We start from the raw sequence: 115,343 nt of genomic DNA on the forward strand, positions 1-115,343 counted from the left end.
CCGCATTCGGACAGGATGTCCGACTAAGGGGCGGAGCAATCCCCGGCCCGGCGGACGACGCCCCTCCGCAGACGCAAACCCAAAACGCAGAAGCACCAACAGCTCACTGCCTTCGGGACGACAAGCAAGCGGGAGAGAGCACCTCAACGTGGAGGTCCGCCTCAGCGCATCTTCGCGGCCACCCTCGCCGCACTGCGCCCGACCAGCGCATAGAACGGGATGCTCACCACCAGCACGATAAACGCATTGCGATCCAGTTCGGCCGACTGGCCAAGGATCACGCCGCCGCAATACACGCAGGCCAGCAGCCCTACCGCGATCAGCAGGCCGCGACGCGCCGCCGGCATCTCCAGGGTGGCATTGAGGCGCCACATCGCCACCACCGAATAGACGTAGGGGATCACCATCAGCACCACCGTGGCATTGGTGATACGGGTGAACTGGTCGGCGACCGTCGGCGAGACGGTGAGCACCAGCAGCGCAGTCATCAGCACGCCGGTGATGACCAGGTTGCGCGCCGGCATGCCGCGCGCATTCTTGACCGCGAACACCCGCGCGAACATCCCATCCTCGGCCGCAGCCTGCGCCGACTGCGCCACGATCAGGATCCAGCCGGTCAGCGCGCCGGCGGCTTTCGCGATCGCTGCCAGAGAAATGACGATCGCCCCCCACGGACCGAGCATGACCCGCGCCGCATCGGCGAACGGCGCACCCGACGCCTTCAGTTCGGCATTGCTGAGCAGCCCCATGATCACCGTGCAGCACACCACATAGATAAGCGTCGACACGACCAGCCCGATGATCGTGGCCAGCGGCACGTTGCGCTTCGGGTTCTCGATGACGCCGGCCGACACCGCCGCGCTCTCGACGCCGAGGAACGCCCACAGCGCGATCGACGCGCTATGCGTGATCGCCGAAGGCGCCGGCAGTGCACCGGGATTCCAGCCGGCCATGAACACCTCGGGACGGAACCAGAACCAGCCGAGCAATCCGATCACCGCGATCGGCAGGATGCCGGCGACGGTGGTGATCGCGGTGAACTGGCCGACGGCGTTGGCGCCGCGCAGGTTGAGCCAGATGAAGGTCCAGATCACCAGCGCCGTGCACGCACACGCCAGCCACGGATGGACCAGGAGCGGGAAGAACACCGCCAGATAGCCGGTGACCGAAACCGCGATGGCGATGTTGCCGATGACATTGGCCACCCAGTACAGGAAGTTGGTCTGGAACGCGGCGAACGGCCCCAGGTGATCGCGGGCATAGGCATACGGGCCGCCGGCCTTGGGGTCGACCATGCCCAGGTGGGCAAACACCAGACCGAGCGCGGAGGCACCGATCGCCGCCGCGATCCAACCGTAGATCGAGATGCTGCCGATCGAGGCCAGACTGGCCGGCAACAGGAAGATCCCGGTGCCGACCATGTTCGCCACCACCAGCGACGAGGCCCCGAGCAGCCCCATCTTGCCGCTGCCACCATGCGTCGCCATGGCCTCAGCCCTTCGTCAGGCACTGCACGTAGTACTCGCCGTCTTCCACTTCGACGCCGTGCGTGTCGTGGCCGAAGCCCGGGAACGCGGCGTCCCAGCCCTGCAGCGACTTCAGGTAACCGATGTGCGGGCCGTTGGCCGCACCGGCGGACTCGCCTGGCATGACCATCGGAATTCCCGGCGGATACGGCACGATGCTGGTGGCGACGGTGCGGCCGGCGAGCTTCGGCAACGGCACCCGCTCGACACGCCCGAGGATCAGCTCCTGATACGCATCGGCCGGCGTCAGCTTGATGTCCGGCATGTTCGAGTAGGCCTTCTGCAAGTGCGCCGTCTGCCCGCCCTTGCGCAGTTCGGCGAACATCTGGTCACCCAGTCCTCGCAGTCCCAGTCCCTCGTAGCGTTCCGGGTAGTCCTTCACCAGGTTCGGCATGACCCGGCCCAGCGACTGGTCGATGTCGTAGTCGCGCTTGAAGTCGAGCATCGCCGCCAGCAGCGTGCTCCACTTGGCCTTGGTGATGCCGATCGAGAACAGGAACAGCACGGCGAAGTCGCTGGTCTTCTCCACTTCGATGCCGCGCGCGTCCAGGTAGGCCGTCAGCAGCGAGGCCGGGAAGCCCTGCTTCTCCAGCTCGCCGTCATCGCCCATGCCCGGCGTCAGCACCGACACCTTGATCGGGTCGAGCATGCAGTAATCGTCTTCGAGCTTGTCGAAACCGTGCCAGCCATCGCCCGGATGCAGCACCCAGCACGACGGATCGGTGGCCAGCACTTCCGGCGGCGCGTCCTCGAAGGCGACGCGCTTGCCGCCGACCTTGACCTTGTCGGCGTTCCAGGTGCGGAAGAACCATTCCTTCTTTTTGGCGAATCCGGCGTTGATGCGGCCGACGGTCTGGCGGAAGCTGACCGCCTCGTCGATGCTCTCGCGCGTCAAGGCCAGGCCGCCGGCGCCGTCCATCATCGACGCGGCGATCTCGTTGGAGGCGATGATCGGATAGAACGGCGATGTCGAGCCGTGCATCATGAACGATTCGTTGAATCGCGCATGCGGAATCGGATCGCGACCATCGCGCACGTGGATGTAGGACGCCTGCGAGAACGCCGCCAGCAGCTTGTGGGTCGAGTGCGTGGTGAAGACCGTCGGTCCCTTGCGGTCGTGGTCGGCGGCCTTGCCGTGCATGCCAAGGCGTCCGGCATACAGCGGGTTGAAGCGCGCATAGCCGTACCAGGCCTCGTCGAAGTGGACGCGATCCACCCAGCCGCCGAGCTGCTCGAGCACGCGCGTGGCGTTGTAGCACAGGCCGTCATAGGTCGAGTTGGTCACCACCGCGAATACCGGCTGCTTGTCCTTGAGCCCCTTGCTGATCGGCGTGGAGGCGATGGCCTTGGTCAGATAGGCCTTGGCCAGGCGCTCCGGGTAGATCGGCCCGATCAGGCCGTAGCGGTTGCGCGACGGAACCAGGTACTGCGGCACGCCACCGGTCATGGTCAGTCCGTGCTCGATCGACTTGTGGCAGTTGCGGTCGCACAGCACGACCTTGTCGCGCGCGACGCAGGCCATGAAGATGATGCGATTGGAGGTCGACGAGCCATTGGTGACCGTGTAGCTGCGGTCGGAGCCGAACACGGTGGAGATGTACTTCTCGCTGGCGCCGATCGGACCGGTGTGGTCGAGCAACGAGCCCAGTTCGCCGACGCTGATCGACAGGTCGGTCTGGAATACGTGCTCGCCGTAGAAATCGTGGAATGCGCGCCCGGCCGGGTGCTTGAGGAACGCGGTGCCGCCGGTATGACCCGGCGTGTGCCACGAATACTCATGGACCTGGTTGAAGTTGTAGAGCGCACTGACCAGCGGTCCGAACAGGCCGCCTACATACTTTCCCACCGCCGCCATCACCCGGCCGCAGACGAAGGTGGATGCGTCCTCGAGCAACCAGACCAGTTCGTCGATGGCTTGCACCAGCTCGATCGTCAGCGACCGCGCCTTCTCGCGCTCGGTCAGCAGGAAGATCGGCACGAACTCGTTGCGTGCGCGGATCGTGGTAATCAGGTCAATGGCAGCGGAATTGCCGCGCTCCTTGCCATCCTCGTCGGGCAGCGACCAGTCGATCAGCATGGCCTGGATCGATGTGTCGGAAATGATCGTGGCGCGTGCATCCTCGACGTGGGTCGCGGTCACGGTCTCGACATTGCGGTCGTGGAATTCGTCGACCAGCATCTTGCAGGCGCGACCGCCGGCCGTGTCCGTGCCGATCTTCGCGTGGACGATGAGGACGCGGAACTTCTGACGCTGGGCACGGCGCTGAAGCATGACGATGCACTCCTGGCTCACGGATAGGACGCGACCTGCCCGCGTCCGGCGAATGTCGGGGTCCTGTCGCGCCGTCAGGTCAGCAGGCGTGCGCGCTCCTCAGGGGTTGAGGTCGTAACGGATCGTTGCCTGCAGGCGTTGCGCTTCGCCGTCGTTGTCGGCCAGGTCGGTGTTCTTGCCCCACAGGTACTCGACGCCGAGCATGGCGCGTTCGGAGAACTGCCAGGCCAGGTTGAGCGAGGCGAAGCGGGTGCTCTTGGGCAGGGTCGGATCGATCAGCATGTCCGCATCCGGACTGATGCGCAGGTAGCCGTACGAAGCACTGGAACTGACGTTGTCCGCCCAGCCGTGGGTGTAGCCCAGGCCCCAGCCGCGTGCCTCGATGGCCTCGAGCTCGGCCTGCGAATTGAAGGCCGCATCCAGTCCGAAACCGGAAATGTCCTGCAGGAAGTTCGCATAGCCCTCGCCATAACTGGCCCAGGCCTGGACGCTGTCGTTGTCGAACACGCCGCTGGCGAAGCTGAGCTGGGTGGCATAGGCGTTGGTGTTGCGCTGGTGGTCGTCGATCGCGGTCTGCACGCCCAAGTCGCGGAACAGGTTGGCCCACTGGATATGCCAGTCTGGCGTTTCCCAACGCAATCCCAGGGTCAGGTCCGGAACGCGCGAATACGTCTCGAAGTCGCCGATGAGGGCGATGTCGGCATTGGGCTTCTCCACCGACATCGGGATCGTCAGCTTGCCCTCGCCCGAGCGATACACGATCGGCGAGTAGCGCACCTGCGGCGTGTACTTGAAGGTGAAGGAGTTCGGACCCTCGTAGTCGAGGGTGTTCGGGAAGGCGTCGATGTCGGTGAATGCGGACAGGTAGTAGCCGGCGATCAGCGAGTAGTTCTTCGCTTCCAGTTCGCCGTACAGGTACTGCATGTTGTACGGCATGTCGCCGCTGCCGCTGCCGAAGAAGTTGTTCTTGTAGACCACCTTCATCAGGCCATAGTCGGTCTGGCGGCGGAAATCGAGGCGGAACACGCTCTGCCTGGCGCTCAGGTTGCTACGCGAATCGGAATCGTGGAATGGTTGACCCTGCACCGGTATGGACGAAGGCACGAACAGGTCCTTGGCGCCCATGAACTTGTTGTCGAACATCATGTCGAACTGCGCGACGACGTCGATCTTGATCAGGTTGCCGGTATCGCCGAGCTGGACATAACCCTCCGGAAGCGGCTCGGCCGTTGCCGGCAATGCCGACGGTGGGCGCGGCACGCGGGACACTTCGGTAGGTGGCAACGTCGCCGAGGAAATCAGCGGTGCCGGCACGGCCGTTGGGGCAGCCGGCGGTGGCGCGGCCTTGGCCTGCGCGGCCTCCTTCGATTCCAGTTCGTCCAGGCGCTGTTGCATCTTCTGCATCATCTGCTGCTGCTGTTGCAGCTGCTGGCGCATCTGCGAGATCTCTGCCTTCAACTGCTCGGACGAGGCCGTTGACTGGGCTTGCACAGGCAGCGCGCAGACTGCAGCACAAGCTGCAACTGCTACGGCCAGCGAGGAAGCTGCGAAATCATGTCGCATGATGCTTCTCCTCCCACAGGGTTCGCGTGGCACGGCGGCGCGAGGGCACAACTTAATGCGCCTTAACGTGAAGCGCCCGTGATTTCCCGATGGGCGGTTGTGCACTCTGAATTCACATTTGACGACGCGATCATCTCGCCGTCACAGAGTTGACAAGCGACGATCACATCCGGGGCATTACATCCGGGGCATTACATCCAGTGCATCACATCCAGTGCATCACATCCAGTGCATCACATCCAAGATCGGTCGCCGGTGAACTCGATCGTCAGCCAGAACTGCGGTGCGTTGGCGCCAAGGCGCGCGGCAATGTCCCTGCGGATCGCGTCGACGCGCGCGATCGGCCCGATCTCGTGATCGGCCGGCACCAGGATCAGGATCTCCACGAACCTGCCCCGCCCCACCTTCGCCACGTGGCTGGAGTACTCGAGGAAGCCGTGCTCGGCGACGACTTCGTCCATGACCTGCTTGACCTCGCGATCCAGGTCGCCAGGCGCAACCTGCAGGACTTCACGGATTGCGCGCCAGGTCGAGCGCATCGGCACAGCCAGCATCGCCAGCGCGATGCACAGGAGGATCGCCGGGTCGATGAAGGGCACCCAGCCCTCATGGCTTGTGCCTTTCATCGACACTGCGACGCCAAACCCCAGCAACAGGGCCAGGCTGAGTGAACCACTGACGAGCCAGGCGCGGGCATCGAGCGCCAGCAGATTCGACCCGAGCCGACGCGCGTGGCCGCGCATGTAAGCCGACATGCCCATGCCGACGATGCAGAGCACGCCAGCCCAGATCGCACCCAGGCCGTACGACACCTCGTTGCCGCCTGAGGTCAGCCCGATGATCGCGGTGAAGGCCGCATAGAGGCACGACAACGCGAGCGTGGCGCCGCCGAATGCCTCGACCATCGGCTCCAGGTGCCAGTAACCGAACTGGAAGCGACGACTGCCCTCAAAGGCCACCAGTCGCGACACGCTCAGCGAGGCCACGGTCAGCACCACGTCGACCAGGCTGTACATGCCGTCGAAGATGATCGCGTCGGAATTGACCAGCAGGCCGCTGGCGATACCGACGACGCCGACGACTATAGTGATTGCAATGGAAAGCTTGAGGAGACGCTGCTCGGGTCGGGTGTCCATCGAATCTCCGTGGTCGGGCGGAGTCGGATCATGGGAAGTGCCCGGATTGTGTTGCACCCGGCCGTGACGCCAGTGTCGGTGCCGGTGACGCTCTGCCCTGATCAGTCGCCCGCAGAGCGGACGACGAACTCGCCGAGCAGCTTGCCATCGTCCTTCAGGGCGAACTCGACCGCCACCTTGCTGCCCGGCTTGAGCGCCGCGCCCGGCTGCATCAGCATCAGGTGCATGCCACCGGGCTTGAGCACGGCGGACTCACCTGCGCCGATGCGCAACTCCGGCAGCGCGCGCATCCGGCTGACGCCGTCGACCACGCGGGTCTCGTGCAGCGACACATCGCCGAAGGCGACGCTGCTGACGGCGACGATCGTCACCGGCCTTGCGCACGGATTCTCGATGCGAGCGAAGCCGGCCATCATCGGCATCGCCACCGGCGGCATGCGCACCCAGCCATCACGCACGACGGGCGTGCACTCGCCTGCGCAGGCAGAGGAGGACAAGGCTGCGAGCAGGGCCAGCAACCCGGGGCGGATGCGCGATGCGTTCATGGGTCTATGATACTAGGGCAGCGCCGATCAACGCTCGTCCTGTCGTCCCGAGCGTAGCGAGGGATCTGCTTTATGCGGCGAGACAACAGGTCCCTCGCTGCGCTCGGGACGACATTGGACACTGATTCCATGAGCACCATTCAATGAGCGACCCCACCCGCATGATCCAGACCCATTCCGCCGACGGCATCGTCGAGATCCAGCTGGCGCGCGCGCCGGTCAATGCGCTCAACCCGGAGCTGTGCAATCAGCTGACCGCCGCGATCGGCAGCGCCGTCGCCGGCGGCGCGCAGGGACTCATCCTCAGCGGCAGCCCCAAGGTGTTCTCGGCCGGGCTCGACGTGCCCTACCTGGTCTCGCTGGGCAACGATCGCGATGCGCTGATGTCGGCCTGGGAGTCGTTTTTCCTCGCCGCGCGCACCTTGGCCGAATGCCCGGTGCCGATCGTGGCCGCGATCGGCGGCCATGCGCCTGCCGGCGGCTGTGTGCTGGCACTGTGCTGCGACTACCGGGTGATGGCGCGCAGCGAGGATCCGGCCAAGCCGTTCCGCATCGGCCTCAACGAAACCCAGGTCGGACTGGTCGTGCCGGTCGGCATCCTGCGCCTGATGCAGCGCGTGGTCGGCATCTACCAGGCTGAGCGCCTGGTCGTGGCCGGCGAGATGGTCGCTGCCGATCGGGCCGAGCGCCTCGGCCTTGTCGACGAGCTGGTCGACGCCGATCAGGTGGTCACACGTTCACGCCAGTGGCTCGGATCGCTGCTGGCATTGCCGCAGCCGGTGATGCGCCAGACCCGCGCCATCGCCCGCGCCGACCTGGTCGCCGCGCTGCAACCGGAACAGATCCAGCTGCCACGCTTCATCGATGCCTGGGGCGATCCGGCCACGCAGGCAGCGCTGCAGGCGCTGGTGGCGCGCCTGGGCAAGTAACGCGGCGAGGTGGCGAGCCAGCGCCGCCACCCTCACCTCGCAACACCTACAGCAGCCAGATCTCCACGCGCTCGTTGCGCAAGCGCGCGCGCGCATCCGCCGGCGCCTTCAACGGCACCTGTGCGCCCATTCCACGCGCATGCAGCACCGGCAGCCCCAGCGCCATCAACTCGTGCGCCACCAGGTCGGCGCGGTCGTTGCTCATCATCATGGTCGCCGCCACCGACGTGCTGGTGCCGACATCGGCGAAGCCCACCACCAGCAGCTGCCGCCCCTGGTTCACGGGCAGTTTCATGAAGGCAGCCAGGCGCTCGATGTCGCGCACCGAGCGGCTGTCGTACACGCTGCTGGCCACGCCGCTGTCGTTGTTGCCGGTGAAGTTGAAGCGCAGGCTGAGCGGAAGCCGCATGGCATTGCCGATCAGCGCCTTGTATTCGGCCGGACCGAACAGCGACGGCGGCTTGTAGCCCGGCCGCAATGTCACGCCCAGGTGACCTGCCGAGGCGACTGCGTCCTGGCCGTGCTGGCCCATCGCATACAGCGCGAAGCTGCGGCTCAGTGCGCCCATCATCTGGCTGCCGTACATGTACAGGCGACGCGTCAGCGGATAGTCCTCGCTGAGCACGTTCAAGCGCGTCGGCGCGACGGCACGACCGCCTTCGGCGATGGCCAATGGTTTGACGCCGGCGCCCCAGCGCTGGCGCAGCGTGATGAAGCCGATCGCCTGCGGGTCGGCCGCAACCGCGTCCAGCAGCGCCGGCCCGTCCGGATGCTGGCGGCTCATGCCGTAGGCGCTGCCTGCCATCACCTGCTCATCGACGAGGTCGCGCGCGGAGTTCGCACCCTTCACCAACTGCAGGCGCACCGGCCCCGGACGCCCACCGACCTCGCGCCAGTCGCGCACCTGTCCGGAGAACAGCCTGCGCAGCTGCGCGATGTCCAGGCGCGCGACCGGATTGTCGCGATTGACCACGACCGCGACGCCGTCGAGCGCCAGCACGAATTCCTGATCGTGCGAGGCGAGGTCGCCGAGCTGCCAACCCTCGTCGAGTTCGGCGGCGGTCGGCCGCCGCGTCATCATCGCAATCTGCGCTTCACCGGCGACCAGATCGGCGTAGCCCTGCTTCGTACTGCTGCCGGCGATCTCGACGATCAGCGGGAGGCCGTCGCGGACGGCGTGGATCTCGGTCGTCGCCGGCGCCGCCTGCACGCGACGGATGTCCTGATAGCCGATGTCGCGCAACCAGGCCTCGGCCACTGTCGGCACCAGTCGCGCACCCAGCGTCTGCGAACCGTGGATGCGCACCCGCTCGGCATCCACCTGCGCGTGCGCCATCGCGCACGTCCCGAGAATCAGCAAACCCCACACAAACCGTGCGATACGTGACATCGCGCACGCCCCCGATGCGAAAAACCGCAAGCATCGGGAGGTTTGATGACGTTCTTGTTACCGCGTGCGAATTCTTGTTACAGCTGGCTATTCGCCTGTCGCTTCGCCTGTCTCAATTTGGCGTGTCGGATCGCCGATCCATCCGCTCCATGATCCCTTGAACAACCGTGCACCCTTCAGGCCGGCATGCTCCATCGCCAGCAGCAGGTGGCAGGCGGTGACGCCAGAGCCGCACATCACCGCAACGTCGCTGGCCGGGCGACCGGCAAGCAGGGCCGACAGCTCGTCGGCAAGCTCATCGGCCGGTCGGAAGCGGCCATCGCGCATGCTCAGTGCATAGGGTCGGTTGCGCGCCCCGGGCACGTGGCCGGCGACGCGGTCGATCGGTTCGATGTCGCCGCGGAACCGCTCGTGCGCCCTGGCATCGAGCAACAGTCCGCCTGCGTCGAGGTGCGCCTGCACTGCGGCCGCATCGAGCAACCGGGATTCGTCGAACGTGCCGACGTAGCGGGTCGGCGTCGGCTGCGGCACGTCGGAGTCGACGGGCAGCCCCTGGGACTGCCAGTGCTCCCAGCCGCCGTCGAGCACGGCGACGCACTCGTGGCCAAGCATCCGCAACAGGAACCACACGCGTGCGGCCGCAAGGGCGCCGTCACCGGCGTCGTAGGCCACGACCTGGGTCTGCGGCGTGATGCCCCAGCGACCGAGTGCGGCGAGGAAGTCGTCGAGTTGCGGCCAGGGGTGGCGGCCGGCGTCGATCTGCAGCGCCGGCGCAGTGCCCTGCGGCGCGGAAAGGTCGCGCTCGAGATGCGCGTAGCGCGCCCCAGGAATGTGCGCCTCCCGGTACGCCGCTTCAGCGGTGGCGGGGGCACCCAGCCTGGAACGCGCATCGATCACGACCAGGTCGTTGCGGCCCAGCGCGGACGCCAGCTCCGCTGCGGAGATCAACGTGCCCCAGGATTGCGTCGTGCTCATGCGATGGCCTCAAGTCGTTGCCGCAGGTTCAACAGCATCGACGCGGTCGCGCCCCAGATGCGTTGCGCGGGATAGCGGTACTCCAGCACTTCGCGCGGGCGACCACGGAAGTCGAGCGTGTGCGTGGCCAGGTTGGCCGGATCGAGCAGGAACGACAGCGGCACCTCGAACACGTCGGCGACTTCGTTCGGGTCGGGACGGGCGACGTAGTCGTCGTCGAGCAGCGCGACCACCGGCTGCACGCGGAAGCCGGTGATGGTGGCCAGTGGATCGAGGAAACCCAATGGTGCGATCTGCGCCGAGGCCAGGCCGATCTCCTCGCAGGTTTCGCGCAAGGCCGTGGCGACGGCATCGGCGTCGTCGCGTTCGACGCGGCCACCGGGAAAGCTGACCTGCCCGGCGTGCTGACGCAGTGCATCGGTGCGACGGGTCAACAGCACCTGCGTGCCGCCGCTGCGGGGAACGAGTCCGACCAGTACTGCCGCCGGAACCGACACCGTTCCGTCCGGAACCAGGTCGTGCAGCTCGGCGAGATTCCAGCCCGGCCCTGGCGGCGGCGACAGCAATGGATACAGCGCGGCCATCAGGCCGGGACAGTCAGGCAGAACCGGTCCGGCTGGCACGGGCTTCACCCTCGTCTGTGCTCCCGTTCGGGCAAGGTGGTTTCCATCATGCGCAGGCGCTCGTCGTCGTTCATCTGCGGCCAGCGCGCGATCTCGGCACTGGTGCGATGGCAGCCGCTGCACAGGCCTTCATCGTCGAGTGCGCAGACGCCGATGCACGGACTGAGCACGGCGCGGAAGAGATTATTCATCAACTGACAACCGTAAGGCGGGAGAGCATGGGATACAACTGCCTTGGCAGTGGTTGCCCATAAAGACATTGAGCCGGCGTGGAGGCCGGCTCAATGGGTGGTGCGTTTGTCGCTGCGTCGTTCGCGCTTCGCGCGAAACTGGATCCCGGCTTTCGCCGGGATGACGAGCAGAAGCCTCAACAGCAAAAGCTGGATCCCGGCTTTCGCCGGGATGACGATTTGACAAAGCCGTGGCCGCGAAGCGGCCACGGGTCAAATCGTCACTTCACGCTGACCAGCTTCACTTCGAACTGGACGGCGACGTTCGGCGGGAACGGGGTGCGCGGGTCGGCGCCGTACGCCTTCTCCGGCGGCAGGGTGACTTCCCACTTCGAACCGGCCGGCATCTGCAGCAGTGCTTCGCGCATCGCCGCCATCTCGATCTCGCTGACCTTGATCGCCGGGATCGCCTGCGCCGGACGCGGCTGCTGCGGACGCTCGCCCCATGCGTAGGGACCTGCGACTTCCAGCTGCACCGTGTTGGCCTGGGTCGGCTTGGCGCCGGTGCCGGTCTCGATGACGCGGTACTGCACGCCGCTCGGAAGCGACTTCACGCCAGCCTTGGCCTTGTTGGCGGCGATGAAGCCGTCGCTCTTGGTCTTGTTGGTCGCCGCCGCCTTGTCCCACTCGGCCTTGGCCTTGGTCTGCTGGCGCTGCTGCATGTTCTGCACGGCGGTGCGCAGCTGGTCGACCGGAACGGTCGGCTGCTTCTTGCCGTAGCCGTCCTGCAGGCCCTTGATGATGGTGTTCACATCGACCTGCTCGCCGCTTTCAACAGCGTTGCGACCGAGGTCATAGCCGAGGGCATAGCTGAGCTTGCCTTTCTCGGTCGAAGTGTCCTGCGCGACGGCGTTGCCGGCGGTCAGTGCCAGGGCCGCAACGGCGGCAGCAATCAAACGCAACTTCATTCGGTGGAATCTCCGTAATGGATCGAGGGGCGGGTTGGCCGCACCGTCTGTGTAAAGCCTGATGTGTGAAGCCCGCACCGGTCGAATCGGCCCGGATGGACGCGCTAGGATAACGGCGCCAAGGCTTAATCGCCACTGATGCCGCCCTGCTCTGACAGCGCTCCTTGCCGGGAGTTCCGTAGAAGTCATCGGCGGCCCGGAACCGACTCCAGATCCGCCTCAGAATCCTCTCAGCGAACCCCACCGACATGTCTGAAACGCCCGTCCTGATTGCCGATCGTGGCCCCGTACGCCTGATCACCGTGAACCGCCCGGACAAGCTGAATGCGCTCAACGCGCAGACCCTGGACGCCCTGCTGGCCGCCTTCGAGGCCGCCGAGGCCGAGCCGGAGGTCCGTTGCGTCGTCCTGACCGGGGCCGGATCCAAGGCCTTCGTGGCCGGCGCCGATATCTCCCAGATGAATACCCTGACGCCGGTCCAGGGTCGGGACTTCTCCCTGCGCGGCCAGAAGCTGATGCGCCGGATCGAGAAAATGCCCAAGCCGGTCATCGGCATGATCAATGGCTTCGCCCTGGGGGGCGGGCTCGAGCTGGCCATGTCCTGCCACCTGCGGATCGCCGCCGACAACGCCAAGGTCGGCCAGCCCGAGGTCAACCTGGGGCTGATCCCCGGCTTCGGCGGCACCCAGCGCCTGCTGCGCCTGGCCGGCCGTGCCGCGACCCTCGAGCTTTGCCTGGCCGGCGCGCCGATCGATGCAGCGCGTGCGCGCGAGCTGGGCATCGTCAATCGCGTGGTCGCCGCTGCCGAGCTGGAAACGGAAACGATGAAGCTCGCCGACCAGTTGGCGGCTTCCGCGCCGCTGGCGCTGCGCGGCGTGCTCGACTGCGTCAACGTCGGCGGCGAATGCGGCATCGAGGAAGGCCTCGAGTACGAAACCGCGCAGTTCGGCCTGATGTTCTCCACCGCCGACATGCGCGAAGGCACTGCCGCTTTCCTGGAGCGGCGCAAGCCGAGCTTCAGCGGTCAGTGATGGCAACCGCCTTCAACGATGCCTGCGTTTGCGGTTGCCGCGATGGCGCAGGCACAGGCACAGCGGTGCATGCGATTGCCGCTGCGCTCGCCGAGGATGACCTCGATCGCGCAATCACGCTCGGCCTGATTGCAGTCGATCCCCTCGCGTGCGCCAGCTGCAGCGGCGACTGCCGCGCACGCCTGCAAGCTGTGCGCAGCGAACGGATGCAGGCACTGGCCGCACGCGAGCGCTACCGCGCCCGCAACGCACGCCTTGAGCGACGCGCCCGTGAGCGCGCCGAGCATCGAGCCGCGGCGGTGCCTGCGGCTGCTGGCTTCTCCACCGATGCACCGACACCGGCTGCAACCTCCCTGCCCTCGGCCGCCGCTGCCGCGCTGGCGCGTGCGCGCGCCAAGGCCGCCGCGCGTCACAAGCCCTGACCAGACCCCGCCCACCGCATGCCAGTCGCCAAAGCGAAAAAAGCCGCTTCGACACGAACCCGTCGCAGCAGCCGCCTGCGTGCCGCGGAAATCGAAACGATGTTCGCCCGCCTCAAGGCGCTCGATCCCAGCCCGAAGACCGAGCTGGAATTCACCACGCCCTACGAACTGCTGGTGGCCGTGACCCTGTCGGCGCAGGCGACCGATGTCGGCGTCAACAAGGCCACCCGCAAACTGTTCCCGGTGGCGAACACCCCCCAGGCCATCGCCGCCCTCGGGGTCGAGGGCCTCAAGCCGTACATCGCCACCATCGGCCTGTTCAATACCAAGGCCGCCAACGTGGTGGCCATGGCCCGGCAGTTGCTGGACCACCACGGTGGCGAAGTCCCGCGCGACCGGGCTGCCCTCGAAGCCCTGCCCGGGGTCGGCCGCAAGACCGCCAACGTGGTGATGAACACCGCCTTCGGCGAACCGACCATGGCCGTGGACACCCATATCTTCCGCGTCGCCAACCGCACCGGCCTGGCCCCGGGCAAGACCGTGCGGGCGGTCGAGGACGGCCTGCTCAAGGTCGTGCCGGCGCAGTACCTGCATGACGCCCACCACTGGCTGATCCTGCACGGCCGCTATGTCTGCAAGGCGCGCAAACCGGACTGCCCGCACTGCGTCCTGCGCGATCTGTGTCGTTTCAAGGAAAAGACAGCCGGGGAACCCGACCGTCTGTCGGAATGACCGTCAGGCCTCGCTGGGCCCGATAACGACTGGTCACGGCCATGGCTGCCGGCTGGCGGCGGTAATGCCAACGTCATCCCGACGAAATAAGTCAGGACTGTCATATTTACGCAACTTTCACACCCTAGCCTGCGCAGCGTCTTCCAACGCCCCAAGGGCTACGTCCATGAAACTGTCTCGCAGCACCCTTTCCGTCGCGCTGCTCGCCGTCCTCGCCGCTCCTGCCGCCCACGCCGAAATCGCTTTCGACGTCATCGGTGGTTCCGAGATCTCGTTCGAGGGCCTGGTCCAGGCCGACTACAACTACTTCGACAACGATTTCGCCAACCTCAACGGCGATGCCCCGGACGGCAAGGACAGCGACAACGAAATGCGTCGCGCCGAACTCGTGCTCAAGGGCAAGGGCCCGGGCAACATCGACTGGGTCGTCGGCTACGACGCCAAGGCCGACAAGTGGCTGGACGTCAACGCCAAGTACAAGCTCGGCGGCGATGCCAACCACTGGTTCCAGGCCGGTCAGTTCAAGCAGCCCAACAGCCTGGAAGAACTGTCGTCGACCAAGAACAACGACTTCATCTCCAAGTCGCTGGTCACCAACACCTTCGGCATCGCCCGTCGCCTCGGCGCCGCTTACCACTACGGCACCAACGACTGGGGCCTCACCGCCAGCTACTTCACCCGTGAGCTGACCGAGCATCCGGCTCCGACGCCGCACGGCCCGGGCTTCGGCTTCCGCGGCAACTGGGCGCCGATCAACGAGAAGGGCAACATCTTCCACCTCGGCCTGTCCTACATCGATTACGACACCTTCACCGACACGGTCCGCATCCGCGCCCGTCCGGACGCCGACCTGGCCGGCCAGCGCATCGTCGACTCCGGCAACCTGACCAATGCCGACCGCCAGTCGACCATCGGTGCCGAGGCGATGTGGGTGACCGGTCCGTTCAAGCTGCAGGGTGAGTACATGCAGTCGACGGTCGACCGTTACAACAACGGCAACGCCCGCCAGTCGAACGACTTCGACAGCAACAGCTGGTACATCAGCGGCCTGTGGAACATCACCGGCGAGACCTGGGGCTACAAGGACGGCGTGCCGACCACCCCGCTGCCCGACAGCCCGGCTTCGGGCATGTGGCAGGTTGGCGCCCGCTTCGACACGATCGACCTGGACGACGGCACCGCCATCGCCGGCGCCACCCCGACCGACTCTTCGATCATCGACGGCGTGCTCGGTGGCCAGATGGACACCTGGACCGTTGGCGTCAACTGGTACTGGCGCTCGAACTTCAAGTTCATGCTGAACTACGTGATGGTCGACAGCTCGCGCTACTTCGTCCGCACGCCGGCCGCTCCGTACGCCGACAACCCGGCCAACAACAACGTGCTGGTCAACCGCAAGGTCGACGACAACCCGAACATCCTCGAAGCCCGCGTCCAGCTGTACTGGTAAGCATCACGGGGGCCCGCTCTTCCGGGCCCCCTGTTTTTCCCGGCTTCCGACAATCTGCTGCCTCTTTCCTCCCCCTCGGGCGCGGCTCAGCCGTGCCCATTTTTTTTGGGGGTTTCTGTTTCACCTGTCACGCCGGTGTCACATAGCCGTCCCGGCACTGTCATCGAACCGTTATCAAATGCGCCCCGTACGGGTACGGCCAAAGTCAAACCCGTTGTCGTCACTCCAGGAGACCACTGTGTTCAAATCCATCCAGTTCCGCCTCGCCGCCCTCGCGCTGGCGACGGCATTCGTAGCCAACGCGCAGGCCGCCGACGTCACCGGTGCCGGCGCGTCGTTCGTGTATCCCGTGATGTCGAAGTGGTCGGCCGACTACGCCAAGGCCAACGGCAAGCGCGTCAACTACCAGTCGATCGGTTCCGGCGGCGGCATCGCCCAGATCAAGGCCGCGACGGTCGATTTCGGCTCCTCCGATGCTCCGCTCAAGCCCGAAGAGCTGGCCCAGCATGGTCTGGCGCAGTTCCCGTCGGTGATCGGCGGCGTGGTGCCGGTGGTCAACCTGCCGGGTGTCACCTCCGGTGCGCTCAAGCTCGACGGCGAGACCCTCGCCAACATCTTCCTGGGCAAGATCAAGACGTGGAATGACCCGGCGATCGTCGCCCTCAACGGCGGCGTGCAGCTGCCGTCGAAGAAGATCACCGTCGTGCATCGTTCGGACGGTTCGGGCACCACCTTCAACTTCGTCAACTACCTGTCCAAGGTCAGCCCGCAGTGGAAGAGCGGCGTCGGTGAAGGCACCGCCGTCAAGTGGCCGGTCGGCATCGGTGGCAAGGGCAACGAAGGCGTCGCCGCCTACGTCAAGCAGATCTCCGGTGGCATCGGCTACGTCGAGCTGTCCTACGCGCTGCAGAACAAGATGGCCTATTCGCGCCTGAAGAATCCGGCCGGCAACTTCGTCCTGCCGTCGGACGAGACCTTCCAGGCCGCCGCCGCCAGCGCTGACTGGGCCAGCGCCAAGGACTTCTACCTGGTCATGACCAACGCTCCGGGCGAGAACTCCTGGCCGATCACCGCCACCAACTTCATCCTGATGTACAAGCAGCCCAAGAACGCCGCCGGCGCCAAGAACGCCAAGGAATTCTTCCGCTGGGTCTACACCAATGGCGATGCCCAGGCCAAGGCACTCGACTACGTGCCGCTGCCGGACGCGCTGGTGCAGCAGATCGAGCAGTACTGGTCGACGAACATGAGTTACTGAGCCTTCCAGCTCGGGCAATATCCAAAAAGCGGGCCTTCGGGCCCGCTTTTTTGGTTCCTCTTCCGTTTTGTGAAAGTTGGCGTTGCTTGTCGTCCCGAACGCAGGGACCTGCTGTTGCTGTTGTGTGTTGGGCTTGCGTCTGCGGACGACGCTTTGGGTATTTCGTTGCCCGGTCTTCGGCGGCCCTCACCCCAACCCCTCTCCCGCAAGCGGGAGAGGGGCTTAACACCGTCATCCCCGCGAAGGCGGGGACCCAGCGTCGTTGCTCGATGCCCGTCATTCCCGCGAAGGCGGGAACCCATGGACGTAGCTCCCCCGCGCTTCGCGAGCCCCCCCTACAGTGCTGCTCCGGGGCCTCCCGGCTTGGCTACAGAAATGTGACGGTTCCATGTCATCGGGGTGTAACAAAAAGATCATCAAATGGCGCAGCCCGGGGCGAGAGCCTTGGATTCCCGATTCATATCTCCCTCCCCATACGGAGTTGCGCATGAACACGACGACGGCCCGCGTTGCCGCCCTCGCCCTCGCCTTCGCCATTGCCCTGACCGCGACCGCCTGCAAGCCGGCCGGCGAGGCACAGGCACCTGCTGGCGATACCAGCACGTCAGCCGCAGCTCCCGCTGGCGACAAGGTCGCCGCGCAGATCACCGGCGCCGGCGCGACGTTCATCTACCCGCTGATTTCGAAGTGGTCGGACGACTACAACAAGACCACCGGCGCCAAGGTCAATTACCAGTCGATCGGCTCCGGCGGCGGTATCGCCCAGATCAAGGCCGGCACCGTCGACTTCGGGTCCTCCGACAAGCCGCTGACGACCGAAGACCTGGCCGCGGCCGGTCTTGGACAGTTCCCCTCCGCCATCGGCGGCGTGGTGCCGGTGGTCAACATCGAAGGCATGGAGCCGGGCAAGCTGCGCCTGACCGGCGCGCTGCTGGCCGACATCTTCCAGGGCAAGGTCACCACCTGGAACGACCCGGCGGTCGCCGCGGTCAACCCGGGCGTCACCCTGCCCTCGACCAAGATCAACATCGTCCACCGCTCCGACGGTTCGGGCACCACCTTCAACTTCACCAACTACCTGTCCAAGGTCAGCCCGACCTGGAAGAGCGGGATTGGCGAGGGCACCACGGTGAAGTGGCCTGGTGGCGTCGGCGGCAAGGGCAACGAAGGCGTGGCCTCGTACGTGCAGCAGATCAAGGGTTCGGTCGGCTATGTCGAACTGGCCTACGCCGTGCAGAACAAGATGACCTACACCTCGCTGCAGAACGCCGCCGGCAACTGGGTGCAGCCCAATGCCGAAAGCTTCCAGGCTGCCGCTGCCGGTGCCGACTGGGCCAACGCCAAGGACTTCAACCTGGTGATCACCAACGCCAGTGGCGCACAGGCCTGGCCGATCACCGCGACCAATTTCATCCTGATGTACAAGCAGCCCAAGGACGCCAAGCGCAGCGCCGACACGCTCGCCTTCTTCAAGTGGGCCTTCGAGAACGGCCAGACGCAGGCGCAGTCGCTGGACTACGTGCCGCTGCCGCCGGCGCTGGTACAGCAGGTGGAAGCGTACTGGGCCGCGGAATTCAAGTGACGAACTGGCCCGTGTCCGCAACGCGGACACGGCTTTGCCAGTTCGTCATCCCCGCGAAGGCGGGGATCCAAGGACCTGGAAGGTGCTCTTGCGTCATCCCCGCGAAGGCGGGGATCCATGGACGTAGCTGTTGCGCTTGCGTTTTCCTGCCGACCCGCCCGCACGATCAAGGCCCCGCCTCTCCCCGATGAACGCAACCACCATTCCCGCGGCAGTGCCCGGTTCGCGCGATCACTACGACGCTCGCAACGACAAGCTGTTCCGCTACATCCTGACCGGCACCGTGGTATTCGTGCTGATCGCCCTGGCCGGCGCCGCATTGTCGATGCTGTGGGGCGGTCGCCACGTGCTGGCCGCGTCGGGACTGGATTTCTTCATCACCTCCGAATGGAATCCGGTCGAAGACAAGTACGGTGCGCTGGTGCCGATCTACGGCACCATCGTCACCGCGATCATCGCCATGCTGATCGCGGTACCGGTCAGCTTCGGCATCGCCTTCTTCCTGACCGAGGTCGCCCCGCGCTGGGCGCGCGGCCCGATCGGCACCGCAATCGAGTTGCTCGCCGGCATCCCGTCGATCATCTACGGCATGTGGGGCCTGTTCGTGCTGGTCCCTGTCATGACCGAGTACGTCACGCCCTGGCTCAACGACAACGTCGGCACCTGGCCGGTGATCGGCCAGTTCTTCCAGGGCCCGCCGCTGGGCATCGGCATGCTCACCGCCGGCATCGTGCTGGCGATCATGGTGATCCCGTTCATCTCCTCGGTGATGCGCGAGGTCTTCCTGACCGTGCCGACACGACTGAAGGAATCGGCTTACGCGCTGGGCTCGACCAAGTGGGAAGTGAGCTGGGACATCGTCCTGCCGTACACCCGTTCGGCGGTGATCGGCGGCGTCTTCCTCGGCCTTGGCCGCGCGCTCGGCGAGACCATGGCCGTCGCCTTCGTCATCGGCAACAGCGTCAACTTCTCGGCCTCCCTGCTCGAGCCGGGCACCACCATTGCCGCGCTGATCGCCAACGACTTCGGCGAAGCCACCGAAACCTACCGTTCCGCACTGCTGCTGCTCGGCTTCGTGCTGTTCATCGTCACCTTCGTCGTGCTGGCCGTTGCCCGCCTGATGCTGATGCAGCTGTCGCGCAAGGAGGGCAACTGATGGCCACCACCGCCAAGGCACTGAAGGCCACCGACCACCGCGTCGCCGATGGCCTCTACCGCAAGCGTCGCATCGTCAATGCCGTGTCCATCGTGCTGGCCTGCGCGGCGGCCGTGTTCGGTCTGTTCTTCCTCGGCTGGATCCTGTGGACGCTGGTCGCCAAGGGCATCGGCGGCGTCAACCTGGCGCTGTTCACCCAGAACACGCCGCCGCCGATGCAGGAAGGCGGCCTGATGAACGCCTTCTTCGGCAGCGCGGTGATGTGCGCGATCGCGATCCTGATCGGCACGCCGCTCGGCATTGCCGCCGGCACCTGGCTGGCCGAGTACGGCAACGCACGCAAGATCGGCACCGTGGTCCGCTTCGTCAACGACATCCTGCTGTCGGCGCCCTCCATCGTGCTCGGCCTGTTCGTCTACACCCTGGTGGTGATGCAGTCCGGCGGCAACTTCTCGGCGCTCGCCGGCGCGATCTCGCTGGCCTTCATCGTGCTGCCGGTGGTGGTACGCACCACCGACGAAATGCTGCGGCTGGTGCCGGCGCAGATGCGCGAAGCCGCCCTCTCGCTGGGAGTTCCGCAATGGAAAGTGATCGTCCAGGTGCTGTACCGCAGCGCCTCGGCCGGCATCGTCACCGGCGTGCTGCTGGCACTGGCGCGAATCTCGGGTGAGACCGCGCCGCTGCTGTTCACCGCCTTCGGCAACCAGTACTGGAGCACCAATGTCCTCCAACCGATGGCCAGCGTGCCGGTGGTGATGAACCAGTTCGCCGGCAGTCCCTACGAATCGTGGCAGGTGCTGGCGTGGGCTGGCGCGCTGGTCCTCACGGTGTTCGTCCTCCTCATCAGCCTGGTGGCCCGCGCCATCGTGCTTCGAAACAAGATCAGCCATGACTGACCTCACGCCCTCCCGAATCGCCCGGACTCCGGCCATGAACGACTCCCGCCTTACGGTCGCCACGCCCGAGCGCGCCAGCGCCGCAGCGGCACCGGTGAAGCTCGCCGCGCGCGGACTGAACTTCTACTACGACAAGTTCCATGCGCTGAAGGAAATCAACCTGGAGATCCCGGAGAAGCGTGTCACCGCGCTGATCGGGCCCTCGGGCTGCGGCAAGTCGACCCTGCTGCGCATCTTCAACCGCATCTATGCGCTGTACCCCAAGCTGGAAGCCAAGGGCGAGGTGCTGCTCGATGGCGACAACATCCTCGACCCGCGCTACCCGATGAACCGGCTGCGCAGCAAGGTCGGCATGGTGTTCCAGAAGCCGGTGCCGTTCCCGATGACGATCTTCGAGAACGTCGCCTACGGCATCCGCCACCACGAGAAGCTGTCCAGGGCCGACATGAACGACCGCGTCGAGCATGCCCTGCGCCAGGGCGCGCTGTGGGACGAGGTCAAGGACAAGATGGGCCAGAGCGCGCTGGGCCTGTCGGGCGGCCAGCAGCAGCGTCTGTGCATCGCCCGCGCCGTGGCCCTGCGCCCGGACGTGCTGCTGCTCGACGAGCCGACCTCGGCACTGGACCCGATCTCCACCAGCCGCATCGAGCAGCTGGTCGAAGAGCTCAAGAAGGACTACACGATCGCGATCGTGACCCACAACATGCAGCAGGCCGCGCGTGTGTCGGACTTCACCGCCTTCATGTACCTGGGCGACCTGATCGAACACGGCAACACCGAAACGATCTTCTCCAACCCGAGCAAGCAGCAGACCGAGGACTACATCACCGGCCGCTTCGGTTGATGCATTTTCTTAGCCCCTCTCCCGCTCGCGGGAGAGGGGTCGCCAGGACACCCAGATGAGCACCCAAATGCACGACCATATCGTCAAGAGCTACGACGAAGAGCAGCGCCGGCTGCTCAACGAAACCCTGCGCATGGGCGAGATGGCCGCCGCGCAACTCGAGGCAGCACTCGACGTCGTGCAGCGTCGCGACGACAAGGCCGCCGAACGCATCATCGCCAACGACGAAGCCATCGACGCGCTGGAGCAGGAAATCAGCCACGACGTGATGAAGCTCGCGCTTCGCGGCCCGATGGCGCGCGACCTTCGCGAGATCCTGTCGGCGATCCGGATCGCGGCGGACATCGAGCGCATCGGCGACTACGCCGCCAATGTCGCCAAGCGTTCCACCGCGCTGAACCTGTCGCCGCCGCTGCCGCACATCAGCGGACTGCACGCGATCGGCACGCTGGCGGTGCAGCAGGTGCGCGACGTGCTGGCCGCGTACCGCGACAACAACATCGAACTGGCCCAGCGCGTGCGCGCCCGCGATGCCGAGATCGACATCGCCTACACCGCGCTGTTCCGCGAGCTGCTGACCTACATGATGGAAGACGCGCGCAGCATCACCGCCTGCACGCACCTGCTGTTCATGGCCAAGAACATCGAGCGCATCGGCGACCACGCCACGAACATCGCCGAGAACGTCTGGTTCCTGGTCAGGGGCGAGGAACTGTTGCCGCCGCGCGAGAAGCGCGACGACAGCAGCACCACCGGCGCGGTCTGATCGCCCAGGCTCCACCGTAGGAGCGAGCTTGCTCGCGATCAGCCCCGTAACGGGCAATCGCGAGCAAGCTCGCTCCTACGGCTGTTTTTGCAAGTCGTCAGGTCCGCGGCCGTGGCTTTTCCGGCCACCTGCACGCACGTAACCCGTGCTTGAACGGATAGCTGCCGGCCAGGACGCTGGCTACCATGCTCCGTCGACTTGGGGCCAGCGAGCAAATCGCTCCGACTGGGGCGGCGGAACTGAACGGACTCTAAATAACCGCGCGGATTGAAGTTCCGCGCCGAATCATTCCGCCCTCTCCCCAACTCATGGCTTATGCGCCGGCCTTCACCCGGCCCCATGCTCTGACAGGAGAATCCCGCGGCATGAAGCAACTTATGGCCAATGGCGATCTGCAAGCGGCGCACATGGGCGATTGCCTCGCACTGGAGCGGGTGCTGTGCCGTTCGCGCCAGGACCTGCGCCGCTATGCCGAATTCCACTGCGTCATCAACGACGTCGAGGACGCCGTACAGGAAAGCCTGATAACGGTTTCACGCAAACTCTGCGACCTGCGCACGCTCGAATGCTTCACCTCGTGGTTGTTCCGCATCGTCAAGCGCGAGTGCAACCGGCTCAAGCGCGGCCGGCGCTGGCTGACCGGCGATGCAGTCACCGACGAGATCATGCCGGTGGTCACCCCGGAACCGGCCGAATGGCGCCACGATGTCGCCGCCGCGCTGGAATCACTGCCCGCCCACTACAGGGAAGTGGTACTACTGCGCGACCTGGAAGGACTGACCATCGCCGAAATCGCCGACCACCTCACGCTAACAAGCGAAGCGGTCAAATCTCGACTGCATCGCGCGCGGGCACTGGCACGCGAGTACCTCAGCCAGTGAATCGTTTTGCCCTGACGGTGCCTCTTGTTGGCACCGGAACCGGCTAGCGACGAGTTCGAACCGGACCGTTTCCCATGGCGGATCCCCCGCCACCACCCGCAGGAGAGAACACATGTCGAAGCAAACCAACAAGCCCATCGCCCTCGCCCTCGGCGCCATTGTCGGCGGCCTTGCCCTGTCGGGCTCGGCGTTCGCAATGAGCGACCTGGCTTCGGGCTACATGCTCGGCACCGGCGCGGCCGCGTCCGACAACAAGGCCGCCGAAGGCAGCTGCGGCGTCGACAAGATGGACACCGACAAGGACGGCAAGGTTTCCAAGGCCGAGTTCGGCGCCGCCCACAAGGGCGACACCAGCAAGTTCGCTGCCCACGACGCCAACAACGATGGCTTCATCACGGCCGACGAGGCCAAGGCCACCGGCGAAGGCAAGTGCGGCGCCGACAAGGACAAGAAGAAGGCCGGTGAAGGCAAGTGCGGCGAAGGCAAGTGCGGTGGCATGGCCTGAGCCATGACCGCGGACGGCATCGGCCAGCTTGATCCTGGTGCCGCCGGCCTCGGCTTGCGGCGGGCCCTTCTGGGCCCGCTGCAGTCGGCGCCTCCCGGCGACTTCGACTTCCTCGAATGCGCGCCGGAAAACTGGATCGGTGTCGGCGGCAAGTTCGGCGAGGCACTCCAGGAGCTGACATCGCGCCATGCGCTGGTCTGCCACGGCCTGTCGCTGTCGCTGGGCGGCGTGGCACCGCTCGACGAGACCTTCCTGCATCGCGTCCGCCGTTTCCTCGACCAGCATCGCGTACCGATCTACAGCGAGCACCTGAGCTACTGCAGCGATGACGGCCACCTCTACGACCTGCTGCCGATTCCGTTCACCGAGGAAGCGGTGCACCACGTCGCCGCGCGCATCCGCCAGACCCAGGACATCGTCGGCCGCCGCATCGCGGTCGAGAACGTCTCCTACTACGCCCCGGCACCGCCCGACCGCGACCAGGCGGCGCTGAGCGAGATCGACTTCATCAATGCCGTCCTGGTCGAGGCCGATTGCGACCTCCTCCTCGACGTCAACAACATCTACGTCAACGCGATCAACCACCGCTACGACGCCAGCGCATTCCTGGCCGCGCTGCCGAGCGAGCGCATCGCCTACATCCACGTGGCCGGCCACTTTGATGAAGCCGACGACCTCAAGGTCGACACCCACGGTGCCGCGGTCAAGGACGCAGTGTGGTCCCTGCTCGGCGAGGCTTATCGGGTCCATGGCCTGCGCCCGACGCTGCTCGAGCGCGACTTCAACTTTCCGCCCTATGCCGAACTGGTCGGCGAACTGGCGACCATCCGCAAGGTGATGGACGAGGTGTCGCCACGGCACGCCAGGCGTGCGCATGGCTGAGGCTCCCGATCGCCTGCGCGCGCAGCAGTTCGCGCTGACGAGGCACCTGCGCGACCCGCAGGCCAGCCCGGCGCCGGAAGGCTTCGAGGATCGCCGCCTGGCGATCTATCGCGAGCTGCTGTTCAACAACATCGAAGGCCTGTTGTCGGGCAACTTCCCGGTCATCGGCAAGCTGCTCGGCGAGGACGCGTGGAAGACGCTGGTGCGCGATTTCTACCGCGACTACCGCTGCCACACGCCGCTGTTTCCGGAGATCGCACGCGAGTTCCTGCGCTATCTGGAAGTCCGCGCGGAGGTCGACCGGGCCGACGACCCGCCGTTCCTGCAGGAACTGGCGCATTACGAGTGGGTCGAACTGGCGTTGCAGATCGCCGAAGTCGACGACGACATCGGCGCCGACCCGGCCGGCGACCTGCTTGACGGCGCGCCGGCACTGTCGCCCCTGGCCTGGCCTCTGGCCTACGCCTGGCCGGTGCACCGCATCGGTCCGGAATTCCAGCCCGACCATCCTCCGGCGGCACTCACGCTGCTGTTGCTTCGTCGCGACGACGACGGCACCGTGCGGTTCTCCGAACTCAGCCCGCTGGCGTTCCGCCTGGTGCAGCGACTGGGCGAGTCACCGCAGCTCACTGGACGCGAACAGCTGCAGGCATTGGCGGCCGAAGCCGGCAGCAGCGACATCACTGCGTTCGTCGAACAGGGCGCCGCGTTGCTGGAGCAGATGCGCGGCAGCGGTGTCGTGCTTGGCGTCCACCGCGCAGATCCATCGGCCTGATCGGCGTCTCCTGCAAGGACTGACGTCATGCCTGGGGGCATTGCCTGTTGCCGCTGCCGGCCCGGCGCGGGCAACGCTGATATGCGCGTCTGCTAGGCTTTTGCCCATGACCGATGCTGGCTTCTCCCCCAAGACCCCCGCCGCCCCCGCCCACCCGACGCTCGCGAACCGCTTCCGCGGATTCCTGCCGGTCGTCGTGGATGTCGAGACCGGCGGCTTCGACTGGAACCGGCATGCGCTGCTCGAGATCGCGGTGGCGCCGATCGACCTCGATGCCAATGGCCTGCTGGTGGTCGGCGAAATCACCAGCAGCCACGTCGTGCCGGCGGCCGGGACCGAGATCGATCCGAAGTCGCTGGAGATCACCGGCATCGACATCGACCATCCGTTCCGCAACGCCCTGCCCGAGCGCGCCGCGCTCGAGACCGTGTTCGCGCCGGTGCGGGCGGCGGCGAAGAAACACGGCTGCCAGCGCGCGATTCTGGTCGGACACAACGCCCATTTCGACCTCAACTTCCTCAATGCCGCGGTCGCGCGCAGTGGGCACAAGCGCAACCCGTTCCATCCCTTCAGCGTGTTCGACACGGTGACGCTGGCTGGCGTCGCCTACGGCCAGACCGTGCTGGCACGCGCCGTGCAGGCCGCCGGCTTCGACTGGAACGGCGAAGAGGCGCACTCGGCGGTGTACGACACCGAGCGCACCGCGCAACTGTTCTGCAAGATCGTCAATGCGTGGCCGAAGCCGCTGCCGGTGGTGGCGCCAGCTGCGCCTGCGTCCGGCTGAGAACTCCCCGCGCCCTCAGGGCGAGGCAAGCTTCAGCCCGACCAGTCCGGCGATGATCAAGCCGACGCTGATCATCCGCAGCGCGTTCACCGGTTCGTTGAACAACACGATGCCCAGTATCACGGTGCCGACCGCGCCGACGCCGACCCAAATTGCATAAGCGGTACCGACCGGCAGCGACTTCATCGCGATCCCTAGCAGGCCCAGGCTGATCGCCATTGCCGCCACCGTGCCGACCGTGGGCCACAGCTTGCTGAAGCCATCGGTGTACTTCAGGCCGATCGCCCAGCCCACTTCGAACAGGCCGGCGAGTACGAGAATGATCCAGGGCATGACAGCGTCTCCAATCGAAGGTGGGGCCGTCCCCTTGCGATGATGGAGCGGCGGGGTCGTCCCCGCTTCCTTGTGCTGGCGAAACGGTAGCACACCAGGGAACGTCATCCCGGCGAACGCCTACGGGCACGTCATCCCGGCCAACGCCGGGATGACGGTGAGGGGACTGCGATGTTACGGGCCTGGATCCCGGCTTTCGCCGGGATGACGGTGAGTGGGATGACGGGACTGCCGGGGCGTGCGCCCGCAGCGTTGCGCGGTTACTTCGCCACGCCGCGCTGGCGCACGACTTCGAACAGCGTCACGCCCGTGGCCACCGACACGTTGAGGCTCTCCACGCCGAGGCTGCCGGCACCCGGCATCGGGATCTTCACCAACTGATCGCAGTTCTCGCGCGTGAGGCGGCGCAGGCCGTCGGCTTCGCCACCCAGCACCAGGCCGACATTGCCGCGCAGGTCGAGCGAGTACAGCGACGTGTCGGCTTCGCCGGCCAGGCCATACAGCCAGACGCCGAGCTTCTGCAGGTCGCGCATGGTGCGGGCGAGATTGGTCACCGGGATCACCGCGACGCTGTCGGCGGCACCGGCGGAGGTCTTGCGCACGGTCGCATTGACCTGCACCGACTTGTCCTTGGGAATGATCACCGCGGTGATGCCGGCCGCGGCGGCGCTGCGCAGGCAGGCGCCGAGGTTGTGCGGGTCCTGCACGCCGTCGAGGATCAACAGCAGCGCGCGGCCCTCGGCGGCTTCGACCAGGGCTTCGAGTTCGTTCTCGTTCCAGGTCTTGGCGGCGGCATAGCGCGCGACCACGCCCTGGTGGCGCAGGTTGCCGACGACGCCGTCGAGCGCCTGCGTGGCGACGCGGCGCACGTCGATGTCCATGCGGCGCGCATTGGCTTCGATCTCGACGATGCGCGGGTTCTTGGCGCCGGCCTCGATCAGCACCTCACGGACATGCTCGGCATCGTGCTCGAGCGCAGCCGCGACCGCGTTGATGCCGGCAATCCACTGCTTCTGACTCATTGCTTTCTCTCATGGCCCGGCGGGCCGATGCCGCGCCGGCAGGACGTTAAACAGGATGTGACGTTCAGTAGGGTTTCTTCGCCCGCTTGGCCGGCTGCCCGCGCGGCGGCAACGGCTTGGCGCCGCGCTCCTCGACCAGGCGGAAGTCGATCTTGCGATCCTCGACGCTGGCCTTCATCACCACGATGCTGACGCGGTCGCCCAGGCGGAATTCGCGACCGGTGCGCTCGCCCGCGAGGGTCTTGCGGATCGGGTCGAAATGATAATAGTCGTGCGGCAGCTGGGTCACGTGGATCAGGCCGTTGACCTTGGAGTTGTCGAGCTCGACGAACAGGCCGAAGCTGGTGACGCCACTGATCACGCCGTCGAACTCACCGCCGACGTGCTGCTCCATCCACGCGGCACGGTAGCGCTCGTCGACTTCGCGCTCGGCCTCGTCGGCACGGCGCTCGCGCTCGGAGCACTGCAGGGTCAGTGCCGCCATCTCGCTGGGCGAGTAGCGGTACTTTTCCGGACGACCGCCGGTCAGCGCGAACTTGATCGCGCGGTGCACCAGCAGATCGGGGTAGCGTCGGATCGGCGAAGTGAAGTGCGCATACGCCTCCAGCGCCAGGCCGAAGTGGCCGACGTTGTCGGGCGAGTACACCGCCAGCGACTGGCTGCGCAGCAGCACCGACTCGATCAGCGCGGCATCGGCGCGCTCGCGCACCTTCTTCAGCAGGATGGTGAAGTCGCGCGGTTCGACCTTCGCCCACGGCGGCATGCGCAACTTGAATTCCTTGAGGAACTCCTGCAGGTCGGCGTACTTCTGCTCCGGCGGGCGCTCGTGGATGCGATACGGCGCCGGCACGTGATGGGCCAGCAGGTACTTGGCCGCTTCGACATTCGCCGCGATCATGCATTCCTCGATCAGCTTGTGCGCGTCGTTACGCTGCAGCATGCCGGCCTGGACGACCTCGCCCTTGGGGCCGAGGACGAAACGCACTTCGCTGGACTCGAACTCGATCGCGCCGCGGCGCTCGCGCGCCTTCGACAGGATCTGGTAGAGCTGGTGCAGGCGCTGGATGTTGGGCAGCAGCGAGCCGATCTGGCCGAGCGCTTCCTCGCGCGCATCGTCGGCGATGCCCTCGCCCACCGCATTCCAGACCTGGGTGTAGGTCAGGCGCTCATGCGAGTTCATCACCGCTTCGTAGAACTTCGACTCGCCGACTTCACCGTTCCTGTCGACCTGCATGTCGCAGACGAAGCACAGGCGGTCGACCTTCGGATTGAGCGAGCAGATGCCGTTGGACAGCGTCTCCGGCAGCATCGGCACGACGAAGCCGGGGAAGTAGACAGAGGTCGCGCGCTTCTGCGCTTCGTCGTCCAGCGGCGTACCAGGGCGCACGTAGCTGGAAACATCGGCGATCGCAACGATCAGGCGGAAGCCGTCGCGGTTGGGCTCGCAATAGACCGCGTCGTCGAAGTCCTTAGCGTCCTCGCCGTCGATGGTGACCAGCTGCAGTGCGCGCAGATCGACGCGTTGCGCCGCCGTGGCAGCATCGACAGTCAGCGGCACGGCCGCGGCTTCGTCCAGCACTTCCTGCGGGAACTCGTGCGGAATCTCGTGACCGTGGATCGCCGCCTGCACCGCCAGTGAGGCCGTGAGGCGATCGCCGAGCACGGCCAGGATGCGGCCGATCGGCGGTCGTTGCGGATCGGGCGCCTGCAGCAGCTCGCAGACCACCAGCTGGCCGTTCTGCGCGCCCAGGCGCTCGTCCGGCGGGATCTGCACGTTGCGCTGGATGCGGCGGTCGTCCGGCACGACATAGCTGATGCCGGCCTCGAGCACGAAGCGGCCGATCAGGCGGTTGAGGCGACGCTCCAGCACGCGCGTGATCGCGCCTTCGCGGCGGCCGCGGCGATCGACGCCGGTGACGCTGGCGAGCACGCGATCGCCATGCATGGCCTTGCGCATCTCCATCGGCGGCAGGAACAAGTCGTCACCGCCGCCTTCCAGGCGCAGGAAACCGAAGCCATCCGGGTTTGCGATCACCACGCCCGGCACCAGCGCGAGCTGCTGCGCCGGCAGGAATTCGCCCATGCGGTTGCGCAGCAGCTGGCCGTCGCGAACCATCGCGCCCAGGCGCTTGCCGAGCGCGTCGAATCGTTCCGGTGCGGCCAGGCCCAGGCGCTCGGCCAGTTCCTCGGCCGGCATCGGGCCATCGCCATCGGCCAGCATCTGCAGGATCACTTCGCGGCTGGCGATCGGCTCGGCGTAACGGGCGGCCTCGCGTTCGGCGTAGGGGTCGTGGAAGCCACTTGGACCACTGCCGCTGGCTCCGCTGCGGGCAGGCAAATGCGGCGGCGGTTCAGGCAGCCAGCCTGGGCGTTTGGCGGGCTTCTTCGCCCCGCCGGCTTTGCCCGACCTGGCGGGAGCGCCAGACGTCTTGCGCGAGGGGGACTTGGGGCCGGACTTGCCGCGACTCGGGGGTTTCTTGCTCATTCAGCCATGGTCGCACATCGCCATGAATACGGTGTCGCCGGAGATGCGTGAAGGCATAGGTGCGGCCCGTGCCGCAGAAACGAAAAACCCGCCTGTCGGCGGGTCATCGATCCGGTCGCGATGCATTTCGACCGTCTTGCAAGTGGTGCCCAGGAGAGGACTCGAACCTCCACGGTTTTACCCGCTAGTACCTGAAACTAGTGCGTCTACCAATTCCGCCACCTGGGCTCTCTGCAACGGTTTGTGCCGTGCGAGGCCGCGTATGTTGCGTTGCGGCGGGCACCTTGTCAACGGCTTGTGAGCAAATTTTTCTGATTGCGTGTTTCGCGGCTCGACGGACGTGGCCCGTCGCGCTGATCGTCATCCCGGCGAACGCCGGGATCCAGCGACGAAGCCGGCGAAGTGAACGGCTTGGGCGCCGGACGGAAAATCAGGAGGCCCGTCCGCCGCCGTCAGCCTGGGTCCCGGCGTTCGCCGGGACGACGATCTCTTGGGGCCCGGACTCGCTGGATCGTCGATGAATCCGGCCGGGAGCCGCCTGTTGCCGCCTCCCGGATTCGGGGCTATGGTCGCCGTACATCACTAACTGGCGGGCGACGCACCCGGTGCGTCGCCCGCGCTGCTATTGGAGACCCATCCATGAACCACCCCACTCCCCCGCCCCTGCTGATGTCGCGCCTGGACGTGGAGCGCATCGAGGCCCTGCTCGAGCTGCCGATCGCCGAGGGCATCGACACCTCGGCGCTGGAGGCGGAGCTGGAACGGGCCGAGATCGTCGAGCCCGGGCAGATGCCCACCGACGTGATCACCATGAACACGACCGCGCGCTTCCTCGACGAGACCAACGGCGAAGAGCACGAGCTGACCCTGGTCTACCCGCGCGATGCCGATGGCAGCCCGGACAAGGTCTCGATCCTGGCGCCGGTCGGCAGCGCCCTGCTCGGCCTGCACGTGGGCGATGCGATCGAATGGCCGCTGCCCGGCGGCCGCACCATCCGCCTGAAGGTGCTGTCGATCCGCTCCCAGCCCGAAGCCAACGGCGAAGCGCATCCCCGCTGATCGCAGCACGCATCGCCCCTTTGCGTCGCCCGCAGTGCGACGGCGCAGGCAGAACATGCGACCCGGCCAACAGCCGCGCCAACGTGCGCGGCTAGAACGTGCAACGTTAAAATCCGCCCAACGACTCATTCCAGGTTCGTATCGCCATCCCCATGAACGAAACCGTCCGTCCGGCCTTCCACGGCTTCGAGCAGATCCCCCTGCGCGAGTACGCCGAGCGCGCCTACCTCGATTACTCGATGTATGTGGTCCTCGACCGCGCCCTGCCCTTCCTCGGCGACGGCCTCAAGCCGGTGCAGCGCCGCATCATCTATTCGATGAGCGAACTGGGCCTCAATGCCGGCGCCAAGCCGAAGAAGTCCGCGCGCACCGTCGGCGACGTCATCGGCAAATACCATCCGCACGGCGACAGCGCCTGTTACGAGGCGATGGTGCTGATGGCGCAGCCGTTCTCGTACCGCTATCCGCTGGTCGAGGGCCAGGGCAACTTCGGTTCGACCGACGATCCCAAGTCGTTCGCGGCGATGCGCTACACCGAATCCAAGCTCACGCCCATCGCCGAAGTGCTGCTGGGCGAGCTCGGCCAGGGCACGGTCGACTGGACGCCGAACTTCGACGGCACCCTGGAAGAGCCGACCTGGATGCCGGCGCGCCTGCCGCACCTGCTGCTCAACGGCACCACCGGCATTGCCGTTGGCATGGCCACCGACGTGCCGCCGCACAACCTCAACGAGGTCGTCAGCGCCTGCCTTCGGCTGCTCGATGATCCCGACGCGACCACGCGCGACCTGTGCGAGCACGTGCTCGGCCCGGACTACCCGACTGCCGCCGAGATCATCACCCCGCGCGCCGACCTGTTGAACATGTACGAGACCGGACTGGGCAGCGTGCGCGCCCGCGGCGTGTACGTGAAAGACGGCAACAACCTGGTGATCACCGCGCTGCCGTACCAGGCCTCTCCCGGCAAGGTGATCGAGCAGATCGCCACGCAGATGCGCGCCAAGAAGCTGCCGTGGCTGGAGGACATCCGCGACGAGTCCGACCACGCCAACCCGACCCGCATCGTGCTGGTGCCGCGCAGCAACCGAATCGATGCCGAACAGCTGATGGGCCATCTGTTCGCGACCACCGACCTGGAGAAGAGCTTCCGGGTCAACTTCAACGTGATCGGCCTCGATGGCCGCCCGCAGGTGAAGGGCCTCAAGGCGTTCCTGAGCGAGTGGCTGTCGTTCCGCACCGACACCGTCACGCGCCGCCTCAAGCACCGCCTCGACAAGGTCGAGCGTCGACTGCACCTGTTGGAAGGTTTGTTGATCGCCTTCCTCAACCTCGACGAAGTGATCCGCATCATCCGCAGCGAGGACGAACCGCGTCCGGTGCTGATGGCGCGCTTCAAGCTCAGCGACGAGCAGACCGACTACATCCTGGAAACCAAGCTGCGCCAGCTGGCGCGCCTGGAAGAGATGAAGATCCGCGGCGAGGAAGCCGAACTGGAAGCCGAGCGCGAGCGCATCATCGCCACGCTCGACAGCAAGGCCAAGCTCAAGAAGCTGGTCAAGGACGAGCTGATCGCCGACGCCAAGAAGTTCGGCGACGCCCGCCGTTCGCCGCTGGTCGCACGCGGCGCCGCGCAGGCGTTGTCGGAAACCGAACTGGTGGCCAGCGAGCCGATGACCGTCGTGCTCAGCGAAAAGGGTTGGGTGCGCGCAGCCAAGGGCCACGACATCGACGCGGCTGGGCTGAGCTACCGCGACGGCGACGAACTGCTGGCGGCGACGAAGAGCCGCAGCACGCAACAGGTGGCGTTCCTGGATTCGACCGGTCGCGCGTATTCGACCGTGGTGCATTCGCTTCCATCCGCACGTGGCAATGGCGAACCGCTTACCGGCCGCTTCTCGCCGGCACCGGGCGCGTCGTTCCAGGCGCTGGCCAGCGGCGACAACGACCAGCGCTTCGTGCTCGCCTCGAGCCATGGCTACGGCTTCGTCACCCGCTTCGAAAACCTGACCGGCCGCAACAAGGCCGGCAAGGCAATGCTGTCGCTGACGCCGGGCGCCAAGGTCGTCCAGCCCGCGCTGGTCGGCGATGTCGACCAGGGCCGGATCGCGGTGGTGACCAACGTCGGCCACCTGCTGACCTTCCCGGTCGGCGAACTGCCCGAGCTCGACAAGGGCAAGGGCAACAAGCTGATCGACATCCCCAAGGCCAAGCTCGGCACCGAGCGCGTGATCGCGGTGGCGGTGGTGGTACCGGGTTCGACGCTGGTGGTGAAGTCCGGGGCACGGACGATGTCGCTGTCGTTCAAGGATCTCGATGCCTACGTCGGTGCACGCGCGACCCGCGGCGGCCTGTTGCCGCGCGGCTGGCAGAAGGTGGAAGGGTTGGCGGTCGAATAGGCCATGCAACCCGACTTCTGGCACCAGCGCTGGCGCGAAAAGCAGATCGGCTTCCATCAGGACAAGCCGACGCCGCTGCTGCTCAAGCATTGGCCTTCGTTGCAGGTCGCTGCCGGCAGCCGCGTGTTCGTGCCGCTGGCCGGCAAAAGCCTGGACATGGCCTGGCTCGCGTCGCAGGGATTGCGCGTGCTCGGCGTCGAGCTGTCGCGCATCGCCGTCGAGGAGTTCTTCGCCGAGAGCGGCCTCGAGCCCGAAGTCAGCCAGTCGCCGTTCGGAACCCACTATGTTGCCGAAGGCATCGAACTGATCTGCGGCGATGCGTTCGCACTGGACGCGACCGTGCTTGCCGACTGCACGGCCGTGTTCGACCGTGCCGCCCTGATCGCGCTGCCCGCGTCGCTGCGCCGGCGCTATGTGCACGAGCTCTACCCGCGCCTGCCGGGCTGCCGCGGACTGCTGATCACGCTGGAGTACCCGCAGCACGAGAAGGACGGCCCGCCGTTCGACGTGCGCGAGGACGAGGTGCGCGAACTGTACGGGCGCGACTGGAACGTGGCCACGCTGGAACGCCGCGACATCCTGGCGCAGCAGCCCCGATTCATCGAGGAAGGCGTCAGTGCGCTGGAGACGGTGGTCTACCGGATCGAGCGACGACAGGCCTGAGTCCGGCCGAAATTGACCTGGATCAAGGCAGTCACCGCGCTCCCGGCCTAGCCTTTTTGCATGGCCACGCCGTCTCCCGCCTTCGACCCCGACCTGCTGCGCCGCTACGACCGGCCCGGGCCGCGCTACACCTCCTACCCGACCGCGCCGCAGTTCTCCGCGGCATTCCAGGCCGGCGAGCTGCGCGAGATGGCCGCCATCAGCAATGGCGACCCGATTCCACGCCCGCTGTCGATCTATGTGCACGTGCCGTTCTGCGCGAGCCCGTGCTTCTATTGCGGCTGCAATCGCATCATCACCCGCGACAAGGCCCGCGGCGCCGCCTACCTGACCCGGCTGTACCGCGAGATCGGGATGATGTCGACGCTGTTCGACCGCGATCGCGAGGTCGCCCAGCTGCACCTGGGCGGTGGCACCCCGAACTTCCTCGCGCCGGACCAGATCGCCGAAGTGGTCGATGTGATCCACCGCCACTTCTCGTTCACCCGCAGCGGCGAGCGTGACTGCTCGATCGAGCTCGATCCGCGTTTCGTTTCCCCCGACGACATCCGCATCCTCGCCGAAGCCGGCTTCAACCGCGCCAGCCTCGGCGTCCAGGATTTCGACCCGGTCGTGCAACAGGCGGTCAACCGGATCCAGAGCGTGGAGGAAACGCTGGCGATCATCGAGGCGTGTCGCAAGCATGGCCTGCGGTCGGTCAACGTGGACCTGATCTACGGCTTGCCGCTGCAGTCGCCGGAGGGTTTCGAACGCACCCTCGACATCACCCTGGCCGCGCGCCCGGACCGCCTGGCGATCTACAGCTACGCGCACCTGCCTTCCCTGTTTCGCCCGCAGCAGCGTATCCGCGGCGAAGACCTGCCCTCCCCGGCAGTCAAGCTCGGATTGCTGCAGCGGGCGATCGAGCGTCTTGGTGAAGCGGGCTATGTCTACATCGGCATGGACCATTTCGCCCTGCCCGAGGACGACCTCGCCGTGGCCCAGGCGCGCGGCGGCCTGCATCGCAACTTCATGGGCTACACCACCTGCGCCGACAGCGACCTGATCGGCCTGGGGGTCAGCGCGATCAGCCACATCGGCGCCAGCTTCAGCCAGAACCCGCGCGACCTGCCGAGCTGGGAGCGCGCCATCGACGAAGGCCGCCTGCCGGTCTGGCGCGGCATGCGCATGGACGCCGACGACCAGGTGCGGGCCGACGTCATCCAGCAGCTGATGTGCCACGGCGAAATCGACATCGGCGCGATCGAACGGCGCCATGTCGTCGATTTCGCCGACTATTTCGCGCAGGCGCTGCAGCGCCTGCAACCGCTGCAGCACGACGGGCTGGTCGAGGTGTCCGCCGACCGCATCCGTGCCACCTCCCGCGGCCGGCTGCTATTGCGTATCCTTGCCTCGTGTTTCGACCGATACCTCCCCAGCCAGCCCGACGCTGCCCCTGGGCAGTTCTCGCGGACCGTGTGATCCGGACGTTATGATCCAGGCGCGTGATCCAGGAGCCTGCGCATGAGTTCGGGCGTCATGTTTCCGCGTACCGACGCCAGCATCCTGGCCGACGACGGCGACTCCTTCACCTTCTGCTCGACCTGCGCCTTCTCCCAGGCCTGCCTGTCGTCGGGCATGGACAAGAGTGCGCTGGCGGAACTGCACGTGCTGGTCGAGCACGTCGGTCCGCTGCACGCGGGCGAGCACGTGTTCCGCGAGGGCGATCCGTTCGGTGCGATCGCCGCCGTGCGCGCCGGCACGGTCAAGACCTACATGACCGACGTCGAGGGCCGCGAGCAGGTGCTCGGCTTCCACCTGCCCGGTGAAGTCATCGGCCTCAACGCCATCCACGACGACCGCTACCCCTGCAACGCCGTCGCCCTGGACACGGTGATGCTGTGCCGCTTCTCGTTCCCGCGCATCGCCCTGCTGGCCACGCGGCTGCCCAATCTGCAACAGCATCTGTTCCGGCTGATGAGTCGCGACATCGGCGTGGCCTCGCTGTTCGCCGGCGACCATTCCGCGGACGAGCGCATGGCCGCCTTCCTGATCGGACTGTCGCGGCGCCTGGCCCTGCGCGGGTTCTCGCCGCGCCGCTTCCAGCTGACCATGTCGCGCACCGAAATCGCCAACTACCTGCGCCAGGCGCCGGAGACGGTCAGCCGCGTGCTGCGCCGTTTCGAGCGCGACGGCATGGTGGCGATCAAACAGCGCGATGTCGAGATACTCGACCTGCCGCGGCTCGAGGCGATTGCACTGACCGTCCTGCGGCACTGAGGCGCCCGCAAGCCAGCGCGGGCTCGCGACGGGCCTGGCGCACCCGCGTGTCCGACACGCAGCCGGCAGGCGCTGCGAAAGATTCCCATTTTCCGCAGCGGACTTGATCTGGGTCATGGAGCCGGTACGCCGCGCGAGCCGAACATGCCGGCGTTTCCTCCACGGAGTGCCGCATCAATGAATTCCACCCGCAAGCTTTGGGCAGGGTTGGCGATCCTGCTCATCGCTTCGTTCGCCGTCCTGATCTGGGTCGGCAGCGAAATCCACCGCCAACAGCCACCGATGCCCGAAGTCGTGGTTGGCCCTACCGGCGAAACGATCTTCACGCGAGCCGACATCGAGACCGGCCGCCAGGTCTGGCAATCGATCGGCGGCCAGCAGTTGGGCTCGATCTGGGGGCACGGCGGTTATGTCGCGCCGGACTGGAGTGCCGACTGGCTGCACCGCGAGGCCGAAGCCGTCATGGACGGCTGGGCACGAAAAGAAGCCGGTGCCGACAGCTACAGGCAGCTCGACGCCACGCTCCAGGCCGGTTACCGCGCGCGCCTGCAGAAGATGATGCGAACCAACACCTACGACGCATCGACTGGAACCATCCGCCTGGATGGCGACCGCGTCGCGGCGATCGCCAAGGTCGCGGCACACTATCGGAGCCTGTTCGGCAACGACCCGGCCACCGCCGGGCTGCGCGAGGCCTACGCGATGCGCGACGGCACCGTCGCCGATGCCGAGCACCGCCGCGTGCTGACCGCGTTCTACTGGTGGACCGCGTGGGCGGCGGTCAGCGAGCGCCCGGGCTCGAACATCACCTACACCGCCAACTGGCCGGCCGACGATCTGGTAGGCAACAAGCCGCCGTCCAGCGCGTTCGTGTGGACGGTGTTCAGCGTGCTGTTCCTGATCGCCGGCATCGCCCTGCTCGGTTGGCATTACGCGGTGAACCACGGCGACGAGTTCACGCCGGCGCTGCCCAAGAGCGATCCGCTGGCGGCGATCAAGGTCACCGCATCGATGAAGGCCACGGCCAAGTACTTCTGGGTCGTGATCGCGCTGTTCCTGACCCAGATCCTGCTCGGCGCGATCACCGCGCATTACCAGGTCGAAGGCCAGCAGGCCTACGGCTTCGCCCTGGCGGATGTGTTGCCCTATTCGCTGACGCGAACCTGGCACACGCAGCTGGCGGTGCTGTGGATCGCCACGGCCTGGCTCGGCATGGGGCTTTACATCGGTCCGGCGATTTCCGGGCATGAGCCGCGATTCCAGCGCCTGGGTGTGAACGTGCTGTGGGTGTGCCTGCTGGTGATCGTGGTCGGCGCCTTCGCCGGGCAATGGCTCGCCGTCATGCAGAAGCTCGGCCTGGAGCAGAACTTCTGGTTCGGCCACCAGGGTTGGGAATACGTCGACCTGGGCCGTTTCTGGCAGTGGTTCCTGTTCATCGGCCTGGGCCTGTGGCTGACGCTGGTTGGCCGCGCCCTTTGGCCGGCCCTGCGCAACGGCGGCGATTCGCGCTCGATCGTGATGCTGCTGTTCCTGTCGACCGTCGCCATCGGCCTGTTCTACGGCGCCGGCCTGATGTGGGGCGAGCACACCTCGCTGTCGATGGTCGAGTACTGGCGCTGGTGGGTGGTGCACCTTTGGGTGGAAGGCTTCTTCGAGGTCTTCGCCGTGGCGGTGATGTCGTTCCTGTTCACGCGACTGGGCCTGCTGCAAGTGCGTACGGCGACGGTGGCGGTGCTGTTCGCGACGATCGTGTTCATGGCCGGCGGCGTGCTGGGCACGCTGCACCACCTGTACTTCGCCGGCACGCCGACCGCGGTGATCGCGCTGGGTGCCAGCTTCTCGGCATTGGAAGTGGTGCCGCTGGCCTACGTCGGTTTCGAGGCCTATCACAGCTACAGGATGGGCAAGGCCACGCCCTGGATGCAGCGTTACCGCTGGCCGATCATGTTCTTCATCGCGGTGTCGTTCTGGAACCTGGTGGGCGCCGGTCTGTTCGGCTTCCTGATCAATCCGCCGCTGTCGCTGTACTACATGCAGGGCCTCAACCTCACGGCGACGCATGGTCACACGGCACTGTTCGGTGTCTACGGCATGCTCGGCATCGGCCTGATGCTGTTCTGCCTGCGCGGCCTGAAACCGGACGTGGAGTGGAACGAGCGCGTGCTGCGGACCAGTTTCTGGGCGCTCAACTTCGGCCTGGCCGGCATGGCGCTGTTCACGCTGCTGCCGCTGGGCATCCTGCAGCTCAACGCCGCGCTCGATCATGGCTACTGGTACGCACGATCGGCCGAGTTCATGCAGCAGCCGATCGTCGAACTGCTGGTGTGGATGCGCGTGCCGGCCGATACGCTCTTCAGCGTCGGCGCGGTTGCACTGGCCTGGTTCGTGTTGCGGCTGTGGGTTGCACCGCGACGCGAAGTGGCACTGGAGGCGCTGCCTGCGCGCCGCTGAACTTGCTGCGTCTGGTTGAGAGCGGGGCCGCAATTGCGGCCCCGTTTTCTTTTGCGTGCGTGGGTGATCAGCGGGGGGAGCAACGTCCATGGGTTCCCGCCTTCGCGGGAATGACGGGCATGAGGAGCAACGACGCTGGGTCCCCGCCTTCGCGGGGATGACGGTCTTCCAGCGACGGTGGAAGCCCCTCTCCCATTTATGGGAGAGGGGTTGGGGTGAGGGCCACCGAAGACCGGGAAACAAAACGCCGAAGCGTCGTCCGCAGACGGAAGCCCGACGGCACCAGCACCAGCAGGTCCCTCACTACGTTCGGGACGACAAGCCTTCGCGCACTGCGGATGATCTAGATCAAGGCGCCCCCGACCGGGCGCTTTCACACTCGCGCCATGCGCCAGCCCACTCCCCTCCCCCCTTCCGGCCTGTCGACGAGACACCTGGTCCAGGCACCCCATCGGCTGATGTTCTTCATTGGCGCCGGCAATCTCCTGCTGGCGATGCTTTGGTGGGCCCTGTGGCTGGCATCGGCACGCTGGTCCGGCTGGACGATGCCGCAATCCCCGGTCTACGCCGGCTGGCTGCACGCCTTCATCATGCAGTACCTGGTGCTGCCCAGCTTCATCTTCGGCTTCCTGCTGACGGTATTCCCGCGCTGGATGGGGCTGGTGCCGCTGCAGCGCTGGCACTACGTGCCGGTGGGTGGCGGCCTGATGGGCGGGCAGCTGGCGATCCTGCTGGGCGCCTGCGGCTGGGAGGTCGGCTTTACCGTCGGCATGTGGATGGCCTTGGCCGGATGGATCGCGGGAGTCGTCATCCTCGGCCGCCAACTGCTGCTGGAAAAAGGACGCACGTGGCACGCCTGGTCGTGCTTCGCCGGACTGATCCTGGGCCTCGTCGGCGTCGTCGCCTTCATCGCATTCGTGCTCGGCGCCTCGCCGCTCTGGGTGATGTTCAGCGTCAAGGTCGGCAGCGTCGGATTGCTGTTGCCGGTCTACATCACCGTCGCCCATCGGATGTTCCCGTTCTTCGCCGGCAACGTCGTGCCCGGCTACCGGCCGTGGCGACCGATGGGCTGGCTGGCGACGATGTGGGCGTTGCTGCTTCTGCACCTGGTGCTGGAACTGAGCCACGCCTATGCCTGGCTGTGGCTGGCGGATGTGCCGCTGCTCGTCGCCAGCGTCATCGCGCTGTGGCACTGGTGGCCACGCGGACGCATGCCCGGCTTGCTGGCGGTGCTGTTCATCGGCACGGCATGGCTGCCGTTGACGTTCGGGCTGTATGTCGCGCAGAGCCTCACGTACCTGCTCACCGGTGAGTTCGTGCTGGGACGTGCGCCGATGCATGCACTGTTCATCGGATTCTTCGGCAGCCTGCTGGTGGCGATGGTGACGCGGGTGACGCAAGGCCATTCCGGCCGGCCGCTGGTGATGCCGCCGGCGGCGTGGTTCGCCTTCGTCGCCATCCAGGTGGTCGCGGCCATGCGCGTGGCCGCCGAACTCATGCCCGACGCACTGGCATGGCAGGTACTGGCCGCCGCGGGCTGGCTGCTCGCCTTCCTGCCCTGGGTGACGCGAATCGGCCGCATCTACCTAAGCCCGCGCGCGGACGGTCAACCGGGCTGAGAGCCTGACGAGTCGAATCCATGATCGAGTTCTATCTGCAGATCAAACTGGTGCACATCACCGCGATCGCCTGCAGCGGCGCACTGTTCGCGGTGCGCGGCAGTGCTGCCGTGGCCGGCATGCGCTGGCCGATGGCAGCGCCGGTGCGCTACGTGAGCTACGGCATCGACACGGTGTTGTTGACCGCGGCGATGATGCTGCTGACGATCCTGCCGGGCGGCCTGTTCGCCAACGGTTGGCTGACGGTCAAAGTCGCACTGGTGGTGACCTACATCGTGCTCGGCGTGCTGGCGATGTGCGACGGCCGCAGCCGGCGTGCACGTGCCGGCTTCCTGGTCGCCGCATTGCTGGTGTACGCGCAGATCTATTGCATTGCCCGCGCGCATCATCCGCTCGGCGCGCTGTACCTGTGGCTGGGTTGATCCATCCGCCAGCGTCGGAATCATCGCCTTGACCTGGATCAAAGGCCGGACGCGACAAGCGTCCTAGCATCGCGACTCGCCAACGCCGAGATCCGACCCTTGCCCACGGTTACCCGCTCTGCATCGCCCGCCTGGCACCCCGGACTGGACCACACCAGACTGGAGCAGGATTACGCCGAACTCGGCGCCCGCCTGGAACCCTTGCTGCCGTGCCTGGAATGGCCGCTGCACCTGCCGTGGATCGACGCCATCAACCGCCTCAAACGCGAGCGAGGCGCGGTGATCATGGCCCACAGCTACCAGTCGCCGGAGATATTCCACGGCGTCGCTGACGTCACCGGTGACTCGCTGGCGCTGGCCCAGGCCGCGGCGCAATGCGATGCAGGATTGATCGTCCTGTGCGGCGTCCACTTCATGGCCGAGACCGCGAAGATCCTCGCACCCGATCGCACCGTGCTGATTCCCGACCTGGAGGCCGGTTGTTCGCTCGCGTCCTCCATTACCGCGCAGGACGTGCGCGCACTGCGCGCTCGCCATCCCGGCGCGCCGGTGGTCAGTTACGTCAATACCAGCGCGGCGGTCAAGGCACAGTCCGACGCCTGCTGCACTTCGGCCAATGCAACCGAGGTGGTCGAGGCGATGGGCGCCGACAAGGTGATCTTCCTTCCCGATCGCTACCTGGGCAGCCATGTCGCCGCCAATACCGATGTCGAACTGGTGCTGTGGGACGGTCGCTGCGAGGTCCACGAACAGTTCACCGCGCAGCAGGCGCGACATGCGCGCGAGCGCTACGACGCCAGGCTGGTGGCGCACCCGGAGTGCCCGCCGGACGTGCAGGCCGAAGCCGATTTCGTCGGCTCCACGGCGGCCATGGGGCGCTGGCTGGCGCAGGAACGGCCGGCGCGCGTGGCATTGATCACCGAATGCTCGATGGCCGACAACCTGCGTGCGCAGTTCCCCGATGTCGAGTTCATCAAGCCCTGCAACCTGTGCCCGCACATGAAGCGGATCACCCTGCCCAACATCCATGCCTGCCTGCGCGACCTGCGCCATGAAGTGACGGTTCCGGAACCGACGGCATCGCGCGCACGCGCGGCACTGGAGCGGATGCTGGCGGTGGGCCGACGCGAGCGCGTTTGATGCCACCATCGCGTTTGATGCCACCCGTAGTGGTGGTGGGCGCCGGTGTGGCCGGGCTATGCGTGGCACTGGCCGCTGCCCCGCGCCGGGTGGTGCTGGTGTCGAGACAACGCGAAGGCGTGGGCAGTGCCAGCGTCCTCGCCCAGGGCGGCATTGCCGCCGCACTTGCCGCCACCGACAGTATCCAGGCGCATATCGCCGACACGATGGCCGCCGGCGCCGGCCACAACGACGCCGCGCAGGTCCGGACGCTGGCGAGGGCGGCACCGTCGGCCATCGCCTGGCTGCAATCGATCGGTGTTGCATTCGATCGCGACGCCGACGGATTGCGGCTGGGACGTGAGGGCGGTCACAGTGCCGCGAGAATCGTGCACGCCGGCGGCGATCGTTCCGGTGCCTGCGTGATGGCAGCGCTGCTGGCGCAGGTGCGCGGCGCCGCCCATGTCGATCTGCGCACGGCCAGCGACGTCGACGCATTGCTGATGCGCGACGGCCACGTCGCCGGTGTCCGCCTGCACGACGGCGATGGCCGCAGCGAGGTGATCGAGGCAGGCGCGGTCGTGCTCGCCACCGGCGGCCTGGGTGGTCTGTTCGCACGCACCACCAACCCGGCCGGCAGCACCGGCGCCGGCCTGGCGCTGGCGATGGCGGCCGGCGCACGGATGCGGGACCTGGAATTCGTGCAGTTTCATCCGACCGCATTGGACATCGCCGGCATCACCTTGCCGCTGATCACCGAAGCGCTGCGCGGCGCCGGAGCGCGTCTGCGCGACGCACGCGGACGCGCACTGATGGCGGGATTGCATCCACTGGGCGATCTGGCACCACGCGACGTGGTTGCGCGCAGCGTCTGGAAGGCCCGGCTCGATGGCCAGACATGGCTCGACGCCACCGGACTGTCATCACAGTATCTGGCGCAGTTCCCGACCGTGGCCGCCATCTGCGCCGGCCATGGCATCGATCCGCAGCACCGGCCGATTCCAATCACGCCCGCCGCCCACTTCCACATGGGCGGCATCGCCACCGACGGTCACGGCCGCACCTCGTTGCCGGGGCTGTATGCGATCGGCGAAGTGGCGTGCAACGGCGTTCATGGTGCCAACCGCCTGGCAAGCAATTCGCTGCTGGAGGGTGTGGTGTACGGGCACAGGATCGGCAGATTCCTGCGTGCGCAGCCAGCCAGACCGCCCGGCGGCGGTGGCTTCACACTGCTCGAACGCGGCCCCGGCCTGAATGGCCCCCAGTTGCACGAGGCACGGCAACTGCTTTGGCGCGCGGCCGGTCCCGTCCGCTCGTTGGCCACGATGAACCGGGCGCTGCCGATGCTGCAGGCCCTGTCCGCACATGGCTGGCAGGCGCGCGTGGCGCTGGCCCTTCTGTCGGCCGCAGTTGACAGGCGAACCAGCGTTGGCGCGCACTGGCAGGAGTTCGAGTAGGCCATCAACGCCTGCGCGCCAATACGCGGGCTTGCATACGCGCCGGTACGGTTTTTCCAGCTTGATCGTGGTCATTGCAGCGACCAATGCAGACGACGACACTTGTCGGATACCAAGTCGCAGTAGAAGCCCGATGACCCGTCCTTCCTCATTCGATCGCGAGCAGTTGCTCGCCTGTGCCAACGGCACCCTGTTTGGCCCGGGCAATGCCCGTTTGCCGGCTCCGCCCATGCTGATGTTCGATCGCATCACGCAGATCGCGACCGAAGGCGGTCGTTACGGCAAGGGCGTGATCCGCGCCGAACTCGATATCAATCCCGACCTGTGGTTCTTCGCCTGCCATTTCGAAGGCGATCCGGTGATGCCCGGTTGCCTGGGCCTGGATGCGATGTGGCAGTTGTGCGGGTTCTTCCTGCCCTGGCTGGGCGAACCGGGTCGGGGCCGCGCGCTGGGCGTGGGTGAGGTGAAGTTCACCGGCCAGGTGCTGCCCAACGCCAAGCTGGTCCAGTACGAAATCGACATCCGCCGCGTGATGCGCGGCAAGCTCGCGCTCGTCATCGGCGAGGGCCGCATGTCGGTCGACGGGCGCGAGATCTACACCGCGGACAACCTGCGCGTCGGACTGTTCACCTCCACGGAGGGCTTCTGAGTGCGCAGGGTAGTAGTCACCGGTCTTGGCATCGTCTCCTGCCTTGGCAATGATCGCGCGGCGGTCATCGCATCGTTGCGCGAAGGACGGCCCGGCATCTCCGTTGTCCCCGAGTACGAGCAGATGGGGCTGCGCAGCCAGGTGGCCGGCGTGCCGCACATCGACCTGGAGGCGCGCATCGACCGCAAGCTCAAGCGCTTCATGGGCGATGCCGCGGCCTACAGCTACGTGGCCATGCAGGACGCGATCGCCGACGCCGGCCTGGACGAGGAACAGGTGCGCAACGTCCGCACCGGCGTGATCGCCGGCTCGGGCGGCGGGTCGCCGCAATGGCAGATCGAGACCGCTGACTTGCTGCGCAACAAGGGCGTGCGCCGGGTCGGCCCGTACATGGTGCCGCGCACGATGTGTTCGACCGTGTCGGCGTCGCTCGCCACTGCGTTCGGCATTCGTGGCCGCAGCTATTCGGTGTCCGCGGCGTGCGCGACCTCGGCGCATTGCATCGGCATGGCCGCCGACCTCATCCGCCTTGGCGTGCAGGACGTGGTCTTCGCCGGCGGTGGCGAAGAAGTGCACTGGGGCATGACCTCGCAGTTCGATGCGATGGGCGCACTGTCGACCCATCGCAATGCCACCCCGCTGGCGGCATCACGCCCCTACGATGTCGACCGCGACGGCTTCGTCATCGCCGGTGGCGGCGGCATGCTGGTGCTGGAGGATTACGAGCACGCCCGCGCTCGCGGCGCGCGCATCATCGCCGAGCTGGTTGGCTACGGCGTGACCTCCGATGGCGCCGACATGGTCGCGCCGTCAGGCGAAGGCGCGGTCCGCTGCATGCAGATGGCACTGGCCGGGCTGGATGGCCAGGGCGTCGGCCCTGTCGATTACCTCAATACCCACGGCACCTCGACGCCATTGGGCGACGTGGTCGAGCTGGAAGCGGTGCGCGCGGCGTTCGGCGATGCCAATGGCAATGCCATCCCGCCGCTGTCGTCGACCAAGGCGCTCAGCGGCCACTCGCTCGGCGCGGCCAGCGTGCACGAGGCGGTCTACTGCCTGCTGATGATGGAGGACAACTTCATTGCCGGCTCCGCCAACATCGACACGCTCGACCCGCGCGCAGAAGGTTTTCCGATCGTGCGCGAGAGTCGTGAGCAGCGCTGCACGACGGTGATGTCGAACAGCTTCGGCTTCGGCGGCACCAACGCGACGCTGGTGTTCAAGCGCGTTCAGTAGCCGCGAAGGCGGCTCGACTGTGGGGCAGCGACTGCTGCCCCACACGGATTCCGGGCTGTGCGGCCCACGGTCACCCGCAACTTCCGCAGCATTGCCCACCTGGTTGACCGGCATCGGGATGGCTGTCGGTAGGAGCGGCCAGCACCCCCAGCCCGCCAAGTATTTCCAGGATATCGTGCTGGCTGAGCACGGTCGAAACGCTGAGCTGGCCCGTCGCGCGCTCGATGCTGACAGTGGCATCCGGGTCGGCAGTGCGCAGCGCATCGGTGAGCAACTGCTCGTTCAGTGGCTGCGTGGGCTGGTTGTGAGTGGACATGAGGGTCTCCGTTGCCGTGGCGTGAAGCACGCCGGCACTGCGCCAGCGTGCGATGTACGACACAGCCTAGGTACCGTCACTGGCGTCAGCCTTGATCAGGGTCAAGTTGGACCCAGGTCGAGCCCGCCTGCCAATCGCCACACTCAGAACTGCAACTGCGCGCGGACCTCGAAGATGTCCGGATCGGCGTTGAGGCCGGCGCGTCGGGCATCCACATCGACGTAGTTCGCCTGCAGCTTGAAATAGTCGCTGAAGTACCAGTTGGCGCCCAGCGTCCACTCACTCTGGCGCCCGCCGGCGATACCTGCATCGTCCAGATCCAGGTGGCTGTAGCGCGCCAGCAGCTCGAGCGCACCATGGCGTCCGGTCGGCCTGGGGTTGGCGACATTGCCGCCGCTGTAGCGGCGCGACTCGCCGGTCACCAGCCAGCTGCCGAACAGGTAATAGCCATCGCTCGCGTAGTCGCCCCTGCCATCGCGCTGCGTGCGCTGTTGCAGGTACTCGCCCTGCACGGACCAGGGGCCCTGGATCCACAGACCTTCCAGGCCAATACGCTCGATGTTGTCGACGTCCGACAGGGTGCCCGAATCCACCAGGCGTACGTCGGTCAAGCCGGCCTCCGGACGCGCACGCCAGCGCACCGTCGGCGCCAGCGTGACGCCGCGCCCGTCGACCTCGGCATCGGGCCGCTCGACCGACGCCGCGACACCCAGGTGCAACACGCGTGCCTCGCTCTTCAGCGGAGTCCAGGCATAGCGTGCCGCCAGCGTGTCGCCCTTGTTGTTGCCCTCCAGATCGGAGCGGAAGTAGTAACCGGCATTGACCAGGTAGCCAGGCCGCTCCAGCGCCCAGTCCACACCCAGCCGACGCCCTTCGAAGAAGGCCTGGGTTGCCAGGCTCTGTTCGAGGAAGCTGCCCGCACGGGTGGCGGTCACGCCTTCGAAACCGACCGGCGTCTTGCTCTGTCCAAAGCGCAACTTGCCCCAGTCGTGCCCGAACAGCGGCCTGGTCTCCACGCGCAGGCTGACGTCCTGCCAGACATCGGCCTGGAACTCGTAATTGACCGTGGCCTCGAACACGCCCTTCTTCCCGAGCGTGACGCCGAACTCCTTGCGCCGGAAGCCGTCCTCATCAGTCAGTTGTGCGCCGTCGTAGCCCTCGCCGGAAAAATCGTTGAAGTCGTAGGCGAAGTTGGCGCTGGCCCGCAGTTCCAGCCCATCGGAGAACCGGTAAGTCGCCGGCGCAATGTACTTCGCCTCGATCGGCTCCCCGGCGTTGGCGCCAGATCCGATGGCTGCCAGTGCGACCGCGATCGCGATGCCGATGTGGCCGCGGCGAACGATTGAAATCCCGATACCCATGCAGCAGTTTCCTTGTTCAGTCGGGCATTGTTCGCCGGTCCTTCGAATCGCGTTCTGATCCAGATCAAACGGCCGCGCCCGGGCGTACGGATTGCAATACAGCCGGCACTACGCCACTTGCCACAAAGTCTCACCGACTCGATCGCGCGCGGACTGGTTTGACATACATCAAGGCGAAACGCCGCGCCCGGGCCTACCTTGCCGCCATCGGCCATCCGGCCATTGGCAAGGCAGTCACACATGAGTCGTGTATCTCATCACCTGCTGTTCTATTCACTCGCATGCGCCCTCGGCATCGGCGCACCGGTTGCGATCGCCGCATCCAGCCGCGCCGCGGCCAACGACAAGGACGCGATGCCGGGCGAGCCCATCAAGGCCGTGCTGACGGCTCCGCCGATGGTGCCGCCACCGACCAACCGCACCGCGCCGGCCAAGGTGATCGTCGAGCTGGAAGTGGTCGAGAAGGAAATGCCGATCTCCAACGGCGTCACCTACAACTTCTGGACGTTCGGCGGGACGGTTCCCGGCAGCTTCATCCGCGTGCGCCAGGGCGATACGGTCGAGTTCAACCTGAAGAATGCACACGACTCGCACATGCCGCACAACATCGACCTGCATGCCGTCACCGGCACCGGCGGTGGCGCGGAAGCGACGTTCACGCTGCCGGGCCACCAGACCAGGTTCACCTTCAAGGCAATGAACCCGGGCCTGTATGTCTACCACTGCGCGATGCCGCCGGTCGGCATGCACATCGCCAACGGCATGTACGGCCTGATCCTGGTCGAGCCACCGCAGGGCCTGGCCAAGGTCGACAAGGAGTACTACGTCATGCAGGGCGACTTCTACACCGAAGGCAAGTACGGCGAACCGGGCCTGCAGCCCTTCAGCCTGGAGAAGGCGATCGACGAGCATCCGACTTACGTGCTCTTCAACGGTGCCGAGGGTTCGCTGACGGGCGACAAGGCATTGACCGCCAAGGCCGGCGAAACCGTGCGTCTGTTCGTCGGCAACGGCGGCCCGAACCTGGTGTCGAGCTTCCACGTGATCGGCGAGATCTTCGACAAGGTCTACACCGAAGGCGGCAGCAAGTACCAGGAGAACGTGCAGACCACGCTGGTACCGGCCGGTGGCTCGGCGATGATCGAGTTCAAGACGGATGTCCCGGGCAACTACATCCTCGTCGACCACAGCATCTTCCGCACGTTCCACAAGGGAACGCTCGGAATCCTCAAGGTCGACGGCGAGAAGGATGCGTCCATCTACACCGGACAGCAATCGAGCATGGAATCTCCGCCCGCGGGCAAGTCCGGCCACTGACCGCGACGCAAAGCGCCACCATGCTCACCTCGACCACGCTCTGGCTGGTGTTGCTGGCGACCTCGTCGCCGGCGGCATCACCGGCCACGTATGTGGAGATCGCCGGCGATGCGTTTCGTTCGACGATCCGCTATGAGGGCAACGATGGCAACCGCGATGTTGCGGACTTCGCGCTGATGCAGCGTGCGGTCAGCAACCGCGAGTTCCAGGCATTCCTCCGGCAGCATCCACAGTGGCGTCGCGATCGCGTGCCGGCCCTGTTCGCCGACGCGGGCTACCTGTCGCATTGGCAGGCAGCCGATGCGCCGGATCCACTCGATGCGGACCGCCCGGCAACGCACGTCAGCTGGTTTGCCGCAGATGCCTATTGCAAGGCGCAGCAGGCGCGACTGCCGGACTGGGCGGAATGGGAGTACGTCGCCGCCGCGGATCCGCGGCGGCGCGATGCCCGCCACGACCCGGCTTGGCGCAATCGCCTGTTTGCCGACGGCACGCCGCGCGCGGTCGATGCGACCGGCGACGCACCTGCCAATGCCTACGGCATTCGCGGACTTCACGGCGCCTCATGGGAATGGGTCGGCGACTCCACCCTGCTGGGCGACAGCGACAAGCGCGGCACGGATGACGGCGACCGGCTGCAGTTCTGCGGCGCCACCGGGCTGTCCTTCAACAACCGCGACGACTACGCCGTGCTCAAGCGCGTGGCCCTGTTGTCGGCCATGCAACCGCGCAGCACGTTGGGCAACCTCGGCTTCCGCTGCGCAAGGAGTCGACCATGAAACCTTCGCTGACCGGTCCCATCCTGAGTGTCGTGATCGGGCTGTTCTTCTTGCTGCCTTCGCCTGCCACCGCCGACGAACTGCCCGGTGATTCGGTCTACCAGGTGGCTGCACCGCTGACCGCCCAGGACGGCCGCAGCCTCGACTGGCAGGACCTGCGCGGCCGCCCGGTCGTCGTGTCGATGTTCTACAGCAACTGCCACCTGATGTGCCCGCTCATCATCGCCAACGGCAAGGCGCTGCAGAAGCAGCTCCCGGCCGCAGAACATGATGGTCTCGACCTGGCCGTGCTCAGCATCGATCCGGCGCGCGACACACCGGCCGCACTGCACGAAGTGGCCGATGCCCATCATCTCGATCCGCGGTGGCTCCTGCTGCGCCCGCGCGACAGCGACGTGCGCACGCTGGCTGCAGTGCTCGACATCCGCTACCGCGCCCAGCCCGATGGAACCTTCAACCACACCAGCGCGTTGATCCTGCTCGACCGCGACGGCCGGGTCCTCGCCCGCAGCGAAGTGACCGGCCTGCAGCCCGACCCGGAATTCGTCGCGCAGGTGAAGCGATACCTCGCTTCCTCGCCCTGACAACCCGTTCACCACATTTCTCAAGGAGTCGCCCATGAAGATCGTTTCCACCTCACTGCTCTGCCTCGGACTGCTCGGTGCGTCCGGATTCGCCCATGCCGCCGGCAACTGCACCCTCTCGCTCAAGGGCGACGATGCGATGAAGTTCGACCTCAAGACGGCAACGGTCTCGGCCGCCTGCCCCAGCATCACCGTCGAACTGGCGCACACCGGCAAGCTGCCGGCCACGGTCATGGGTCACAACGTGGTCATCAGTGCGACCAAGGACGTGGACGCCATCGCGCGTGACGGCATCAAGGCCGGAGTGGCGAACCATTACGTGACCAAGGGCGATGCCCGTGTCATCGCCGCCACAACGCTGGTCGGCGGCGGCCAGAAAACCAAGGTCACCTTTCCCGGCAAGAAGCTCACGGCCGGAGGCGACTACATGTTCTTCTGCAGCTTCCCGGGGCACTCGATGTTGATGAAAGGAAAGTTGACGGTTACCAGATAAGGTTCGTCACCGGCTGGGGAACTCCTGCTCTGGGCTCAGGTTTCCTGCTCCGGAGCGGCGTCGTCCACCGGGCCGGGGATTGCTCCGCCCCTTGGTCGGACATCCTGTCCGAATGCGGGGCGTGGGCCATCCATGGCCCACTGCTGCGCAATCCCCGGCCCGGCGGACGACGCTTCGGTGTTTCGTTGCACGGTCTTCGGCCGCCCTCGCCCCAACCCCTCTCCCGCAAGCGGGAGAGGGGCTAAAGAAAACCGTCATCCCCGCGAAGGCGGGGACCCAGCGTCGTTGCTCGATGCCCGTCATTCCCGCGAAGGCGGGAACCCATGGACGTTGCTTCGCAAACAAGTGTCAGCAACACGGAGCGAAGCGGCGGTTCGCGAAATACACCCCACCTCCTCCCCTCGACCACGCACGCAACCGTCTGCCCTCACCCCAACCCGCACCCCGGCCCGAGCGCATAGCGCTCGGGCGTTCGAGGACACGCGAGCCAGTGGCTCGCAAGCAGTGTCCTCTCACCCCGCAAGCGGGAGAGGGGCTCAATGGCCCGGGTCCTACCCCAGCGCGGCCTGGTGCACTCCTGCGACCGCGCGCCCCGACGGATCGGCCATGGTCGCGAACGCCGCGTCCCAGGCGATCGCCGCCGGTGACGAGCAGGCGATCGACTTGCCGCCGGGCACCGTCTCGGCGCAGGCGGCACTGGGGAAGAACTGCTCGAAGATGTGCCGGTACAGATAGGCCTCCTTCGTCTGCGGCGGATTGACCGGGAAACGGCTGGCGGCCGCGGCGAACACGCGGTCGCTGACCTGCGCCTGCGCGTGCGCCTTGAGACCATCGATCCAGCCATAGCCGACGCCATCGCTGAACTGTTCTTTCTGCCGCCACAGGATCGATTCGGGCAGATAACCATCGAACGCCTCGCGCAGGATCGACTTCTCGATACGACGCGTTCCGTCCGGACCGGGTCCGGCCATCTTGTACTGCGCGTCCATGCGCATCGCCACGTCGAGGAACTCGACATCGAGGAACGGCACGCGCGGCTCAACGCCCCAGGCCATCATCGACTTGTTCGCGCGCAGGCAGTCGTAGTTGTACAGCGCATCGATCTTGCGCACCGTCTCTTCATGGAACTCGCGCGCGTTGGGCGCCTTGTGGAAGTACAGGTAGCCGCCGAAGATCTCGTCGCTTCCCTCGCCCGACAGCACCATCTTCACCCCCATCGCCTTGATCCGCCGCGCCAGCAGGAACATCGGCGTGGACGCGCGGATGGTGGTGACGTCGTAGGTCTCGATGTGGCGGATCACTTCCGGCAGCGCATCCAGGCCCTCTTCGAACGTGTAGGTGAAGCCGTGGTGCACCGTCCCCAGGGCCTGCGCCGCGATCTCGGCCGCGGCCAGGTCGGGCGATCCGTCCAGTCCGATCGCGAACGAATGCAGGCGCGGCCACCACGCCTCGCTGGCATCGTTGTCCTCGATGCGCTTGCGCGCGTAGCGCGCGGCCACCGCGGCGACCAGCGACGAGTCCAGCCCGCCCGACAGCAGCACACCGTACGGCACGTCGCTCATCATCTGCCGGTGCACGGCGCGCTCGAAGGCCTCGCGCAGTTCCTGCCTGGCCACTTCCACGCCCTGCGTGGCGTCGTAGTCGCGCCACGGCTTGACGTAGTAGGGCACCAGTTCGCCACTGGCGCTGTCGTAGAAGTGCCCCGGCGGGAACTGCGCGACATCGGCGCAGACATCGGCCAATGCTTTCATCTCCGAAGCCACGCACAGGCGCCCGTCGTGGTCGTGCCCCCAGTACAGCGGGCAGACGCCGATCGGGTCGCGGGCAATCAGGTAGCGCTTGCTGCCCGCGTCCCACAGCGCGAACGCGAAGATGCCGTTGAGCTCGTTGAGCCAGGCGGCGACGTCGTCACGCTCGCGGTAGAGCGCGCTGATCACCTCGCAGTCCGAGCCGGTCTGGAAGGCATACGGCTCGCGCAGCCGCTGCTCGAGCTCGCGGTGGTTGTAGATCTCGCCGTTGACGGCCAGCGCCAGTTCGCCGTCGGCCGAGTGCAGCGGCTGCGAACCGCCGGCCGGATCGACGATGGCCAGGCGCTCGTGGACGAGGATCACCTCGTCGTCCAGATGCACGCCGCTCCAGTCGGGGCCGCGGTGACGCTGGCGTTGCGAAAGCTCGAGTGCACGCCGGCGCAGCGCCTGCACGTCGTCACCGGGTTGCAGGCCGAATATGCCGAGGATGGAACACATGGGAGGACTCCTGGGTTGGGCTTCTTTCGTGGACGGGAGGCAGAAACGAAGAAGCCCGCGCTTCTGGCGCGGGCTTCGTGAGCGAGTTAGCGTGTCTTGCGCGCGCTAATCGCCGGCCCGCGGGTGGCTGGCGTTATTGCGGTTGTTATTGTTCAGGCCGGCCACGGGCGCACCGCCGCGAAGGGCGGCGTTGGTGGCGTGGGCGTGGGCCTGGACGGAAGACATGGGCCGATCCTGCGACAGGTCGCGGCCACTTGCAAGCCCCCTCCCCTTGGTAGGAGCGAGCTTGCTCGCGATAGGGCGCCCCGTGCCTGAGCCGCCCTATCGCGAGCAAGCTCGCTCCTACGTCCCGCCAATTGCGCGACACTAGGGCGGGGAATCAATCCACGACGGGGACCATGAAGAAACTGATCAAACGCAGTCTGATCGTGCTGCTGCTGTTGCTGGTGGCCGTCGCTTTCGCGATCTGGTGGCTGATGCGCGGCAGCCTGCCGAGCCTGGACGGCGAACTCGCCCTGCCCGGCCTGTCGGCACCGGTCTCGATCCAGCGCGATGCGCTCGGCGTGGTCACCGTCGATGCCGCCAACGAAGCCGATGCAATGCGCGCACTGGGTTACGTCCACGCGCAGGAGCGCTACTTCGAGATGGACCTGCTGCGCCGTGCTTCGGCCGGCGAACTGTCGGCCCTGTTCGGCGCGGTCGCGATCGACACCGACAAGCAGCGTCGCGTGCACCGCATGCGCGCACGCGTGAGCGCTCACCTCGATGCGATCCTCGGCGACAAGCGACCGATGGCGCAGGCCTACGTCGATGGCGTCAATGCCGGCGTGGCCGCGTTGAAAGTACGCCCCTGGCCCTACCTGCTGCTGCGCACGCAGCCCGAGCCGTGGCGCCTGGAAGACTCGGCACTGGCCGGCTACGCCATGTACTTCGACCTGCAGGACGCGAGCAACGCACGCGAACTGGCGATGTGGAAGCTCAAGCCGCATGTGCCGGCAGCGCTGTATGCGCTGCTCGCCCACAACGGAAGCAGCTGGGACGCGCCGCTGGCCGGCCGGCCGCGCGGTGACGCCACCCTGCCCGATGCGGCCACGCTCGACCTGCGCACGCTGCCGATGCCCTCGCCCGCCGATCGCCCGGCCAACGTGCCCGAGCGCCCGGACGTGGGCAGCAACAACTTCGCCGTCTCCGGCCAGCTCACCGCCGACGGCCGTGCCATCGTCGCCGACGACATGCACCTGGGCCTGCGCGCGCCGAACATCTGGTTCCGCGCACGTCTTCGCTATCCCGACACGCGCGCCGTCGGCGGACACGTCGACGCCACCGGCTTCACCCTGCCCGGCCTGCCGGCGCTGGTGGTCGGCAGCAATGGCCAGGTCGCCTGGGGCTTTACCAACAGCTACGGCGACTGGCTCGACTGGCAGCGCCAGCCGGCCTGCGCCGAACCCTGCGCGGGCGTGACGCGGCACCTGGAGCGCATCCGCGTGGCCGGCCAGGCCGATGTCGAATTCCCGGTCGACGAATCGGCCTGGGGACCGGTCCTGTTCCGCAAGCCCGATGGCAGCGGTCTCGCCCTGCGCTGGGTCGCCCACCAGCCCGGTTCGATGAACCTGGGACTGGCGGATTTCCTGCATGCGCATTCGCTCGACGATGCCCTGCAGATGGCCGACCGCACCGCGATCCCCGGGCAGAACCTCGCCATCGGCGGTCGCGACGGCCGCATCACCTGGCGCCTGCTCGGCCCGGCACCGCTGCGTCAGCCAAGCTGCGCGGCGACCACCGTCAGCGAGGCGGCATCGTGCCCGCCGTGGCCGATCACGACCGCCACGGGCATCGCCCTGCCGCCCGGCACGGTGCAGCGGATGTGGAGCGCCAACACCCGCGTCGTCGACGGCGCGCTGCTTGCGCGCATCGGCGACGGTGGCTACGCCAACGGCGCACGTGCCCGCCAGATCCGCGACGACCTGTTCGCCAAGGAGCGTTTCAGCGAACGCGACCTGCTGGCGATCCAGCTCGACGATCGCGCCTTGTTCCTGACCCGCTGGTGGCAGCTGCTGCGCGACCAGGGCACGTCGGACAAGTCGCCGGCGCTGCACGAACTCGCCGCGGCATCGCCGACCTGGCAAGGCCACGCCAGCACCGACTCGGTCAGCTACCGCGTCGTGCGCGCCTGGCGCCTGGCCGTGCACGACCGCCTGCTCGATGGCCTGACCGCGCCGGCACAGGTCGCGCTGGGCAAGGACTTCGAGATGCCCAACCTGTCGCACTTCGAAGGCGTGGCCTGGCCGCTGGTGACGCAACGACCGGCGAACCTGCTGCCGCGTCGCTTCGCCTCGTGGGATGCGTTGTTCGAGGACGCCGCGCGTGAAGTGCGCGACGAGCTGCAGAAGAAGGGACCGGTCGCTCAGCGCAGCTGGGGCGAACGCAACACCGCGAAGATCTGCCATCCGCTCAGCCGCGCCCTGCCCGCCTTCGCCAAGCCGGCGCTGTGCATGGCCGCCGATGAGCTGCCCGGCGACAGCGGCATGCCGCGCGTGCAGGGCCCGAACTTCGGCGCCTCCGAACGCATGGTGGTGTCACCGGGCCATGAAGCCGACGGCATCGTCCATATGCCGGGCGGACAGAGCGGGCACCTGATGTCGCCGTTCTGGGGCGCCGGTCATGACGACTGGGTGCATGGGCGGCCGACGTCGTTCCTGCCGGGTGAGACGCGGCATACGTTGAACTTGTCGCCGCGGTAGGCCCTCACCCCAACCCCTCTCCCGCAAGCGGGAGAGGGGCTCAAAGCCATGTAGGAGCGAGCTTGCTCGCGATCATGCCTGCCCGCGAACCTGGCGCCGCCGATCGCTAGCAAGCTCGCTCCTACCGTGCCGTCAGTGCATTCAGCCCAGCAGCATCCGCTCGATCAGTGCCTGGTAAAGGTCCGGCAGCGCCTCGAGATCGGCCACCGACACGTGCTCGTCAACCTTGTGGATGCTGGCATTCACCGGCCCGATCTCGATGCACTGCGCGCCCAGCGGCGCGATGAAGCGGGCATCGGACGTGCCGCCGCCCGTGCTCTCCTCCGGCGCGGCACCGCAGTACTGGCGCAGAACTTCGCGCGCAGCTGCACGCAGCGGACCTTCCGGCGTGTAGAACGGCTCCCCGCCGCGATGCCAGCGCACGCTGTACTCAAGGCCGTGCCGCTGCAGCACCGCTTCGCATTCCTGCTCCAGCCGCGCCGCGCTCCAGCTCGGGTTGAAGCGCAGGTTGAACAGCACTTCCAGCTCGCCGGGAATCACGTTGTTGGCGCCCGTGCCGGCGTGGATGTTGCTGATCTGCAGGCTGGTCGGCGGGAACGTCTCGTAGCCCTCGTCCCAGCGTCGCGCGCTCAGCTCGGCAAGCGCCGGCATGGCCAGGTGGATCGGGTTGCGTGCCTTGTCCGGATACGCGACATGACCTTGCACGCCACGCACCGTCAGCGTTGCAGACAACGTGCCGCGACGGCCGACGCGCAGCAGGTCGCCGAGCTTTGCCATCGATGACGGCTCGCCGGTGACGCACCAGTCGATGCGCTCGCCGCGCTCGCGGAACGTCTCGGCAACGCGACGCACGCCATGGATGGCATCGCCCTCCTCGTCGGAGGTCAGCAGCAGTGCGACCCGGCCGGGATGGTCGGGATGCGCAGTGACGAAACGTTCGAGCGCGATGACGAAGGCGGCGACGCTGCCCTTCATGTCCGCCGCGCCGCGCCCGTACAGCACGCCATCGCGGATCTCGGGCAGGAACGGATCGCTGGCCCAGGCCTCGCGCGGCCCTGGCGGAACCACGTCGGTATGACCGAGCAGCACCAGGGTCGGACCGTCGCCGCCGTGCACCGCCCACAGGTTGTCGACGTCGCCGAAATGCATGTGCTCGCAGCGGAAGCCCGCGGCGAGCAGGCGCTGGCCGAGCATTGCCTGGCAGTCGCCGTCGTGTGGCGTGACCGAAGCGCGTGCAATCAGGTCGCAGGTGAGGTCAAGGACGTCGCTCATCCCGTCAGTCCATGCCGTCATCCCAGCGCGCCGACGCCGAAGCGCTGCTTGAAACCGTTGTCGCTGAAGCCCTGGCTGATCTTGCCGTCGTCGGTCATCACCAGCGGACGGCGGATCAGCTGCGGGTATTCCTTCAGCAGCAGCTTCCATTCGGCGTCCGAACCGGGCGTCTTGCGATTGTCGGGCAAGCTCCGCCAGGTGGCGGACGACTTGTTGATCATCGCGTCCCAGCCGCCGAGCTGGTCCTTCCATTGCACCAGCGTTTCGGGAGACTGGCGCTCGTCGCGGTAATCGACGAAGGCATGGGCCAGACCGAACCGGTCGAGCCACTTGCGGGCCTTCTTGCAGGTGTCGCAGTTGTTGAGTCCGTAGAGCGTGGTCATGGTCAATCCACTTGGGTCTGTCGTCATCCCCGCGAAGGCGGGGACCCAGTGACTGTCGCGTCACGGCAACAAGGCGCTGGGTTCCCGCCTTCGCGGGAATGACGGGGAGTGTTGGGTCTTAGTCCGCCAATCCGCGCAGCAGTTCGTTGATGCTGGTCTTCGACAGCGTCTTGGCGTCGACCTGCTTGACGATCACCGCGCAATAGAGCGAATGCGATCCGTCCTTGGCCGGCAGCTGGCCGGAGACGACCACGCTGTACGGCGGCACGTAGCCATACGTGATCTCGCCAGTGGCGCGGTTGTACACGCGCGTACTCTGGCCGAGGAACACGCCCATGCCGATCACGCTGTGGTGGCCGACGACGAAACCTTCTACGACTTCCGAACGGGCGCCGATGAAACAGTGGTCCTCGATGATCGTAGGCGAGGCCTGCAGCGGCTCGAGCACGCCGCCGATGCCGGCACCGCCGGACAGATGGCAATGCTTGCCGACCTGCGCGCACGAACCCACCGTGGCCCAGGTGTCGACCATCGTGCCTTCACCGACATGCGCGCCGATGTTGACGAAGCTCGGCATCAGCACCACGTCCTTGCCGATATGGGAACCGCGGCGGGCGATCGCACCGGGCACGACGCGCGCGCCGAGCTTGCGGAAATCGGCCTCGCCGAAACCGTCGAAGCGCGCCGGCACCTTGTCCCAGTACGGCGCGGGATAGCCTTCGATCAGTTGCATGTCGTTGACGCGGAAGTACAGCAGCACCGCCTTCTTCAGCCACTCGTTGACCGTCCAGCCGCCCTTGCCGTCAGGTTCGGCGACGCGGAACTCGCCGCTCTCAAGGCCCGAGATCACCCGCTCGACAGTCGGTCGCGTCGAACCTTCCAGTTCGTCCGGAGTCAGCATCGCCCGGCGCTCGAAGGCGCTGTCGACCATGAACTTCAGTTCATCGACACCCGGACCCGTCGGCGCGACCTTCTTGCGAACGGCCTTGCGGCCGGTCTTGCCGGTGGTCTTGCGGGCAGGCTTCTTCTCGGAACTCATCAACGATCTCCTTCAAGGCAGGCCAGCAGCGCTTCGCGCAGGGCCTCCTGTTGCGTTTCATCGAGCGCGCCGTCGCGCCCGTCGGGTTGGGTACTGGTGAGCTGGAACACGTCCTCGGCGCGCTCGCCGAAGGTGGCGATGCGCGCATCGTGCACGCGCAGGCCCTGGCTGCGGATGGCCTGGGTGACGTCGGCCAGCAGTCCGGGCCGATCGGTGCAGACCAGGCTGAGCATGGTGCGGCCGTCATCGAGGGTATCGAAGCCGACCTGCGCGGCGATGCGGAAATGCCGCAGGTGGCGCGGCTGCGTGCGGCGGGTCGGCTTGATGCGGTCGAGCGGACCGTCGAGCACCGCGGCCAGGCGCTGCTCGACCTCGTCGATGCCCGGCGGGCAGCGCGGGTCGATCGGCACGACCTCGAAGCTGTCGAAGATCATCGCGTTGGGGCCATCGAGCACGCGCGCCTGCTGGATCGCCAGACCGAGACGATCGAGCGTGGCCACGATCGCGGCGAACAGGCCATCGCGGTCCCGGCAATGCACGAACACTTCCAGTGCACCGGCATGCTCGCCGACCGGACGCGCACGCACGCGCGTCTCGCCTGCGGCCACGCCGCGCAGCGATGCCGCCTGCCAGGCGATCTGGTCGGGGCGGCTGCGCTGGAAGCCGATCTCGGGCATGCGCGCATAGAGTTGATCGACATCCTCGTCGCCGAAGCCGAGCGTGGCCAGCATCGCGCGCGCGGCATCGCGGGTTTCGCTGGCGCGCTCGACGCCGGCGACCGGATGCTCGAGTCCACGCCGCAGCGCCAGGCGCGTGGCCGTGTAGAGGTCGGCCAGCAGCCGATCCTTCCATGCGTTCCACAGCTTGGGCGAGGTGCCGGCGATGTCGGCGCAGGTCAGCAGGTAGAGATGATCCAGATGCTCGCGATCGTTGACCTTGCCGGCAAAGCGATGGATCACCTCCGGGTCGGCGATGTCCTGCTTCTGCGCCGTCACCGACATCAGCAGGTGCTGGCGCACCAGCCATTCGACCAGCGCGGTGTCGGCACGCGAAAGTCCAATCGTGCTGCAGAAGATCCGCGCATCCCCGGCACCAAGTTCGGAATGATCGCCGCCGCGGCCCTTGGCGATGTCGTGGAACAGACCGGCCAGCAGCAACAGCTCCGGCTTGCGCAGGCGCGGCCAGACTTCATGGGCGATGCTGAAGCGTTCGTCGACGATGCCCGAGGCGAAGCGCGCCAGGTTGCGCAGCACCGCCAGCGTGTGCTGGTCGACGGTGAAGACATGGAACAGGTCGAACTGCATGCGCCCGGAGACTTTCGCGAACGCCGGGATCCAGCGCCCCAGCACGCCCAGTCGCGCCATGCGCTCGAGCGCGTGCACCGGGTGCGGCCCGCGCAGCAGCGCGATGAAGCGTTCCCGCAAGGCCGGCTCGGCCTGCTGGAACGCCGGCACCCGCGACAGCGACTCGGCCAGTGCGCGCGCAGTCTGCGAGTGCAGGCCGCGGACGGCATCGTGCCCGGCCCACACGGCGAACAGCGCGAAGACATCGTAGGCATCGCGCGGCCACTGCGGGTCGCGCGCGGCCAGGTAATCGCGGCGCAGTTCGAAGGCATGGTCGATGAGGACCGGTGCGGTCTCGCCTTCGATCTGCTCTTCGAAACGCTGCAACAGGCGTTCGCCGATGCGCAGCACCAGTGCGGCACTGCGGTAGAAGCCCTGCATCATCTGCTCGACGGCAAGCGTGTCGGCGTTGTCGACATGCCCCAACCGTTCCGCCAGCAGCTTCTGGTAATCGAACCGCAACCGCTCCTCGCGCTTGCCAGCGACCAGGTGCAGGCCGAAGCGAAGGCGCGACAGCGCACGGCGTTCCCGTTCGAGCGTGGCCAGCTCGTCGGCACCGAACTGGCCGATCGCGACCAGCGACTCCAGGTCGCCGGTGCCGACGATGCGCAGTGCCATCCAGCGCAGCGTCTGCACATCACGCAGCCCACCGGGGCCTTCTTTCAGGTTCGGCTCGAGGTTGTCGGCGGTGTCGTCGTAGCGGGCATGGCGCAGGCGCAGTTCCTCACGCTTGGCGCCGAAGAACTCGCGCGCCGGCCACACCTGGCTCGGCGCCGTCGCCACCTGCAAGGCATGCATGTCCTCGACGGTGGCGATCAGCGGGCGCGCTTCCAGCATCGCCGTGAGCACGGTGATGTCGGCGGCGGCCTGGGTGCATTGCGCCGCCGAACGCACGGCGTGGCCGACCGGCAGGCCGGCATCCCAGAGCAGTGCGACGAATGCGGCCAGCGCCTCGCCGTGGGCGAGCTGGGCGTCGGGTTCCGCCAGCACCAGCAGGTCGATGTCCGATTGCGGGAACAACTCGCCGCGCCCGTAGCCGCCGACCGCGAACAGTGCCAGCGGCGCGTCGGTCGGCAGGCAGCTGGCCCATGCGGCGCGCACCTGGGTGTCGACCGCGCCGGTCCGCGCCTGCAGCAGGCGGTCGATGTCGGCGTCGGGGTCGCTGTCGAAACGTTGTGCCAGGCCGGCACTGACCGCAGCCAGCGCACTGCGGATGGCGAGCGCCTGGTCACCCGGTTCCTGCGCCGCCGGTCGCGCCGCCGATCCCGCGGAGGTGGATCCGGCGTCGGCGACCGGAGCCGTCATAGGTCGTTGTCGTCCCCGGGCACGCGGGTCAGGATCTCGACCCCGTCGTCGGTGACCACCACCGTGTGCTCCCATTGCGCCGAGAGCTTGCGGTCCTTGGTGACCACGGTCCAGCCGTCGGGCAGCAGCTTGGTGTGGCGCGCGCCCTCGTTGATCATCGGCTCGATGGTGAAGGTCATGCCCGGCTTGAGCACCAGCCCTTCGCCGGCGCGGCCGTAGTGCAGCACCTGCGGGTCCTCGTGGTAGATCCGGCCGATACCATGGCCGCAGTACTCGCGCACCACGCTGAAACGTTCGGCTTCGGCGAACTGCTGGATCGCCGCGCCGATGTCGCCCAGGGTCGCGCCCGGACGAACCGTGCGGATACCGCGGAACATCGCCTCGCGGGTCACATCGACCAGGCGCCGGGCCATGACCGACGGCTCGCCGACCAGGTACATGCGGCTGGTGTCGCCGTGCCAGCCGTCCTTGATCACGGTGACATCGATATTGACGATGTCGCCGTCCTTGAGGACCTTGCCGGGGCTCGGGATGCCGTGGCAGATGACGTTGTTGACCGAGGTGCACACGGTCTTGGGGAATCCCTTGTAGCCGACATTGGCCGGGATCGCCTTCTGCACGTTGACGATATGATCGTGGCAGATGCGGTCCAGTTCCTCGGTGGTCACGCCCGCCTTCACGTGCGGGGCGACGACCTGCAGGACCTCGGCGGCCAGGCGGCCGGCGACGCGCATCTTCTCGATCTCTTCGGGGGTTTTGATGGTGATGGCCATGTCGCCATTATCGCCTATCTGCGGCCCGTTCAGGGTCCGACCGACCCCCAGCTTGCCCGTAACAGTGCGTTACGGCTATAATCCCGCGGCTTGGTCGGGCCTTCGTGCCTTCCCAACCGCCCACGCCGGGCGCAGCAACCGGGCCAGCAGGCCCCGAGCAGGCGAATACACACCCGCTGCAACCCTTCGTGCCGGGGTGCCTGCAGTCCTTCGGGACCGGCAGGTTCGGTCACGGAAGCAGCGGGGAGGCCCAACCCCGGAACCATTGCCCCCGGCCCTGCCGCGGGCAGCCGCCAACACCTATCCGGCGGCCGGTTCCACTGCCTTGGAGTTTTGCAATGCCCCAGATCACCATGCGCCAGATGCTCGAAGCAGGCGTCCACTTCGGCCACCAGACCCGTTACTGGAACCCGAAGATGGGCCCGTACATCTTCGGCGCCCGCGGCAAGATCCACATCATCAACCTCGAGAAGACCGTTCCGCTCTTCAATGACGCGATGAACTTCATCTCGGGCATCGCCCAGAAGCGCGGCATGATCCTGTTCCTCGGCACCAAGCGCAGCGCGCGCGAAGCCATCAAGGAAGAAGCCGAGCGTTGCAACATGCCGTACATGACCCAGCGCTGGCTGGGCGGCACGCTGACCAACTTCCGCACCGTCAAGCAGTCGGTGCAGCGCCTGAAGGAGCTGGAAGCGGCCGAGACCGATGGCACCTTCCAGAAGCTGGTCAAGCACGAAGTGCTGGGCCTGCGCCGTGAGCGCGACAAGCTGGAAGCCTCGCTGGGCGGCATCAAGGAAATGAACCGCCTGCCCGACGCGCTGTTCGTGATCGACATCGGCCACGAAGACATCGCGATCAAGGAAGCCAAGAAGCTCGGCATCCCGGTCATCGCCGTCGTCGACACCAACTACGACCCGGGCCTGGTCGACTACGCCATTCCGGGTAACGACGACGCCATCCGTGCCGTGCAGCTGTACGCCCGTGCCGCCGCCGACGCCGTGCTGGAAGGCAAGGCCGCTGCGCCGACGCCGGCAGGCGTGCGCGAGGAAGACTTCGCCGAAGCCGCCGAAGGCGAAGAGAACGGCGCCGAGCGCAAGGCCCCGCGCGGCCGCGCCCCGGCCAAGAAGGCACCGGCCAAGAAGGCCGACGCCGCCGAGTAAGACCCGCGTCATGCGGCCGCGCGATCATGCGCGGCCGCATCGCTCTGGTCGTGCTGCATTTGATCAGCGGACGCGCCACGCACGGGCCAGCCACGGCTTGCGCGACTCTTGGCGCCATCCGCACATCCAACGAATTCCGAGGTAATCCCCATGGCTGAAATCACCGCTTCCCTCGTCAAGGAACTGCGCGAGCGCACCGGCGCCGGCATGATGGAGTGCAAGAAGGCACTCGTCGAGAACAACGGCGACATCGACGCTGCCGCCGAGTGGCTGCGCAAGTCGGGTCTGGCCAAGGCCGACAAGAAGGCCGACCGCGTCGCTGCCGAAGGCCGCATCGCGGTCGCCCAGGACGGCGGCAAGGCCGTGCTGGTCGAGATCAACTCCGAGACCGACTTCGTCGCCAAGGATGACAACTTCCTGGGCTTCACCGAAGCCGTCGCCAAGGCCGCCCTGGCCTCCGGCGCCGCCGACGCCGAAGCGCTGAAGTCGGCCAAGGTCGACGGCCAGACCGTCGAGGAAACCCGCGCCGCCGTCATCTCCAAGGTCGGCGAGAACGTGCAGGTCCGTCGCCTCGCCCGCGTCGACAGCGCCAACAACGTGGCCGCGTACGTCCACGGCGGCCGCATCGGCGTGCTGGTCGAGGTCAAGGGTGGCGACATGGAACTGGCCCGTGGCATCGCCATGCACGTTGCCGCGATGAACCCGCCGCACATCAAGGCCTCCGACGTCCCGGCCGAGTTCGTGGCCAAGGAAAAGGAAATCGAGCTGGCCAAGATGTCCGAGAAGGACAAGGCCAAGCCGGCCGAGATCCTCGAGAAGATCATCAGCGGCAAGATCGCCAAGATCGTCAACGAGGTCACGCTGTACGGCCAGCCGTACGTGCTCAACACCGACCAGACCGTCGAGCAGGTGCTCAAGGCCGCCGGCGCCGACGTCGTCACCATGCAACGCCTGGCGGTTGGCGAAGGCATCGAGAAGGTCGTCGAGGACTACGCTGCCGAAGTGATGAAGCAGGCCGGCCTGGCGTAAGCCACCGGCGCTTCCGGCGCACGCAACAAACAGCAAGGCCGCGAGCAATCGCGGCCTTGCTGCTTTGGGACGATGCCTGGCTCAGCCAGCTTTCCTTCCGAGGCCGGCGATCAATCGGGAACAGGAGCTGCCGGTGCGCGAGTTTCATGCGCCCACGCGCGATCTTACCGTCAGAAACGGTACACAGGATTCGTGGCGTCGAGGACCGATAAAGAGTCTGGAGAAGCCGATCCGTCGACTTCCCCAGACATGCCGGACGCAGGGGGGAAGCCCCCGGCACTGACCGGCGTGGGTCCGTGGTAACCCACCCGGCTACGCACCCTCCTGGCGCGCAAACTACGCAGTTCGTTCTACCTTTTGGTGCGACAAAGCTCGCCGACGCGACATGCGCGATCCGCGCACACGAATGCCTGCCGAGAATCAGACAGCTGATGCTGTGTCGCAGCCCCAATCACACAAAATTCGCGGACGCCTCATCTGACCATTACGATCGCGGAACGTATATGAGAATCGTCTCAAAGCACGCACGAAATGCGCACGAGTGTGGCGATCAATGAATGCGCAGTTGGCACGAAGAATGTGCAGCGCACTCGTGATCGAAGATGAGGGAAGAGAGATGCGCGGACGAAACTGGCGCCATCCTTGGCGCCCCATGCTTCATCCGGAAGACTGCAGGTACGACCTTCGCGATCCGCGGGGGAAGGCGCGCGGAGCCTGGCCGCATCAATTGAGTTGCGCCATCCATGGCGCGTGATGCTTCATCCGGAAGCCTTTACCACCAGTACAGCCCGCGGGGCAGCGCGAACGTTGTCGATGCGACGAATAGGTGCGCCATCCATGGCGCGTGAGCCTTCCTTTCGGAAGGTCATGGCCAGTAACGCAGGCGACGCCCTACCCCCCTACCCCGTCTGACGGTTTTTTTCGCCAGCAAGTCTGGTTCGCATCGAGGCAGCCGGGCAGCGGACCATGGACGCACCGCGTCCCCTCCCGGAACCCTAGAACCGGTACCCCGCGCTCAGCAGGTAAAAGCGACCGCGCGGGTCGTCGTAGGCGATGTCGTAGCCGAGCTTGTCGGGGTCGTAGTTGACCGGTTGGTGGTCGGCCAGGTTGTTGATGTTGAGCGAGAACCGCCAGCCGGCAAGGCCGACATAGGCCAGGTAGAGGTCGGCCGCGGTCCAGGCGGGCGTGCGGCATTTGCGCACGCTTGCATTGCGCTGCGGGCATGGCTCGCCCGGTGCGGCAACGTCCGACGGCCCGAGCTCGTGGAGGTTCAGCGCAGCGATCCAGTCGCCCACCGTCCACTCCGCGCCGGCCAGCACCGAGCGCTTGGGCGTGCCGTGACCGGCGTAGTCGAGCTCCGGGCTGGCGGCATTGGCCTGGCGCCGAAGGTGATCGAGGTAGCTCGCTGCCAGGCGCAGGACGAAGCTGCCGTGCGCGACGGTGGCGATGCGATATTCGGACTGGAACTCCCAGCCGTCCACTTCGGTGCGCCCGACGTTGGTGAAATAGTCATTGATCGCATACAACCCGCCCTGCTCGTCACGCACCAGGGCATCGGGGAAGGCCGACGGATTGCCCAGCGCGTTCGTGCTGAGGATTTCGTTGCGGCGCAGGATGCGGAAGCGGTCGAGGCTGACGTCGAAGTCGGTCGTCGGCGCCCACACCATGCCGAGGATGTAGCTGCGCGAGGTTTCCGGCTGCAGGTCCGGATTCTCCATCCCGCCGAGCGACACCAGGCAATAGGTAACGCCGTCGTCGTCCTGGATCGACAACTGGCAGGGCGCCAGGGCGTCGGTCATCTCCACGACGTCGACCGAATCGGAGGCGGTCGGGCGGCGCAACTCGAACAACGTCGGAGCGCGATAGCCGGACGCGGCCGTGCCGCGCAGCGTCAGCGACGACGACAGCTTCCACTTCAGGCCGAGCATCGGCGAGGACTTGCTGTCATAGCCCTGGCGATGGTCGATCCGCCATGCCAGGTCGGCATTGAGCCAGGTCGTCACCGGCATGCTCAGTTCGGCGTAGACGGCCGAGCTGTAGCGATGCTCGTCGATGTCGATCTTCTGCGCGCCAAGGGCGATGTCGCCGGCGATCATCAGCGGATCGGGACGATTGTCCAGCGCATCGCGATTCCATTCCATGCCGACCGCAGCCTGGGTTTCCCCGCCCGGCAACGAGAACCAGGGCCCGTTGGCGCTGAAGGCGAGCTGGTCGAACTGCGCATCGCCCTCCACCTGCACCCGCGGCGACAGTTCGGCCAGCAGCGCCGGCGGGTTGCCGGCGCCGTTGAAGCGGTAGGTCACCTCATCGACCGCACGCTGCAGGACGCTGCTGCTCACCAGTCCGTCGATCGAGTTGTCGACGTCATTGCGGTGGTGGGCGAGATCCAGCCGCCACTGCCACTCGCCGCGATAGCCGTCCAGGCCCAGGGTGAGGTCACCGCTGCGCGCGGTGCTGCGGCTGCGCACCAGGCCGATGTCGAAGAAGGCGTAATTGAGAACGGTGGCGTTTCCCTGGAACCAGTCGTCGGGGTGACCAAAAGGCAGGAAGACGGCGGCATGGAACGGCGCTCCCTGCAGCCGCTGCTGGACCTGGCTCAAGCGTAACGAAGCGCTGAGCTCGACGCTGTCGCTCAGCGGCTGCCGGATCTGTCCAAAGACCGCGGTGCTCTCCAGTTCCGGTTGCAGCGTGACGTAACGGGGTTTGTCGAGATAGCACTCGCCGGCGTCATCGCGGATCCGGTCCGGACAGGCCCATTGCTCAATGCCTTCATCGCTGAAGTAGGCCAGCGGGACGCGCTGGTCGCGCAGGCCCAGGCGGCGCAGGTCGGCGCTGCGCCAGGCCCGGTCCTGGCCGAGCAGTGCGTCGCGATGCAGGTAATCGGCGCTGATCGACCAGTTGCCGCCATCATCGGCGACCTGGCCATAGTTGAAGGAGAACCGTCGCTGCTCGGCATCGCCACGCTCGGACAATCCATAGCGGGCCACCGCTTCGCCGCCCACCTGGCCCTTGCGCAGGATGATGTTGACCACGCCGGCCATCGCGTCGGCGCCGTAGATGGCCGAGGCGCCGCCACGGATGATCTCGATGCGCTCGACCATGCTCAACGGAATGCCGTTGAGATCGGTCAATCCGCCCAGATCGGCCGACGCCAACCCGTAGTTGGCCATGCGTCGGCCGTCGAGCAGGAACAAGGTTGCGCGCGGTCCCAGCCCGTACAGGCTGGTCGTGGCCGCGGCGGAGAATGGCTGCTGCGACTGGAAACCGCCGTCGGTGGCGACGTCGACCGGATGGTGGCTGACCATGCCGGGCTGGTAGCTCAGCAACTCGAACAGTGTCTGGTAGCCGCTGGCCTCGATCTGGGCGCGGGTGATGCGGGTCAGCGGCACCGCTGTGACCACTTCGAGGCTCGAGCGCGGAATGTGCGTGCCGGTGACCTGCACCGTATCCAGCTCGGTGGGGGCATCGCCCCGCGCCGGCTGCGCCCCGGGCGCAATGCTCGTCGACGCGCTCTCCTCCTCGATCAGGAAGGTATTGGCATTGACCTGCACCGCGCGCAGGCCGGTGCCCTGCAACAGCAGGTCCAGCGCCCGGTGCGGGGGCATGCGTGCCTGCAGGCCGGGGGCCTTGCGCCCTTCGACCAGTCCGGGGGCATAGAGGATCTGGGTGCGGCTCTGCGTCGCCAGCGCCTGCAGCGCGCGGTCGAGCTTGCCGGCCGGGACAACCACGCGGACCGCTGCGGCGCCCTCTTCGGCCGCGGAACAGACAGCCGCCAGGCAGCCCCATGACAGTGCGCCGACGATGGCAAGGGTGAAACGGTACGACCTGGCCATTCGTCCGGTGAACGGGCTGCCCTGTGGCGCACATTACGGGAGCCCGACTGGGGTGGCAATCCGCTGCCCGCGGCGCTTGCGCCGCGCCTGCGCGATGGCGCAAGCAGCGGTTCCGGCGCCCGGCGACTACTGAGTCGAACGGGAGAGGACGATCTCTTCAGCGCCCTCGCGCTGCGCCCGCAGCGACCACCCTCGTTCCAGCGCGGCCGCCAGCGCCTCCTGGTCTCCGGCGTGGAACACGCCGCTGACCTGCAACGAGCCCAGTGCCGGGTCGTCGAGTCGGAGCTGCACCTGCGAATAGCGGTTCATCTCGACCAGCAGCTCGTCGAGCCGTCGCTGGCGGAACACCAGGTCGCCCTGCGGCCAGGCATGCGCCGCAGCCAGATCGAGCGGTTGCCTGGCTCCGATGGCGCCGTTGCCATCGATGTTGATCTGCTCGCCAGGTGCCAGTTCGCTGCGGCGAACGCCGGCGCCGGATCCGACCGATACGTCGACGCGCCCCTCGAGCAGCCCGACGTTGACCTGCCCATCGATCCGGCTGACCTGGAACGTCGTGCCGATGTCGCGCACGGTACCGGGGCCGGCTTTGACCAGGAACGGTCGGTCCGGGTCGGCCGCTACCACGAACTGGGCGCGACCGCGCTCCAGCTCGACCAGTCGCTGGCGGCCGTCGAAACGGGTCGAGATTTCCGAGCCCGTGTCCAGGCGCAGCACGGTGCCGTCGAACAAGGTGATCTCGCGCTGCTCGCCCTGGGCCGTCATGAACTGCTGGACGACCGCCTTCTCTGCCGGGCGCGGCCACAAGGTGGCGGTGGCCACCGCGACGACCAGGACGGCGGCGGCGGCCGTTGGTAGCCACGACCGCCGGTTGCCCTGCGCTGCCACGGGTTTGCGCCGGGCCGCGTGGGCGGCAGCGCGCAACAGATCGTCCGAGCCCAGGCCCGCGGCCAGGGCATGCATGCGCTCGGCCTCGAGGTAGGCGGCGATGTTGTCGGGCGACTGCGCCAGCCAGTCCTCGAAAGCGGCACGCTCCTGCGGCTCGCACTCGGGCGACATCAGCCGCGCCAGCCAGGCTTCGGCCTGGCTTACACCGGTGTCATGGTCGAACATCCCTGTACTCATGATTTGTCCTCGCGGCGGCTACCGCTTTGCTTCAGCTTCAGCCGCAACAATCCCAGTGCCTTGCCAATGTGCTTCTCCACGGCCTTCACCGAAATTCCGCAGTGGCTTGCGATCTGGCTGTAGCTCATGCCTTCGATCCGGTTGAGCAGGTAGACCTGGCGGCAGCGCTCGGGCATTTGCAGGATCGTTGTACGCACCAGCGCCAACTCCTGCTCAAGGGCGATGCGCTGGTCGTGGCTGGGCTCCGGGGAAACCAGGCCGAGGAAATCCTGGTCGAGGCTGACATGCGCCGATACCTGCCGCGTCGAGTCGCGGCGGCCGCGGTCGTTGAGCACGTTCAGGGCGATGCGGTACATCAGCGGGCGCAACTGGTCCGCCGGCTGGGCGCGGTAGCGCATCAGGCGGACCATCGCCTCCTGGGCGATGTCCTTGGCGTCCTCTTCGCCGGCGCGTCGCGCCAGAAAGGCGATCAACTGCACCTGGTGTTCGCGCAGGAACTGATCGAAGCCGTCGCCGTCCGCGGCCGGCGCAGCGGTGACGTGATCTTCCTCTCGCGGCGGGGACGGCAGCATCGCCTCGGCCATTGCGTCGTTCACCCCGCCACGCGGCATGCGCCACCGCAACGGCAGCGGTTCCGGTTCGAAGCGAAGGTGGGGCGAACGCTCGTGCGCATGACAGGGATGGCTGGCTCCGGTACGGACGGGTCGACCGCGAACGCGCAATTTGTAGCATGCGCCCGGCCTGACCGACACGGCCGCCCGCGACGCGGTGCTGCCCGTCCCTGGTGCGGCTGGCGTCGACAGTGGCATTCCCATGCCCTCCACAACGCAGCGGCCGCGGCGATACCCCACCCGGCCCGGCTGCGATCGTTCAGTTCCCGACACTGATCACGGATTGCCCAGACGCAACGGCCGCCCCGAGGGGCGGCCGTTCCAAAACACATCAGCGCTGGGATCAGAAGCGGTACTGCACCATGAAGCGAACCGAACGCGGGGCCTGCCATGCAGTCGGGTAGCCGTAGATGTTGGCGTACTGCGTGCCGTCCGCAGCGGTGCCGCCCTGCTGCGGCGTGCCGCCTGCATCCTCGCCGTACTCGTACACGGCCACCGGCTCCTGCTCGTTGGTGACGTTGAACACGTCGACCTTGAAGGTCAGCTCGCCGTTGGCGATCGCCGGGGAGTAGGCAACGTTGAGGTCGAGCGTGCGGGTCCACGGCGTACGGCCGGCGGTACCGCGCGGGACCAGCTGGCTGCCGTTGCCATCGCCCTTGTCACACCAGAAGTAGCCGTTGGCGTAACCGCTGTCGCCTGCGCCGTTGTAGCCGAAGCAGTTGATCGGCCGACCAGACTGGACCAGCAGGTTGGCGCCGGCGCTCCACTGGTCGTTGAACTCGTAGTTGCCAAACAGCTTGAACGAGTGGCGACGGTCGTTGGGAAGGTAACCGTCGGCACCGACCATCAACTCGGGGTAGTCGAAGTCCTGGGTGGTGCCGGTATCGGCCTGGCCGATGTCCGACTTCACGCCGCCTTCGGTGTTGCCCTTGTTCTTCGACCAGGTATATGAACCCTGCAGGAAGAACTTGTCGGTCAGCTGGCCTTCGGCGAACAGTTCGACCGCCTTGTAGGTGCGCTTGGCCTTCGGGCCCAGCACGTCGGCGGGGATGGTGATGTGCTCGAAGGTGCCGTCACCGTCGACGTCCATCGTGAACTCACCGTCGCTGCCCGGGTTGTACAGGCGGCAGTACGGGAAGCCCGGATTGACGTCGTTGATCTCGTAGCCGTTCTGCTCGGCCCAGTCGAACACCGGACGGTAGTCGCAGGTGTCGTCGATCGCACGCTTGAGGTCACGATAGATCGCACGCGCGCCGGCCGAGAAGCCTTCGCTGACCTGGGTCTGAAAACCGAGGATGTACTCGTCCTGGTACATCGGCTCCAGGTTGGACGAGGCGATGGTCTTGGCATCCTTGCCCAGGCCGAACTCGTTGTTGAGATAGCGGATCGGCTCGCCGTTGGCCGGATTGAGGACCTGCACCAGGCCGGTGGGGGCGCCCGTCACCGGATCGACACCGGTGTACGAGAAGTACTCCTCGCTGTAGAGCGAAGCGCTGGCGCCGCGGATGGCGACGTTGGCGGTCAGCGGCAGCGCATAGCGACCTGCATTACCGAAGATCTTCAGCGACGAGTCGCCATTGACGTCCCACGAGAAGCCCAGGCGCGGCGCGAACTGGTTGTCGATCTTGACATAGGTGTCGCCGACGCCGTTCTTGTTGTCGAACGTATCCCAGCGCAGGCCGAGGTAGGCGTTGAACGTATCGGTGATGCTCCAGTTGTCCTCGATGTAATAGGCGCGCTGGTCGACCTTCACGGTCGCGCCGGACTGGAACACTCGGCGACGCACGACGCTCTCGGTGGGCGTGCCGCCGATGGGCGTGTAACGGCCATAGCGCCACTGCTCACCGCCGGCGTAGGAGGTGCCATCGACGGTCTCGAAGTTGTCGATGTCGACACCACCGCGCAGCAGGTGGTCGCCCAGCTGCCATTCGGCATCGATTCGGAACTGGTCGCGGGTGTCCTTGGCATCAGTGCGACCGAGGCTGTCGACGAACCAGCAGCCGGTGATCTCCTGGTTGACACCGTTGACCACCGACGGACGCGCATCCACCACCCACGGACAGCCGGCGACGGGGCCGCCGACGTTGCCGGTGTATTCCTGGCTGATGCCACCTGCCGAGACACCGTAGTTGAAGCGGCGGAATTCGCCATGACCGGCGAGCGCCGACAGGGTGAAGGTGTCAGTGAGATAGCCGGTGTACTTGAGCGAGTAGCTGGTACCGCCGTTCTCGAAGTTGTCGGTGCCGGCGTAGCTGCCGCGGCTCGGAGTCCAGTCCGGGGCAGCGTCGGTTCCGAAGACGGTGTGGTAGTACTTCGACTCGGTCTTGCGCTTGTCCGAGAACGCCGTCAGCGCGAGCAGGTGGTTGTCGCTGATGTTCCAGTCGAGCTTGACCAGCCACATCGGCGACTTGGTCTCGTCGGTGTAGTTGCGATCGCCAACGATGCCGTCGAACGTGCCCGGGTAGACATCGCGGTCGTCCATGCCGTACTGCAGCAGGCCGTAGGCGAACAGTTTGTCCTTGACCAGGGCGCCGCTGGCCCACACCGATGTGGTGGTGTTGGAGCCCTTGTCCTTGGAGTTGATCTCGACCAGATCGCCGCTGGGGTAGTACAGGTTCGGGTCGGTCTCGGTCAGCGATTCCGGTTCCCAGAAGATGTTGCCGCCGGCCTCGAATTCGTTGGTACCGCGCTTGGTGATGACGTTGATGACACCGCCGGTGGAGCGACCGAACTCGGCGCCATAGCCGCCGGTCTTGATCTGCTGCTCGGCGATGGCCTCGAACGGAATGTTGGCGAAGTTCAGGCCCTTGAACGAATTGGTGACGTTGAAGCCGTTGACGTAGTAGCCGTTCTCGGCGACCGATGCGCCGCCGAACGACGGCAGGTTGCCGAACGCGGCATCGCCCTTCACGGTACCCGGCGCCAGCAGCGCAACGCTGGTCAGGTCGCGCGGAACCGGGATCTTTGCGATCTGCGCGGCGGTGAGGATGGTGGTGGACTCGACCGACGACACGTCGATCGGATTGACCATCGCCGCGCCGGTCACACGGATCGATTCGAGCGTGGTCGCCTCGCCCGTCGGCGCCGCAGCGAAGTTGACCGAGGTGCCCGTACCTACGTTGACGGTGACGTTCTCGCGAGTGGTGCTGGTGCCGTCTGTGCGCTGCAGGGTCACCCTGTAGTTGCCGGTCGGCAGTGCCGATGCCCGGTACTGGCCGTCGCTGCCCACCGTGATGGTGCGCTTGAAGCCGGTGGCCGGATTCTCCACCAGCACCGTGTCGCCGGCGGCTGCCTGGCCGAAGACGGCACCGGCGGTGTTGGACTGCGCCTGGACGTTCGATGCGAAGCACAGGCCAAGCGCCACCGTCAGCGCGCTGCGTCGCAGCGCACGATTCATTGTTGTTCTCGACACTTCTTCCTCTCCCAAAGTCAGTGATTGCCCTTCTCCCGAGGGCGACCCGACTATGACTTTCGTCATGAGCGGCATTCAACGTGTCAAGTGCCGTTTCGTGAACATTTCAATACAACCGATGGATTGCGAAAACACCGCGAGCCGATTTGGCAAAATAGCGACCCTTGCGTGGGGCGATCAACGCGTGATTGATGGGTGATTTCCGCAAATGTCCTGTTCTTGGTTCTTCCCTTCTTTGCGTGAAGCTTGCGTTGCCTGTCGTCCCGAACGCAGTGGGTGACCTGCTGTTGCTGGGCTTGTGTCTGCGGAGGGGCGTCGTCCGCCGGGCCGGCATTTCGTTGCACGGTCTTCGGCGGCCCTCACCCCAACCCCTCTCCCGTAAACGGGAGAGGGGCTCTCACTGAAAACCGTCATCCCCGCGAAGGTGGGGACCCAGTGACGTTGCTCTCGTGACCGTCATTCCCTCCAGGCGCCCAGTTCGCCCTCACCCCAACCCCTCGCCGGCCCCCCGCCGCCCCCTCACCGAGGGTCGGCCCGCCGATCCCGTACAATTCCGCTGTTTGCCCATCCCAACGAGGTCGTCATGTCCCAGCTCGCCTATCGCCGTGTCCTGCTCAAACTTTCCGGCGAGGCGCTGATGGGGGACGAGGACTACGGCATCGACCCGAAGATGATCAGCCGGCTGGCCCGCGAGGTGATCGAGGCCCAGCAGGCCGGGGCCGAGGTGGCGCTGGTCATCGGCGGCGGCAACATCTTCCGCGGCGCCGGCCTGGCCGCCGGCGGCATGGACCGGGTCACCGGCGACCAGATGGGCATGCTCGCCACCGTCATCAACGCCCTGGCCATGCAGGACGCACTGGAGAAGCTCGGCGCCAAGTGCCGGGTGATGAGCGCGATCAAGATCAACGACGTGTGCGAGGACTACATCCGCCGCCGCGCCATCCGCCACATGGAAAAGGGCCGCCTGGCGATCTTCGCCGCCGGTACCGGCAACCCGTTCTTCACCACCGACTCCGGCGCCGCCCTGCGCGCGATCGAGATCGGCGCCGACCTGCTGCTGAAGGCGACCAAGGTCGACGGTGTCTACGACAAGGATCCGAAGAAGCACGCCGACGCGGTCCGCTACGACAAGCTCAGCTACGACGAAGTGATCGCCCGCAACCTGCAGGTGATGGACACGGCCGCCTTCGCCCTGTGCCGCGACAGCGACCTGCCGCTGCGCATCTTCGACATGGGCCAGCCGGGCACGCTGCTGAAGATCCTGCACGGCGAGCACATCGGCACGCTGGTGCAGGGCAGGAAGGGCTGAAGTTGCTCCCTTCTCCCGCTTGCGGGAGAAGGTGCCCGCAGAGCGGATGAGGGCGCTTTGGCCTTGCTGGCGCGAATGCCCTCACCCCAACCCCTCTCCCGCCTTGCGGGAGAGGGGCTTGAACACTGCGGCTGTAATAGAGTCCGGCCTTCCCGCCATGCCACCATGCCGGCATGGGCCATGGACATCATCACCACGCTGCCAACGCGACGCGCGCATTCGCCGCCGTCACGCTGATCAATCTTGCCTACACGGTGCTCGAGGCCGGATACGGCTTTGCGACCAATTCGCTGGCGCTGCTGTCCGATGCGCTGCACAACCTCGGTGACGTGCTCGGCCTGGGCTTGGCCTGGGGCGCGGCGGTGCTGGCCAAGCGCGCGCCGACCGACCGCCACACCTATGGCTGGCGCCGTGCCACCCTGCTCTCGCCGCTGGCCAATGCCTTGTTGCTGGTGGCGTTCTCCGGCGCGCTGGCGTGGGAAGCGGTGCGGCGATTCAACGCCCCACCGGAAATCCCGGCCTTGCCAGTGATGCTGGTCGCCGCACTCGGCATCGCGGTCAACCTCGGTGCGGCCTGGCTGGTGCGCGACGGCCACGACCAAGACCTCAACCGCCGTGGCGCCTTCCTGCACCTGATCGCCGACGCCGCGGTGTCGCTGGCCGCGGTGCTGGCCGGCGCCGGCATGTGGTGGCTGGGCTGGGCCTGGCTCGACCCGGCGATCGCGGTGCTGATCGGCGCGGTCGTGGCGATCGGCGCCTTCGGCCTGCTGCGCGATGCCTTCAATGCCGCCATGGATGCGGTGCCGGCGAGCATCGATCGCGGCAAGGTGCAGGACTTCCTGGCCACGCGGCCCGGGGTCCAGGCCGTCCACCACCTGCACATCTGGTCCCTGGGCGCGGGCGAGATCGCCATGACCGCGCATCTGGTCCGCCCCGACCAGGGCGACCACGACGAGTTCATCGACCAGCTGAACCGCGAGCTCGACGAACGCTACGGCATCAACCACCCGACCCTGCAGGTCGAGCTGGGCCGGGCCTGCGAGCACGATCGCCACGATCGGGCGCCGCACGGCCACGGGCACGACCATTCGTAGGGGATGTAGGAGCGAGCTTGCTCGCGAACCTCCATTCCGACGTCGGCCCCTGGATGGCTACCGCGCCTGACCGAGGGCTCGCGAGCAAGCTCGCTCCTACGCCTACCCCGCCCCGGCCCGCTATAATCCCGCGATTACCGCTAATGGAACGGAGCCGGCGATGCTCAACGAGATCAAGAAAGATGCCCAGAACCGCATGGCCAAGAGCGTCGAAGCATTTCGCCACACCCTGATCAAGATCCGCACCGGCCGCGCCTCGACCGCGCTGGTGGACCACCTGAAGGTCAACTACTACGGGTCCGACATGCCGCTGTCGCAGGTCGCCTCCGTCCAGGTCTCCGACGCGCGCTCGCTGATCATCACGCCGTGGGAAAAGCAGATGGTCGGCCCCGTCGAGAAGGCGATCCTCGCCTCCGACCTGGGCCTGACCCCGAACACCGCCGGCACCGTGATCCGCCTCAACCTGCCCGCCCTCACCGAGGAGCGCCGCAAGGAACTGTCCAAGCTCGTCCACTCCGAGAGCGAGGACGCCAAGGTCGCCATCCGCAACATCCGCCGCGATGCCAACCACCAAGTCAAGGAACTGCTGAAGGAAAAGCAGATCACCGAAGACGACGTCGGCCGCTCCGAGATCGAGATCCAGAAGGTCACCGACGCCGCCATCAAGGACGTCGATGAGGTGGTCAAGGCCAAAGAGCAAGAACTTATGGCGGTTTGACGGGTCTACCCGTCCCGCCATGTCTTCCGAACCTGCCATCGCCGCCGCGCGTGTCCCGCGCCACCTTGCCGTCATCATGGACGGCAACGGTCGCTGGGCCGAGCGCCGCCGCCGCCCGCGCGTCATCGGCCATCGCGCCGGCGCGCGCGCGGTCAATGTCTGCATCGACTTCTGCCTGGAACAGGGCATCGAGGCGCTGACCCTGTTCGCCTTCTCCAGCGAGAACTGGGGGCGGCCGGAAGAGGAAGTCGGCGCGCTGATGAAGCTGTTCCTGGGCGCACTGGAACGCGAGGTCGACGAACTCGACCGGCGCGGCGTGCGGGTGCGCTTCATCGGCGAGCGCGAACGCTTCGCCGAAGCCATCGGCAAGCAGATGGCCGCCGCCGAGGACCGGACCCGCGCCAACACCCGCCTGCACCTGACCATTGCCGCCAGTTATGGCGGTCGCTGGGACATTGCCCAGGCGGCCCGCTCGCTGGCGCAGGATGTCGCTGCCGGCCGGCTCTCGGCAGAAGACATCGACGAATACGCCCTGGGCGCCCGCACCTGCCTGGCCGAGCTGCCGCCCCCGGACCTGTTCATCCGCACCGGTGGCGAAACCCGCATCAGCAATTTCCTGCTGTGGCAGCTGGCCTATACCGAACTGTGGTTCACCGACCTGTTGTGGCCCGAATTGGATGCGGCGACACTTCAGCGCGCCATGGACGACTACGCCGGCCGCCAGCGCCGCTTCGGCCTGACCGGCGCCCAGGTCGCGCCCGCGCCGGACCGGCTGCCCGCCACCAAAGAGACTTCCGAATGACCCGAACCCGCCTGCTCGCCGCCCTGGTGATGGCGCCGCTCGCGATTGCCGCGATCCTGCTGCTGCCGACACCGTGGATGGTGGCCCTGGCCGCGGTGCTGTTCCTGGCCGGCCTGTGGGAATGGTTCGACCTGGCGCAGATCGAAGACACGCTGGCCCGCACCGTGCTGCTGGTGGCCAACCTGGCGGTGATGGTGGCGCTGGTGTGGGCCTCGCGTTCGAGCGCCGGCTACACGATGGCGTTGTTCCAGCTGGCGAGCATGATCGGCGTGATCTGGTGGCTGCTGGCGCTGCTGTGGCTGGGCCGTTACGAGTTCGCCAGGGACCATGACAGCAACGCGCGCGTGTTCAAGCTCGCCGCCGGTGCGTTGAGCATGATTCCCGCCTGGTGCGCCCTGGCCTGGATCCACTCGAGCCAGCCCAACGGCCATCGCTGGCTGCTGACCGCGCTGGCGATCGTCTGGGCGGCCGACACCGGCGCCTATTTCGCCGGACGCACCTTTGGCGGGCGCCTGTTCGGTGGCCGCAAGCTGGCGCCGCGGATCAGCCCCAACAAGACCATCGAAGGCCTGCTCGGCGGCGTGGTGTGCGGCGTGATCGTCGGCATCGTCTTCGCCCTGTTCGCCGGCGCGACGCCGGCGCAGCTGCCGGCCGTGGCCGTGGTCGCGCTGCTGGCGGTGCTGTTCTCGGTGGTCGGCGACCTGTTCGAGAGCCTGCTCAAGCGCCATGTCGGGGTGAAGGATTCGGGCAACCTGATCCCGGGCCACGGCGGCATCCTCGACCGCGTCGACGGCGTGCTGGCCGCGCTGCCCGTGTTTGCACTCGGCAAGGCCGTGCTGGGCTTCTGAGCATGTCGGTCAGTACCCGCAATGTCGCCGTCCTGGGGGCCACCGGTTCCATCGGCACGTCCGCGCTGGACGTGATCGCGCGCCATCCGCAGCGCCTGCGCGCCAGCGTGCTGGCAGCCGGCAGCAACGTGGCGGCGCTGATCGAACTGTGCCGGCAGCATCGTCCCGACCACGCCGTGGTCGCGGACAGCCGCGGCCTGCAGGCACTGGCCGATGGCCTGCGTGATGCTGGTCTGGCGACGCAACCGCACTGTGGCGACGACGCGCTCGACGCGCTCGTGTCCGCCGATGCCTGCGACACCGTGGTCGCGGCGATCGTCGGTGCGGCCGGCCTGCCCTCGACCCTGGCTGCGGCCAGGGCCGGCAAGCGCATCCTGCTCGCCAACAAGGAATCGCTCGTGCTCGCCGGTGAACTGCTGATGCAGGCAGCACAGGCGGGCGGCGCGACCATCGTGCCGGTCGACAGCGAACACAATGCGATCTTCCAGTGCCTTCCCGATGCGCATGCGCACCGGGGCCTGCGACGGATCCTGCTGACGGCATCGGGCGGACCGTTCCGCGGTCGCGCACGCGCCGACCTGACCCAGGTCACGCCGGAGCAGGCCGTCGCCCATCCCAAGTGGTCGATGGGGCCGAAGATCTCGGTCGATTCGGCCACGCTGATGAACAAGGGGTTGGAAGTCATCGAGGCGCACCATCTGTTCGGCGTCGACGGCGACCGGATCCAGGTGCTGGTGCACCCGCAGAGCCTGGTGCACTCGCTGGTGGAGTTCATCGACGGGTCCACCATTGCCCAGCTGGGCCTGCCGGACATGCGCACGGCGCTGGCGGTCGGCTTCGGCTGGCCGGAGCGGATGGAGTCTGGCGTCGGCGGGCTCGATCTGCTGGCCCATGGCCGCCTGGATTTCGAACCGCCGGACCTGCAGGCCTTCCCCTGCCTGCGCCTGGCGTTCGAGGCCTTGGCCGCGGGCGGCACCGCCCCGGCGGTGCTCAACGCAGCCAACGAAGTAGCTGTTTCAGCATTTCTTCAGCGCCGGATCGGTTTCCTAGCGATACCGGCGCTGGTCGAGGACACCCTCGCCGCGCTCCCCTCCACCCCGGCGATGTCGCTGGCGGCGCTGCGCGAGGCCGATGCCCAGGCACGGCATCATGCCAGTCAGGCCGTCGCTGCAGGCGCCGCGGGTGCCCGCGCATGACCCACAACCACATTCTCCTGAGCCCAGACATACATGAGTGAGTTCATCGGCTCGATCTGGTGGTTGCTCGTCAGCCTCGGCGTGCTCGTCACGTTTCACGAGTTCGGGCACTACTGGGTCGCGCGCCGCTGCGGCGTCAAGGTGCTGCGCTTCTCGATCGGCTTCGGCAAGGCGCTGTGGTCGCGCCGTGGCAAGGACGGCACCGAGTATGTGGTCGCGGCCATCCCGCTCGGCGGCTACGTCAAGATGCTCGACGAGCGCGAAGGCGACGTCGAGGCCGGCGAACTCGACCAGGCGTTCAATCGCCAGTCGGTGTTCAAGCGCATCGCGATCGTGATTGCCGGCCCGGTCGCCAATCTGCTGCTCTGCGTCGGCCTGTTCTGGGCGATGTTCGTGATCGGCCGCCCGGACTACGCTCCCGTGGTCGGCGAGGCCCAGGGCCTGGCTGCGAGCGCGGGACTGCGCAGCGGCGACACGCTGCTGGCCATCGGCGACCGCGACACGCCGACCTGGAGCGAAGCGCAACTGGCGCTGATTCCCGCCGCGCTCGACCACAGCGACATCGCGTTGCGCGTGCGCACCGCCAGCGGCGGCGAGGTCACCCGCAAGCTGCAGCTGTCACGCCTGCCGGCATCGTTCGACGAGCGCCGCGCGGTCGAGGCGATCGGCCTGACCCCGCGTCACGGCCTGGTGCCGGCCGTGGTCGGGCGCGTCGTGCCGGACCAGCCGGCCTTCGGCGTGCTCAACGAAGGCGATCGAATCACTGCAATTGATGGTGATCCGGTCAACTCCTGGGACGACATTGGCCCATTGGTGCAAAAGCTCGGCGCGCGCGGCGGCATCGCGATGGTCGAGGTGGAGCGCAAGGGCGAACGCCATGCCCTCGAGATCCAGCCGGCGCGGATGAAGCATCCGCAAACCGGCCAGGACTACTGGGGGCTGGGCCTGCAGTCGGCCCGCGCGCAGGAACCGGCCAAGGACGCACTGCTGCGCTACGGTCCGATCGATGCCATCCCGGCCGCGGTCCGCGAAAGCGTGCACCAGGCCAACGAGCTGTTCGCCATGATCGGCCGCGCCTTCACCGGCCGGGTGTCCGTACAGAATACCGTCGCCGGGCCGATCACCATCGCCCGCGCGGCCAACGCCTACGCCCACCATGGCGCCGCCTGGTACCTGTCGATGCTGGCGATGCTCTCGCTCAGCCTGGGCATCCTGAACCTGCTGCCGATACCGATCTTGGACGGCGGTCACCTGCTGTATTACCTTATCGAGCTGGTCAAGGGCAGTCCGGTCAGCGAACGCGCCATGGCGGCCGGACAGTACGTCGGCCTGGCATTGATCGCCGGGCTGATGGGCCTGGCGTTCTTCAACGACATCGTGAACAACCTGGTGCACTGATGCCGGCGACGCTCCCTGCCTTCTCGACCCGACGCCCGGCTCCGGGCCTCCAAGACCCTCTTCCGGACGTACTAATGACGCGAACCCCTAACCGCCGCCTGCTTGCCCTCGCCCTCGTCGCGGCGCTGAATTCCACAGCCCCGCCCGCGCTGGCGCAGTCGGTGGATCCGTTCGCACTGTCGGGCGCACCGGATGCAACCGGCGCGCAGATCGCGCCGATCGGCTCGTTCACCGTCAGCGACATCCGCATCGACGGCCTGCAGCGCATCTCCGCCGGTACGGTCTTCACCTACCTGCCGGTCGAGCGTGGCGACACGATGGACGCCTCGCAGGCCGGCGACGCGATCCGCGCGCTGTACAAGACCGGCTTCTTCGAGGACGTCAATGTCGGCCGCCAGGGCACCATCCTGGTCATCACCGTCACCGAGCGCCCGGCCATCAACAAGCTGACGCTGACCGGCAACAAGGACATCAAGTCCGAGGACCTGCTCAAGGGCCTGAAGGAAGCCGGCCTGTCGGAAGGCGATACATTCGATCGTCTCGCCCTGGACCGAGTCACCCAGGAATTGACCCGCCAGTACAACAACCGCGGCAAGTACAACGTCGAGATCAACCCGACCGTCTCGCGCCTGGACCGCAACCGCGTCGACGTCACCATCACCGTCAAGGAAGGCAAGGCGGCCAAGATCCGCCACGTCAACCTGATCGGCAACGAGAAGTTCGAGGACAAGGCCATCCTCGAGCAGTGGGAATCGCGCGAGCACAACTGGCTCAGCTGGTACAAGCGCGACGACCAGTATTCGCGCGAGAAGCTGTCGGGCGACCTGGAGAAGCTCAACTCCTGGTACCTCGACCGCGGTTACGTCGACTTCGCCGTCGACTCCACCCAGGTCTCCATCAGCCCCGACCGCCAGGACATGTTCCTGACCGCCGGCGTCACCGAGGGCGAGCAGTACAAGGTGTCCAGCGTCGAGGTCACCGGCGACACGATCCTGCCCAAGGAGCAGATCGAGCGCCTGGTACTGGTCAAGCCGGAGCAGATCTTCTCCCGCCGCCTGCTCGAGATCAGCTCCGACTCGATCATCGCCACGCTCAGCAACGTCGGCTACGCTTTCGCCCAGGTCAATCCGATCCCGGACGTCCATCGCGAAGACAAGACCGTCGGCATCAACATGCAGGTCGTGCCGGGCCCGCGCGTCAACGTGCGCCGCATCGCCTTCAAGGGCAACAGCCGCACCAGCGACGAAGTGATCCGCCGCGAGATGCGCCAGTTCGAAGGCTCCTGGTACTCGCAGGCGGCGATCGACCGTTCCAAGATCCGCCTGCAGCAGCTGGGCTATTTCGAGACCGTCGACGTCGAGACCGTGCCGGTCGCCGGCAGCAACGACGAAGTCGACGTGGTCTACAACCTCAAGGAAACCACGTCGGGCAGCTTCGTGTTCGGCCTGGGCTTCTCGCAGCTGTCGGGCCTGACCGCGCAGGTGCAGCTGTCGCAGACCAACTTCCTCGGCAGCGGCAACCAGGTGTCGGTGCAGGCGCAGCGCAACGACTACATGCAGCGCTACGACTTCTCGTTCCGCAATCCGTACTTCACCGACAACGGCCTGTCGCTGGGCTACAACCTGTGGTGGCGCGAACTCGATTACTCCGACTTCAACACCGCCCAGTACTCCACCAACTCCGGCGCCGCGCAGGCGGTCTTCGGCCTGCCGATCACCGAGACCGACACCGTCACGGCGATGCTGGGCGTGGACACCAACGAAATCCTGATCTTCCCCGGCTCGACTCCGCCGAGCATCGTCGACTACATCAACGCGCTCGATCGCAGCACGTTCCACGCCTGGCGCGCGGAACTGGGCTGGGGCCGCAACTCGCTCGACAGCTTCCTGACCCCGACCCGCGGCATGCAGCAGCGCGTCTGGCTGGAAGCGACCCTGCCCGGCTCGACCGTCGAGTACTACAAGCTCAACTACAACATCTCCAAGTTCTGGCCGCTCAACCGTCACCTGGTGCTCAACACCCGCGCCGAACTGGGCTACGGCGACAGCTACGGCGACGCCACCTCGCGCGACCTGTGCGCAACGCCTGGCAACTACGTCTGCCCGCCGGGCAGCGCGGACTACATCCGCACCATCACCGCCGATGGCCTGCCGTTCTTCGAGAACTTCTACGCCGGTGGCGTGCGCTCGGTGCGCGGCTTCACCGACAACACGCTGGGCCCGCGCGAGTTCAACCAGCCGCTCGGTGGCGCGTTCAAGACCGTCGGCTCGCTGGAAATGTACTTCCCGACCCTGCTCGATACGCCGGCGGCGCGCGTTTCGGCGTTCGTCGACTTCGGTAACGTCTACAAGGACTACGACAGTTTTGACGCCGGTGAGCTGCGCGCTTCGACCGGTGTCGCACTGATGTGGCGCTCGCCGATGGGTCCGATCTCGATCAGCTACGCGTACCCGCTCAAGAAGCAGGACGACGTCAGGAATGCAAACGGCACCGTGATCGAGCAGGGGGACGAACTGGAGCGCCTGCAGTTCACCTTCGGCGGCACGTTCTAACCAGCCGGCAACGGGTTCGAGCATGCCTGGTCCGTCCTTCAGCGCAGCCGAACTGGCACAGCGCTTCGCCCTGCGCGTGCAGGGCGACGGCGCGACGCGCGTGGAGGGCGTAGGCACGCTGGCCAAGGCGGGGCCGCAACAGCTGGCGTTCCTCGCCAACCCGAAGTACCGCAGCCAGCTGGCCAGCAGTGGCGCCGGCGTGGTGGTGATGCGCGAGGACGACGCGGTCGATTTCTCCGGCACCGCACTGCTTGCTCGCGACCCTTACGCGGCCTTCGCCAAGATGTCGGCGTTGTTCGAGCCCAGGCCGCTGCGCGAGGCGGGCATTCACCCGTCGGCAGCGATCGACGCGACCGCCAGCGTCGATCCGCAGGCGCACGTCGGCCCGTTCGTCAGCATCGGCGCGCGCAGCCGCGTGGAAGCCGGCGCGATTGTCGGAGCCGGTTGCGTCATCGGCGATGACTGCGTGGTTGGCGCCGGCACCGAACTGATCGCCCGCGTCACCCTGGTCACCCGGGTCCGCATCGGCCTGCGCGCGGTCATCCATCCTGGCGCGGTGATCGGCGCGGCCGGTTTTGGCCTGGCGATGGAAGCCGGCCGCTGGCTCAACGTGCCGCAGCTGGGCGGCGTGGTCATCGGCGACGACTGCGAGATCGGCGCCAACACCACCATCGACCGCGGCGCCATCGAGGACACCGTGCTCGAAGAGGACGTCCGCCTCGACAACCAGATCCAGATCGGCCACAACGTCTTCATCGGCGCCCACTCCGCGATGGCCGGCTGCTCGGCCGCCGCCGGCAGCGCCCGGATCGGCCGCTATTGCCTCATCGGCGGTGGCGCCGGCGTGCTGGGCCACCTGGAAATATGCGACAAGGTCGTCATCACCGCGATGAGCCTGGTCACCAGTTCGATCCGCGAGCCCGGTGAGTACTCCTCCGGGACGCCCTTGATGGACAATCGCAGCTGGCGCAAGAATGCCGCGCGCTTCAAGCAGCTCGACGCCATCGCGCGGCGGCTGCCGGGCCGACGCCAGGACTGAGCCGGTGCCCTCGCCCGGGCGCCTTCACCCGCTTTGCCCCTGATTACTGCAATGCTGGCCCGCGCTGCGGACACCCTCCGACAGCGACGGACCGGCTGAAAGGACCCCTGATGAGCCATACCGTGGAACTACCGATCGACGTCAGAACCATCCGGACGCTGCTGCCGCACCGCTATCCGTTCCTGCTGGTCGATCGCGTGGTCGAGTTCGAAGCGCACAAGCGCGTACTCGCCTACAAGAACGTCACCAGCAACGAGCCCTACTTCCAGGGCCACTTTCCCGACCACCCGGTGATGCCGGGCGTGCTGGTGGTGGAAGCGCTGGCGCAGGCCGGCGGCATCCTGACCCAGTTGTCGAGCCAGACCACGGCCGACGGCCGCCTGTTCTACCTGGTGAAGATCGACAACGCCAAGTTCTCCAAGATGGTGGTTCCGGGCGATCGCCTCGACCTGGATGTCACCCTCAAGCGCGTGATCCGCAACGTCGCCATCTATTCGGGCGTCGCCAGCGTGGCCGGCGAACAGGTCGCCTGCGCCGAGATCGTCTGCGCCGAGGCGAAGGCCTGAGTCATGGCGCAACCGCACATCCATCCCACCGCCAGCATCCACGCCAGCGCCGTGGTCGAACCCGGTGCGCGCCTGGCGGCCGGCGTGCAGGTGGGTGCGCTGTGCTACATCGGGGCGGAGGTCGAGGTCGGCGAGAACACCGTGTTCGGCCCGCACTGCAGCGTCATCGGCCCGACCCGCATCGGCCGTGACAACCGCTTCATCGGTCATTGCGCGATCGGCGGCGAGCCGCAGGACAAGAAGTACCAGGGCGAGCGCGTCGAACTGGTGATCGGCGAGCGCAACCTGTTCCGCGAGTTCGTCACCGTCAACCGCGGCACCGGCACCGGCGGCGGCGTCACTCGCGTGGGCAACGACAACTGGATGCTCGCCTACACCCACGTCGCCCACGACTGCGTCGTCGGCAACCACTGCGTGTTCTCCAACAACGCCACGCTGGCCGGCCACGTCGAAGTCGGCGACCACGTCATCCTCAGCGGCTTCGCCGGCATCCACCAGTTCTGCCGTATCGGCGCGCATGCCTTCATCGGCATGGGTGCGCTGGTCAATGGCGACGTGCCGCCGTTCGTGATGGTCGCCCAGGACGGCTACGGCCGCCCGCGCGGCATCAACAGCGAAGGGCTCAAGCGCCGCGGCTTCGACGCCGGACGCATCAGCGCCATCAAGCGCGCATACCGGGCGCTGTACATGTCCGGGGGCACGCTGGAAGAGGCGCGGGCCAAGCTCGCCGAGCTGGCCGGCGACAGCGACGACGTGCGCGCGGTGCTGGCGTTCGTCGATGCCGGTGAGCGACCGCTGCTGCGCTGAGGCGTTGCTCGTCGTCCCGGCGAAAGCCGGGACCCACTTTGACGTTGCACGTGCGCTATGACGCAAAGGCAACAGCAAGGTGGATCCCGGCTTTCGCCGGGATGACGGGAGGCGCGAGCGCGACGTCGCTGGGCTATCATCCGTTCGCAATCGCGGTCCTGCCGCCACCCATCACGCGAGCCGGCTTTGACGCAATCCGCCAGTCCATCCCCCACCGCTCCGCGCATCGCCCTGTGCGCCGGCGAGGCTTCCGGCGACCTGCTCGGTGCCGGCCTGATCGAAGCGCTGCGCCAGCGCCACCCAAACGCCGAGTTCGCCGGCATCGGCGGCGAACAGATGCGCGGCGCCGGGTTGGATGCCTGGCACGACGCCTCGGAACTGGCGGTCATGGGCCTGTCGGAAGTGCTGCGCCACCTGCCCCGCCTGCTGCGACTGCGACGCCAGTTCCGCCAGCGGCTGCTGGACTGGCGTCCGGATGTGTTCATCGGCATCGACGCACCCGACTTCAATCTCGGTGTCGAGAAGTGGCTGCGCAAGCGCGGCCTGCGCACCGTGCACTATGTGAGCCCGTCGGTATGGGCGTGGCGCGAGAAGCGCGCCGGGAAGATCGGGCGCAGCGCCGACCGCGTGCTGTGCCTGTTCCCGATGGAGCCGGCCATCTACGCGCGCCACGGCGTAGACGCGCGCTTCGTCGGCCATCCGCTCGCCGACGAGATGCCGCTGGAGCCCGATCGCGATGCGGCCCGTCGCCAGCTCGGACTCGATCTGTCGCGGCCGCTGCTGGCGCTACTGCCAGGATCGCGCGTCGGCGAAATCGAGCGCCTGGGTGCCGACTTCCTCGCCGCCGCTGCACTGCTGCTCCAGCGCGACCCGCAGCTGCAGGTCGTGGTGCCGATGGCCAACGAGCAGGCCAGCGCGGCATTCCAGCGCGTGCTGGCCGCGCATCCCGACAGCATCGCGCTGACGCCGGCCCTGCGCGTCATCCGCGGCCAGGCGCGCACGCTGATGATCGCCAGCGACGTGGTGTTGCTGGCCTCCGGCACGGCCACGCTCGAGGCGATGCTGGCCAAGCGGCCGATGGTAGTCGCCTACAAGGTCGCGGCCAGCACTTACGCGCTGGTCAAGGGCCTGGGCATGCTCAAGGTCGACAACTACGCCCTGCCAAACGTGCTCGCCGGCGAGCGCGTTGTGCCGGAACTCATGCAGGCCGACTGCACGCCGGAGAATCTCGCCGCGGCCGTGTCAACCTGGCTGCACGATCCGGCCGCGACCGCGGCACTGCTGCCGCGCTTTCGCGATCTGCACCTGCAACTGCGTCGCGACGCATCGGCCAGCGCCGCCGATGCCGTCACCGAACTGCTCGAGGCCGGCCGTGGCCAATGACGGTTCGCAGATGCCGCTGGACCTGAGCGTGCGCAGCGATCCGTCGCCGCCGCGCATCGCCGGTGTCGACGAAGCCGGTCGTGGTCCGCTGGCCGGGCCGGTGGTGGTCGCCGCGGTCGTGTTCGCGCCCGGGCGCACGCCGGTCAACGGTCTGGACGATTCCAAGCAGCTCACCGCGGCACGACGCGAGATGCTGTACGACCGCATCATCGAGCGGGCGCTGGCCTGGCACATCGAATTCGTCACGGTCGAGGAGATCGACCGCATCAACATCTACCAGGCGACGATGTCGGGCATGAGCCGTGCGCTGTTCGCCGTCAGCCACGTTGCCGACCTGGCGCGCATCGACGGCAACGCGTTGCCGCGCTCTCTGCCCTGCCTGGCCGAGGCATGGATCGGTGGCGATGCACGCGACCGCACGATCATGGCCGCTTCGATCCTGGCCAAGGTGGCGCGCGATCGCCACATGCAGCAGCTGCACGCGCAATGGCCGCATTACGGTTTCGACCAGCACAAGGGCTACGGCACGCCCGAGCATCTTGCCGCGCTGACGCGGCACGGACCCTGCCCGCAACATCGCCGCAGCTTTGCGCCGGTACGCGAGTCGCTGGCGATGGTGACGCCGCAACCGGCGTCGTGAAAAAGAACAGGCCCGCATCCAGCGGGCCTTCGGCTCAATGCCGGTGCAAGTGCCCTGCTCCCGGGATCGCCTACGGAGCCCGGATGATGATCGCCGGGTCGAGAGGCGTGCCATTGGCCACGATGTCGTACTCGAAGCGACGTTCCTTTTCTCCGGGGGCCAGCTGCGTTGCAGTGATGTGCACCATGAACCTTCCGTCCTGCTTCTGCGACGGCACTTTCAATGGCGCTCCCTGGCCACCGGGATTGGCCGTCTTGAACTTGAGCTTGAACTGGACGTCGTTGCCCTTGTCATTGACCCAGGCAATCCTGCTGCCGGGCAGCACCACGCACTCGGCGTCGCTGACCCTCGGGCCGTTGGCGACCTTGATTTCGACCGGCTCCTGGTTGGAGGTCTGCTTGCCGCATACGGCCGCCTCCGCCTTGCTGCCGCAACCCGACAAGGCCAGGCATCCGGTGACGGACACGGCCGCCACCGCTAGCGCTACTGCTTTCATTCTTCTTCTCCTCGGTTGTGCCCGCGGGGGACGGGCCTGGATATCACCGCCCCGCTCAGGGGGCGCGCGATGCCGTCATGTCCTGCGCCGCAAGTCGCCGCAGTGCCGGCGCAGCTGCGAGGCGCACTTCGGGAATGCCTGCCTTGCGCGCGGCCGCGAGCTGCTTGTGCGCGGCGGGCACGTCGTCGAGCACGGCCATGGTCTGTGCGCCCCAGAAGGCGACTTCTCCTCGCTCGGTCGCGATCGACTCGGCCTTGGCCAGCATCGCGCGTGCCCTGGCGTCCTCGCCGAGGTTGGCCAGGAACCAGGAAACCTGCGCGAATCCCTGCGCGTCGTCGGACTTCAGCTTGAGGTAGCGATCGGCCATCTGCAGCGCGCGCAGGTAAGGCTCGCGCGCCTGCGCCGCAGTCGCCGCGGAAGCCGACAGCGCATCGCCGAGATTGCCCCACAGCCGGAAGTCGCTGCCGTCGAGCTCGACCGCGTGGCGATACAGCGCGGCCGCTTCGGCATAGGCGCCGGTGTCGTACTTCACCGAGCCCAGGTTGCTCAGTGCGGGGTAGTTGGGCCGGATCTCCAGTGAGCGCTCGTAGGCGGCGATCGCCTGCACGGCATTGCCGCTGGCCTGGTAGACGCCGCCGAGGCTGCTCCACAGCTCGTAGTCATCGGGTCGCAGCTTCACGGCCGTGCGATACGACTCGATCGCCGCAGCCACGTTGCCGCTCGTGTACTGGTGGTAGCCGAGTTGTCGGAACACGGCCGGATCGCGCGGACGCAACTTGCGGGCCCGCTCGAAATAGTCACCGGCGAGATCGCCACGGCCCTGCGCACTGGCGACACCGGCCAGGCCGAGGTAGGCGTCGGCACGCAACGCCGGATCCTCCAGTGCGTGCGTGTACTGCTCGATGGCGGCATCGTACTCACCGCGCGCACGGTGCAGGTCGCCCATCGCCAGGCTTACTTCGCGCAGCGACGGATCCATGTCCGACGCGCGCTTGCAGGCCGCCTGTGCACGTTCGAACGCGCCGGTGTCGCGCGCGCCCTCGAAGCGGTCGATCTCGGCACGGCAGATGCCGGCCTGGGCACGGGCAAAGCCGGGGTCGATCGCCAGTGCGCCACGGAAGTAGTTGATCGCACTGTCGGGATTGGCCTTGTCGCCGCGCTCGCGGATCTGCTGCTGGCCCTTGAGGTAGGCGTCGTAGGCAGCGACGTTGCGGGTCGGCGTCAAACGCCGTGCCAACGCCAGCCGCGCTGAATCCAGCCCGGTCCCCGGCAGGACGCCCACCAGCGCTTGCACCACTTCGTCGGCAATGTCGCTTTGCAGTGCAAACACGTCACCGGTCTCGCGATCGTAGCTATGGGCCCACAACGTGAAACCCGTGCGTGTATCGGACAAACGCGCGCTGACCCGCACCCTGGGCCCCTCGCGGCGAACGCTGGCATCGAGCAGCGTCGCTACCCCGAGCTGGGCGCCCAGGGTCTTGATGTCGACCTGCTGCTTGCCGCGACCGGGGGCCGCGACCACGCGCAGACCGGGCACGCCGGCCAGGGCGTCATGCATTTCAACGCCCAGGCCCTCGGCGAAGTAGCTGTCGCGACTGTCGGTGCTGAGGCTGACGAAGGGCAACACCGCGATCGAGGCCTCCGCCACTGGTGCGGCAGCGCGGTCGTGCTGGCCGAACCAGTAGCCGCCGGCAGCAATGACCAGCAGCGTTGCGGCGGCCAGCCACCATCTGCGCCGCACCAGCACCCTGCGGCGAGTGCCGAACGCGGCCGGCGTCACCACCGGCGCGGCAACCGTCGCTTCCTCTTCCGGCGTCAGCGCGAAACCGGCCTCGTCAGCCAATGTCCCGGCGCTGGCGGCGCGGTAGCCGGCGGCTTCGACGGCCCCTTCGATCGTCGCGGGCGCTTCGGCCTCGTTGGCCGCCACGTTCAGCGACGGCGGTACTGATTGCCTGACTGCGGCGACGCCTTCGAGCGGATCCGCCGCCGGCCCGACCCGGGCGATGGGCTCGGCCGGCTCTGCCAGGGCAGACTCCACGACGGCCGGCTCAACGAGCGTGTGCGCGGCGGTATCCGCAGCGACCTTGAGCTGGCCGATGAACCTGTAGCCCAGGGCGTGCTGGGTCTGGATGAAGCGAGGCCGCTGCGAGTCGTCGCCCAGGGCGTGACGGAGCTGGGCGATCACGCGGGTCAGGACGCCGGGGGTGACATGGCGGTGACCCCAGACCTCGTCCAGCAGTTCGTCGCGACCGACCAGCTCGCCGGCACGGCGAAGCAGTATCAGCAGCACCGCGAAGGCCTTCGGCTCGACCGTCTGCGCCATTCCCGCGCGCGACAAGGTATGCGCGGTCGCATCGACCACGATGTCGTCGAATCGGTAACTTTCGGTGGTTAGCCCGCCCTGGCCTGCCATCCCGTTCGGATTCATCGGCAAAACCTCATGGCGCCCTCATCAACCAGAGCGGACGGTGAGGAAAGGCACGCACGGCCATCATGACTCATGTCTGCCGGTGGAGGAACCTGATCCGGCGCCGCAAGAACGGTGCCATCCCCCCACGGAGACCGTCATGAACGCCATTATTTCCAACCCGACCCAGCAGTCCGCTTCCCTGCCGACGATCCTGGACGTGCCGTTCGAAGGATCGGGCCGTCGCCACAACATCAATGGCTTCGATCTGCGCAGCGCCGATGTCGACCGCTTCAACGGCCTGCTCGCCCGCCTCGGCCGGACCCGGAATCCGCTGGACACCGACCAGCTGGCCAGCGCGGCACGCGAATTGTGCGATCGCAGCATCCACGACTTCTCGCCGCCGAGCATCCGCCAGCGCCTGCGCCGGATCGCCGCCGTCGAGCAGATGGTGGGTGACGCCCAGTGGGAGCCGGCCAACGACGCCGTCGATACCGCCCAGCTGATCGTCGACTACGCCCGCAGCCGCGACGACCTGATCCCGGACTGGCTGCCCAAGGTCGGCCGTCTCGACGACGCGATCGTGGTCGACACCGCGTGGCCGCGCCTGGTCGCCGAGGTCGAGGACTACCTCGATTACGTCCGCCTGCGCAGCGTGGAAGCGCACCGCCGCGGTTGCACGGTGGCGGCGTTCGAGTTCAGCCGCAAGGACTGGGAGCAGATGCGCCTCGAGGAAGCCGTCTACGCCGAGCACGAGCGCCAGATCCGCGAAAGCAGCTACCTGCCCGGTTCAGTGTCGATGTTCCGCGTGCACTGAACGGCGGCATCGTCGGAGCCAGCTTGCTGGCGAACCTGCGACGCCGACGTGGTCGCCAGCAAGCTGGCCCCTGCGAAGGCGCCTGGAGAAGCACGGGAGGCCGCCGAAAGGCGGCCTCCTGCTGTTGCCTGTTCACTGCTGCCATCGGTCACGGTCACCATTGACCGCCGACACTTCACGGGCGCAGGCGCATCATGGGTCTCCCGGCTCGCACACCGCCGGCCCAATGCGAGCCCAGACCCACCCGGCCGGAAGCGAGGTGTGTCATGCGTCAGCACCATCCGACACCCACCCCCGAACCCTTGCCGTTCGACCACATGTACAGCGGCATGCAGGCGCGTCACTACGCCGACGAGATCCCGCTGGCCGAAGCCGCGGTCGCACGCTTCGACCAGTTGCTGCACGAAATTCATGCCGATGCCCCGCGCGTCAATGCCGACCGCCTGCAGCAACTGGCGGCCTGGCTGCTGAAGCTGTCCGCCGACCGCGCCCACGACGTCATCGATTCGCGCCTGCAGCGCGTGCACGAACTGCGCATGATGCTCGCCGACGAAGACTGGGACAGCGACGCGGCGACGCGCGCGCGGATCGGCCAGTTGCTGGCCTACATCGACCGCGAGGACGACCTGATCGCCGACCACACGCCGGTGCTCGGCCAGCTCGACGATGTGCTGATGATCGAACTGGCCTGGCCGGCCTTCGCCGACGACGTCGAGGACTACCGCGACTACTGCGACTACCGCCGCATCGAGCACCCGGCCGGGCCACCGCCCGCCAAGCGCGCGGCGTGGGTACGCGACCGTCTCGACGAACTGGCGCTGTGGCAGCACATGCTGTGGGTTCGCGAGCAGCACTACGCGCCTTGGAACCTGCCGGCGCAGTTGTTCCGCGTCAGTTGACCGGAGTAGTGACGTGGTAGGAGCGAGCTTGCTCGCGAACCGGGCGCCCGAATCGCGAGCAAGCTCGCTCCTACAGTGGGCGGGCGGGGCCGCGGGAGACTGTCAAGGCTTGTACGCGCCGGCCGGACTGATAGGCTGGCCTGTGCCGCGCCGGCCGTGGGCGCCGCGTTCCAGGACAGCATGACAGCAACCCGTTTCGTTCATCTCCACCTGCACAGCGAGTACTCCCTCGCCGACTCGACGATCCGCATCGGCGAGATGGTCAAACGCTGCGTGGCGCTGTCGCAGCCGGCGGTGGCGCTGACCGACCTGGACAACCTGTTTGCCACGGTCAAGTTCTACAAGGCGGCCGAAGGCGTCGGCATCAAGCCGATCATCGGCGCCGACGTCGGCCTGGCCGACGGCAACGAAGCCGCCTCGCACATGACCCTGCTGTGCCGGGACCGCAACGGCTACCTGACGCTGTCGCGCCTGCTCAGCCGCGCCTGGATGGAAGGGCACCGCACCGACGGCGTCGCCCTGCGCCCGGAGTGGCTGCGCGAGGACAACGCCGGCCTGTTCGCCCTGGTCGGTCGCCACAGCCTGGCCGGACGCATGGCCGTGGGCGGCCGCCACGAACTGGCCGAGGCCTGGCTGGCCGACTGGCGTGGCTCCTTCGGCGAGCGCCTGCACCTGGAGCTGACCCGCACCGGTCGCGACGGCGAGGACGCGTTCAATTCGTTCGCCCTGCATGCCGCATCGATGCGCGGCATTCCGGTCATCGCCAGCAACGACGTGCGCTTCCTCGATCGCGATGGCTTCGATGCGCACGAAGCGCGAGTCTGCATCGCCTCCGGCCGCGTCCTCGACGATCCCAAGCGGCCCAAGGACTACACCGAAGAGCAGTACCTGAAGTCGTCGCAGGAGATGGCGCAGCTGTTCGCCGACGTCCCCGATGCGATCGACAACGCGGTCTCGCTGGCCACGCGCTGCAACGTCGAGATGAAGCTCGGCGAGTACGCGCTGCCGGCATTCCCGGTGCCGAGCGAGCACACCATCGAATCGTGGTTGCGCAACAGCGCGCGCGAAGGCCTGGCCAAGCGCCTGGAGAAGGCACCGCTGGCGCCCGGCAAGACCCGCGAAGAGTACGACGCGCGCCTGGAGATCGAGCTCGACGTCATCATCAAGATGGGGTTCCCGGGCTACTTCCTGATCGTGGCCGACTTCATCAACTGGGCCAAGGACCACGACATCCCGGTCGGCCCGGGCCGTGGTTCCGGTGCCGGTTCGCTGGTGGCGTGGGCACTGGGCATCACCGATCTCGATCCCCTGCCCTACGACCTGCTGTTCGAGCGCTTCCTCAACCCGGAACGCGTGTCGATGCCCGACTTCGACATCGACTTCTGCATGGACCGCCGCGACGAGGTCATCGACTACGTCGCGCGCAAGTACGGCCGCGACCGCGTCAGCCAGATCATCACCTACGGCACCATGGCGGCCAAGGCCGTGGTGCGCGACAGCGGGCGCGTGCTCGGCCATCCGTACGGCTTCGTCGACGGCATCGCCAAGCTGATCCCGAACACGCTCGGCATCTCGCTTGACGACGCGCTCGGCGAATCGGAAGCGGCCAAGTCGGACAACAACCTCGCCTCGCCCGACCTGATCCAGCGCTACCACGCCGAAGAAGACGTGCGCGATCTGCTCGACCTGGCGCGCAGCCTGGAGGACCTCACTCGCAACGCCGGCAAGCACGCCGGCGGCGTGGTGATCGCGCCGAGCCCGCTGAGCGACTTCTGCCCGCTGTTCGCCGAACACGACGGCGAGGGTCGCGGCAAGAGCCCGGTCACGCAGTTCGACAAGGACGACGTCGAAGCCGTCGGCCTGGTCAAGTTCGACTTCCTCGGCCTGCGCACGCTGACGATCATCGACTGGGCGGTGAAGGCGATCAACAAGCGCCGCGCCGCCACCGGCGAGTCAGTGCTTGATATCGCCACACTGCCGCTCGACGACAAGGCCAGCTACGAGTTGTTCGCACGCGGCGACACGGTCGCGGTATTCCAGTTCGAATCGCGCGGCATGCGCGAGCTGCTCAAGCGCGCGCGCCCCGACACCTTCGAGGACATCATCGCCCTGGCCGCGCTGTTCCGTCCCGGCCCGCTGGGCTCGGGGATGGACCGCGAATGGGTCGATCGCAAGCACGGCAACACCGAAGTCTCCTACCCGCACGAATCGCTGGAACCGGTGCTGTCGCCGACCTACGGCGTCATCGTGTACCAGGAACAGGTGATGCAGATCGCCCAGGTGCTGGCCGGCTACACGCTCGGCGGCGCCGACATGCTGCGTCGCGCGATGGGCAAGAAGAAGCCCGAGGAGATGGCCAAGGAGCGCGCCAAGTTCGAGGCCGGTTGCGCCGAGCGTGGCATTGCCGCGCGCCAGGCCAGCCCGATCTTCGACCTGATGGAGAAGTTCGCCGAGTACGGCTTCAACAAGTCGCACTCGGCCGCCTATGCGCTGGTCGCGTATCAGACCGCCTGGCTGAAGGTGCACTACCCGTCGGAGTTCATGGCCGCGGTGCTGTCGTCGGACATGGACAACACCGACAAGGTCACCTCCTTCCTCGACGAATGCCGGGTGATGGGGCTGACGGTGCTGCGCCCGGACGTCGACGAATCGGCGTACATGTTCGAGGCCAAGGACGCGACTACGATCCGCTACGGCATCGGCGCGGTGAAGGGCGTCGGCCGCGGCGCCTGCGAAGCGATCGTGGAAGCACGCCGCGCCGGCCCGTTCGTGGACCTGCTCGATTTCGCCAAGCGCGTCGACAGCGGCAAGCTCAACCGCCGCGCACTGGAGGCGCTGACCCAGGCCGGCGCGCTCGACAAGCTCGGCAAGAACCGCGCGAGCCTGATGCTGCAGCTGCCGGAAGTGCTCAAGGCCACCGACCAGCTGGCGCGCGAGCGCGAGGCCGGACAGGTGTCGCTGTTCGGCGGCTTCGACACGACGGCGCCGGCGCTGCACATCGACCTGCCCGAGACCGACGAATGGCCGCTGACGCAGATCCTCAACGGCGAACGCGACACGCTCGGCCACTACCTCAGCGGCCACCCGTTCGATCCGTACCGCGATGAAGTCCGCAGCCTGATCGGCAACGACCTGGCCGGGCTGGAGAAGATCTGGGAGAACCGCCCCGAACCGGCGCGTGGCAGCTGGCGGCAGGAAGTGGAGACGGTCGTCGCCGGCCAGGTCGTCGGCCTGCGCAAGAAGGGCGACAGCCAGATGTTCGTGCAGATCGAGGACGGCCGCGGCCGCATCGAATGCGCCTTCTTCAACGAGACCTACAGCGAGTTCGCGCAGTTGCTGGTGCGCGACCGCCTGCTGGTGATCCAGGGCAACCTGCGCGAGGACACCTTCAGCGGCGGCTTCGCGCTGCGTGCGGTGCGCTGCTGGGATTACGAGCAGGTGTGCACGCGTAACGCACAGCGGCTGTCGCTGCGGCTGGACCTGCGCGAGCCGGGCACGTGGCAGCGCGTCGATACGGTGCTGGCGGGCAATCGCCCGGGCTCGACGCCGATCCGCCTGGACCTGCTGGTGCGCAAGGGCAGCGCGGGCATGCTGGATCTCAACGGCACGCAGTCGGTGCGGATCGATGCGGAGCTGGCGTCGAAACTGCGGGCGACGCCGGGGGTGCGGGCGGTGAAGGTTACGCTGGCGAAGCCCTGGGCGAACTAGAGCAACGGCGAAAAGCCTCCCCCTCTTCCGCCCTTCGGGCACCTTCTCCCGCGAGGGGAGAAGGAAGCGCTAAACCCTCTCCCCTTGTGGGAGAGGGACAGGCCGCAAAGCGGCCAGGGAGAGGGGATGGGCGTCAGTACGCCACGTGCACCTTCCAGTCGCGCCGTCCATCGCGCACGACCATGGCGACTGCCTGCTTGGCAGCATCGAAGCTCCAGTCGCCAACCGCCTTCCCGTCAACGCGCAGCGACGAAGGCTTTCGAGCCACCCCATACACCGTCACCTCGATATCGCCCCACCACGGCGCAAACCCGTCGTGCACGACATGCGACGTCACCGCCGCCCCGCGCCTTGTCACCTCGCACGCATACGCAACACGCAGCAGAGCCCCGCCCTTGTAGGCCTGGCTCTCGCCATCGTCCTGGTACAGCGATCCACCACATTCGCCACCGGCCTTGGGCAGATACACCTGCAGTTGCAATGGCCCTGCCGGTTTCTCACCCGTGTGCTGCACCACCGCCTGCATCGGCACGATGGCACCGGCGCGCGCAAACAGCGGCGTCGTCACCGGCCGCGGATCGAGCTTGATCGGGTCCTTCTGCGCGACATGGCGCTGCGAGGTGCCGAACGCATACCACTCGCCCGGCGGCAGCACGATCTGGTGCGCATCCATCCGTTCATCGCTCACCGGCGCCACGAACAGATCCGGCCCGAACAGGAAATCGCGGTCGTTGCCGTAGAACGCTTCCGCCTGCGGGTACTGCAGGAACACCGGCCGCATGATCGGCAGGCCGTTGCGCGCATTCTCTTCGGCCACGGTGTAGAGGTAGGGCATCAACCGGTAACGCAGTTCGATTGCCTCGCGGCGCAGCGCCTCGTGCTGCGGTCCGTCGACCCAGGCCTCGTGTGGACGCGTATCGGTCGCGGCATGGTTGCGGAACACCGGATTGAAAGCGCCGAGCTGGAACCACCGCGTCAGCAGGTCCGGTGGCGGCGAGCCGATGAAACCACCGACGTCGTCGCCGGCCAATGCCATGCCCGACAGCCCAAGGCTCAACAGGTTCGGCGTGCTCTGCGCGAGGTGATGCCAGCTGGCGGTGTTGTCACCAGTCCAGGTGGCGGCATAGCGCTGGGTGCCGGCGTAGGCGGCACGCGTGAGCACGAACGGACGCTGCTCCGGTTGCAGCTTCAGCAGACCCTCGTAGGTCGCGCGCGCATTGAGCATGCCGTAGACGTTGTGGATGGCGCGATGATCGCGCTGGCTGCCGTCGTCCATGCGATGCACCGCATCGGGCGACATCGTGTTGCCGGGTACGTTGAACACCGACGGCTCGTTCATGTCGTTCCAGTAGCCGGCCGCGCCCATCGCAGTGAAGCTGCGGTACAACCCGCCCCACCAGTCGCGCACGCGCGACAGGGTGAAGTCCGGGAACACCGCGTCGCCCGGCCACACCGGTCCGATGTACAGCGAGCCGTCCGGGTTGCGGATGAAGGCATCGGCGGCCATGCCCGAGTCGAACGGCGCATAGCCTGTGCCCGGCGCGTGCTTGATGTGCAGGTCGGTGATGAGCACCGTGCGCAGCCCTTGCGCGCGCAGGTCTGCGATCATCTGCTCGAAGCGCGGGAACTGCTTGCGGTCGACGGTGAACGGCGCGTAGCCCTGCTGGTAGTCGATGTCGAGGTAGATCGCGTCGCTGGGAACGCGGTGTTCGCGCAACTGCGCGGCAATCTCGCGGACCTTGCTCTCGGGGTTGTAGCTGTAGCGCGACTGCTGGAAACCGAGCGCCCACATCGGCGGCAGCGGCGTGCGGCCGGTCAGCGCGGTGTAGCGCTCCAGCACGCGCGCCGGCTGCGGGCCGGCGATGAAGTAGTAATCGAGGGCGCCGCCTTCCGCGCCGAAGGAGAAGTACTCCTCCGAGTCCTTGCCGAAATCGAAGCTGCTGCGCGAGGTGTTGTCGAAGAACAGGCCGTACGCGGTGCCGGCGCGCAGCCCGATGAAGAACGGGATCGACTTGTAGAGCGGATCGCTGTAGCCCTGCCACGCGTAGGCGTCGGAGTTCCACATCGTGAAGGCGCGACCACGGCGGTCGAGCGGGCCGGCCTTGTCGCCCAGTCCGTAGTAATGCGCATCGGCCGGCATCTCCTTCCAGCTGCGCACGCGCGGTCCGTGCGGGCTGTCGGACCAGGCCATCGGCATCTGCGCGGAGTCGGCCAGCAGGACCTGGCCATTGCGATCGGCAAACTCCACGCGCAACGGTTGCTTGCGAATCACGGCGATCACATCGCCCGACGCAATCCTGACCGCATCGGCCGAATCGGCGACGTCGACCTGTGCCGGCGGCGCGCCGGGCACGACCGCCCACGACGGCGTCGCATCGAAGCGACCGTCGGGCGCCAGGGTGACCCGATACACGCCCTCGCCGATCACCGTCACGCGCAACTTCGCCGGGCCGGAGACAACCTCGGCGCCGTTGGCCTGGACGTCGACCCGGTCGACCACGCCGACATGCCGCCAGCCTTGGGCCGCAGACGGGGTGATCCCGGTCATCGCGCACAACATTGCCGCTGCAGCAGCCCACCCACGTCCCTTCATCACGGCTCCCAAGACTCGCCCCTCCCGCTCCAGCGCGGCTACGGGGATTCAAACACGCGCCCGCGCCGGCCCGGCATCGGGACCCAATGAATACGACTTCATTGCCGTTTGCCGCCGATCGACGGCGATCGATGGGATTGGGCGGTATTGGCCGGCCGATCGGCGCACGCCACACGTCTCGGTACGGTCGCCCTGCCTCGGCTAGACTGTCGGCTTTCCGGCCAACGGCCCCCGCATGAACCCGAATTACCTCGATTTCGAGCAGCCCATCGCCGACCTGGAAGCCAAGATCCAGGAACTGCGCCACGCCAGTAACGCCCCGGCCGTGGACGTGGATGCCGAAGTACATGCGCTGCAGGACAAGCTGCGCATCCGTACCGCCCAGATCTTCCGCGACCTGACCCCGTGGCAGGTGTCGCAGCTGGCCCGCCATCCGGCGCGCCCGTACACCAACGACTACATCCGCATCATCTGCGACGAGTTCCAGGAACTGGCCGGTGACCGCGCCTACGCCGACGACGCCGCCATCGTCGGCGGCCTGGGTCGCATCAATGGCCGCAGCGTGGTCATCATCGGCCACCAGAAGGGTCGCGACACCAAGAGCAAGATCAAGCGCAACTTCGGCATGCCGCGTCCGGAGGGCTACCGCAAGGCGCTGCGCCTGATGAAGCTGGCCGAGCGCTTCGGCCTGCCGATCCTGACCTTCATCGACACCCCGGGCGCCTACCCCGGCGTCGGCGCCGAAGAGCGCGGCCAGTCCGAGGCCATCGCCCGCAACCTGCTGGAGATGAGCGAGCTGAAGGTGCCGGTGATCTGCACGGTGATCGGCGAAGGCGGCTCCGGCGGTGCGCTGGCGATCGGCGTCGGCGACCGCACGCTGATGCTCGAGTACAGCACCTACTCGGTGATCTCGCCGGAAGGCTGCGCCTCGATCCTGTGGAAGTCGGCCGACAAGGCCAAGGACGCCGCCGAGCAGCTCGGCCTGACCGCCAAGCGCCTGCTCGGCCTGGGTCTGGTCGACAAGCTGGTGCGTGAGCCGATCGGCGGCGCCCATCGCAATCCACGCCAGATGGCCACGCGCCTGAAGGCGGTGCTGCTCAACGAGCTCGATGCGCTCGAGGCACTGCCGGTCCAGGATCTGCTCGACCGTCGCTACCGCCGCCTGCGCAGCTACGGCGCATACGAAGCCGCCTGACGTCCATCGTCCCGCCCCGGGACGACGTCTTCACACCGGCACCGCCCACGGGCCGGTATTACTCGCGCCCGGGCCCGGCCTGCCGTCGGGCGGGAGCACTGCCATGGTCATCACCCGCGTTCGCGTGATGTCGGTTGCCAAAATCTTCGCCATCATCTCGGCCGTGTTCGGCCTGATCGCCGGCGTGCTGATGTTCCTGTCGTTCTCGGTCGGCGGCATGGCAGAAGCGGCGAAGGCCGATCCCGGGCTGGCCTGGGTTGCCGGCCTGGGCGCCCTGGCCATCGTCGTGCTGCCGATCTTCTACGGCGTGATTGGCTTCATCGCCGGCGCGCTGTACGCGTGGATCTACAACATCGCCGCGCGCTTCGTCGGCGGCATCGAGATCGAAACGCGCTGACACACGCTGCTCCGTAGGAGCGAGCTTGCTCGCGATCTGGCGCTGCCGCCGCGGTTACGCCGATCGCGAGCAAGCTCGCTCCTACGGGGGGCCGTTACCACGCGCGCAGGTATTGATCCGGCGCGTGCAGCTCCGCTTCCAGCTCGCGCGCGGCACGGCGCGGGAAGTAGGGATCGCGCAGCAGCTCGCGCGCCAGCAGCACGACATCGGCATCGCCGTGTTCGATCACCGACTCGGCGTGGCCGGGCTCGGTGATCAGGCCGACCGCACCGGTGGCGACGCCGGCTTCACGACGGATGCGCGCCGAGAACGGCACCTGGTAGCCCGGCTGCAACGGAATCTTCGCCCCATGCACCAGGCCGCCGCTGGACACGTCGATCAGGTCGACGCCACGCGTCGACACCAGCCGCGCCAGTTCGATGCTCTGCTCGATGTCCCAGCCGCCGTCGCTCCAGTCGGTGGCGGAGACGCGCAGCCAGATCGGCAGGCGCTCCGGCCACACCTTGCGCACCGCATCGAGCACTTCCAGCAGCAATCGCGTGCGGTTCTCGAAGCTGCCGCCGTAGGCGTCGTCGCGCTGGTTCGACAGCGGCGAGAGGAACTGATGCAACAGGTATCCATGCGCGGCATGCAGCTCGATCAGGCGAAAACCGGCGGCATGGGCGCGCCATGCGGCCGCGGCAAAGTCGTCGACCAGATTCCTCAGCTGCGCCTCGTCGAGCGCACGCGGCATCGCCGAGGTCTCGCTGAAGGGCAGCGCCGACGGCGCCACCGGCGTCCAGCCGCCATCGCTATGCGACACGCTGATGCCGCCCAGCCACGGCGGCGCCACGCTGGCCTTGCGCCCGGCGTGGGCCAGCTGGATCCCGGGCACCGCGCCCTGGCAGGACATGAAACGGGCGATGCGCGCCCAGGCCTCGGCCTGGCGGTCGTTCCAGATGCCGGTGTCGGCCGGCGAAATGCGGCCCTCGGCCGATACCGCGCTGGCCTCGGCGATGATCGCCCCGGCGCCGCCGACCGCGCGGCTGCCCAAGTGCACCAGGTGCCAGTCGTTGGGGACGCCGTCGACCGCCGAGTACTGGCACATCGGCGCCACGACCAGGCGGTTGCGCAGGGTCAGCGAGCGTTGCTCGAAGGGGTCGAATAGCCGGGCCAAAACCGTACCTCCATGAAAGGTGTATCGCAGGTATGGGTAAATGGTGCGTCCGCGGCGACGCCAGCACAGCACCAACGATGGGTTGCTGCATTCCAATGCCGTGGCACCATCGGTAGATGCCGCCAGCCCCCCTGCCCGCCCTGCGCGCCGCCCTCCACGACCGTCCTGCGGGGCCCGTGTGCGTGGCCTACAGCGGTGGTCTGGATTCCAGCGTGCTGCTGCACCTGCTGGCGACCACGGCGGGCGAATCACCGTTGCGGGCACTGCACGTGCACCACGGCCTGCATCCGCAGGCCGATGCCTGGTCGGAACACTGCGCGCGGACCTGCGCAACGCTGAACGTGCCGCTGACGGTGGCGCGGGTCAGCGTGGTCCGCGCCGGCGATGGCCCGGAGGCGGCCGCCCGCGCCGCGCGCCACGGCGCCTTCGCTGAAGCACTCACCAAAGGCGAAGTACTCGCACTGGCGCACCACCGCGACGACCAGGCCGAGACCTGGCTGCTGCGCGCCCTGCGCGGCTCGGGCAGCGACGGTCTGGCGGCGATGCGGCGCTGGCGCGGGTTCGGCCACGGCCGGCTGTGGCGGCCGCTGCTCGAGCATCCCCGCGCCGACCTGCTCGCCTACGCCCAGACGCATGACCTGGCCTGGATCGACGATCCCAGCAACAGCGAGACGACGTTCGACCGCAATTACCTGCGCCAGCGGGTGATGCCGCTGCTGCGCGAGCGCTGGCCACATGCCGATGCGGCACTGGCGCGGTCGGCAGGTCTGTCGGCGCAGGCCGGCGAACTGCTCGAAGCAGGCGACATCCAGGCGCTGGCCGACGCGACCACCGCCGATCCGCACTACCTGTCGCGCAATCGCCTTCTGGCGATGCCGGCGACGCGGCGCGCACGGGTGCTGCGCCGCTGGATCGCCACGCTCGGCCTGCCGGCACTGCCGGCCAACGGCATTGCCCGCATCGGGTCCGACGTGCTCGCGGCCGCCGACGACGCGCAGGCCGTGTTCGCCTGGCATGGCGCGGCGGTACGCAGTTGGCGCGACCTGCTGCATGCGGATGTCATCCGGCCGTCCATGCCACTGGACTGGCGCAGCGCGTGGAGCGGGCAAGCACCGCTCGCCCTGCCCCACGGCGGGCAGTTGCGACTGGAAGGCGCGACCTCGCTCGACGCGCAGGCCACCGTGCATGCCCGCCACGGTGGCGAACGCGTCGTCCTGCCCGGCCGCAGCCATTCGCACAGCGTCAAGCACCTGCTGCAGGATCTGGGCGTTCCGCCGTGGCAGCGCGAGCGTCTGCCACTGCTGAGCGACCCCGGCGGCCAGCTGCTCGCCATCGCCGACCTGGCCTTTTCGGCCCAGTTCGATGCCTGGCTGCGCCAGCACGGGGCGCGCCTGGTCTGGAACGACACCTGACGGCACGCAGCCGCCAAACTGCACTGGCGAGCTCTCATTGCCACGCTGTGGCAATTGACCCCCGCCGGGCCCGGTCGCAAACTTCGCCCATGTCGCCCAAAACCACCAATGAAGCCGCCTCGCCCGTGAGCGATTTCGAGCAGTCACTCGATGCGCTCGAACAACTGGTCGAAAAGATGGAACACGGCGAGATGAGCCTGGAAGACTCGCTGGCCGCGTACGAGCGTGGCGTGGGTCTCTACCGTCGCTGCCAGAGTGCGCTCGAGCAGGCCGAACTTCGCGTGCGCCTGCTCAGCGACCCGCAGAATCCGGCCGCCGCCGAGCCGTTCGCCGCCCTGTCGCCGCAGACGCCCACGCAGTCCGACCTCAACGATGTCTGACCTGGCCGTCTGGCGCGAGCGCGCCGACGCCGCGCTCGCGCGAGCCCTGCCCGATCCATCGCTGCCACCACAGCGCCTGCATGCCGCCATGCGCCACGCCGTGCTGCTCGGCGGCAAGCGCATGCGCCCGTTGCTGGTGTACGCCAGCGGCGCCGCGCTCGGCGCAGATGCCGATCCCGATGCGCTGGACGCGCCTGCGGTGGCGGTCGAACTGATCCACGCCTACTCGCTGGTGCATGACGACCTGCCGGCGATGGACGACGACGCCCTGCGTCGCGGCCAGCCGACCGTGCACGTCGCCTACGACGAGGCCACTGCGATCCTCGCCGGCGACGCGCTGCAATCGCTGGCCTTCGAAGTGCTGGCCGCGGCGCCGGTGTCCGATGCGACCCGGGTTGGATTGCTGCGCACACTGGCGACGGCCTCCGGTGCCGCCGGCATGTGCGGCGGCCAGGCCCTCGACCTGGCCGCGACCGGCAACGGCGCGACCGTATCGGTCGACGATCTCGAACGCCTGCACGCATTAAAAACCGGCGCGCTGATCCGGGCCGCGGTGCGGATGGGCGCGCTGTGCGGCGGCGCATCGGCGGCCGAACTCGACAGCCTCGACCGCTATGCCGACGCACTCGGCCTGGCGTTCCAGGTGCGCGACGACATCCTCGACATCGAGGGCGACAGCGCCACCCTGGGCAAGACCGCGGGCAAGGACGTGGCCCAGGACAAGGCGACGTTCCCGGCCCTGATCGGCCTGGATGCGTCGCGTGCGCGGTTGCAGGAATTGAGTGCGGCGATGACGACCGCGCTGGCCTCGTTCGGCGCGCGTGCCGACGCATTGGCCGCATTGGGCCGACTGGCGATCGAGCGCGATCATTGAACTGACAGCCGCTGAGCGGCGGGTGTCATTCCGAACGCAGTGAGGAAACTGCTTTGCAGCAGGTCCTTCACTGCGTTCAGGACGACGTGGTCACTTCACCAGTCGCAGCGTGAACGGATAGCGGTAAGCAACGCCTTCGTTCGACTTCACCGCTGCGATGATCGTGAACACCAGCCAGGCCACGCCGATGATGACCCAGGCCGGGATCGCGATCAGGAAGCCGATGCCCAGGGTAATGAACACCAGCACCCACAGCGCGAAAAACACGATCGCCACGGTGATGTTGTAGTTCAGCGCTTCCTTGGCCTGGTCCTCGACGAAGGGCATGGTGTCCTTCTTCAGCAGCCAGATGATCAGCGGGCCGAGGAACGTGCCCCAGCCGCCGATGCCGGAGGTCAGCACCGCACCTGCGATCGCCGACAGGTGCGCGAACATCGCCCACTGCCGTTGCTCTGCCGAGATAGCGCCGGCCTGGCTTTCCGGGGGCGGCGGAGGCGCGGAGTACGGGCTCGGATCGTTCGGGTTCTCGCTCATGACGGCCTGCTCCCTTGACAGTTGAGGGTCACTTTCCACTCGCGACCGGGTCGGGTCAAGCGTGCGCCCGCCGCCTCACTCGATCGTCTCGCCCGCGACCGTCATCCGCCCGACCAGGATCGAGCCGGTACGCAGGTGCGAACGCGGGTCGACATCGCTGCCGACCGCCTCGATCGCGGCGAACATCGACTTCAGGTTGCCCGCCACGGTGATGCCGTCGACGGGGTACTGGATCTGCCCGTTCTCGATCCAGAAGCCGGCCGCGCCGCGCGAGTAGTCGCCGGTGACGGTGTTGACGCCCTGTCCCATCAGTTCGGTGACCAGCAGGCCGCGGCCCATCCCGGCCAGCATCGCCTCGAAGTCTCCGGCGTTGGCCTCGACCTGGAGGTTGTGCACGCCGCCGGCATTGGCAGTGGTCTGCAGGCCGAGCTTGCGCGCGGAGTAACTGCCCAGGATGTAACGCTGCAGCACGCCGCCCTTCACCAGCGGCGCTTCACGCGTGGCCACGCCTTCGGCGTCGAACGAGCTGGAGCGGAAACCGCGTTGCAGGAAGGGCAGCTCGTCGATGGCGAACCAGTCGGGGAACAACTGCGTACCGGCCGAATCGACCAGGAAGCTGGCGCGGCGGTACAGCGCACCGCCGGAAACGGCGCCAAGCAGGTGGCCGACCAGCGAACGCGCCATCTCGGCCGCGAACAGCACCGGGTACTCGCCAGTCGCAATCTGCCGTGCCTGCAGGCGCGAGGCGGCGCGCTGGGCGGCCTTGCGGCCGATCGTCGCGGCCGACTCGAGGTCGTCGGCGGACAGGCCGATGCTGTACCAGCCATCGCGCTGCATCGCGTCGCCGCGGCCGGCAATCAGGGCGCAGCCGAGGCTGTGCTGGGTGCTGCGCTCGCGGCCGATGAAACCGTGCGAATTGGCGTAGACACTGATGCTCTCGCCGGTGCCGACCGAAGCGCCATCGGAGTTCTCGATGCGCGCATCGGACTCGCGCCCGGCCTGCTCGCAGGCCAACGCCAGGTCGATCGCGCGGTCGGCATCGATCACCCACGGGTGCCAGGAATCGAACTCGCGCAGGTCGCGCGCCATCAGCCCGGCCTCGGCCAGGCCGGCGGCGGCATCGTCCTGCGTATGCAGGGCGATCGCGCAGGCCTGCTCGACGGTGGCGCCCAGGCTCTCCTCGCGCAGGTCGGCGGTGCTGGCGCTGCCCTTGCGCTGGCCGAAATAGACGGTGACGGCGATGCCGCGGTCGCGGGTCGACTCGACCGTCTCGACCTCGCCCATGCGGACGTTGACGTTGAGCCCGGATTCCTCCGAGCACGAGACCTCGGCCTGGGTGGCGCCACTGGCGCGGCAGCGCTCCAGAAGGCGCTGCGACAGCTCCGCCAGGGACTCCAGGCGGGCATGGCTGTCACCGAGGGAGGCGGCGTATTGGGGAGTCAGTTCGTTCAATGGCTTATCCTAGTTGCCTGTGGTTCCGCGGGGTTGGCCCCGGGAGCCTGTTTTTGCCCTCCGCGGCGCCGACGACGGCGCGCGGAGAGAAGTGTCGAGGAAGCAGTGTCATGCGTGGTAGAGACGAAGAATCCGGCGAGTTCCTCAGCCCCAGTCGCAGCCAGAACCGGCGCGAGGCGCTGGAGGTGCTGGCCCTGGGCGAGAAGCTGGTGGCGCTGACCGAGGCGCAGCTGGCGAAGCTGCCGGTGCCCGATTCGCTGCTGCCGCACATCCGCGAGTGCAAGCGCATCACCGCCCACATCGCCCACAAGCGCCAACTGGCGTTCCTGGCCAAGCAGATGCGGCGCGAGGACGACGAGGTCCTCAACGCGCTGCGCGATGCGCTCGACGAGGACGGCGAGGCGGCGCGGCGCGAAGTCGCGGCCATGCACCGTGTCGAAGCCTGGCGCGAGCGCCTGATCGCCGACGGCGACCCGGCCCTGGCGCAGTTGCTCGACGAATACCCGACGGCCGACCGCCAGCGCCTGCGCCAGCTGGTGCGCAACACGATCGAAGAACGCAACCGCAACAAGCCGCCGCATTCGTTCCGGGAGCTGTACCGCGAGCTGCGCGGGGTGATCGTGGGCGGCAGCGATTCCGACGACGCCGACGAATAGCCCCTCTCCCGCTTGCGGGAGAGGGGTTGGGGTGAGGGCAGCTTCTGGCACCGCCGAAAGCGCCCTCATCCGCCCTCCGGGCACCTTCTCCCGCATGCGGGAGAAGGGATAAGGGCCAATGCTTCGGGCGTCATCACGCCTGCGTGCCACCCACCGTCAGCTGGTCGATCAGCAGCGACGGCTGGCCGACGCCGACCGGCACGCTCTGGCCGTCCTTGCCGCACACGCCCACGCCTTCGTCCAGCGCCAGGTCGTGGCCGATCATCTTCACCCGCTGCATCGTTTCCGGGCCGTTGCCGATCAGCGTGGCGCCCTTCACCGGCGCGGTGATCTTCCCGTCCTCGATCAGGTACGCCTCGGTCGCCGAGAACACGTACTTGCCGCTGGTGATGTCGACCTGGCCGCCTCCGAAGTTGACCGCGTACAGGCCCTTCTTCACAGAGCGGATCATTTCTTCCGGATCGTGCTGCCCGGCCAGCATGTAGGTGTTGGTCATGCGCGGCATCGGCAGGTGCGCGAACGATTCGCGACGACCGTTGCCGGTCGGCGTCATGCCCATCAGGCGCGCGTTGAGCGTGTCCTGCATGTAGCCGACCAGGACGCCGTCCTCGATCAGCGTGGTGCAATTGGTCGGCGTGCCTTCGTCGTCGACGTTGAGCGAACCGCGCCGGCCCGGCAGCGTGCCGTCGTCGACGATGGTCACGCCCGGCGATGCGACACGCTGGCCCATGCGCCCGGCGTAGGTCGAGGTGCCCTTGCGGTTGAAGTCGCCTTCCAGACCGTGGCCGACGGCTTCGTGCAGCAGCACGCCCGGCCAGCCACTGCCAAGCACCACCGGCATGATGCCGGCCGGCGCGTCGATCGCTTCCAGGTTCACCAGCGCCTGGCGCAGCGCTTCGCGCGCGAGCTGCTCGGGCTTGTCGCCGTCGAGCAGTTCGGCGTAGCTGTAGCGGCCGCCACCACCGGCGTAGCCGCTTTCGCGACGGCCGTTGTGCTCGACGATCACCTGCACGTTGAGGCGCACCAGCGGACGCACGTCGGCCGCCAGCACACCATCGCTGCGCGCCACCAGGATCGTGTCGACGCCACCGGACAGGCCCACCATCACCTGCTGCACGCGCGGGTCGGCGGCACGCAGCATGCGGTCGATGCGACGCAGCGCTTCGACCTTGGCTTCGTTGGCGTAACCGTCGATCGGATCCTCGGGCACGTAGAGCTCGCGGCCGCCGTTGCGCACCAGCGCATGCGGCGACTGCGTGGAACCGTCGCGTGCGATGGCACGCGCCGACTTCGACGCGGCCAGCAGCGCCTGCGTGTTGATCTCGTCGGAGTAGGCGAAACCGGTCTTCTCACCGCTGATCGCGCGCACGCCCACGCCTTGCTCGATCGAATGCGCACCGTCCTTGACGATGCCGTCCTCGACCGTCCAGCTCTCGCGACGGGCGTGCTGGAAATACAGGTCGCCAAAATCCACGCCCGGCCCGAGCAGGGTGCCGAAAGTGCGTTCAAGGCCGCCGGCATCGAGCCCGGCGGGCAGCAGCAGGCGGGTTTCGGCGATCTGGATGGGCAGGGTCATCGGGTCGGGGGGCTCTTGGGTCTGGGGCTTTGGGGACGTTATACGCTGGACTAGATGCGGGCGAAGTGGCCGGCTTCCAAGGCGGGAATCAAGCGGAGGCTTGTGGGAGGGGCCTTAGCCCGGATGCCTTGCCGGCCACCCATCGGGGCTGAAGCCCCTCCCACCGGCTCAGCGAGCCGGCGGCACCGTGGTCTGGGCCCTGCCCTGTTCGCTGCCGACCACTTCGACCTTGGGCTCTTTCCACGGCCCGGTGACGCGGTAGGTGCGCGAGGCCATCTGGCCCAGCGGTTTCTGCAGCACCGCATTGGCGGCCGCGCCGATCGCCGCGCCGACCGGGCCTGCCGCAATCGCACCGGCCACGGTCAACAGGTTGCCCGCCTTGGGCCGCACTTCGATGGTCTGGTCGAAGCTCTGCGCGCGCAGGTTGGCGCTGCCGCTGATGCTGATCTGCGCGGCCGGGCCGTCGATGGAAATGGCGTCGCTGTGGGCGTTGCCGCCGCTGAAGCGCACCTTGCCGCCGGCGCGGTTGAAGGCGAAGCCCTTGGAGAAGAAATCGCGGAAATCCAGCATCAACCGGCGCGGCAGCTGCGCCAGGCTGAGCAGCCCCAGCACGCGGCCGGCGCCGGGCTCGACTTCGAGCAGGCGCCCGTCGCGGATGTCGGCATCCAGCGAGCCTTCGAGTGTTGCCAGGTTGAAATCGGCAGGGCTGCCGTTCCAGCCGGCGGCGAAATGCATCGTGCCGACACCGCCGGCGAGCTGCTGGCTCATGCCGAAGCCGCCGAGCAGGGCGCCAAGGTCCTTGCTGTCGATCTTCACGTCCATCTGTGTGTGCGCGGCAGCGCCACGCCCGCTCCAGTCGCCGCTGACGTCGAGGTTCTGGCCGGGGCTGCGCATGCGCAGTTGTTCGAAGCGCATGCCGTTGCTGGTCGGACGCGTGCGCAGGTTGGCCTCGCCAAGGTGCGCATCGGCGACGCGCAGCTCGGCGATGTCGATGGTCAGCGGCGGAATCTTTGCCGGATTGAAACCGTCGTTGCCGGCAGCAACCGGTGCCGCGGCGGCGGCCGGCGTTGATCCGCCAGCCGGATTTGGTGCACGCCAGTACACGCGTTCGAAGCGCCCCGCGATCGGCGCACCCTCTCCCGCCGGAATCAGCACGGCACCCTGCAACGCCGCACCTTCGACCTGCACCGCGGTGGCGCCCTGAGCCGCCGGCACCACCACCAGATGGGTATCGGCGAACGCACCGCCGACCAGGTTGAGGCGTTGCGCGGTCACGTCGATGCGCTGCAGACCGAGTCCACCGCCACTGCCGCCATACATCATGGCCACCCAATCGATGGCATCGAGCACCGGCGCCCGTCCCGTGGCCACCAGTCCCTGTGCCGGAGGCGCTTCTTCGACGCGCGTGCTGCCCAGGGCGATGCGTACGCCGGTCTGCGACTTTCCAGGCGCGACTTCGCGGCTGCGCGCGCGCACCGCGATCAGGTTGCCCAGGCTGACGCGGATGTCATCGCTGCCCATCGGCAACGGCGCATCGATCGTCGCGGCCAGCGCATCGCCGGCGGGCTTGCGCAACGGTGCCGGCAGGTTGAGTGCGGTGCCGACGAGGTCGGACCGCAGCTGCAGCGACGTCGGCGCGGTGCGCCCCTTCGCCGCCTTGGCAATGTCGATGCCCACCGTCCAGCGCGAACGACCGTCGACGTACGGCTTGAGCCAGGCCATCTCCGGTGCGCGGTCGAGCAGGCTGGCGATGGTCATGTCGGCATCGAGCCCGGCTTCGAACATGTGCGACTTGTCGCTGACGTAGGCATCGCCCGCAAGCAGGGTCAGGCGCCCGGGCTGGCCGTCATGGCGCACGCGCAGGTCCTTCGCGCCGAAGCCGCCGCGCGCGTACTCGGCGCGGCCGTTGACCTCGTCGAAGGCCAGCTTCCAGCGCGGATCGGCGAGCTTGGCATCCTTGAGTTCGACCGTTCCGCCGATGGCGGTCACCGCACCGGGCATCAGCGGCAATTTCATGTCGAAGCCGACCCGCGCCGCGCCGCTGGCGACGACATTGTTCAGGGTATCGGCATGATCTTGTTGCAGCGGGCTGTTGCGCAGCAGTTCCACCAGTTGGACGGCGTCAGCGCCACCTTGGGCGTCGACCGTGAGCGCGCCACCGCCGTAATGGTCGATGCCCGCGCGCACCTGATCGATGGCGACGCCGGCCAGCCTGCCGCGGCCCTCGACCGTGAAACCGTCGGCAATGAAGGCGACATTGGCATTGAGGCCTTCCACTGCCGGCCAGCCGGGCTGGAACTTGACCACCGCATCTTCGAGCTGCGCCACCGCCTCGAAACGGCCGTTGCGGTCGCGGAACGGCCAGTCGTCCAGGTCGCCCGACACCACCGCGTGGCCGTTGCGCAGCTGTCCGCCGAGCAGGGCCGAGTCGAGCCACCCGATCAGGCGCGGCGACATCTTGTGGTGGATCCAGAAACTCTTGGCGACCGGCACCTGGGTCGGGTCGATGTCGGCGGCGATGTCGATCCAGGGGCGCGAACCATCGCCCTGCCACCACAATCCACCGCGTGCCTGCACGCCGAAGCCATCGCCCTTGATCGCAAGCGCCGGCGTGCCGATGCGCCAGCCGGCGCCCTCGCGCCAGCCGCTGACCATGCCCTGCAGGGCAACGGTATGGGCGACGCCGAAACCGCGCGGCCAGTCGAACACCATCGGCGCCTTCGGGTCGAACACGAAACTGAAGCCATCGGCATCGCCGTCGAATTCGCCGGCCAGTCCGCCCAGGCCGGGCGCATTGCCGGCGGCCTTGAATCCGAACGCGGCGATGCGGGCATGCGTGCGCATCGGCCCGCCACGCACGCCGGCCACTTCGATCCGCTGCAGCGAAACCTGCGGCGTGGTGTTGTGCAGCCACTGGCGAAGCCCCGGTTCGAGGCGATCGCTGAGCGCGGCGGCGGCGAGAAGCGGGCCGGCATCGATGCGATCGGCCAGCATCGCGTAACGGGCACCGCCGGCAATGGCCAGGCCGTCCAGCTTCTGCGCGTGGCCGGCACTGTCGATGCGCAGCTTCGGCGCGTCCGCGCGCCAGCCGCCGTCGACCACGCGCCAGCGCGCACGCGTCTCGATGTGCGGAAACAACACGCGCGGCACAGAGCCGTTGGCCAGTGCCGCGCCACGCAGTCCTACACGGTCCAGCGCTGCGTCAACGATGACCTCGGTGATGCGGTGACCACGCAACTGCGCCCACGCTTCGACGCGCCCCTGCCCCGACTCGCTGCCGACGCCTGCCAGTTGCAACAGCGGGCCCCATGCGGCCAGGTCGGCGCGACGCGTGCCGAGGTAGGCCCGGCCGTCGCCCTGCTTGCGGTCGAAATCGAACACCGCGTCAAGCGGCGACATCGGCGCGCCTGCCACACCCACGCTGGGCCAGGCGCGCACGCCGGCACGCACGCGCGGGCCGTCGACGCGCAGGCGCAGATCGATGCGCGGAATTTGCGCGTCGATGCCCAACTGCGGCGCCATGATCGTCAACTTGCCGCCGATCACCTGCAGCTCACCCAGCCCTTCCAGCGCCGACAGCGGATCGCGTGCAGGCTGCTCCTGGCCCGGCAGGCCGCGCACTTTCCAGCGCGCGTCGTCGCTGCGCTCCAGGGTCAGGTCGAGGCCGCGCAGGCGCAGTTCCGAGAACGCTTGGCCGGGCAGAAGGCCGGCATAGACCGACACCAGCATCTCGGTGTCGCCGACGGTGAACGCCTGGTCGCCCGCGCCGACGCGCAGGTTGTCCAGCCGCAGCAACGGCCCGCGTCGGGTCCAGTCGGTTTCGACCTTGTCGAACGACACCGGCCGGCCGGCACGCTCGGAGAGCCAAGCGGCCACCCGTTCCGGGTTGCTCTCGGCCAGCGGCAGCAACTGGCTGGCGATCGCCAGCACCAGCGCGATCAGCACCAGCACCAGCGCGATGGTGTAGGCCAGGCCGCGACGGGCGATGCGCAGATGGCGGCGCATGGGCGTCGGCATCAAGGCGCTCCGCGGGTGACACACCAAGGCTGGATCAGCGTTGCCTTGTCAGAGCAGGACAACATCAAACTGCTCCTGCGCATACTGGTCGTCGGCCTGGAAGCGGATCGACTTGGCGAGGAACTCCTCCAGCTCGGCCACCGCCGCCGACTCTTCGTCGGTGATGCGCGCCACCACTTTCGGCGAGGCGATCACCAGCAGCCGTTGCGCGTCGAACTGACGCACCTGGCGGACGATGTCGCGGAAAATCTCGTACGTCACCGTCTCCGGCGTCTTGAGCGTGCCGCGTCCGCCACATTCGTGGCAGGGCTCGGACAGCTGCCGCTCCAGGCTCTCGGTGGTGCGCTTGCGCGTCATCTCGACCAGGCCCAGCGGCGAGAAGTCGTAGACGGTGGTCTTGGCGTGGTCGCGCGCGAGCGACTTCTCGAGCTGCCGCAGCACCTGCCGCTTGTGCTCGGAGTCGGTCATGTCGATGAAGTCGATGATGATGATGCCGCCGAGATTGCGCAGGCGCAGCTGGCGCGCCACCGACTGCGCGGCTTCGAGGTTGGTGCGGTACACCGTCTCCTCGAGGTTGCGCTGGCCAAGGAAGGAGCCGGTGTTGATGTCGACCGTGGTCATCGCTTCGGTCTGGTCGATCACCAGGTAGCCGCCCGACTTCAGCGGCACTTCCTTGTCGAGCGCGCGCTGGATCTCGTCCTCGACCCCGTACAGGTCGAAGATGGGCCGTGCGCCGGTGTAGTGCTCGATCTTCTCGTCCAGGCCGGGCATGTACTGCGCCGCGAACACGCGCAGGCGCTCGCAGGTTTCGCGCGAGTCCACGCGGACTTTTTCCACGTCCTTGCGCATCAGGTCGCGGACCGCGCGCAGCGGCAGGTTCAGATCTTCATACACACGCTCGCCGACGCGGGCGCTGCGCGAACGCTCCTCGATCAGGCCCCAGACCCGTCCCAGGTAGGCCACGTCCTCGGCCAGCTGTTCCTCCGGCTGGCCTTCGGCGTTGGTGCGCACGATGTAGCCGTGGCTGTCGCTGGACGGCGCCAGCGAGGTGATGTGCGATTTCAGGCGGGCGCGCTCGGCTTCGTCCTCGATGCGCGCCGACACACCGACCACGCGCGTGCGCGGCAGCAGCACCAGATAACGCGAGGGAATGCTGAGCTGGGTGGTCAGTCGCGCGCCCTTGCTGCCGATCGGGTCCTTGACCACCTGCACGATGATGTCCTGGCCCTCGCGCAGCAGCTCGGCGATCGGCCGCGTCGGCGCCGGCGGCAGCGGGGCCTCCTCGCCTTCGCTGGCGCCTTCGGCGACCGGTACCGGCTTGACGATGTCGGCCGCGTGCAGGAACGCCGCGCGCTCCAGCCCGATCTCGACGAACGCCGCCTGCATGCCCGGCATGACCCGCTGGACCTTGCCCTTGTAGATGTTGCCGACGACGCCGCGGCGCCAGCCGCGTTCGATGTGCAGTTCCTGGAGCATGCCGTTTTCGACCACGGCAACGCGGGTTTCGCGGGGTGTAACGTTGACCAGTATTTCTTCGGTCACTTCAACACTCCGAACTGGCGCAGCAAGGTGGCGGTCTCGTACAGCGGCAGTCCCATGACGCCGGAGTAGCTGCCGGAAAGACGCGTGGTGAACGCCTCGGCCAGCCCCTGGATCGCATACGCGCCTGCGCGCCCGTGCGGCTCGCCGCTGGCAACGTAGTCGTCGATCTGCGACTGGCTGAGCCGGGCGAAGGTGACTTCGGAAACCGAGACGGCCTGCGCCTCGCGCGACGGCGAGACCAGCGACACTGCCGAGATCACCTGGTGGGTACGCCCGGAGAGCCTGCGCAGCATCGCCGCGGCATCGGTATCGTCGGCCGGCTTGCCGAACACTTCATCGTCGAGCACGACCTCGGTGTCGGAACCAAGCACGACCGCGGCGGGGTTGCCGACCACCTTGAGCAGTCCGGCCCCGGCCTTCTCGCGGGCGACCCGGCGCACGTAGGATTCGGCCGGCTCGCCGGGCTGCGGGTGCTCGGGGATGTCCAGGTCGAGCACGCCGAACTCCAGGCCGGGCTGGCTCGACAGGAGCCGGCCCAGCAATTCGTGCCGGCGCGGGGATTTGGAGGCGAGGTAAAGCATCTGCGAAAGCATAACCCGCGCTGACTGCGCGGCAGCGCGCGCAACGTCACTCAACCCCGACCGGGCTCACGAATCGTTCACTGCACCATCCAGACCCTAGCCCCAACCTCAAGGAGTTGTTCATGCATCTGCCGTCTTCCCGCCTGGCCCTTCGCCCGTTCGTGCTGGCCGCCGCCCTCGCCTTTGGAGCATTCCCCGTCGTGAGTCCCGCCCAGACCACCCCGTACGTTGCAACCGACGGCACCCTGCTGTCGGTGTCGGCCCAGGCCGAGTCCCGCCGTGCGCCGGACATCGCCACGCTCTCCACCGGCGTGGTGACCCAGGCCGCCGACGCCAATTCGGCCATGCGCGCCAATGCCGAGCAGATGACCAAGGTGGTGGCGGCGATCAAGGCCGCCGGGATCGCCGAACGCGACATCCAGACCAGCGGCGTCAACCTCAACCCGCAGTACAAGTACGGCGACAACCAGCCGCCGACGATCACCGGTTACCAGGCGCAGAACACGGTCAACATCACGGTCCGCGACATCGGCAAGCTCGGAAAGATCATGGATGCGCTGGCCGCCACCGGTGCCAACCAGATCAACGGCCCGACCTTCGACATCGACGATGCCAGGAAGGGCGAGGCCTACGACGAGGCGCGCCGGGCCGCGGTCGAGAAGGCGCAGACGCGCGCGCAGATGTACGCCAAGACGTTGGGGCTGAAGGTCCGCCGCATTGTCAGCATCAGCGAGGGCGGCAGCTTCGCGCCGCCGCGGCCGATGCCGATGATGGCCATGGCCCGCGGCAAGGAAGCCTTCGACACGCCGATCGCGGCGGGCGAGAACACGCTGTCGGTCAGCCTGGATATCGTCTTCGAACTGGGGAACTGACTGGGACGGGACCCGGGAAAAACGTTCTTCTCCCAAGTGAGGTAGGGCAACGACACTGGGTCCCCGCCTTCGCGGGGATGACGGTCCTCCAGCAACGGTGAGAGCCCCTCTCCCGCGTGCGGGAGAGGGGTTGGGGTGAGGGCCGCCGAAGACCGGGCAATGCCCAAGCAGCAAGAGCACCAGCAAAAGCAGGGTCCCTCACTGCGTTCGGCACGACAAGCAACGTCAACCTTCACGCTCTTCACGCAAAGAAGTACCGAAAAAATGCCCCATCAGGCCCGCCCAGTGCGGGCCTGATGCTTTTTTGCGGGTGCTTCAAACCCCGTTGCCGACATGGATGCGTTTGCCGCAAGTGCAGACCACACCAGGAGGCACGCCATGTCGAATGCAATTGCCCTGCGCCATCAGGCCGGTTCGTTCCAGGTCCCTCGCTTCGATGGCAGCCGCCTCGATGGCGGCCGCATCGCCGCCAGTGCCAGTGCGATCGCCGTCAATGCGGTGGTGTTGATGCTGCTGATGGTGCCGCTGGTGAAGTACTCGCCGCCTTTGCAGGACGACTCCATCCAGGTGGTCGATATCGTCCCGCGCAAGCCGGTCGAGCCACCACCGCCCCGTCCGCAGGACGTCACGATCGAACGCACGCCGCCCAGGACCGTTCCTGTGCCATCGCAACGGCTGGCGCCGGCGGAGACGACCGTCACCGAAGCGGTGGTCGGCGCCCGGCCGGGTGACGAGGCGCTGCCGCCGGTGGAACCGGGTACGCCGGAGGGATCGACGGGAGAGTCGCTCGGCTCCGCCAGTGCTTCGGTGCTGCAGGCCTTGTCGGCACCGGCGCCGTCCTACCCGCGCGATGCAATGCGACAGGGCCTGACCGGCACGGTCGAACTGGAGATCCTGGTCGGCATCGATGGCCGCCCGCTGGATGTGCGCGTGGTGCGCAGCAGCGGTCATCGCGTGCTCGACCAGGCGGCCAGGCGCGCGGTGCTGGCGCAGTGGACGTTCCAGCCGGCCTTCCGCAACGGCCAGGCGGTGCAGGCGCTGGGACGGGTGCCGATCGAGTTCAAGCTGGCGCGGTGA

General features: G+C 67.3%; 92 protein-coding genes, 1 tRNA gene and 1 pseudogene. 59 read left to right on the forward strand and 35 right to left on the reverse strand.

Features of this window, described 5'->3' with window-relative positions:
- Nucleotides 1–161: 161 nt before the first annotated feature.
- From AC3A3X_RS07905 to AC3A3X_RS07925, 5 genes are all read right to left on the reverse strand, one after another.
- Nucleotides 162–1,487 carry an amino acid permease gene (locus AC3A3X_RS07905; RefSeq protein ID WP_487582479.1) on the reverse strand — a complete coding sequence of 442 codons (1,326 nt, stop codon included), beginning with the start codon at nucleotides 1,485–1,487 and terminating at the stop codon, nucleotides 162–164.
- A 4-nt stretch (nucleotides 1,488–1,491) separates the two neighbouring features.
- Nucleotides 1,492–3,798: an Orn/Lys/Arg family decarboxylase gene (locus AC3A3X_RS07910; RefSeq protein WP_487582480.1), complete on the reverse strand. Its 2,307-nt coding sequence runs from the start codon at nucleotides 3,796–3,798 to the stop codon at nucleotides 1,492–1,494.
- Nucleotides 3,799–3,897: 99 nt separating this feature from the next.
- Nucleotides 3,898–5,289, reverse strand: coding sequence for a DcaP family trimeric outer membrane transporter (locus tag AC3A3X_RS07915; RefSeq protein WP_487582481.1), 1,392 nt, complete (start codon nucleotides 5,287–5,289; stop codon nucleotides 3,898–3,900).
- Nucleotides 5,290–5,594: 305 nt separating this feature from the next.
- Nucleotides 5,595–6,497, reverse strand: coding sequence for a cation diffusion facilitator family transporter (locus AC3A3X_RS07920; protein ID WP_487582482.1), 903 nt, complete (start codon nucleotides 6,495–6,497; stop codon nucleotides 5,595–5,597).
- Between the two features lie 101 nt (nucleotides 6,498–6,598).
- Nucleotides 6,599–7,042, reverse strand: a complete 444-nt coding sequence (locus AC3A3X_RS07925; RefSeq protein WP_487582483.1) for a copper chaperone PCu(A)C — start codon at nucleotides 7,040–7,042, stop codon at nucleotides 6,599–6,601.
- Between the two features lie 143 nt (nucleotides 7,043–7,185).
- On the opposite strand from AC3A3X_RS07925, the gene AC3A3X_RS07930 reads away from it, so the two are divergent.
- Nucleotides 7,186–7,971, forward strand: a complete 786-nt coding sequence (locus AC3A3X_RS07930) for an enoyl-CoA hydratase/isomerase family protein (RefSeq protein ID WP_487582484.1) — start codon at nucleotides 7,186–7,188, stop codon at nucleotides 7,969–7,971.
- 46 nt (nucleotides 7,972–8,017) lie between these two features.
- Here AC3A3X_RS07930 and AC3A3X_RS07935 read toward each other — a convergent pair whose 3' ends face one another.
- The 4 genes and pseudogenes from AC3A3X_RS07935 to AC3A3X_RS07950 all read right to left on the reverse strand — a co-directional run bounded on the left by AC3A3X_RS07935 (nucleotide 8,018) and on the right by AC3A3X_RS07950 (nucleotide 12,097).
- Nucleotides 8,018–9,307, reverse strand: coding sequence for a substrate-binding domain-containing protein (locus tag AC3A3X_RS07935; protein ID WP_487582485.1), 1,290 nt, complete (start codon nucleotides 9,305–9,307; stop codon nucleotides 8,018–8,020).
- A gap of 141 nt (nucleotides 9,308–9,448) precedes the next feature.
- On the reverse strand, nucleotides 9,449–10,336 hold the full coding sequence (locus tag AC3A3X_RS07940) for a sulfurtransferase (protein ID WP_487582486.1): 888 nt from the start codon (nucleotides 10,334–10,336) through the stop codon (nucleotides 9,449–9,451).
- A pseudogene (locus AC3A3X_RS07945) lies at nucleotides 10,333–11,150 on the reverse strand (NUDIX hydrolase). Before AC3A3X_RS07945 ends, AC3A3X_RS07940 begins: the two are co-directional and overlap by 4 nt.
- 260 nt (nucleotides 11,151–11,410) lie before the next feature.
- Complete coding sequence (locus tag AC3A3X_RS07950) at nucleotides 11,411–12,097, reverse strand: FKBP-type peptidyl-prolyl cis-trans isomerase N-terminal domain-containing protein (protein ID WP_487582487.1); 687 nt, start codon at nucleotides 12,095–12,097, stop codon at nucleotides 11,411–11,413.
- 248 nt (nucleotides 12,098–12,345) lie between these two features.
- On the opposite strand from AC3A3X_RS07950, the gene AC3A3X_RS07955 reads away from it, so the two are divergent.
- The 15 genes from AC3A3X_RS07955 to rnt all read left to right on the forward strand — a co-directional run bounded on the left by AC3A3X_RS07955 (nucleotide 12,346) and on the right by rnt (nucleotide 26,061).
- Nucleotides 12,346–13,128 carry an enoyl-CoA hydratase/isomerase family protein gene (locus tag AC3A3X_RS07955; RefSeq protein WP_487582488.1) on the forward strand — a complete coding sequence of 261 codons (783 nt, stop codon included), beginning with the start codon at nucleotides 12,346–12,348 and terminating at the stop codon, nucleotides 13,126–13,128.
- Nucleotides 13,128–13,550 (forward strand): hypothetical protein, encoded by a 423-nt coding sequence (locus AC3A3X_RS07960; protein ID WP_487582489.1) that lies wholly within the window; start codon nucleotides 13,128–13,130, stop codon nucleotides 13,548–13,550. Before AC3A3X_RS07955 ends, AC3A3X_RS07960 begins: the two co-directional genes overlap by 1 nt.
- Before the next feature lie 18 nt (nucleotides 13,551–13,568).
- Complete coding sequence (gene nth / locus AC3A3X_RS07965) at nucleotides 13,569–14,282, forward strand: endonuclease III (protein WP_487582490.1); 714 nt, start codon at nucleotides 13,569–13,571, stop codon at nucleotides 14,280–14,282.
- 166 nt (nucleotides 14,283–14,448) lie between these two features.
- The gene (locus AC3A3X_RS07970; protein WP_487582491.1) at nucleotides 14,449–15,732 is read left to right on the forward strand and encodes an OprO/OprP family phosphate-selective porin; all 1,284 of its coding nucleotides are present in this window, start codon (nucleotides 14,449–14,451) and stop codon (nucleotides 15,730–15,732) included.
- Nucleotides 15,733–15,910: 178 nt separating this feature from the next.
- The gene (gene pstS / locus AC3A3X_RS07975; RefSeq protein WP_487582492.1) at nucleotides 15,911–16,990 is read left to right on the forward strand and encodes a phosphate ABC transporter substrate-binding protein PstS; all 1,080 of its coding nucleotides are present in this window, start codon (nucleotides 15,911–15,913) and stop codon (nucleotides 16,988–16,990) included.
- Nucleotides 16,991–17,477: 487 nt separating this feature from the next.
- Complete coding sequence (gene pstS, locus AC3A3X_RS07980; RefSeq protein ID WP_487582493.1) at nucleotides 17,478–18,572, forward strand: phosphate ABC transporter substrate-binding protein PstS; 1,095 nt, start codon at nucleotides 17,478–17,480, stop codon at nucleotides 18,570–18,572.
- A gap of 187 nt (nucleotides 18,573–18,759) precedes the next feature.
- Nucleotides 18,760–19,728, forward strand: a complete 969-nt coding sequence (gene pstC, locus AC3A3X_RS07985; RefSeq protein WP_487582494.1) for a phosphate ABC transporter permease subunit PstC — start codon at nucleotides 18,760–18,762, stop codon at nucleotides 19,726–19,728.
- The gene (gene pstA, locus AC3A3X_RS07990; protein ID WP_487582495.1) at nucleotides 19,728–20,624 is read left to right on the forward strand and encodes a phosphate ABC transporter permease PstA; all 897 of its coding nucleotides are present in this window, start codon (nucleotides 19,728–19,730) and stop codon (nucleotides 20,622–20,624) included. The genes pstC and pstA overlap by 1 nt, the downstream gene beginning before the upstream one ends.
- A gap of 34 nt (nucleotides 20,625–20,658) precedes the next feature.
- Nucleotides 20,659–21,468, forward strand: coding sequence for a phosphate ABC transporter ATP-binding protein PstB (pstB, locus tag AC3A3X_RS07995; RefSeq protein ID WP_487582496.1), 810 nt, complete (start codon nucleotides 20,659–20,661; stop codon nucleotides 21,466–21,468).
- 55 nt (nucleotides 21,469–21,523) lie between these two features.
- Nucleotides 21,524–22,234, forward strand: coding sequence for a phosphate signaling complex protein PhoU (gene phoU / locus AC3A3X_RS08000; RefSeq protein ID WP_487582497.1), 711 nt, complete (start codon nucleotides 21,524–21,526; stop codon nucleotides 22,232–22,234).
- A 365-nt stretch (nucleotides 22,235–22,599) separates the two neighbouring features.
- Entirely contained in the window at nucleotides 22,600–23,115 is a 516-nt protein-coding gene (locus AC3A3X_RS08005) for an RNA polymerase sigma factor (protein ID WP_487582498.1), read from the forward strand.
- A gap of 112 nt (nucleotides 23,116–23,227) precedes the next feature.
- Nucleotides 23,228–23,620 (forward strand): HvfA family oxazolone/thioamide-modified RiPP metallophore, encoded by a 393-nt coding sequence (locus AC3A3X_RS08010; protein ID WP_487582499.1) that lies wholly within the window; start codon nucleotides 23,228–23,230, stop codon nucleotides 23,618–23,620.
- 3 nt (nucleotides 23,621–23,623) lie between these two features.
- A complete protein-coding gene (locus AC3A3X_RS08015; RefSeq protein ID WP_487582500.1) occupies nucleotides 23,624–24,502 on the forward strand; it encodes an HvfB family MNIO-type RiPP peptide maturase in 879 nt (292 codons plus the stop codon).
- Entirely contained in the window at nucleotides 24,495–25,277 is a 783-nt protein-coding gene (locus AC3A3X_RS08020) for an HvfC family RiPP maturation protein (RefSeq protein ID WP_487582501.1), read from the forward strand. Before AC3A3X_RS08015 ends, AC3A3X_RS08020 begins: the two co-directional genes overlap by 8 nt.
- 106 nt (nucleotides 25,278–25,383) lie before the next feature.
- Nucleotides 25,384–26,061, forward strand: coding sequence for a ribonuclease T (gene rnt, locus AC3A3X_RS08025; RefSeq protein WP_487582502.1), 678 nt, complete (start codon nucleotides 25,384–25,386; stop codon nucleotides 26,059–26,061).
- Between the two features lie 15 nt (nucleotides 26,062–26,076).
- On the opposite strand, the gene sugE is transcribed toward rnt, so the two are convergent.
- The 4 genes from sugE to AC3A3X_RS08045 form a co-directional block, all read right to left on the reverse strand.
- On the reverse strand, nucleotides 26,077–26,394 hold the full coding sequence (gene sugE / locus AC3A3X_RS08030) for a quaternary ammonium compound efflux SMR transporter SugE (RefSeq protein ID WP_158731508.1): 318 nt from the start codon (nucleotides 26,392–26,394) through the stop codon (nucleotides 26,077–26,079).
- Nucleotides 26,395–26,654: 260 nt separating this feature from the next.
- Entirely contained in the window at nucleotides 26,655–27,416 is a 762-nt protein-coding gene (gene rlmB, locus AC3A3X_RS08035; protein WP_487582503.1) for a 23S rRNA (guanosine(2251)-2'-O)-methyltransferase RlmB, read from the reverse strand.
- Nucleotides 27,417–27,480: 64 nt separating this feature from the next.
- Entirely contained in the window at nucleotides 27,481–29,901 is a 2,421-nt protein-coding gene (gene rnr / locus AC3A3X_RS08040; protein ID WP_487582504.1) for a ribonuclease R, read from the reverse strand.
- Between the two features lie 143 nt (nucleotides 29,902–30,044).
- Nucleotides 30,045–30,129: transfer RNA gene (locus AC3A3X_RS08045), tRNA-Leu, on the reverse strand.
- Between the two features lie 411 nt (nucleotides 30,130–30,540).
- Between AC3A3X_RS08045 and rnk the strand changes: the two genes are divergently transcribed.
- The 12 genes from rnk (at nucleotide 30,541) to fabB (ending at nucleotide 45,231) form a co-directional block, all read left to right on the forward strand.
- Nucleotides 30,541–30,960, forward strand: coding sequence for a nucleoside diphosphate kinase regulator (rnk, locus tag AC3A3X_RS08050; RefSeq protein WP_487582505.1), 420 nt, complete (start codon nucleotides 30,541–30,543; stop codon nucleotides 30,958–30,960).
- A 152-nt stretch (nucleotides 30,961–31,112) separates the two neighbouring features.
- Nucleotides 31,113–33,356 (forward strand): DNA topoisomerase IV subunit A, encoded by a 2,244-nt coding sequence (parC, locus tag AC3A3X_RS08055; RefSeq protein WP_487582506.1) that lies wholly within the window; start codon nucleotides 31,113–31,115, stop codon nucleotides 33,354–33,356.
- Nucleotides 33,357–33,359: 3 nt separating this feature from the next.
- Complete coding sequence (locus tag AC3A3X_RS08060; RefSeq protein WP_487582507.1) at nucleotides 33,360–34,019, forward strand: thiopurine S-methyltransferase; 660 nt, start codon at nucleotides 33,360–33,362, stop codon at nucleotides 34,017–34,019.
- A 60-nt stretch (nucleotides 34,020–34,079) separates the two neighbouring features.
- Nucleotides 34,080–35,480 (forward strand): oxygen-independent coproporphyrinogen III oxidase, encoded by a 1,401-nt coding sequence (gene hemN, locus AC3A3X_RS08065; protein ID WP_487582508.1) that lies wholly within the window; start codon nucleotides 34,080–34,082, stop codon nucleotides 35,478–35,480.
- A 42-nt stretch (nucleotides 35,481–35,522) separates the two neighbouring features.
- Complete coding sequence (locus tag AC3A3X_RS08070; protein WP_487582509.1) at nucleotides 35,523–36,278, forward strand: helix-turn-helix domain-containing protein; 756 nt, start codon at nucleotides 35,523–35,525, stop codon at nucleotides 36,276–36,278.
- 177 nt (nucleotides 36,279–36,455) lie between these two features.
- Nucleotides 36,456–38,729, forward strand: a complete 2,274-nt coding sequence (locus tag AC3A3X_RS08075; RefSeq protein ID WP_487582510.1) for a nitric-oxide reductase large subunit — start codon at nucleotides 36,456–36,458, stop codon at nucleotides 38,727–38,729.
- Nucleotides 38,730–39,115: 386 nt separating this feature from the next.
- Nucleotides 39,116–40,348 carry an NnrS family protein gene (locus tag AC3A3X_RS08080; protein ID WP_487582511.1) on the forward strand — a complete coding sequence of 411 codons (1,233 nt, stop codon included), beginning with the start codon at nucleotides 39,116–39,118 and terminating at the stop codon, nucleotides 40,346–40,348.
- A gap of 20 nt (nucleotides 40,349–40,368) precedes the next feature.
- Nucleotides 40,369–40,770: a SirB2 family protein gene (locus tag AC3A3X_RS08085; RefSeq protein ID WP_487582512.1), complete on the forward strand. Its 402-nt coding sequence runs from the start codon at nucleotides 40,369–40,371 to the stop codon at nucleotides 40,768–40,770.
- A 99-nt stretch (nucleotides 40,771–40,869) separates the two neighbouring features.
- Nucleotides 40,870–41,910 carry a quinolinate synthase NadA gene (gene nadA, locus AC3A3X_RS08090; protein ID WP_487582513.1) on the forward strand — a complete coding sequence of 347 codons (1,041 nt, stop codon included), beginning with the start codon at nucleotides 40,870–40,872 and terminating at the stop codon, nucleotides 41,908–41,910.
- 17 nt (nucleotides 41,911–41,927) lie between these two features.
- The gene (gene nadB / locus AC3A3X_RS08095) at nucleotides 41,928–43,346 is read left to right on the forward strand and encodes an L-aspartate oxidase (protein WP_487582514.1); all 1,419 of its coding nucleotides are present in this window, start codon (nucleotides 41,928–41,930) and stop codon (nucleotides 43,344–43,346) included.
- A 133-nt stretch (nucleotides 43,347–43,479) separates the two neighbouring features.
- Nucleotides 43,480–43,995 (forward strand): 3-hydroxyacyl-[acyl-carrier-protein] dehydratase FabA, encoded by a 516-nt coding sequence (gene fabA / locus AC3A3X_RS08100; RefSeq protein ID WP_487582515.1) that lies wholly within the window; start codon nucleotides 43,480–43,482, stop codon nucleotides 43,993–43,995.
- Nucleotides 43,996–45,231: a beta-ketoacyl-ACP synthase I gene (gene fabB / locus AC3A3X_RS08105; protein WP_487582516.1), complete on the forward strand. Its 1,236-nt coding sequence runs from the start codon at nucleotides 43,996–43,998 to the stop codon at nucleotides 45,229–45,231. It begins immediately after the preceding gene.
- A 70-nt stretch (nucleotides 45,232–45,301) separates the two neighbouring features.
- Here the strand turns inward: fabB and AC3A3X_RS08110 are convergent, their stop codons facing one another.
- Together AC3A3X_RS08110 and AC3A3X_RS08115 are read right to left on the reverse strand one after the other, a co-directional pair.
- Nucleotides 45,302–45,547 (reverse strand): hypothetical protein, encoded by a 246-nt coding sequence (locus AC3A3X_RS08110; RefSeq protein ID WP_487582517.1) that lies wholly within the window; start codon nucleotides 45,545–45,547, stop codon nucleotides 45,302–45,304.
- 143 nt (nucleotides 45,548–45,690) lie between these two features.
- On the reverse strand, nucleotides 45,691–46,908 hold the full coding sequence (locus AC3A3X_RS08115) for an OprO/OprP family phosphate-selective porin (protein ID WP_487582518.1): 1,218 nt from the start codon (nucleotides 46,906–46,908) through the stop codon (nucleotides 45,691–45,693).
- A 240-nt stretch (nucleotides 46,909–47,148) separates the two neighbouring features.
- Here AC3A3X_RS08115 and nirK point away from each other — a divergent pair, with 240 nt between their 5' ends.
- The 4 genes from nirK to azu are packed head-to-tail and all read left to right on the forward strand — an operon-like array spanning nucleotide 47,149 to nucleotide 50,081.
- Nucleotides 47,149–48,225 carry a copper-containing nitrite reductase gene (nirK, locus tag AC3A3X_RS08120; protein ID WP_487582519.1) on the forward strand — a complete coding sequence of 359 codons (1,077 nt, stop codon included), beginning with the start codon at nucleotides 47,149–47,151 and terminating at the stop codon, nucleotides 48,223–48,225.
- Between the two features lie 20 nt (nucleotides 48,226–48,245).
- Complete coding sequence (locus tag AC3A3X_RS08125; RefSeq protein WP_487582520.1) at nucleotides 48,246–49,004, forward strand: formylglycine-generating enzyme family protein; 759 nt, start codon at nucleotides 48,246–48,248, stop codon at nucleotides 49,002–49,004.
- On the forward strand, nucleotides 49,001–49,588 hold the full coding sequence (locus AC3A3X_RS08130) for an SCO family protein (RefSeq protein WP_487582521.1): 588 nt from the start codon (nucleotides 49,001–49,003) through the stop codon (nucleotides 49,586–49,588). The genes AC3A3X_RS08125 and AC3A3X_RS08130 overlap by 4 nt, the downstream gene beginning before the upstream one ends.
- Before the next feature lie 34 nt (nucleotides 49,589–49,622).
- A complete protein-coding gene (gene azu / locus AC3A3X_RS08135) occupies nucleotides 49,623–50,081 on the forward strand; it encodes an azurin (RefSeq protein WP_487582522.1) in 459 nt (152 codons plus the stop codon).
- Between the two features lie 551 nt (nucleotides 50,082–50,632).
- Here azu and asnB read toward each other — a convergent pair.
- Nucleotides 50,633–52,327: an asparagine synthase B gene (asnB, locus tag AC3A3X_RS08140; protein ID WP_487582523.1), complete on the reverse strand. Its 1,695-nt coding sequence runs from the start codon at nucleotides 52,325–52,327 to the stop codon at nucleotides 50,633–50,635.
- 398 nt (nucleotides 52,328–52,725) lie between these two features.
- Between asnB and AC3A3X_RS08145 the strand changes: the two genes are divergently transcribed.
- Nucleotides 52,726–55,068, forward strand: coding sequence for a penicillin acylase family protein (locus tag AC3A3X_RS08145; protein ID WP_487582524.1), 2,343 nt, complete (start codon nucleotides 52,726–52,728; stop codon nucleotides 55,066–55,068).
- A 141-nt stretch (nucleotides 55,069–55,209) separates the two neighbouring features.
- Here AC3A3X_RS08145 and dapE read toward each other — a convergent pair whose 3' ends face one another.
- From dapE to map, 5 genes are all read right to left on the reverse strand, one after another.
- Entirely contained in the window at nucleotides 55,210–56,340 is a 1,131-nt protein-coding gene (gene dapE / locus AC3A3X_RS08150) for a succinyl-diaminopimelate desuccinylase (protein ID WP_487582525.1), read from the reverse strand.
- Between the two features lie 17 nt (nucleotides 56,341–56,357).
- Complete coding sequence (locus AC3A3X_RS08155; RefSeq protein WP_487582526.1) at nucleotides 56,358–56,723, reverse strand: Spx/MgsR family RNA polymerase-binding regulatory protein; 366 nt, start codon at nucleotides 56,721–56,723, stop codon at nucleotides 56,358–56,360.
- Nucleotides 56,724–56,841: 118 nt separating this feature from the next.
- Nucleotides 56,842–57,762, reverse strand: coding sequence for a 2,3,4,5-tetrahydropyridine-2,6-dicarboxylate N-succinyltransferase (gene dapD / locus AC3A3X_RS08160; protein WP_487582527.1), 921 nt, complete (start codon nucleotides 57,760–57,762; stop codon nucleotides 56,842–56,844).
- Nucleotides 57,762–60,410 (reverse strand): [protein-PII] uridylyltransferase, encoded by a 2,649-nt coding sequence (gene glnD / locus AC3A3X_RS08165; RefSeq protein ID WP_487582528.1) that lies wholly within the window; start codon nucleotides 60,408–60,410, stop codon nucleotides 57,762–57,764. Before glnD ends, dapD begins: the two co-directional genes overlap by 1 nt.
- Entirely contained in the window at nucleotides 60,407–61,183 is a 777-nt protein-coding gene (map, locus tag AC3A3X_RS08170) for a type I methionyl aminopeptidase (RefSeq protein ID WP_487582529.1), read from the reverse strand. Before map ends, glnD begins: the two co-directional genes overlap by 4 nt.
- Before the next feature lie 338 nt (nucleotides 61,184–61,521).
- On the opposite strand from map, the gene rpsB reads away from it, so the two are divergent.
- On the forward strand, nucleotides 61,522–62,343 hold the full coding sequence (rpsB, locus tag AC3A3X_RS08175; RefSeq protein WP_487582530.1) for a 30S ribosomal protein S2: 822 nt from the start codon (nucleotides 61,522–61,524) through the stop codon (nucleotides 62,341–62,343).
- 150 nt (nucleotides 62,344–62,493) lie between these two features.
- Nucleotides 62,494–63,372: a translation elongation factor Ts gene (tsf, locus tag AC3A3X_RS08180; protein WP_487582531.1), complete on the forward strand. Its 879-nt coding sequence runs from the start codon at nucleotides 62,494–62,496 to the stop codon at nucleotides 63,370–63,372.
- Between the two features lie 995 nt (nucleotides 63,373–64,367).
- On the opposite strand, the gene AC3A3X_RS08185 is transcribed toward tsf, so the two are convergent.
- The 4 genes from AC3A3X_RS08185 to AC3A3X_RS08200 form a co-directional block, all read right to left on the reverse strand.
- Complete coding sequence (locus AC3A3X_RS08185; RefSeq protein ID WP_487582532.1) at nucleotides 64,368–67,205, reverse strand: TonB-dependent receptor domain-containing protein; 2,838 nt, start codon at nucleotides 67,203–67,205, stop codon at nucleotides 64,368–64,370.
- A 126-nt stretch (nucleotides 67,206–67,331) separates the two neighbouring features.
- The gene (locus AC3A3X_RS08190) at nucleotides 67,332–68,327 is read right to left on the reverse strand and encodes a FecR family protein (protein WP_487582533.1); all 996 of its coding nucleotides are present in this window, start codon (nucleotides 68,325–68,327) and stop codon (nucleotides 67,332–67,334) included.
- The gene (locus tag AC3A3X_RS08195) at nucleotides 68,324–69,136 is read right to left on the reverse strand and encodes an RNA polymerase sigma factor (RefSeq protein ID WP_487582534.1); all 813 of its coding nucleotides are present in this window, start codon (nucleotides 69,134–69,136) and stop codon (nucleotides 68,324–68,326) included. The genes AC3A3X_RS08190 and AC3A3X_RS08195 overlap by 4 nt, the downstream gene beginning before the upstream one ends.
- Before the next feature lie 145 nt (nucleotides 69,137–69,281).
- Nucleotides 69,282–72,335 (reverse strand): TonB-dependent receptor, encoded by a 3,054-nt coding sequence (locus AC3A3X_RS08200; protein ID WP_487582535.1) that lies wholly within the window; start codon nucleotides 72,333–72,335, stop codon nucleotides 69,282–69,284.
- 598 nt (nucleotides 72,336–72,933) lie between these two features.
- On the opposite strand from AC3A3X_RS08200, the gene pyrH reads away from it, so the two are divergent.
- The 13 genes from pyrH (at nucleotide 72,934) to rnhB (ending at nucleotide 86,702) form a co-directional block, all read left to right on the forward strand.
- Nucleotides 72,934–73,659, forward strand: a complete 726-nt coding sequence (gene pyrH, locus AC3A3X_RS08205; protein ID WP_487582536.1) for a UMP kinase — start codon at nucleotides 72,934–72,936, stop codon at nucleotides 73,657–73,659.
- A 173-nt stretch (nucleotides 73,660–73,832) separates the two neighbouring features.
- Nucleotides 73,833–74,753 carry a cation diffusion facilitator family transporter gene (locus AC3A3X_RS08210; RefSeq protein ID WP_487582537.1) on the forward strand — a complete coding sequence of 307 codons (921 nt, stop codon included), beginning with the start codon at nucleotides 73,833–73,835 and terminating at the stop codon, nucleotides 74,751–74,753.
- 160 nt (nucleotides 74,754–74,913) lie between these two features.
- Nucleotides 74,914–75,471, forward strand: a complete 558-nt coding sequence (frr, locus tag AC3A3X_RS08215; protein ID WP_487582538.1) for a ribosome recycling factor — start codon at nucleotides 74,914–74,916, stop codon at nucleotides 75,469–75,471.
- A gap of 19 nt (nucleotides 75,472–75,490) precedes the next feature.
- Nucleotides 75,491–76,273, forward strand: a complete 783-nt coding sequence (uppS, locus tag AC3A3X_RS08220; RefSeq protein WP_487582539.1) for a polyprenyl diphosphate synthase — start codon at nucleotides 75,491–75,493, stop codon at nucleotides 76,271–76,273.
- Nucleotides 76,270–77,121 (forward strand): phosphatidate cytidylyltransferase, encoded by an 852-nt coding sequence (locus AC3A3X_RS08225; protein WP_487582540.1) that lies wholly within the window; start codon nucleotides 76,270–76,272, stop codon nucleotides 77,119–77,121. Before uppS ends, AC3A3X_RS08225 begins: the two co-directional genes overlap by 4 nt.
- A 2-nt stretch (nucleotides 77,122–77,123) precedes the next feature.
- The gene (locus AC3A3X_RS08230; protein WP_487582541.1) at nucleotides 77,124–78,317 is read left to right on the forward strand and encodes a 1-deoxy-D-xylulose-5-phosphate reductoisomerase; all 1,194 of its coding nucleotides are present in this window, start codon (nucleotides 77,124–77,126) and stop codon (nucleotides 78,315–78,317) included.
- A gap of 33 nt (nucleotides 78,318–78,350) precedes the next feature.
- Nucleotides 78,351–79,715, forward strand: a complete 1,365-nt coding sequence (gene rseP, locus AC3A3X_RS08235; protein WP_487582542.1) for an RIP metalloprotease RseP — start codon at nucleotides 78,351–78,353, stop codon at nucleotides 79,713–79,715.
- Between the two features lie 74 nt (nucleotides 79,716–79,789).
- Nucleotides 79,790–82,267 carry an outer membrane protein assembly factor BamA gene (gene bamA, locus AC3A3X_RS08240; RefSeq protein WP_487582543.1) on the forward strand — a complete coding sequence of 826 codons (2,478 nt, stop codon included), beginning with the start codon at nucleotides 79,790–79,792 and terminating at the stop codon, nucleotides 82,265–82,267.
- 22 nt (nucleotides 82,268–82,289) lie between these two features.
- Nucleotides 82,290–83,306: a UDP-3-O-(3-hydroxymyristoyl)glucosamine N-acyltransferase gene (gene lpxD, locus AC3A3X_RS08245; protein ID WP_487582544.1), complete on the forward strand. Its 1,017-nt coding sequence runs from the start codon at nucleotides 82,290–82,292 to the stop codon at nucleotides 83,304–83,306.
- Between the two features lie 110 nt (nucleotides 83,307–83,416).
- Nucleotides 83,417–83,872, forward strand: a complete 456-nt coding sequence (gene fabZ / locus AC3A3X_RS08250) for a 3-hydroxyacyl-ACP dehydratase FabZ (protein WP_487582545.1) — start codon at nucleotides 83,417–83,419, stop codon at nucleotides 83,870–83,872.
- Nucleotides 83,873–83,875: 3 nt separating this feature from the next.
- Complete coding sequence (gene lpxA / locus AC3A3X_RS08255; RefSeq protein WP_487582546.1) at nucleotides 83,876–84,679, forward strand: acyl-ACP--UDP-N-acetylglucosamine O-acyltransferase; 804 nt, start codon at nucleotides 83,876–83,878, stop codon at nucleotides 84,677–84,679.
- Between the two features lie 138 nt (nucleotides 84,680–84,817).
- Nucleotides 84,818–86,062 (forward strand): lipid-A-disaccharide synthase, encoded by a 1,245-nt coding sequence (gene lpxB, locus AC3A3X_RS08260; RefSeq protein WP_487582592.1) that lies wholly within the window; start codon nucleotides 84,818–84,820, stop codon nucleotides 86,060–86,062.
- A 10-nt stretch (nucleotides 86,063–86,072) separates the two neighbouring features.
- Nucleotides 86,073–86,702, forward strand: a complete 630-nt coding sequence (gene rnhB / locus AC3A3X_RS08265) for a ribonuclease HII (RefSeq protein ID WP_487582593.1) — start codon at nucleotides 86,073–86,075, stop codon at nucleotides 86,700–86,702.
- A 70-nt stretch (nucleotides 86,703–86,772) separates the two neighbouring features.
- Here the strand turns inward: rnhB and AC3A3X_RS08270 are convergent, their stop codons facing one another.
- Together AC3A3X_RS08270 and AC3A3X_RS08275 are read right to left on the reverse strand one after the other, a co-directional pair.
- Complete coding sequence (locus AC3A3X_RS08270; RefSeq protein WP_487582547.1) at nucleotides 86,773–87,198, reverse strand: hypothetical protein; 426 nt, start codon at nucleotides 87,196–87,198, stop codon at nucleotides 86,773–86,775.
- Nucleotides 87,199–87,253: 55 nt separating this feature from the next.
- Nucleotides 87,254–89,626 (reverse strand): tetratricopeptide repeat protein, encoded by a 2,373-nt coding sequence (locus tag AC3A3X_RS08275; protein ID WP_487582548.1) that lies wholly within the window; start codon nucleotides 89,624–89,626, stop codon nucleotides 87,254–87,256.
- A 139-nt stretch (nucleotides 89,627–89,765) separates the two neighbouring features.
- Between AC3A3X_RS08275 and AC3A3X_RS08280 the strand changes: the two genes are divergently transcribed.
- The 3 genes from AC3A3X_RS08280 to dnaE all read left to right on the forward strand — a co-directional run bounded on the left by AC3A3X_RS08280 (nucleotide 89,766) and on the right by dnaE (nucleotide 95,029).
- Nucleotides 89,766–90,422, forward strand: a complete 657-nt coding sequence (locus AC3A3X_RS08280; protein WP_487582549.1) for a hypothetical protein — start codon at nucleotides 89,766–89,768, stop codon at nucleotides 90,420–90,422.
- Nucleotides 90,423–90,688: 266 nt separating this feature from the next.
- Nucleotides 90,689–91,321: a YkvA family protein gene (locus AC3A3X_RS08285; RefSeq protein WP_487582550.1), complete on the forward strand. Its 633-nt coding sequence runs from the start codon at nucleotides 90,689–90,691 to the stop codon at nucleotides 91,319–91,321.
- Nucleotides 91,322–91,501: 180 nt separating this feature from the next.
- Nucleotides 91,502–95,029 (forward strand): DNA polymerase III subunit alpha, encoded by a 3,528-nt coding sequence (gene dnaE, locus AC3A3X_RS08290; protein WP_487582551.1) that lies wholly within the window; start codon nucleotides 91,502–91,504, stop codon nucleotides 95,027–95,029.
- 133 nt (nucleotides 95,030–95,162) lie between these two features.
- Here the strand turns inward: dnaE and AC3A3X_RS08295 are convergent, their stop codons facing one another.
- The gene (locus AC3A3X_RS08295; protein WP_487582552.1) at nucleotides 95,163–97,577 is read right to left on the reverse strand and encodes a glycoside hydrolase family 31 protein; all 2,415 of its coding nucleotides are present in this window, start codon (nucleotides 97,575–97,577) and stop codon (nucleotides 95,163–95,165) included.
- A 280-nt stretch (nucleotides 97,578–97,857) separates the two neighbouring features.
- On the opposite strand from AC3A3X_RS08295, the gene AC3A3X_RS08300 reads away from it, so the two are divergent.
- Both AC3A3X_RS08300 and AC3A3X_RS08305 read left to right on the forward strand, forming a co-directional pair.
- Complete coding sequence (locus AC3A3X_RS08300) at nucleotides 97,858–98,817, forward strand: acetyl-CoA carboxylase carboxyltransferase subunit alpha (RefSeq protein WP_487582553.1); 960 nt, start codon at nucleotides 97,858–97,860, stop codon at nucleotides 98,815–98,817.
- A gap of 103 nt (nucleotides 98,818–98,920) precedes the next feature.
- Nucleotides 98,921–99,214, forward strand: a complete 294-nt coding sequence (locus AC3A3X_RS08305; RefSeq protein WP_487582554.1) for a hypothetical protein — start codon at nucleotides 98,921–98,923, stop codon at nucleotides 99,212–99,214.
- Nucleotides 99,215–99,308: 94 nt separating this feature from the next.
- Here AC3A3X_RS08305 and AC3A3X_RS08310 read toward each other — a convergent pair whose 3' ends face one another.
- Entirely contained in the window at nucleotides 99,309–100,370 is a 1,062-nt protein-coding gene (locus AC3A3X_RS08310; protein ID WP_487582555.1) for an NADH:flavin oxidoreductase/NADH oxidase, read from the reverse strand.
- A gap of 116 nt (nucleotides 100,371–100,486) precedes the next feature.
- Between AC3A3X_RS08310 and tilS the strand changes: the two genes are divergently transcribed.
- From tilS to AC3A3X_RS08325, 3 genes are all read left to right on the forward strand, one after another.
- Nucleotides 100,487–101,782 (forward strand): tRNA lysidine(34) synthetase TilS, encoded by a 1,296-nt coding sequence (tilS, locus tag AC3A3X_RS08315; RefSeq protein ID WP_487582556.1) that lies wholly within the window; start codon nucleotides 100,487–100,489, stop codon nucleotides 101,780–101,782.
- 89 nt (nucleotides 101,783–101,871) lie between these two features.
- Complete coding sequence (locus tag AC3A3X_RS08320; protein ID WP_487582557.1) at nucleotides 101,872–102,162, forward strand: exodeoxyribonuclease VII small subunit; 291 nt, start codon at nucleotides 101,872–101,874, stop codon at nucleotides 102,160–102,162.
- A complete protein-coding gene (locus AC3A3X_RS08325) occupies nucleotides 102,155–103,036 on the forward strand; it encodes a polyprenyl synthetase family protein (RefSeq protein WP_487582558.1) in 882 nt (293 codons plus the stop codon). The genes AC3A3X_RS08320 and AC3A3X_RS08325 overlap by 8 nt, the downstream gene beginning before the upstream one ends.
- Before the next feature lie 90 nt (nucleotides 103,037–103,126).
- Here the strand turns inward: AC3A3X_RS08325 and AC3A3X_RS08330 are convergent, their stop codons facing one another.
- Nucleotides 103,127–103,570, reverse strand: a complete 444-nt coding sequence (locus AC3A3X_RS08330; RefSeq protein ID WP_487582559.1) for a DUF4870 domain-containing protein — start codon at nucleotides 103,568–103,570, stop codon at nucleotides 103,127–103,129.
- Between the two features lie 75 nt (nucleotides 103,571–103,645).
- Entirely contained in the window at nucleotides 103,646–105,022 is a 1,377-nt protein-coding gene (gene pmbA / locus AC3A3X_RS08335; protein ID WP_487582560.1) for a metalloprotease PmbA, read from the reverse strand.
- A 110-nt stretch (nucleotides 105,023–105,132) separates the two neighbouring features.
- Here pmbA and yjgA point away from each other — a divergent pair, with 110 nt between their 5' ends.
- Nucleotides 105,133–105,678, forward strand: a complete 546-nt coding sequence (gene yjgA / locus AC3A3X_RS08340) for a ribosome biogenesis factor YjgA (protein ID WP_487582561.1) — start codon at nucleotides 105,133–105,135, stop codon at nucleotides 105,676–105,678.
- Between the two features lie 133 nt (nucleotides 105,679–105,811).
- On the opposite strand, the gene tldD is transcribed toward yjgA, so the two are convergent.
- From tldD to AC3A3X_RS08360, 4 genes are all read right to left on the reverse strand, one after another.
- Nucleotides 105,812–107,254, reverse strand: a complete 1,443-nt coding sequence (gene tldD / locus AC3A3X_RS08345; RefSeq protein WP_487582562.1) for a metalloprotease TldD — start codon at nucleotides 107,252–107,254, stop codon at nucleotides 105,812–105,814.
- Between the two features lie 168 nt (nucleotides 107,255–107,422).
- Nucleotides 107,423–111,271: a YhdP family protein gene (locus AC3A3X_RS08350; protein ID WP_487582563.1), complete on the reverse strand. Its 3,849-nt coding sequence runs from the start codon at nucleotides 111,269–111,271 to the stop codon at nucleotides 107,423–107,425.
- Between the two features lie 48 nt (nucleotides 111,272–111,319).
- The gene (gene rng / locus AC3A3X_RS08355) at nucleotides 111,320–112,813 is read right to left on the reverse strand and encodes a ribonuclease G (protein ID WP_487582564.1); all 1,494 of its coding nucleotides are present in this window, start codon (nucleotides 112,811–112,813) and stop codon (nucleotides 111,320–111,322) included.
- Complete coding sequence (locus AC3A3X_RS08360; RefSeq protein ID WP_487582565.1) at nucleotides 112,810–113,394, reverse strand: Maf family protein; 585 nt, start codon at nucleotides 113,392–113,394, stop codon at nucleotides 112,810–112,812. Before AC3A3X_RS08360 ends, rng begins: the two co-directional genes overlap by 4 nt.
- 122 nt (nucleotides 113,395–113,516) lie before the next feature.
- Between AC3A3X_RS08360 and AC3A3X_RS08365 the strand changes: the two genes are divergently transcribed.
- Together AC3A3X_RS08365 and AC3A3X_RS08370 are read left to right on the forward strand one after the other, a co-directional pair.
- Complete coding sequence (locus AC3A3X_RS08365) at nucleotides 113,517–114,266, forward strand: SIMPL domain-containing protein (protein ID WP_487582566.1); 750 nt, start codon at nucleotides 113,517–113,519, stop codon at nucleotides 114,264–114,266.
- Nucleotides 114,267–114,644: 378 nt separating this feature from the next.
- Entirely contained in the window at nucleotides 114,645–115,343 is a 699-nt protein-coding gene (locus AC3A3X_RS08370) for an energy transducer TonB (protein ID WP_487582567.1), read from the forward strand.

Source organism: Lysobacter sp. Soil_N_23, from assembly GCF_057656135.1.

Excerpts from the sequence above, each read along its gene's own strand:
- AC3A3X_RS08005 (WP_487582498.1), top strand. The coding sequence starts at position 22,600 with ATGAAGCAACTTATGGCCAATGGCGATCTGCAAGCGGCGCACATGGGC.
- AC3A3X_RS08320 (WP_487582557.1), top strand. The coding sequence starts at position 101,872 with ATGTCGCCCAAAACCACCAATGAAGCCGCCTCGCCCGTGAGCGATTTC.
- AC3A3X_RS08275 (WP_487582548.1), bottom strand. The coding sequence starts at position 89,626 with ATGAATCCGAACGGGATGGCAGGCCAGGGCGGGCTAACCACCGAAAGT.
- AC3A3X_RS08360 (WP_487582565.1), bottom strand. The coding sequence starts at position 113,394 with ATGCTTTACCTCGCCTCCAAATCCCCGCGCCGGCACGAATTGCTGGGC.
- azu (WP_487582522.1), top strand. The coding sequence starts at position 49,623 with ATGAAGATCGTTTCCACCTCACTGCTCTGCCTCGGACTGCTCGGTGCG.
- AC3A3X_RS07930 (WP_487582484.1), top strand. The coding sequence starts at position 7,186 with ATGAGCGACCCCACCCGCATGATCCAGACCCATTCCGCCGACGGCATC.
- pstC (WP_487582494.1), top strand. The coding sequence starts at position 18,760 with ATGAACGCAACCACCATTCCCGCGGCAGTGCCCGGTTCGCGCGATCAC.
- AC3A3X_RS08365 (WP_487582566.1), top strand. The coding sequence starts at position 113,517 with ATGCATCTGCCGTCTTCCCGCCTGGCCCTTCGCCCGTTCGTGCTGGCC.
- dapD (WP_487582527.1), bottom strand. The coding sequence starts at position 57,762 with ATGAGTTCCGAGAAGAAGCCTGCCCGCAAGACCACCGGCAAGACCGGC.
- nth (WP_487582490.1), top strand. The coding sequence starts at position 13,569 with ATGCCAGTCGCCAAAGCGAAAAAAGCCGCTTCGACACGAACCCGTCGC.
- lpxD (WP_487582544.1), top strand. The coding sequence starts at position 82,290 with ATGCCTGGTCCGTCCTTCAGCGCAGCCGAACTGGCACAGCGCTTCGCC.
- nadB (WP_487582514.1), top strand. The coding sequence starts at position 41,928 with ATGCCACCCGTAGTGGTGGTGGGCGCCGGTGTGGCCGGGCTATGCGTG.
- AC3A3X_RS08225 (WP_487582540.1), top strand. The coding sequence starts at position 76,270 with ATGACCCGAACCCGCCTGCTCGCCGCCCTGGTGATGGCGCCGCTCGCG.
- sugE (WP_158731508.1), bottom strand. The coding sequence starts at position 26,394 with ATGCCCTGGATCATTCTCGTACTCGCCGGCCTGTTCGAAGTGGGCTGG.
- AC3A3X_RS07940 (WP_487582486.1), bottom strand. The coding sequence starts at position 10,336 with ATGAGCACGACGCAATCCTGGGGCACGTTGATCTCCGCAGCGGAGCTG.
- AC3A3X_RS08145 (WP_487582524.1), top strand. The coding sequence starts at position 52,726 with ATGAAGAAACTGATCAAACGCAGTCTGATCGTGCTGCTGCTGTTGCTG.
- AC3A3X_RS08305 (WP_487582554.1), top strand. The coding sequence starts at position 98,921 with ATGGTCATCACCCGCGTTCGCGTGATGTCGGTTGCCAAAATCTTCGCC.
- AC3A3X_RS07950 (WP_487582487.1), bottom strand. The coding sequence starts at position 12,097 with ATGAAGTTGCGTTTGATTGCTGCCGCCGTTGCGGCCCTGGCACTGACC.
- AC3A3X_RS08350 (WP_487582563.1), bottom strand. The coding sequence starts at position 111,271 with ATGCCGACGCCCATGCGCCGCCATCTGCGCATCGCCCGTCGCGGCCTG.
- rnt (WP_487582502.1), top strand. The coding sequence starts at position 25,384 with ATGACCGATGCTGGCTTCTCCCCCAAGACCCCCGCCGCCCCCGCCCAC.
- fabZ (WP_487582545.1), top strand. The coding sequence starts at position 83,417 with ATGAGCCATACCGTGGAACTACCGATCGACGTCAGAACCATCCGGACG.
- rnhB (WP_487582593.1), top strand. The coding sequence starts at position 86,073 with ATGCCGCTGGACCTGAGCGTGCGCAGCGATCCGTCGCCGCCGCGCATC.
- dapE (WP_487582525.1), bottom strand. The coding sequence starts at position 56,340 with ATGAGCGACGTCCTTGACCTCACCTGCGACCTGATTGCACGCGCTTCG.
- AC3A3X_RS08195 (WP_487582534.1), bottom strand. The coding sequence starts at position 69,136 with ATGCCACTGTCGACGCCAGCCGCACCAGGGACGGGCAGCACCGCGTCG.
- AC3A3X_RS08200 (WP_487582535.1), bottom strand. The coding sequence starts at position 72,335 with ATGAATCGTGCGCTGCGACGCAGCGCGCTGACGGTGGCGCTTGGCCTG.
- pstS (WP_487582493.1), top strand. The coding sequence starts at position 17,478 with ATGAACACGACGACGGCCCGCGTTGCCGCCCTCGCCCTCGCCTTCGCC.
- lpxA (WP_487582546.1), top strand. The coding sequence starts at position 83,876 with ATGGCGCAACCGCACATCCATCCCACCGCCAGCATCCACGCCAGCGCC.
- map (WP_487582529.1), bottom strand. The coding sequence starts at position 61,183 with ATGGCCATCACCATCAAAACCCCCGAAGAGATCGAGAAGATGCGCGTC.
- AC3A3X_RS08330 (WP_487582559.1), bottom strand. The coding sequence starts at position 103,570 with ATGAGCGAGAACCCGAACGATCCGAGCCCGTACTCCGCGCCTCCGCCG.
- pstA (WP_487582495.1), top strand. The coding sequence starts at position 19,728 with ATGGCCACCACCGCCAAGGCACTGAAGGCCACCGACCACCGCGTCGCC.
- AC3A3X_RS08110 (WP_487582517.1), bottom strand. The coding sequence starts at position 45,547 with ATGTCCACTCACAACCAGCCCACGCAGCCACTGAACGAGCAGTTGCTC.
- AC3A3X_RS08295 (WP_487582552.1), bottom strand. The coding sequence starts at position 97,577 with ATGACCGGGATCACCCCGTCTGCGGCCCAAGGCTGGCGGCATGTCGGC.
- AC3A3X_RS08210 (WP_487582537.1), top strand. The coding sequence starts at position 73,833 with ATGGGCCATGGACATCATCACCACGCTGCCAACGCGACGCGCGCATTC.
- nirK (WP_487582519.1), top strand. The coding sequence starts at position 47,149 with ATGAGTCGTGTATCTCATCACCTGCTGTTCTATTCACTCGCATGCGCC.
- AC3A3X_RS08080 (WP_487582511.1), top strand. The coding sequence starts at position 39,116 with ATGCGCCAGCCCACTCCCCTCCCCCCTTCCGGCCTGTCGACGAGACAC.
- AC3A3X_RS07935 (WP_487582485.1), bottom strand. The coding sequence starts at position 9,307 with ATGGCGCACGCGCAGGTGGATGCCGAGCGGGTGCGCATCCACGGTTCG.
- AC3A3X_RS08185 (WP_487582532.1), bottom strand. The coding sequence starts at position 67,205 with ATGGCCAGGTCGTACCGTTTCACCCTTGCCATCGTCGGCGCACTGTCA.
- AC3A3X_RS08370 (WP_487582567.1), top strand. The coding sequence starts at position 114,645 with ATGTCGAATGCAATTGCCCTGCGCCATCAGGCCGGTTCGTTCCAGGTC.
- hemN (WP_487582508.1), top strand. The coding sequence starts at position 34,080 with ATGGCCACGCCGTCTCCCGCCTTCGACCCCGACCTGCTGCGCCGCTAC.
- AC3A3X_RS07960 (WP_487582489.1), top strand. The coding sequence starts at position 13,128 with ATGGCAACCGCCTTCAACGATGCCTGCGTTTGCGGTTGCCGCGATGGC.
- yjgA (WP_487582561.1), top strand. The coding sequence starts at position 105,133 with ATGCGTGGTAGAGACGAAGAATCCGGCGAGTTCCTCAGCCCCAGTCGC.
- AC3A3X_RS08125 (WP_487582520.1), top strand. The coding sequence starts at position 48,246 with ATGCTCACCTCGACCACGCTCTGGCTGGTGTTGCTGGCGACCTCGTCG.
- AC3A3X_RS07910 (WP_487582480.1), bottom strand. The coding sequence starts at position 3,798 with ATGCTTCAGCGCCGTGCCCAGCGTCAGAAGTTCCGCGTCCTCATCGTC.
- pstB (WP_487582496.1), top strand. The coding sequence starts at position 20,659 with ATGAACGACTCCCGCCTTACGGTCGCCACGCCCGAGCGCGCCAGCGCC.
- rlmB (WP_487582503.1), bottom strand. The coding sequence starts at position 27,416 with ATGAGTCAGAAGCAGTGGATTGCCGGCATCAACGCGGTCGCGGCTGCG.
- tsf (WP_487582531.1), top strand. The coding sequence starts at position 62,494 with ATGGCTGAAATCACCGCTTCCCTCGTCAAGGAACTGCGCGAGCGCACC.
- AC3A3X_RS07970 (WP_487582491.1), top strand. The coding sequence starts at position 14,449 with ATGAAACTGTCTCGCAGCACCCTTTCCGTCGCGCTGCTCGCCGTCCTC.
- AC3A3X_RS08155 (WP_487582526.1), bottom strand. The coding sequence starts at position 56,723 with ATGACCACGCTCTACGGACTCAACAACTGCGACACCTGCAAGAAGGCC.
- AC3A3X_RS08015 (WP_487582500.1), top strand. The coding sequence starts at position 23,624 with ATGACCGCGGACGGCATCGGCCAGCTTGATCCTGGTGCCGCCGGCCTC.
- AC3A3X_RS07905 (WP_487582479.1), bottom strand. The coding sequence starts at position 1,487 with ATGGCGACGCATGGTGGCAGCGGCAAGATGGGGCTGCTCGGGGCCTCG.
- parC (WP_487582506.1), top strand. The coding sequence starts at position 31,113 with ATGAACGAAACCGTCCGTCCGGCCTTCCACGGCTTCGAGCAGATCCCC.
- uppS (WP_487582539.1), top strand. The coding sequence starts at position 75,491 with ATGTCTTCCGAACCTGCCATCGCCGCCGCGCGTGTCCCGCGCCACCTT.
- rseP (WP_487582542.1), top strand. The coding sequence starts at position 78,351 with ATGAGTGAGTTCATCGGCTCGATCTGGTGGTTGCTCGTCAGCCTCGGC.
- tldD (WP_487582562.1), bottom strand. The coding sequence starts at position 107,254 with ATGACCCTGCCCATCCAGATCGCCGAAACCCGCCTGCTGCTGCCCGCC.
- AC3A3X_RS08060 (WP_487582507.1), top strand. The coding sequence starts at position 33,360 with ATGCAACCCGACTTCTGGCACCAGCGCTGGCGCGAAAAGCAGATCGGC.
- AC3A3X_RS08280 (WP_487582549.1), top strand. The coding sequence starts at position 89,766 with ATGAACGCCATTATTTCCAACCCGACCCAGCAGTCCGCTTCCCTGCCG.
- AC3A3X_RS08230 (WP_487582541.1), top strand. The coding sequence starts at position 77,124 with ATGTCGGTCAGTACCCGCAATGTCGCCGTCCTGGGGGCCACCGGTTCC.
- AC3A3X_RS07920 (WP_487582482.1), bottom strand. The coding sequence starts at position 6,497 with ATGGACACCCGACCCGAGCAGCGTCTCCTCAAGCTTTCCATTGCAATC.
- glnD (WP_487582528.1), bottom strand. The coding sequence starts at position 60,410 with ATGACGGCTCCGGTCGCCGACGCCGGATCCACCTCCGCGGGATCGGCG.
- AC3A3X_RS07955 (WP_487582488.1), top strand. The coding sequence starts at position 12,346 with ATGTCTGAAACGCCCGTCCTGATTGCCGATCGTGGCCCCGTACGCCTG.
- frr (WP_487582538.1), top strand. The coding sequence starts at position 74,914 with ATGCTCAACGAGATCAAGAAAGATGCCCAGAACCGCATGGCCAAGAGC.
- AC3A3X_RS08285 (WP_487582550.1), top strand. The coding sequence starts at position 90,689 with ATGCGTCAGCACCATCCGACACCCACCCCCGAACCCTTGCCGTTCGAC.
- AC3A3X_RS08075 (WP_487582510.1), top strand. The coding sequence starts at position 36,456 with ATGAATTCCACCCGCAAGCTTTGGGCAGGGTTGGCGATCCTGCTCATC.
- AC3A3X_RS08270 (WP_487582547.1), bottom strand. The coding sequence starts at position 87,198 with ATGAAAGCAGTAGCGCTAGCGGTGGCGGCCGTGTCCGTCACCGGATGC.
- pyrH (WP_487582536.1), top strand. The coding sequence starts at position 72,934 with ATGTCCCAGCTCGCCTATCGCCGTGTCCTGCTCAAACTTTCCGGCGAG.
- AC3A3X_RS08010 (WP_487582499.1), top strand. The coding sequence starts at position 23,228 with ATGTCGAAGCAAACCAACAAGCCCATCGCCCTCGCCCTCGGCGCCATT.
- AC3A3X_RS08130 (WP_487582521.1), top strand. The coding sequence starts at position 49,001 with ATGAAACCTTCGCTGACCGGTCCCATCCTGAGTGTCGTGATCGGGCTG.
- pstS (WP_487582492.1), top strand. The coding sequence starts at position 15,911 with ATGCGCCCCGTACGGGTACGGCCAAAGTCAAACCCGTTGTCGTCACTC.
- tilS (WP_487582556.1), top strand. The coding sequence starts at position 100,487 with ATGCCGCCAGCCCCCCTGCCCGCCCTGCGCGCCGCCCTCCACGACCGT.
- fabA (WP_487582515.1), top strand. The coding sequence starts at position 43,480 with ATGACCCGTCCTTCCTCATTCGATCGCGAGCAGTTGCTCGCCTGTGCC.
- AC3A3X_RS08325 (WP_487582558.1), top strand. The coding sequence starts at position 102,155 with ATGTCTGACCTGGCCGTCTGGCGCGAGCGCGCCGACGCCGCGCTCGCG.
- AC3A3X_RS08190 (WP_487582533.1), bottom strand. The coding sequence starts at position 68,327 with ATGAGTACAGGGATGTTCGACCATGACACCGGTGTAAGCCAGGCCGAA.
- AC3A3X_RS08115 (WP_487582518.1), bottom strand. The coding sequence starts at position 46,908 with ATGGGTATCGGGATTTCAATCGTTCGCCGCGGCCACATCGGCATCGCG.
- rnk (WP_487582505.1), top strand. The coding sequence starts at position 30,541 with ATGAACCACCCCACTCCCCCGCCCCTGCTGATGTCGCGCCTGGACGTG.
- asnB (WP_487582523.1), bottom strand. The coding sequence starts at position 52,327 with ATGTGTTCCATCCTCGGCATATTCGGCCTGCAACCCGGTGACGACGTG.
- dnaE (WP_487582551.1), top strand. The coding sequence starts at position 91,502 with ATGACAGCAACCCGTTTCGTTCATCTCCACCTGCACAGCGAGTACTCC.
- rpsB (WP_487582530.1), top strand. The coding sequence starts at position 61,522 with ATGCCCCAGATCACCATGCGCCAGATGCTCGAAGCAGGCGTCCACTTC.
- phoU (WP_487582497.1), top strand. The coding sequence starts at position 21,524 with ATGAGCACCCAAATGCACGACCATATCGTCAAGAGCTACGACGAAGAG.
- AC3A3X_RS08300 (WP_487582553.1), top strand. The coding sequence starts at position 97,858 with ATGAACCCGAATTACCTCGATTTCGAGCAGCCCATCGCCGACCTGGAA.
- AC3A3X_RS08085 (WP_487582512.1), top strand. The coding sequence starts at position 40,369 with ATGATCGAGTTCTATCTGCAGATCAAACTGGTGCACATCACCGCGATC.
- AC3A3X_RS08070 (WP_487582509.1), top strand. The coding sequence starts at position 35,523 with ATGAGTTCGGGCGTCATGTTTCCGCGTACCGACGCCAGCATCCTGGCC.
- rnr (WP_487582504.1), bottom strand. The coding sequence starts at position 29,901 with ATGAGCAAGAAACCCCCGAGTCGCGGCAAGTCCGGCCCCAAGTCCCCC.
- bamA (WP_487582543.1), top strand. The coding sequence starts at position 79,790 with ATGACGCGAACCCCTAACCGCCGCCTGCTTGCCCTCGCCCTCGTCGCG.
- AC3A3X_RS07925 (WP_487582483.1), bottom strand. The coding sequence starts at position 7,042 with ATGAACGCATCGCGCATCCGCCCCGGGTTGCTGGCCCTGCTCGCAGCC.
- AC3A3X_RS08020 (WP_487582501.1), top strand. The coding sequence starts at position 24,495 with ATGGCTGAGGCTCCCGATCGCCTGCGCGCGCAGCAGTTCGCGCTGACG.